Origin of the sequence: Ramlibacter pinisoli (assembly GCF_009758015.1) — a bacterium.
Taxonomy (GTDB): Bacteria; Pseudomonadota; Gammaproteobacteria; order Burkholderiales; family Burkholderiaceae_C; genus Ramlibacter; species Ramlibacter pinisoli.
The window spans coordinates 2,064,421-2,175,241 of record NZ_WSEL01000009.1 but is presented as its reverse complement, the minus strand read 5'-3'; the positions used below and the strand labels follow the sequence as shown (position 1 = coordinate 2,175,241).

Annotated in this window: 109 protein-coding genes, 1 pseudogene and 1 riboswitch (2 of these 111 running past the window's edge); of the genes and pseudogenes, 61 read left to right on the top strand and 49 right to left on the bottom strand. The window is 72.4% G+C overall.

The genetic code is table 11. From position 1 onward, the window contains the following. Positions 1-489 carry the 5' portion of a polysaccharide deacetylase family protein gene (locus GON04_RS24815; RefSeq protein WP_157400623.1) on the bottom strand. It extends 453 nt beyond the left edge of the window, so only the first 489 of its 942 coding nucleotides appear in the window; its start codon is at positions 487-489; the stop codon falls past the left edge of the window. A gap of 10 nt (positions 490-499) precedes the next feature. Beyond that, positions 500-916, bottom strand: coding sequence for a nuclear transport factor 2-like protein (locus tag GON04_RS24810; RefSeq protein ID WP_157400622.1), 417 nt, complete (start codon positions 914-916; stop codon positions 500-502). 200 nt (positions 917-1,116) lie between these two features. Between GON04_RS24810 and GON04_RS24805 the strand changes: the two genes are divergently transcribed. The 4 genes from GON04_RS24805 (at position 1,117) to GON04_RS24790 (ending at position 6,368) form a co-directional block, all read left to right on the top strand. Further along, a complete protein-coding gene (locus GON04_RS24805; RefSeq protein WP_157400621.1) occupies positions 1,117-2,304 on the top strand; it encodes an ABC transporter substrate-binding protein in 1,188 nt (395 codons plus the stop codon). Between the two features lie 13 nt (positions 2,305-2,317). After that, positions 2,318-3,193 carry a branched-chain amino acid ABC transporter permease gene (locus GON04_RS24800; protein ID WP_157400620.1) on the top strand — a complete coding sequence of 292 codons (876 nt, stop codon included), beginning with the start codon at positions 2,318-2,320 and terminating at the stop codon, positions 3,191-3,193. After that, the gene (locus GON04_RS24795; protein ID WP_157400619.1) at positions 3,190-5,733 is read left to right on the top strand and encodes a branched-chain amino acid ABC transporter ATP-binding protein/permease; all 2,544 of its coding nucleotides are present in this window, start codon (positions 3,190-3,192) and stop codon (positions 5,731-5,733) included. Before GON04_RS24800 ends, GON04_RS24795 begins: the two co-directional genes overlap by 4 nt. Before the next feature lie 89 nt (positions 5,734-5,822). Further along, positions 5,823-6,368, top strand: coding sequence for an ankyrin repeat domain-containing protein (locus tag GON04_RS24790; protein ID WP_157400618.1), 546 nt, complete (start codon positions 5,823-5,825; stop codon positions 6,366-6,368). A 76-nt stretch (positions 6,369-6,444) separates the two neighbouring features. On the opposite strand, the gene GON04_RS24785 is transcribed toward GON04_RS24790, so the two are convergent. The 6 genes from GON04_RS24785 to GON04_RS24760 form a co-directional block, all read right to left on the bottom strand. Further along, entirely contained in the window at positions 6,445-6,729 is a 285-nt protein-coding gene (locus GON04_RS24785; RefSeq protein ID WP_157400617.1) for a hypothetical protein, read from the bottom strand. An 82-nt stretch (positions 6,730-6,811) separates the two neighbouring features. Next, complete coding sequence (locus GON04_RS24780; protein ID WP_157400616.1) at positions 6,812-7,618, bottom strand: amidohydrolase family protein; 807 nt, start codon at positions 7,616-7,618, stop codon at positions 6,812-6,814. Further along, positions 7,615-8,601 carry a tripartite tricarboxylate transporter substrate binding protein gene (locus GON04_RS24775; RefSeq protein ID WP_157400615.1) on the bottom strand — a complete coding sequence of 329 codons (987 nt, stop codon included), beginning with the start codon at positions 8,599-8,601 and terminating at the stop codon, positions 7,615-7,617. The genes GON04_RS24780 and GON04_RS24775 overlap by 4 nt, the downstream gene beginning before the upstream one ends. A gap of 15 nt (positions 8,602-8,616) precedes the next feature. Then, positions 8,617-9,429 (bottom strand): UTRA domain-containing protein, encoded by an 813-nt coding sequence (locus tag GON04_RS24770; RefSeq protein ID WP_181653755.1) that lies wholly within the window; start codon positions 9,427-9,429, stop codon positions 8,617-8,619. A gap of 11 nt (positions 9,430-9,440) precedes the next feature. Further along, positions 9,441-10,400: a Bug family tripartite tricarboxylate transporter substrate binding protein gene (locus GON04_RS24765; protein WP_157400613.1), complete on the bottom strand. Its 960-nt coding sequence runs from the start codon at positions 10,398-10,400 to the stop codon at positions 9,441-9,443. Between the two features lie 152 nt (positions 10,401-10,552). Continuing rightward, on the bottom strand, positions 10,553-11,464 hold the full coding sequence (locus tag GON04_RS24760) for a recombination-associated protein RdgC (RefSeq protein ID WP_232533179.1): 912 nt from the start codon (positions 11,462-11,464) through the stop codon (positions 10,553-10,555). Positions 11,465-11,818: 354 nt separating this feature from the next. Between GON04_RS24760 and GON04_RS24755 the strand changes: the two genes are divergently transcribed. The 4 genes from GON04_RS24755 (at position 11,819) to GON04_RS24740 (ending at position 14,227) form a co-directional block, all read left to right on the top strand. Further along, positions 11,819-12,034, top strand: coding sequence for a hypothetical protein (locus tag GON04_RS24755; RefSeq protein WP_157400611.1), 216 nt, complete (start codon positions 11,819-11,821; stop codon positions 12,032-12,034). Positions 12,035-12,132: 98 nt separating this feature from the next. Next, positions 12,133-12,324: a hypothetical protein gene (locus GON04_RS24750; RefSeq protein ID WP_157400610.1), complete on the top strand. Its 192-nt coding sequence runs from the start codon at positions 12,133-12,135 to the stop codon at positions 12,322-12,324. A 999-nt stretch (positions 12,325-13,323) separates the two neighbouring features. Next, a complete protein-coding gene (locus GON04_RS24745; RefSeq protein WP_157400609.1) occupies positions 13,324-13,602 on the top strand; it encodes a hypothetical protein in 279 nt (92 codons plus the stop codon). A 103-nt stretch (positions 13,603-13,705) separates the two neighbouring features. Beyond that, entirely contained in the window at positions 13,706-14,227 is a 522-nt protein-coding gene (locus GON04_RS24740; protein ID WP_157400608.1) for a hypothetical protein, read from the top strand. A gap of 9 nt (positions 14,228-14,236) precedes the next feature. Here the strand turns inward: GON04_RS24740 and GON04_RS24735 are convergent, their stop codons facing one another. The 8 genes from GON04_RS24735 to hutU form a co-directional block, all read right to left on the bottom strand. Continuing rightward, on the bottom strand, positions 14,237-15,076 hold the full coding sequence (locus GON04_RS24735; protein WP_157400607.1) for an ABC transporter ATP-binding protein: 840 nt from the start codon (positions 15,074-15,076) through the stop codon (positions 14,237-14,239). Next, on the bottom strand, positions 15,055-15,834 hold the full coding sequence (locus GON04_RS24730) for an ABC transporter permease (RefSeq protein ID WP_157400606.1): 780 nt from the start codon (positions 15,832-15,834) through the stop codon (positions 15,055-15,057). Before GON04_RS24730 ends, GON04_RS24735 begins: the two co-directional genes overlap by 22 nt. 127 nt (positions 15,835-15,961) lie before the next feature. Continuing rightward, positions 15,962-16,906 (bottom strand): ABC transporter substrate-binding protein, encoded by a 945-nt coding sequence (locus tag GON04_RS24725; protein WP_157400605.1) that lies wholly within the window; start codon positions 16,904-16,906, stop codon positions 15,962-15,964. Positions 16,907-16,957: 51 nt separating this feature from the next. Further along, positions 16,958-18,520 carry a histidine ammonia-lyase gene (gene hutH / locus GON04_RS24720; protein WP_157400604.1) on the bottom strand — a complete coding sequence of 521 codons (1,563 nt, stop codon included), beginning with the start codon at positions 18,518-18,520 and terminating at the stop codon, positions 16,958-16,960. Positions 18,521-18,523: 3 nt separating this feature from the next. Further along, positions 18,524-19,489, bottom strand: a complete 966-nt coding sequence (locus GON04_RS24715; protein WP_157400603.1) for a tripartite tricarboxylate transporter substrate binding protein — start codon at positions 19,487-19,489, stop codon at positions 18,524-18,526. Then, on the bottom strand, positions 19,489-20,286 hold the full coding sequence (locus GON04_RS24710) for a phosphate/phosphite/phosphonate ABC transporter substrate-binding protein (protein ID WP_157400602.1): 798 nt from the start codon (positions 20,284-20,286) through the stop codon (positions 19,489-19,491). The genes GON04_RS24715 and GON04_RS24710 overlap by 1 nt, the downstream gene beginning before the upstream one ends. A gap of 9 nt (positions 20,287-20,295) precedes the next feature. Then, positions 20,296-21,309 carry an ornithine cyclodeaminase family protein gene (locus GON04_RS24705; protein WP_157400601.1) on the bottom strand — a complete coding sequence of 338 codons (1,014 nt, stop codon included), beginning with the start codon at positions 21,307-21,309 and terminating at the stop codon, positions 20,296-20,298. Continuing rightward, the gene (gene hutU / locus GON04_RS24700; protein WP_157400600.1) at positions 21,309-23,015 is read right to left on the bottom strand and encodes a urocanate hydratase; all 1,707 of its coding nucleotides are present in this window, start codon (positions 23,013-23,015) and stop codon (positions 21,309-21,311) included. Before hutU ends, GON04_RS24705 begins: the two co-directional genes overlap by 1 nt. A gap of 87 nt (positions 23,016-23,102) precedes the next feature. Between hutU and hutC the strand changes: the two genes are divergently transcribed. From hutC to GON04_RS24675, 5 genes are read left to right on the top strand one after another with little or no spacing between them, the layout of a single operon-like run. Then, positions 23,103-23,837 (top strand): histidine utilization repressor, encoded by a 735-nt coding sequence (gene hutC / locus GON04_RS24695; protein WP_157400599.1) that lies wholly within the window; start codon positions 23,103-23,105, stop codon positions 23,835-23,837. Between the two features lie 55 nt (positions 23,838-23,892). Beyond that, the gene (locus GON04_RS24690) at positions 23,893-24,456 is read left to right on the top strand and encodes a HutD/Ves family protein (RefSeq protein WP_157400598.1); all 564 of its coding nucleotides are present in this window, start codon (positions 23,893-23,895) and stop codon (positions 24,454-24,456) included. Continuing rightward, a complete protein-coding gene (gene hutI / locus GON04_RS24685; protein WP_157400597.1) occupies positions 24,453-25,664 on the top strand; it encodes an imidazolonepropionase in 1,212 nt (403 codons plus the stop codon). Before GON04_RS24690 ends, hutI begins: the two co-directional genes overlap by 4 nt. Next, a complete protein-coding gene (gene hutG / locus GON04_RS24680) occupies positions 25,661-26,458 on the top strand; it encodes an N-formylglutamate deformylase (RefSeq protein WP_157400596.1) in 798 nt (265 codons plus the stop codon). Before hutI ends, hutG begins: the two co-directional genes overlap by 4 nt. After that, positions 26,451-27,752, top strand: coding sequence for a formimidoylglutamate deiminase (locus GON04_RS24675; RefSeq protein ID WP_157400595.1), 1,302 nt, complete (start codon positions 26,451-26,453; stop codon positions 27,750-27,752). Before hutG ends, GON04_RS24675 begins: the two co-directional genes overlap by 8 nt. A 459-nt stretch (positions 27,753-28,211) precedes the next feature. On the opposite strand, the gene GON04_RS24670 is transcribed toward GON04_RS24675, so the two are convergent. Continuing rightward, positions 28,212-29,201 carry a Bug family tripartite tricarboxylate transporter substrate binding protein gene (locus tag GON04_RS24670; protein WP_157400594.1) on the bottom strand — a complete coding sequence of 330 codons (990 nt, stop codon included), beginning with the start codon at positions 29,199-29,201 and terminating at the stop codon, positions 28,212-28,214. 183 nt (positions 29,202-29,384) lie between these two features. On the opposite strand from GON04_RS24670, the gene GON04_RS24665 reads away from it, so the two are divergent. Next, positions 29,385-29,825, top strand: coding sequence for a DUF7673 family protein (locus GON04_RS24665; RefSeq protein ID WP_157400593.1), 441 nt, complete (start codon positions 29,385-29,387; stop codon positions 29,823-29,825). A 194-nt stretch (positions 29,826-30,019) separates the two neighbouring features. Here GON04_RS24665 and GON04_RS24660 read toward each other — a convergent pair whose 3' ends face one another. From GON04_RS24660 to GON04_RS24650, 3 genes are all read right to left on the bottom strand, one after another. Next, a complete protein-coding gene (locus GON04_RS24660) occupies positions 30,020-30,604 on the bottom strand; it encodes a hypothetical protein (RefSeq protein ID WP_157400592.1) in 585 nt (194 codons plus the stop codon). 50 nt (positions 30,605-30,654) lie between these two features. Beyond that, positions 30,655-31,362, bottom strand: coding sequence for a lysozyme inhibitor LprI family protein (locus GON04_RS26635; protein WP_181653754.1), 708 nt, complete (start codon positions 31,360-31,362; stop codon positions 30,655-30,657). Positions 31,363-31,484: 122 nt separating this feature from the next. After that, positions 31,485-33,347, bottom strand: a complete 1,863-nt coding sequence (locus GON04_RS24650; RefSeq protein ID WP_157400590.1) for a PAS domain-containing sensor histidine kinase — start codon at positions 33,345-33,347, stop codon at positions 31,485-31,487. Positions 33,348-33,466: 119 nt separating this feature from the next. Between GON04_RS24650 and GON04_RS24645 the strand changes: the two genes are divergently transcribed. After that, positions 33,467-34,147, top strand: coding sequence for an alpha/beta hydrolase family protein (locus GON04_RS24645; RefSeq protein ID WP_157400589.1), 681 nt, complete (start codon positions 33,467-33,469; stop codon positions 34,145-34,147). Positions 34,148-34,156: 9 nt separating this feature from the next. Here GON04_RS24645 and ygiD read toward each other — a convergent pair whose 3' ends face one another. Beyond that, positions 34,157-35,047, bottom strand: a complete 891-nt coding sequence (ygiD, locus tag GON04_RS24640) for a 4,5-DOPA-extradiol-dioxygenase (RefSeq protein WP_157400588.1) — start codon at positions 35,045-35,047, stop codon at positions 34,157-34,159. Between the two features lie 117 nt (positions 35,048-35,164). Here ygiD and GON04_RS24635 point away from each other — a divergent pair, with 117 nt between their 5' ends. After that, on the top strand, positions 35,165-35,404 hold the full coding sequence (locus GON04_RS24635) for a DUF2630 family protein (protein ID WP_157400587.1): 240 nt from the start codon (positions 35,165-35,167) through the stop codon (positions 35,402-35,404). A gap of 12 nt (positions 35,405-35,416) precedes the next feature. Here GON04_RS24635 and GON04_RS24630 read toward each other — a convergent pair whose 3' ends face one another. Then, the gene (locus GON04_RS24630; RefSeq protein ID WP_157400586.1) at positions 35,417-36,460 is read right to left on the bottom strand and encodes an AraC family transcriptional regulator; all 1,044 of its coding nucleotides are present in this window, start codon (positions 36,458-36,460) and stop codon (positions 35,417-35,419) included. 160 nt (positions 36,461-36,620) lie between these two features. On the opposite strand from GON04_RS24630, the gene GON04_RS24625 reads away from it, so the two are divergent. The 16 genes from GON04_RS24625 to uvrA all read left to right on the top strand — a co-directional run bounded on the left by GON04_RS24625 (position 36,621) and on the right by uvrA (position 57,208). Continuing rightward, complete coding sequence (locus GON04_RS24625; RefSeq protein ID WP_157400585.1) at positions 36,621-38,249, top strand: carboxyl transferase domain-containing protein; 1,629 nt, start codon at positions 36,621-36,623, stop codon at positions 38,247-38,249. A gap of 11 nt (positions 38,250-38,260) precedes the next feature. Continuing rightward, positions 38,261-39,373 (top strand): hypothetical protein, encoded by a 1,113-nt coding sequence (locus tag GON04_RS24620; RefSeq protein ID WP_157400584.1) that lies wholly within the window; start codon positions 38,261-38,263, stop codon positions 39,371-39,373. A gap of 7 nt (positions 39,374-39,380) precedes the next feature. Beyond that, positions 39,381-40,520, top strand: coding sequence for an acyl-CoA dehydrogenase family protein (locus GON04_RS24615; RefSeq protein ID WP_157400583.1), 1,140 nt, complete (start codon positions 39,381-39,383; stop codon positions 40,518-40,520). Positions 40,521-40,532: 12 nt separating this feature from the next. Further along, positions 40,533-41,453: a dienelactone hydrolase family protein gene (locus GON04_RS24610; RefSeq protein ID WP_157400582.1), complete on the top strand. Its 921-nt coding sequence runs from the start codon at positions 40,533-40,535 to the stop codon at positions 41,451-41,453. A 161-nt stretch (positions 41,454-41,614) separates the two neighbouring features. Next, a complete protein-coding gene (locus tag GON04_RS24605; protein WP_157400581.1) occupies positions 41,615-42,403 on the top strand; it encodes an enoyl-CoA hydratase/isomerase family protein in 789 nt (262 codons plus the stop codon). Positions 42,404-42,406: 3 nt separating this feature from the next. Further along, positions 42,407-43,042, top strand: coding sequence for a DUF4126 domain-containing protein (locus tag GON04_RS24600; protein WP_157400580.1), 636 nt, complete (start codon positions 42,407-42,409; stop codon positions 43,040-43,042). After that, positions 43,043-45,031 (top strand): acetyl/propionyl/methylcrotonyl-CoA carboxylase subunit alpha, encoded by a 1,989-nt coding sequence (locus tag GON04_RS24595; RefSeq protein ID WP_157400579.1) that lies wholly within the window; start codon positions 43,043-43,045, stop codon positions 45,029-45,031. A 487-nt stretch (positions 45,032-45,518) separates the two neighbouring features. Next, positions 45,519-46,439: a 2-hydroxyacid dehydrogenase gene (locus GON04_RS24590; RefSeq protein ID WP_157400578.1), complete on the top strand. Its 921-nt coding sequence runs from the start codon at positions 45,519-45,521 to the stop codon at positions 46,437-46,439. Positions 46,440-46,464: 25 nt separating this feature from the next. Beyond that, the gene (locus GON04_RS24585) at positions 46,465-47,373 is read left to right on the top strand and encodes a hydroxymethylglutaryl-CoA lyase (protein ID WP_157400577.1); all 909 of its coding nucleotides are present in this window, start codon (positions 46,465-46,467) and stop codon (positions 47,371-47,373) included. After that, a complete protein-coding gene (locus tag GON04_RS24580; RefSeq protein ID WP_157400576.1) occupies positions 47,370-47,681 on the top strand; it encodes a hypothetical protein in 312 nt (103 codons plus the stop codon). Before GON04_RS24585 ends, GON04_RS24580 begins: the two co-directional genes overlap by 4 nt. Continuing rightward, complete coding sequence (locus GON04_RS24575; protein WP_157400575.1) at positions 47,668-48,171, top strand: YbaK/EbsC family protein; 504 nt, start codon at positions 47,668-47,670, stop codon at positions 48,169-48,171. The genes GON04_RS24580 and GON04_RS24575 overlap by 14 nt, the downstream gene beginning before the upstream one ends. Next, entirely contained in the window at positions 48,168-48,416 is a 249-nt protein-coding gene (locus tag GON04_RS24570) for a DUF1289 domain-containing protein (protein ID WP_181653753.1), read from the top strand. Before GON04_RS24575 ends, GON04_RS24570 begins: the two co-directional genes overlap by 4 nt. Next, complete coding sequence (locus GON04_RS24565; RefSeq protein ID WP_157400574.1) at positions 48,413-49,045, top strand: 2-hydroxychromene-2-carboxylate isomerase; 633 nt, start codon at positions 48,413-48,415, stop codon at positions 49,043-49,045. Before GON04_RS24570 ends, GON04_RS24565 begins: the two co-directional genes overlap by 4 nt. A 219-nt stretch (positions 49,046-49,264) precedes the next feature. Next, the gene (locus tag GON04_RS24560) at positions 49,265-50,938 is read left to right on the top strand and encodes an MFS transporter (RefSeq protein WP_157400573.1); all 1,674 of its coding nucleotides are present in this window, start codon (positions 49,265-49,267) and stop codon (positions 50,936-50,938) included. A gap of 91 nt (positions 50,939-51,029) precedes the next feature. Further along, positions 51,030-51,230: a hypothetical protein gene (locus GON04_RS24555; protein WP_157400572.1), complete on the top strand. Its 201-nt coding sequence runs from the start codon at positions 51,030-51,032 to the stop codon at positions 51,228-51,230. Between the two features lie 119 nt (positions 51,231-51,349). Continuing rightward, entirely contained in the window at positions 51,350-57,208 is a 5,859-nt protein-coding gene (uvrA, locus tag GON04_RS24550) for an excinuclease ABC subunit UvrA (protein WP_157400571.1), read from the top strand. A gap of 13 nt (positions 57,209-57,221) precedes the next feature. On the opposite strand, the gene GON04_RS24545 is transcribed toward uvrA, so the two are convergent. Next, positions 57,222-57,815, bottom strand: coding sequence for an outer membrane beta-barrel protein (locus GON04_RS24545; protein WP_157400570.1), 594 nt, complete (start codon positions 57,813-57,815; stop codon positions 57,222-57,224). A gap of 239 nt (positions 57,816-58,054) precedes the next feature. Between GON04_RS24545 and GON04_RS24540 the strand changes: the two genes are divergently transcribed. The 3 genes from GON04_RS24540 to GON04_RS24530 all read left to right on the top strand — a co-directional run bounded on the left by GON04_RS24540 (position 58,055) and on the right by GON04_RS24530 (position 62,414). Further along, positions 58,055-60,520 (top strand): glycoside hydrolase family 5 protein, encoded by a 2,466-nt coding sequence (locus GON04_RS24540; RefSeq protein ID WP_157400569.1) that lies wholly within the window; start codon positions 58,055-58,057, stop codon positions 60,518-60,520. A 96-nt stretch (positions 60,521-60,616) separates the two neighbouring features. Next, positions 60,617-61,585 (top strand): tripartite tricarboxylate transporter substrate binding protein, encoded by a 969-nt coding sequence (locus GON04_RS24535; protein ID WP_157400568.1) that lies wholly within the window; start codon positions 60,617-60,619, stop codon positions 61,583-61,585. 73 nt (positions 61,586-61,658) lie between these two features. Then, positions 61,659-62,414 (top strand): gamma-glutamyl-gamma-aminobutyrate hydrolase family protein, encoded by a 756-nt coding sequence (locus GON04_RS24530; RefSeq protein WP_157400567.1) that lies wholly within the window; start codon positions 61,659-61,661, stop codon positions 62,412-62,414. A 16-nt stretch (positions 62,415-62,430) separates the two neighbouring features. Here GON04_RS24530 and GON04_RS24525 read toward each other — a convergent pair whose 3' ends face one another. From GON04_RS24525 to GON04_RS24515, 3 genes are read right to left on the bottom strand one after another with little or no spacing between them, the layout of a single operon-like run. Then, entirely contained in the window at positions 62,431-63,228 is a 798-nt protein-coding gene (locus GON04_RS24525; protein ID WP_181653752.1) for an HAD-IIB family hydrolase, read from the bottom strand. Beyond that, positions 63,228-64,457, bottom strand: coding sequence for a S41 family peptidase (locus GON04_RS24520; protein WP_157400566.1), 1,230 nt, complete (start codon positions 64,455-64,457; stop codon positions 63,228-63,230). Before GON04_RS24520 ends, GON04_RS24525 begins: the two co-directional genes overlap by 1 nt. Before the next feature lie 49 nt (positions 64,458-64,506). Continuing rightward, entirely contained in the window at positions 64,507-66,138 is a 1,632-nt protein-coding gene (locus GON04_RS24515; protein WP_181653751.1) for a peptide chain release factor 3, read from the bottom strand. 100 nt (positions 66,139-66,238) lie between these two features. Between GON04_RS24515 and ligD the strand changes: the two genes are divergently transcribed. The 3 genes from ligD to GON04_RS24500 all read left to right on the top strand — a co-directional run bounded on the left by ligD (position 66,239) and on the right by GON04_RS24500 (position 70,014). Then, on the top strand, positions 66,239-67,303 hold the full coding sequence (ligD, locus tag GON04_RS24510) for a non-homologous end-joining DNA ligase (RefSeq protein ID WP_157400564.1): 1,065 nt from the start codon (positions 66,239-66,241) through the stop codon (positions 67,301-67,303). 83 nt (positions 67,304-67,386) lie between these two features. Further along, complete coding sequence (locus tag GON04_RS24505) at positions 67,387-68,751, top strand: tannase/feruloyl esterase family alpha/beta hydrolase (protein ID WP_181653750.1); 1,365 nt, start codon at positions 67,387-67,389, stop codon at positions 68,749-68,751. A gap of 51 nt (positions 68,752-68,802) precedes the next feature. Then, complete coding sequence (locus tag GON04_RS24500) at positions 68,803-70,014, top strand: MFS transporter (protein WP_181653749.1); 1,212 nt, start codon at positions 68,803-68,805, stop codon at positions 70,012-70,014. On the opposite strand, the gene GON04_RS24495 is transcribed toward GON04_RS24500, so the two are convergent. Continuing rightward, positions 69,992-71,059 (bottom strand): GlxA family transcriptional regulator, encoded by a 1,068-nt coding sequence (locus GON04_RS24495; RefSeq protein WP_338051046.1) that lies wholly within the window; start codon positions 71,057-71,059, stop codon positions 69,992-69,994. The two genes, GON04_RS24500 and GON04_RS24495, sit on opposite strands and share 23 nt — an antisense overlap. Before the next feature lie 86 nt (positions 71,060-71,145). Between GON04_RS24495 and GON04_RS24490 the strand changes: the two genes are divergently transcribed. Further along, positions 71,146-72,525, top strand: coding sequence for a tetratricopeptide repeat protein (locus GON04_RS24490; protein ID WP_157400563.1), 1,380 nt, complete (start codon positions 71,146-71,148; stop codon positions 72,523-72,525). A 12-nt stretch (positions 72,526-72,537) separates the two neighbouring features. Here GON04_RS24490 and GON04_RS24485 read toward each other — a convergent pair whose 3' ends face one another. Continuing rightward, positions 72,538-73,653, bottom strand: a complete 1,116-nt coding sequence (locus GON04_RS24485) for an ATP-dependent DNA ligase (RefSeq protein WP_157400562.1) — start codon at positions 73,651-73,653, stop codon at positions 72,538-72,540. A 76-nt stretch (positions 73,654-73,729) separates the two neighbouring features. Beyond that, positions 73,730-73,798, top strand: a riboswitch (S-adenosyl-L-homocysteine riboswitch). Positions 73,799-73,869: 71 nt separating this feature from the next. On the opposite strand from GON04_RS24485, the gene ahcY reads away from it, so the two are divergent. From ahcY to GON04_RS24465, 4 genes are read left to right on the top strand one after another with little or no spacing between them, the layout of a single operon-like run. Continuing rightward, positions 73,870-75,306, top strand: coding sequence for an adenosylhomocysteinase (gene ahcY, locus GON04_RS24480; RefSeq protein WP_157400561.1), 1,437 nt, complete (start codon positions 73,870-73,872; stop codon positions 75,304-75,306). Between the two features lie 11 nt (positions 75,307-75,317). Continuing rightward, positions 75,318-76,067, top strand: coding sequence for a TlyA family RNA methyltransferase (locus tag GON04_RS24475; protein WP_157400560.1), 750 nt, complete (start codon positions 75,318-75,320; stop codon positions 76,065-76,067). Then, positions 76,064-76,891 (top strand): methylenetetrahydrofolate reductase [NAD(P)H], encoded by an 828-nt coding sequence (metF, locus tag GON04_RS24470; protein ID WP_157400559.1) that lies wholly within the window; start codon positions 76,064-76,066, stop codon positions 76,889-76,891. Before GON04_RS24475 ends, metF begins: the two co-directional genes overlap by 4 nt. Beyond that, positions 76,891-77,364, top strand: coding sequence for a septal ring lytic transglycosylase RlpA family protein (locus GON04_RS24465; RefSeq protein WP_157400558.1), 474 nt, complete (start codon positions 76,891-76,893; stop codon positions 77,362-77,364). Before metF ends, GON04_RS24465 begins: the two co-directional genes overlap by 1 nt. Before the next feature lie 22 nt (positions 77,365-77,386). Here GON04_RS24465 and GON04_RS24460 read toward each other — a convergent pair whose 3' ends face one another. Beyond that, positions 77,387-78,298, bottom strand: a complete 912-nt coding sequence (locus GON04_RS24460; RefSeq protein ID WP_157400557.1) for a 23S rRNA (adenine(2030)-N(6))-methyltransferase RlmJ — start codon at positions 78,296-78,298, stop codon at positions 77,387-77,389. Positions 78,299-78,515: 217 nt separating this feature from the next. On the opposite strand from GON04_RS24460, the gene rplM reads away from it, so the two are divergent. The 5 genes from rplM (at position 78,516) to erpA (ending at position 81,017) form a co-directional block, all read left to right on the top strand. After that, entirely contained in the window at positions 78,516-78,944 is a 429-nt protein-coding gene (gene rplM / locus GON04_RS24455; protein ID WP_157400556.1) for a 50S ribosomal protein L13, read from the top strand. A 10-nt stretch (positions 78,945-78,954) separates the two neighbouring features. Beyond that, a complete protein-coding gene (gene rpsI, locus GON04_RS24450) occupies positions 78,955-79,347 on the top strand; it encodes a 30S ribosomal protein S9 (protein ID WP_157400555.1) in 393 nt (130 codons plus the stop codon). A 93-nt stretch (positions 79,348-79,440) separates the two neighbouring features. Beyond that, positions 79,441-80,154, top strand: a complete 714-nt coding sequence (locus GON04_RS24445; protein ID WP_157400554.1) for a DUF6776 family protein — start codon at positions 79,441-79,443, stop codon at positions 80,152-80,154. A 32-nt stretch (positions 80,155-80,186) separates the two neighbouring features. After that, positions 80,187-80,588 (top strand): bactofilin family protein, encoded by a 402-nt coding sequence (locus tag GON04_RS24440; protein ID WP_157400553.1) that lies wholly within the window; start codon positions 80,187-80,189, stop codon positions 80,586-80,588. 63 nt (positions 80,589-80,651) lie between these two features. Further along, complete coding sequence (gene erpA / locus GON04_RS24435; protein WP_157400552.1) at positions 80,652-81,017, top strand: iron-sulfur cluster insertion protein ErpA; 366 nt, start codon at positions 80,652-80,654, stop codon at positions 81,015-81,017. A gap of 6 nt (positions 81,018-81,023) precedes the next feature. Here erpA and GON04_RS24430 read toward each other — a convergent pair whose 3' ends face one another. Further along, positions 81,024-82,136, bottom strand: coding sequence for an anhydro-N-acetylmuramic acid kinase (locus GON04_RS24430; protein WP_157400551.1), 1,113 nt, complete (start codon positions 82,134-82,136; stop codon positions 81,024-81,026). Positions 82,137-82,166: 30 nt separating this feature from the next. Continuing rightward, positions 82,167-83,465, bottom strand: a complete 1,299-nt coding sequence (locus tag GON04_RS24425; RefSeq protein WP_338051045.1) for a M23 family metallopeptidase — start codon at positions 83,463-83,465, stop codon at positions 82,167-82,169. 219 nt (positions 83,466-83,684) lie between these two features. Here GON04_RS24425 and tyrS point away from each other — a divergent pair, with 219 nt between their 5' ends. Continuing rightward, entirely contained in the window at positions 83,685-84,920 is a 1,236-nt protein-coding gene (tyrS, locus tag GON04_RS24420) for a tyrosine--tRNA ligase (RefSeq protein ID WP_157400549.1), read from the top strand. A 39-nt stretch (positions 84,921-84,959) separates the two neighbouring features. Here tyrS and GON04_RS24415 read toward each other — a convergent pair whose 3' ends face one another. Beyond that, positions 84,960-86,075 carry a CaiB/BaiF CoA transferase family protein gene (locus GON04_RS24415; protein ID WP_157400548.1) on the bottom strand — a complete coding sequence of 372 codons (1,116 nt, stop codon included), beginning with the start codon at positions 86,073-86,075 and terminating at the stop codon, positions 84,960-84,962. 83 nt (positions 86,076-86,158) lie between these two features. Between GON04_RS24415 and GON04_RS24410 the strand changes: the two genes are divergently transcribed. After that, positions 86,159-87,379, top strand: coding sequence for a CoA transferase (locus tag GON04_RS24410; RefSeq protein WP_181653748.1), 1,221 nt, complete (start codon positions 86,159-86,161; stop codon positions 87,377-87,379). A gap of 11 nt (positions 87,380-87,390) precedes the next feature. Here GON04_RS24410 and GON04_RS24405 read toward each other — a convergent pair whose 3' ends face one another. From GON04_RS24405 to GON04_RS24395, 3 genes are read right to left on the bottom strand one after another with little or no spacing between them, the layout of a single operon-like run. Further along, positions 87,391-87,855, bottom strand: a complete 465-nt coding sequence (locus GON04_RS24405) for a MaoC family dehydratase (protein WP_157400547.1) — start codon at positions 87,853-87,855, stop codon at positions 87,391-87,393. Next, positions 87,852-88,844, bottom strand: coding sequence for a Bug family tripartite tricarboxylate transporter substrate binding protein (locus tag GON04_RS24400; RefSeq protein WP_157400546.1), 993 nt, complete (start codon positions 88,842-88,844; stop codon positions 87,852-87,854). Before GON04_RS24400 ends, GON04_RS24405 begins: the two co-directional genes overlap by 4 nt. A gap of 19 nt (positions 88,845-88,863) precedes the next feature. Then, on the bottom strand, positions 88,864-90,066 hold the full coding sequence (locus GON04_RS24395; protein WP_157400545.1) for a CaiB/BaiF CoA transferase family protein: 1,203 nt from the start codon (positions 90,064-90,066) through the stop codon (positions 88,864-88,866). A gap of 93 nt (positions 90,067-90,159) precedes the next feature. Between GON04_RS24395 and GON04_RS24390 the strand changes: the two genes are divergently transcribed. From GON04_RS24390 to GON04_RS24375, 4 genes and pseudogenes are all read left to right on the top strand, one after another. Continuing rightward, positions 90,160-91,338 carry an acyl-CoA dehydrogenase family protein gene (locus tag GON04_RS24390; RefSeq protein ID WP_157400544.1) on the top strand — a complete coding sequence of 393 codons (1,179 nt, stop codon included), beginning with the start codon at positions 90,160-90,162 and terminating at the stop codon, positions 91,336-91,338. A gap of 21 nt (positions 91,339-91,359) precedes the next feature. Next, on the top strand, positions 91,360-91,854 hold the full coding sequence (locus GON04_RS24385; protein ID WP_157400543.1) for a MaoC/PaaZ C-terminal domain-containing protein: 495 nt from the start codon (positions 91,360-91,362) through the stop codon (positions 91,852-91,854). Between the two features lie 106 nt (positions 91,855-91,960). Continuing rightward, positions 91,961-92,947 carry a Bug family tripartite tricarboxylate transporter substrate binding protein gene (locus tag GON04_RS24380; protein ID WP_157400542.1) on the top strand — a complete coding sequence of 329 codons (987 nt, stop codon included), beginning with the start codon at positions 91,961-91,963 and terminating at the stop codon, positions 92,945-92,947. Between the two features lie 10 nt (positions 92,948-92,957). Further along, positions 92,958-93,722, top strand: a pseudogene (locus GON04_RS24375) (SDR family NAD(P)-dependent oxidoreductase); the annotation flags it as partial. Between the two features lie 9 nt (positions 93,723-93,731). Here GON04_RS24375 and GON04_RS24370 read toward each other — a convergent pair. The 5 genes from GON04_RS24370 to GON04_RS24350 form a co-directional block, all read right to left on the bottom strand. After that, positions 93,732-94,481 (bottom strand): IclR family transcriptional regulator, encoded by a 750-nt coding sequence (locus tag GON04_RS24370; RefSeq protein ID WP_157400541.1) that lies wholly within the window; start codon positions 94,479-94,481, stop codon positions 93,732-93,734. A gap of 29 nt (positions 94,482-94,510) precedes the next feature. Next, entirely contained in the window at positions 94,511-95,203 is a 693-nt protein-coding gene (locus tag GON04_RS24365; RefSeq protein ID WP_338051044.1) for an ankyrin repeat domain-containing protein, read from the bottom strand. Then, complete coding sequence (locus GON04_RS24360) at positions 95,200-95,691, bottom strand: GlcG/HbpS family heme-binding protein (protein ID WP_157400539.1); 492 nt, start codon at positions 95,689-95,691, stop codon at positions 95,200-95,202. Before GON04_RS24360 ends, GON04_RS24365 begins: the two co-directional genes overlap by 4 nt. A 109-nt stretch (positions 95,692-95,800) precedes the next feature. After that, the gene (locus GON04_RS24355) at positions 95,801-96,433 is read right to left on the bottom strand and encodes a response regulator transcription factor (RefSeq protein WP_157400538.1); all 633 of its coding nucleotides are present in this window, start codon (positions 96,431-96,433) and stop codon (positions 95,801-95,803) included. 4 nt (positions 96,434-96,437) lie between these two features. Continuing rightward, entirely contained in the window at positions 96,438-97,889 is a 1,452-nt protein-coding gene (locus tag GON04_RS24350; protein ID WP_157400537.1) for a sensor histidine kinase, read from the bottom strand. Between the two features lie 43 nt (positions 97,890-97,932). Here GON04_RS24350 and GON04_RS24345 point away from each other — a divergent pair, with 43 nt between their 5' ends. Together GON04_RS24345 and dtd are read left to right on the top strand one after the other, a co-directional pair. Beyond that, positions 97,933-98,850: a cation diffusion facilitator family transporter gene (locus GON04_RS24345; protein ID WP_157400536.1), complete on the top strand. Its 918-nt coding sequence runs from the start codon at positions 97,933-97,935 to the stop codon at positions 98,848-98,850. After that, on the top strand, positions 98,847-99,287 hold the full coding sequence (dtd, locus tag GON04_RS24340; RefSeq protein ID WP_181653746.1) for a D-aminoacyl-tRNA deacylase: 441 nt from the start codon (positions 98,847-98,849) through the stop codon (positions 99,285-99,287). The genes GON04_RS24345 and dtd overlap by 4 nt, the downstream gene beginning before the upstream one ends. A 36-nt stretch (positions 99,288-99,323) precedes the next feature. Here the strand turns inward: dtd and ybeY are convergent, their stop codons facing one another. Together ybeY and GON04_RS24330 are read right to left on the bottom strand one after the other, a co-directional pair. Further along, entirely contained in the window at positions 99,324-99,776 is a 453-nt protein-coding gene (ybeY, locus tag GON04_RS24335; RefSeq protein ID WP_157400535.1) for an rRNA maturation RNase YbeY, read from the bottom strand. Then, positions 99,769-100,710, bottom strand: a complete 942-nt coding sequence (locus GON04_RS24330; RefSeq protein ID WP_157400534.1) for a PhoH family protein — start codon at positions 100,708-100,710, stop codon at positions 99,769-99,771. Before GON04_RS24330 ends, ybeY begins: the two co-directional genes overlap by 8 nt. Before the next feature lie 45 nt (positions 100,711-100,755). Here GON04_RS24330 and ruvA point away from each other — a divergent pair, with 45 nt between their 5' ends. From ruvA to ruvB, 3 genes are read left to right on the top strand one after another with little or no spacing between them, the layout of a single operon-like run. Beyond that, positions 100,756-101,334: a Holliday junction branch migration protein RuvA gene (gene ruvA, locus GON04_RS24325; RefSeq protein ID WP_157400533.1), complete on the top strand. Its 579-nt coding sequence runs from the start codon at positions 100,756-100,758 to the stop codon at positions 101,332-101,334. A 4-nt stretch (positions 101,335-101,338) separates the two neighbouring features. Then, entirely contained in the window at positions 101,339-101,701 is a 363-nt protein-coding gene (locus GON04_RS24320) for a hypothetical protein (RefSeq protein WP_157400532.1), read from the top strand. Between the two features lie 3 nt (positions 101,702-101,704). Further along, complete coding sequence (gene ruvB / locus GON04_RS24315) at positions 101,705-102,787, top strand: Holliday junction branch migration DNA helicase RuvB (protein WP_157400531.1); 1,083 nt, start codon at positions 101,705-101,707, stop codon at positions 102,785-102,787. On the opposite strand, the gene GON04_RS24310 is transcribed toward ruvB, so the two are convergent. Genes GON04_RS24310 through ttcA form a run of 4 tightly spaced genes read right to left on the bottom strand, consistent with a single transcriptional unit; the run spans position 102,784 to position 106,259 of the window. Continuing rightward, a complete protein-coding gene (locus GON04_RS24310) occupies positions 102,784-103,983 on the bottom strand; it encodes a DSD1 family PLP-dependent enzyme (RefSeq protein WP_157400530.1) in 1,200 nt (399 codons plus the stop codon). The two genes, ruvB and GON04_RS24310, sit on opposite strands and share 4 nt — an antisense overlap. Further along, the gene (locus GON04_RS24305) at positions 103,952-104,593 is read right to left on the bottom strand and encodes a histidine phosphatase family protein (protein WP_157400529.1); all 642 of its coding nucleotides are present in this window, start codon (positions 104,591-104,593) and stop codon (positions 103,952-103,954) included. Before GON04_RS24305 ends, GON04_RS24310 begins: the two co-directional genes overlap by 32 nt. 55 nt (positions 104,594-104,648) lie before the next feature. After that, positions 104,649-105,317 (bottom strand): DUF4136 domain-containing protein, encoded by a 669-nt coding sequence (locus tag GON04_RS24300; RefSeq protein WP_157400528.1) that lies wholly within the window; start codon positions 105,315-105,317, stop codon positions 104,649-104,651. 21 nt (positions 105,318-105,338) lie between these two features. Then, positions 105,339-106,259, bottom strand: a complete 921-nt coding sequence (gene ttcA, locus GON04_RS24295) for a tRNA 2-thiocytidine(32) synthetase TtcA (protein ID WP_157400527.1) — start codon at positions 106,257-106,259, stop codon at positions 105,339-105,341. Positions 106,260-106,366: 107 nt separating this feature from the next. On the opposite strand from ttcA, the gene GON04_RS24290 reads away from it, so the two are divergent. Next, positions 106,367-107,770 (top strand): MFS transporter, encoded by a 1,404-nt coding sequence (locus tag GON04_RS24290; RefSeq protein ID WP_157400526.1) that lies wholly within the window; start codon positions 106,367-106,369, stop codon positions 107,768-107,770. Positions 107,771-107,774: 4 nt separating this feature from the next. Here the strand turns inward: GON04_RS24290 and GON04_RS24285 are convergent, their stop codons facing one another. The 3 genes from GON04_RS24285 to GON04_RS24275 all read right to left on the bottom strand — a co-directional run bounded on the left by GON04_RS24285 (position 107,775) and on the right by GON04_RS24275 (position 110,720). Further along, entirely contained in the window at positions 107,775-109,502 is a 1,728-nt protein-coding gene (locus GON04_RS24285; protein WP_157400525.1) for a glycosyltransferase family 39 protein, read from the bottom strand. A gap of 122 nt (positions 109,503-109,624) precedes the next feature. Continuing rightward, entirely contained in the window at positions 109,625-109,993 is a 369-nt protein-coding gene (locus tag GON04_RS24280) for a dihydroneopterin aldolase (RefSeq protein ID WP_157400524.1), read from the bottom strand. Positions 109,994-110,009: 16 nt separating this feature from the next. Beyond that, the gene (locus GON04_RS24275; RefSeq protein ID WP_157400868.1) at positions 110,010-110,720 is read right to left on the bottom strand and encodes an SDR family oxidoreductase; all 711 of its coding nucleotides are present in this window, start codon (positions 110,718-110,720) and stop codon (positions 110,010-110,012) included. Positions 110,721-110,800: 80 nt separating this feature from the next. On the opposite strand from GON04_RS24275, the gene GON04_RS24270 reads away from it, so the two are divergent. After that, positions 110,801-110,821, top strand: partial view of a class I SAM-dependent methyltransferase gene (locus tag GON04_RS24270; protein WP_232533177.1) — the start only. It continues 1,068 nt past the right edge of the window; only the first 21 of its 1,089 coding nucleotides appear in the window; its start codon is at positions 110,801-110,803; the stop codon falls past the right edge of the window.

Sequence of the window (110,821 nt, the reverse complement as noted above, 5' to 3'; positions counted from 1 at the left end):
GGCCGGGGCGCGGCCGCTCTCGCGCGCGATGCGGGCGCGGCAGCTCGCCAGCAGCTCGCGCTCGTGGCCCTCGCTCCAGCCGCCCTGGCGCTCGGCGTTGGTGTGGCCGTGGCCGACGATCTCGTCGCCGCGCGCCACGTGCGCCTGCACCAGCTCCGGGCAGTGGTCGTACAGCGCGGTGTTCACCAGCGTGCCGGCCGGCAGGCCCAGCTGGTCGAACAGGTCGAGGCAGCGCCAGGCGCCGACCCGGTTGCCGTACTCGCGCCAGCTGAAGTTCAGCACGTCGGGATGGGGCGACACCGGCCCGAGCGCGGCGCCCAGGCCGTCGCCGAAGGCGAAGTGCTCGAGGTTGTAGCCCAGGTAGACGGCCAGCCGCGCGCCGCCCGGCCACTGCCAGTCGGGGCGCCGGTGGATGGGCCGGTAGGCGAAGCGCCCATGGTCGGGCAGGGCCGCCGGCCAGCGCGGTGTGTCGGGAACGGCTGCGCTCATGCGGTGGTCCTCACAGCGTGGCCAGGCCGGCGCGCACCAGCAGCCATTCGGCGCTGTCGTTCCAGACGTCCATCTCGGCGATCAGGCCGTGGCGCAGCACGTAGCGGTCGACATAGCGGTTGCCCTCGAAGGCGGTGCCGTCGGGCCAGGCGCCGTACAGGGTGCCGAGGCTGTAGACCACGGTGGCCTCGGGCGTGCCGCCGGCCACGGTTTCGGTGCGCTCGACCCGCTTCTTCACCCAGGCATAGCGCCCGGCGTTGAACGCGGTGCACTCGGCTGGTGCGCGCATCGCCCGGTTGCCGGTGAAGCGGATGCGCAGGTCGGGCGCGATGAAGGCGCTGGCGGCCACCGGGTCGGGCAGCATCAGCAGGCGCAGGTACTCGTCGACGAGGGCGGCGGGCGCGAGCGCGGGAACGGTGGCAGGCATGGCGGTGTCTCCGGTGCGCGCCGCAGCGCGCGGCGCGCGATGGTCTCGCAAGAGCCATGCCGGGATCGTCTCCAATCGGTCCGGCGGATTGTCAACAATTCTTGTCGCGGTTTGCGAACGATCTGGCACACACCTTGCGTCCGGACGGCGGCGTGGGCGGCATCGCCCCATCCCTGTGCCCACTCATTCGGAGAACCGCCATGCACCACCTTCCCCGCCGCACCCTGCTGGCCAGCGCCCTCGGCGCGCTGGCGCTCGTCCTGCCCGGCCTGGCCGCGGCCCAGGGCGAGCCGATCAAGATCGGCCTGGTCACCGCCCTGTCGGGCCAGTCGGCGCTGGCCGGCGAGGCGATCACGCGTGGCCTCCAGGTCGCCATCGACGAGGTCAACGCCAAGGGCGGCCTGCTCGGCGGCCGCAAGCTCGAACTGGTGCGGCGCGACGACGAGGCCAACCCGGCCAAGGGGGTCACGGCCGCGCGCGAACTGATCTTCAAGGAGAAGGTCGCGGTGCTGTTCGGCGGCCTGGACACGCCGGTGTCGATGGCCATCGTGCCGGTGGCCAACCAGGAGAAGGTGCCCTTCGTCGGGCCGTGGGCCGCCGGCACCGCCATCACCAAGAACGGCGCCAGCCCCAACTACGTGTTCCGCGTCTCGGCGGTCGACGAGATCGTCAACGTCGGCATGGTCGACTACGCGCAGAAGACCTTCAAGAGCAGCAAGTTCGGCCTCATCCTGGTCGACAACCCCTGGGGCGAGTCGAACGACAAGGGCCTGCACGCTGCCCTGGCCGCCAGGAACCTCAAGCCGGTCGGGGTCGAGAAGTTCGACGGCAATGCGGTCGACGTCGTGCCCCAGCTCTCGCGCCTGAAGGCCGCCGGCGCCGACACGCTGTTCCTGGTCGGCAACGTCGGTCCCTCGGCCCAGGTCGTCAAGTCGCTCGACCGCATGGGCTGGCAGGTGCCCATCGTCTCGCACTGGGGCCCGGCCGGCGGCCGCTTCACCGAGCTGGCCGGCCCGAACGGCAAGAACGTGCACTTCGTGCAGACCTACAGCTTCTTCGGCAAGCAGACGCCGGTGGGCGAGAAGGTCATCGCGGCGCTCAAGACCAAGTACCCGGCCATCAAGGGCCCGGAAGACATCACGCCGGCGGTCGGCGTGGCCAACGCCTACGACGGCCTGATGCTGGCCGCGCTGGCGATCCAGGCCGCCGGCTCCACCGACGGCGAGGCGGTGCGCCAGGGCTTCTACAAGATCGACAGGTACGCCGGCCTGATCAAGACCTACAACAAGCCGTTCACGCCGCAGCTGCACGATGCCATCGCCTCCACCGACTACGTGTGGGCGCAGTTCATCGACAACCGCATCCTGCCCGTGGGCATGGCGAAGTAAGGGACGGCGCACGATGCTCGCGGCTGCCTGGATCAGCGGTCTCGGCCTGGGCAGCATGTACGGCCTGATGGCCCTCGGCTTCCACGTCACCTGGGCCGTCTCGGCCACCGTCAACTTCGCCCAGGGCAGCGCCATGATGCTGGGCGCGGTCTTCGCGTTCGCCTTCGCCCAGCAGCTGGGCTGGCCGCTGCTGCCGGCCATCGCCGCGGCGCTGGTGCTGTGCGCGGTCTACGGCCTGCTGGTGGAACTGCTGGCGGTGCGGCCGTTCGCGCGCCGCCACTCCGAGGCCTGGCTGATGGCCACCGTGGCGCTGGGCATCGTGGTCGACAACCTCGTGCTGTTCACCTTTGGCAAGGAACCGCGCAGCCTGCCCTCGCCGCTGGCGGTGCAGCCGCTGCGGCTGGGCGACTCGGGCCTGGGCGTCTACCCGCTCGAACTGCTGGTTCCGGTGGTGGGCTTCGCGCTGGCCGCCGCGCTGCACCATGTCTCGCGCCGCACGCGCTGGGGCATCGCGCTGCTGGCGGTGGTGCAGAACCGCGATGCCGCCCGCCTCATGGGCATCCCGATCCGGCGCGTGGTCGCCGCCTCGTTCGCCGTCTCGGCGCTGTTCGCCGGCGTCGCCGGCGTGCTGATCGCGCCGCTGGCCAACGTGCACGCCGACATGGGCACGCTGTTCGGCCTGAAGGCGTTCGCGGTCGCCATCCTGGGCGGCATCGGCAGCGCCTGGGGCGTGATGGCGGCCGGGGTGCTGTTCGGGCTCACCGAAGCCACCATCACCGCCACCCTGGGCTCGGGCTACACCCAGATCCTCAGCTTCGCGCTGGTGATCGCGGTGCTCGCGCTGCGTCCCAACGGCCTGTTCGGCCGCGCGGCGGTGCACAAGGTATGAAGGCGCTCGACCGACTGCAGCCGGCGCTCGCCATCCTGCTGGTGGCCGCCGGACTGGTGCTGGCGGCGCGCGCCAACGGCTACGACGCGGTGGTGATCGGCCAGGTCGCCCTGCTGGCCTGCGTGGGCATCGGCCTCAACGTGCTGCTGGGGCTCACCGGGCAGATCTCGTTCGGCCATGTGGGCTTCTACGCGCTCGGCGCCTACGCCGTGGCGGTGCTCACCAGCAAGGCCGGCTGGAGCTTCTGGCTGGCCTGGCCGGTGGCCGCGCTGCTGGCCGGCGCGGTGGGGGCGCTGCTCGCCTTGCCGGCGCTGCGCGTGCGCGGGCCCTACCTGGCCATGGTGACCATCGCCTTCGGCTTCATCGTCGAGCACGGCGTGGTCGAATGGCGCAGCGTCACCGGCGGCCAGAACGGCATCATGGGCATCGCCGCGCCGGCGCTGCCCGGCCTGCCGGCGGGCGTGCGCGGCGTCGCCATGCTGGCGGTGGCCCTGGCCGGTGCGCTGCTGCTGGCCTACACGCTGCTGGCCCGCGGCACTTGGGGCGCCGCCCTGCGCGCCGTGCGCGACAGCGAGACGGCGGCCCAGTCGCTCGGCTTCCGGCCGCTGGTGCTGCGCACCGTGGCCTTCGCCCTCTCGGCCTTCTGCGCCGGCGCCGCCGGGGCCCTGTTCGCGCCGCTGTCGGGGTTCGTCACGCCGCAGGCATTCGGCTTCATCCAGTCCATCCTGTTCGTGCTGGTGGTGCTGGTCGGCGGCGCCGGCGCGGCCGCCGGTCCCATCGTCGGCGCGCTGGTGGTGGGGCTGCTGCCCGAGTGGCTGTCGCGGCTGGAGGAGTACCGGCTGCTGTTCTTCGGCGCGCTGCTGCTGGTGGTGCTGTGGGCCGCGCCCGATGGCCTGGTCGGCCTGGCGCGCCGGCTGCTGGCGCGCTGGCGGGTGGCGCCCGCGCCGCGCACCGCGAGCGCCGTTCCTGCGCTGTCGCCGCTGGTCGCCGCGCGCCCGGCCGAGGCCGCCACCGTGCTGCAGGCGCGCGGGCTGGCCATGCAGTTCGGCGGCGTGCGGGCGGTGCAGGGGCTGGACCTCGACGTCCCGGCCGGCCGCATCACCAGCCTGATCGGCCCCAACGGCGCCGGCAAGACCACGGCGCTGAACATGCTCAGCGGCTTCTACCGGCCCAGTGCCGGCGGCTTCGCGCTCGGCGGCCAGGCGCTGGCCGGCCTGCCGGCGCACCGCATCGCGCGTGCCGGCATCGCCCGCACCTATCAGACCTCGCAGCTGTTCGGCAGCCTCACGGTCGAGGACAACGTCGCGCTCGCCACCTGCGCCGGCACGGCCGGCCCCCTGCTGGGCGCGGCCCGCTTCCGCGCGCCGGCGGTGCGCCGGACGGCGCGCGACCTGCTCGCCTTCTGCGGCTATGCCGGCGCGCTCGACCGGCCGGCGGCCGATCTGGCGCACGTGGACCGCCGCCTGGTCGAGATCGCGCGCGCGCTCGCCATGCGGCCGGCGCTGCTGCTGCTCGACGAGCCGGCCGCCGGCCTGGCGCGCGAGGACAAGGACCGGCTGGCGGCGCTGCTCGGCCGCATCGCCGGCGCCGGCACCGCGGTGCTGCTGGTGGAGCACGACATGCCGCTGGTGATGGCGGTGTCCGATCAGGTGGTGGTGCTCGACGCCGGCCAGCGCATCGCCGCCGGCACCCCGGCCACCGTGCAGGACGACCCGGCGGTGCGCCAGGCCTACCTGGGCGAGCAGCTCGAGCTGGCGCCGGCGGCCGGCCGCGCCGCGCCGGCCGCCGCCGCGCCCGAACTGCTGGGCATCGGCCGACTGGTCGCCGACCACGGCGCCGGCCCGGTGCTGCGCGGCGTCGACCTGCGCGTGCGCGAGGGCGAACTGGTGGCGCTGCTGGGCGCCAACGGCGCCGGCAAGTCGACGCTGATGCGCGCCGTGGCCGGCCTGCACCGGCCGGTGGGCGGCGGCATCCACCTGGGCGGGCGCGAGGTCGCCGGCCTGCCGGCCGAACGCATCGCGCGGCTCGGGCTGGTGCTGGTGCCCGAGGGCCGCCAGGTGTTCCCCGAGCTGTCGGTGCTGGACAACCTGCGGCTGGGCGCGTTCACGCGGCCGCAGGGCCGCGAGGCGCGCGTCGAGGACATGCTGCGCCGCTTCCCGCGCCTGCGCGAGCGGCTGCACCAGCGCGCCGGTTTGCTGTCCGGTGGCGAGCAGCAGATGCTGGCGGTGGCGCGCGGGCTGATGGCGATGCCGCGCGTGCTGCTGCTCGACGAGCCCTCGCTGGGGCTGGCGCCCAAGGTCATCGCCGAACTGTTCGCCGCCCTCGACGTGCTGCGCGGCGAGCGCATGACCATCGTCCTGGTCGACCAGATCGCGGCGCTGGCGCTGGCACTGGCCGACCGCGGCTACGTCATCGAGGGCGGCACCATCGTGGCCGAGGGGCCGGCCGCCCAGCTCGCCCAGGACGACCTGCTGGCGCGCGCCTACCTCGGTGCCGGCACGGCGGCCGCCGAGGAACCGCCGCTGCCGATCGCGGCCTGACCCGCGGCCCGGCGACGGCCGGGTTCGCCGTACGAAAAATGACAGGATCGGGCTGCCGGATGAGCTGCCCGCGGCGCTATCGTCCTGCGATGCCGTCGCTCTTCGATCCGGTCTCCCGCACGCCGGGCCCGCAGTCCCCTGCCGCGCCCGACGAGGACACCCTGCGGCTGGCGCGCCAGGTGTTCCAGTGCGTGCGCGCCGGCGACGTCGCGGCGCTGCAGCCGCTGCTGGACCGCGGCCTGCCGCCCAACCTGCGCAACGAGAACGGCGACACCCTGCTGATGCTGGCGGCCTACCACGGCTGGGTGGACGTCACCCGGGCCCTGCTGCTCGCCGGCGCCGACCCCGAACTCGCCAACGACCGCGGCCAGACCCCGCTGGTGGGGGCCGCCTTCAAGGGCTTCACCGGCATCGTGCGCGTGCTGCTCGACCACGGCGCCCAGGTCGACGGCCACGGTCCCGACGGCCGCACCGCGCTGATGACTGCGGCCATGTTCAACCGCCTGGACGTGATCGAGTTCCTGCTCGAACGCGGCGCCCGCGCCGACCTGCGCGATGCCACCGGGCTGTCGGCCGCCGAGGCCGCGCGCCGCATGGGCGCCGACGACGCGGCGGAGCGGTTGGCCCAAGGCTAGGACGGACAGGCCAGGAGCCGGGCGCCGTGCAGCCGGCGCCTGAACACGAGCAGCGACGCAGCGCGCGCCGCGCCCTTCAATGCCGCTGGATCCCGCCGCCGATCGGCGTCCACCGCAGGATGCTGCTCATGCGCCGGCGCCCGTGGGCGGCGCGGGCGACCAGGGTGGCACCGAGGAAGGTGCCGAGGGTCCGCACGGCCAGCGAGGGATGCTTGCGCGTGAGCAGCCAGGCGGCGATGCCGCCGGCCAGGTCGACCCAGTGTTCGCCGGGGAACAGCGGCGCCGGGTTGTCGTAGCGGTTGAGCGCCTGCGGCTTGGCGTCGGCGAGCGCGTCGGAGAAGGTGTTGGTGGAGGCGGCCATGCCGGCACGCTAGCGCGGCCGACGGGCGCCGGGGTGGGAGGCCCAGGCCATCCCGCTGTCGGACGGCGCCGATGCTCGGGCTTCAGGCGTACAGGCGCGCCGCGCCCAGGCACCCGGCCAGCCGGCGCTCGCCCAGGGCCTCGCGGACCGGCTGCAGCAGCGACGCGTAGCGCGGCGGCGCCTGCGGCGGCTGTCCCGTGTGCGGCCAGTCGGACCCCCACACCAGGCGATCGCCGAACAGCTCGGCCACGTCGCGGATTGCTGGCACGAGCGCCTGGTACGGCGCCGCCGCACCGAGCCGGTACCAGCCGGAGAGCTTCACCCAGGCGCCGGCCGCCGCGAGGTGAAGCAGGGCGCGCCGGCTGTCATCCGACGCCGGCTCGTCGACCCGCCATCCCGCGAGGTGGTCGAGCACGAAGGTCAGCCGCGTGTGGGCCTGCAGCTCGGCAATGCGTGGCAGGTGCGACCGGCTGGCGTACCACTGCACGTGCCAGCCAAGGGCGCGCAGGCGCGGGGCCAGCCGGGGCAGTTGCGCGGCGTCATTGCCGACCGGGGAGACGAGGTTGAAGCGGACGCCGCGCACGCCGGCCCGGTGCAGGTGATCGAGCGTCGCGTCGTCCACGTCCGGCGCGACGACGGCGACGCCCCGGTGCGTCCCGGCCGAGGCGCGCAGCGCCCGTTCCAGGACGCTGTTGTCGTGGCCGTACACGCTCGGCTGCACCAGCACCAGGCGACCGATGCCATGGTCGGCCGCCAGGCGCTCGATGGTGTCGAGGCGGGCCGGCGGCGGTGCATAGTGGCCCGCGCGCGTCGGCGCGGCCGCCTCGAAGACGTGCACGTGGCCATCCCACCGGTCGGCGGGCGTGCCGGTGTCGGGCGGCTGCGTCATCCGGCGGTGATGTGCCGCTCGCGCACCAGCGTGCCCCACTGCTCGCGTTGGCGCTGCAGGAAGGCCGCCACCTTCGCCGGATCGTCGTCCGTGAACGGTTCACCGCTGAGGGCGCGGATGCGCGCCAGCACCTCCGGGTCGCTGACCGCTGCGTGCAGGGCGGCCCGCAGGCGCGCCTGCACGGGAGCCGGCGTGGCCGCCGGCGCCAGCAGCGGATTCCACTCGAGCACCTCGTAGCCCGGCACGCCCGCTTCCTCCATCGTCGGGACCTGCGGCAGCGCCCGCGCCCGCACCCTGGCCGTCACCGCGAGCGGCCGCAGCCGGCCCGACTCGATGTGCCCGAGCGAGGAGGCGACATTGGCGAAGAACAGCGGCACCTGGCCGCCGATCACGTCGTTGAGCGCCGGGCCGCCGCCCCGGTACGGCACGTGCACCAGGTCGACGCCGGCGCGGCGTTCGAACAGGGCGCCCGCCAGGTGCTGCGCCGAGCCGTTGCCCGAGGAGGCATAGGCGATCTTGCCCGGCGTGGCCTTGGCCATCCGGACCAGGTCGCGCACGCTGCGCGCCGCGAAGGCGGAGGTGCAGACCAGCACGTTGGGGAACAGGGCCACGACGCCGAGCGGCGCGAAGTCCTTCTGGCTGTCGTACGGCAGCTTCGGAAACAGCGACGGATTGACCGCGAACGAGGAGGCGTCCAGCAGCAGGGTGCTGCCGTCGGGCGCGGCCCGGGCCACCAGGGCGGCGGCGATCTGGCCGCTGCCGCCGGGCCGGTTGTCGACGATGACGGCCTGCCCGAGCGACCTGGCCATCACCGGCGCGATGAGCCGGGCGACCAGGTCGGCGCCGCCGCCGGGCGGATAGGACACGACCAGGCTCACGGTCCGGGCGGCGCCCTGTGCCAGGACGAGGCCCGGCGCGACCAGTGCGGCGACGCCGGCCCCCAGCGCCTGGCGGCGTGGCCTGCTGACGGGATGGTTGGACATCGGATCTCCTTTCGTTCAGCGCACCTGGGCCGTGTATTCGAAGGCGAACGCGTCGCCGCGGGTCGTGCGAAGTTCCACGCAGCGGCCGGTGCGGTCGCGGGCCGTGCGGCGCACGACCACGCAGGGATGCCCTGGCTCCAGCTGCAGGCGCTGCGCCTGCGCCGCGGTCAGTTGCGCGAAGCTCAGGTGGTCCTCGGCCTGGTGCACCAGCACGCCGCAGCGCTGCTGGTACAGCGGGTACAGCAGGTCGCCCCAGTCCTGGGGGTCGGTGTCGGCAAGCGGTGTGAACAGCGGCAGCGGCAGGACGATGGTCTCGAGCAGGCAGGGCGCCGCCGCGATGCTGCGAACCCGTTCGAGCTGCAGCACCTGGCCCTGGGCGTCCAGCCCGAAGACAGTGGCCTCGTTGGCGTCGGCGCGCCGCAGGCGGCGCGACGCGATCCGCGAGGTCGGCGCTTCGGCCAGCGTGCCGGGCGTGCGGAAGCGGAAGAACCGCAGCATCGATGCACCGGACAGGCCCGGCGACACGAAGGTCCCCTTGCCGTGGCGCCGTTCCAGCAGGCCGTCCTCCACCAGCAGCGAGAGCGCCTGGCGGATGGTCCCGAGCGCGACGCCATAGCTCTGGGCCAGCGCCGCCTCGGCGTGGATCGCCTCGCCCGGCGCCCACTCGCCGGCCAGGATCCGCTCGCGCAGGGCCGACGCGACGCCGCCGTAGCGGCTCTGGCCGAGCGCCGTCGCGGGGGTGGGCGCGGGGGAGGGCGCGGGGGAGGGCGCGGGGGAGGGCGCGGGGGAGGGCGCGGGGGAGGGCGCGGGCGCGCGGGAGACGGTCACGCCAACGGGCCTCAATCGGCCTGCATCTGCGCCGCCTTGGCCACCGGGCCCAGGCGGCCCTTCTCCGCCGCCAGGAACTTGCGGAAGTCCTCGCGGCTGCCGCCTTGCGGATCGATGCCCTGCGGGATCAGGCGCGCGCGCAGCTCGGGCGACTTGAGCGCCTTGTTCACGGCGGCGTTCATCTTCTCGAGGATGTCGGCCGATGTGCCCTTGGGCGCGAACAGCCCGGACCAGTGGCCGATGACCAGGTCCTTGAAGCCCTGCTCCTCCGCGGTGGGCACGTCCTGCAGGGCGGCGACACGGCGGTTCCAGGTGCTCGCGATAGCGCGCAGCTTGCCGCCCTTCATCTGCGGCAGCACCACCGGACTGGCCTCGGAGGTCGCCTCGACCTGCTTGCCGATCACGGCCACCACGCCCTCGGACCCGCTCTTGTACGGGATGATGTCCAGCTGCGCGCCGCCCTTGTACTTCAGCATCGCGGCGACGAAGTGCGGCGTGCTGCCGGTGCCGGCGGTGGAGAAGGTCAGGCCCTTGCCCTTCTTCGACTGGGCCACCAGGTCCTTCAGGTCCTTGATCGGCGAATCGGGCGGCACCACGATCACCGACGGGCTGACGGCCATCAGCACCACGGGCACCAGGTCGTCTTCCTGGTACGGCATGGTCTTCTTGATCATCGCATTGGTGATCACGCCGGCGGCCGGTGCCAGGAAGGTGTAGCCGTCGGGGGCCGACTTGGCGACGACCTCCGCGCCCAGCACCGAGCCAGCACCGGGCTTGTTGTCCACGATGATCGGCTGGCCCAGTTCGCGCGAGGCGGCCTCGGCGACGTAGCGTGCCACCAGGTCGTTGGCGCCGCCGGGCCCGAACGGCACGACGAAGTGGATGGGTTTGGATGGCCACGCCTGCGCATGGGCCGACACGGCGATGGCCATCACCGACGCGGCCAGCGCGGTCCGGAACGGGAACTTCATGGAATGCCTCATCAACTAGTCATCTAGAGGAGTAGATTACCAGAGATGGTGCGGCCGAGCTGCGGTCTGCCGACGCACGGCGCGCGCGAGCCGCCGCCTGCGGCCCGGTCGACGGGCCGCAGCGGATCAGTCGGATGACGGGCGGACGCCGCTCAGGCGACCTGGGCCAGCTCGCCGCCCAGCGAGGCCAGCAGCTCGGGCAGCAGCTGGGCGAGCTCGCCGGTGGCGATGGCCACGTCGGCGTCGAAGCCATCCTCCCCCTTGGGGGCGTCGTCGACGTCGCGGATGTCGATCTTGCGGATGGCCAGCTGCTCGGTCAGCACGAACGACACCTTGTCGTTCCAGGTCAGCGCCAGCTGCGTCGGCAGCTTGCCTTCCTGGATGTGCTGGCCGATCTCGTCGAGGTCGAGCGTGTGGCGGGCGTAGCGCACCACCGACTTCTCCTCGTCGGCCCGCTTCAGTTCGAGGTCGCGGTCGATGGTGAAGCCGGCCGGCGCCTCGCGCGTGGTGAGCCACTCACTCATGGCGGTGGCCGGCGCGGTGGCGGTGTTCAGCGGCGCCAGCGGCATCGGGTGGCCGATCTCGGCCATCAGGTCGACCAGGTCCTTGAGCACCGGCTCGGCGGATTTCATGCTGGAGGCCGCCACGATCAGCGAACGCGCCTCGAGGTCCAGCCACAGCGTGTGCGCGCTGCGCTTGCTGAACGCGCGCGGCAGGAACGCGTGGATGATCTGCTCCTTCAGCTCGGCCTTCTCCTTGCGGCCCGGCTTGCGGCCGGTCTCGGCCTCGATCGCCTTGCAGCGCGCCTCGAGCTCGGCACGCACGGCGCCGCCGGGCACGGCCTTGCGCTCCACGGCCAGCTTCAGGATCCACTGGCCGTCGACGGCTTCCACCATGGCGCCGTTCTCCTGGCCGCGCGGCGGCGCCCAGCCGGCCGACCGCTCCTGCGACGGTTCGCAGGGCTCGAAGGCCAGGCGCTGGAGTTCGGCCTCCAGCCGGTCCTGCGCGGGCGCAGTCCAGGTCGGGTCGATGCGGAAGACGACGATGTTCTTGAACAGGGGCATGCGGGAATGCGGATGGGATGGGAATGTCGGGGATCGCATTCTGCCGCCGGCGTCGGCGTGCTCATCCGGCAGGCGCAGCGAACGGCCGAATCGGCGGCAAATGCACGCCTTGACCGGCGCGTCGCGTTGCCCCCGCCCGTCACAGCGATCGCAGGGCCGGCAGGCCCTTGACTTTTGGCGGCCGACCCTGGCCCGGCAGCACGGTCGCGCCGGAATGCATTGCCGCGTTGCCCGCAGGCCGCACCCGGCGGCAGGATCGGCGCGGGCTTGGCGCGCGAGCAACTCGACCGTGGAGCCAGCGCCCCGGGAGGATTCACACGGGATGACAATCCGCGCTGCAACACCCGGCCGCCCGTGACCACGGATTTCGACAACGCCCTCGCTGACTGGCACCGGGCCGACGCGGCCGCCTGCGAGGCCGAGGCGGCGTCGGCCGTGGCCGGTGGGTCGCCCGCCGGCGCGGACCCGGACCGGCTGCAGGCCGCGGCAAGGCGGTTGCGGCGCGACGCCGATGCCTTGCTTGCGGAACTGGTGCGGGCCCTCCACGACGGTGGGGAAGGCACGCCCTAGCTGGCGCCCAGTGCGGGGCTGACAGACGGCCGAGGTCTTGTCCGACACCGAGATGCAACAGGATTGGTCCAAATGCAACCCATGAAAGGAACCCGTCCATGAGCCAGGAGAGCGACTGCGGCAGCGATCGCCAGGCGATCGACGCGGACGAACGGGCACCCCTGTCCCGTTCGCGTTCCGGCGAGGGCCTGGAGAGCGTCATCCAGCACTTGCGCGAACATCGGGACGACAAGGCGCGCGAGCGGCTGCACGAGGGCGACAGCCTCGACGGGTCGCAGCCGGCCCGCTGAGTTCGCACGGCTCCGGCGGCCCATGCCGGAGCCGCCAGTCGGCGCCGCCGCGCCAACCGTCACGGCACCCATCTCCTTCCACTGGCTCGGCCGGCGTGCAGCAGCCGGTCACAACCCGGGTCCTGCCGAGTCTGTCGTGGCCGACGCCGCGGTCGGTGACTGTCCGACGCCCACCCCGCTTGGGAAAAAAGAACATTGCCGCCGGCCCCGCTTGAGGCGCCGCGCGGAAGGACTGCCATGAACACCCTGCATCGCAAGCTCGCAGTCGCCCTGCTGGTCACCGCCGTGACCGGAACGCTGGGCTTGGCCTGGCCGCCCGAAGCCATGGCCGCGGGAGGCGGCGGTGGGGGAGGCGGCGGTGGCGGCGGGGGTGGTGGCGGAGGCGGAGGCGGGGGTGGTGGAAGCGGCGGCGGTGGAAGCGGCGGTGGAGGCAGTGGCGGCGGCGGAAGTGGCGGCGGAGGTAGCGGTGGCGGCGGCAGCGGCGGTGGTGGCAGCGGCGGCGGAAGCGGTGGCGGCGGCAGCGGTGGCGGTGGCAGCGGCGGCGGGGGAGGCAGCGGTGGGGGCGGTGCCGGTGGCGGCGCCGGCGGCGGCGGAGCGGGTGGCGGTGGCGCCGGAGCAGGTGGCGGCGGTGCCGGAGCAGGTGGCGGTGGTGCCGGAGCAGGTGGCGGTGGTGCCGGAGCAGGCGGTGGCGGCAGTGCGGGTGCAGGTGCCGGGAGCGCCGGTGCAGGTGCCGGCGGGGGTGCAGGCAGTGCCGGTGCCGGCAGTGCGGGCGCGGGCAGCGCTGGTGCCGGTGGTGGCGCGGGCAGTGCCGCCGCCGGGTCGGCCGCGGCCGGCGCGGCAGCCGGGACCGGCGGCGGCACCGGACCGTCGGCGTCCAGTGCCGCGGCGGCCGGCGCGGCGCCTGCGGGCGGTGCTGGCGGCGGCACCGGGCCATCGGCGTCCAGCGCCGCAGCATCGACGGGGGCCGCCAATGGCGAGGGCAACGCCGGTTCGGCGGCGGTGGGGCCAGCCGACCCCGACGACGGGCTCATCATCCCGGCGGTGGTGTTCCCCACCGGCCCGATCATCCAGGGCGGCGTGCCGGCGGTGGCGCAGGGCGTCACCACCGTCCCGGTGCAGGGCACGCCCCTGCCGCCGGTCGATGGCACGCGCGCGATGGGCGCGGCGCCGGCGGCCGACTGGCGCACGATGCCGCCGAGCCGCGGCTACCCGAACGGCGTTCCCGAGTTGCGGCCCGAGTTCCTGCAACCGGTGTCCCCGGAACGCCCGTCACCCTGATGCGGCATGGCCCGTCCGGGCCATGAGGGCCCGGCGTGCTCCTACGGCCGGGCTACATGGGAAAACCGACCATGCGGGCACCCCAGGTCGGATGGAGGTCCCGATGAGACAACACACCGCGACCGGCGCAGCGCTGGCACTGGCGGCCCTGCTGGCCGCCAGCCAGGCCCTGGCCGCCGGCACCCCCACGTCCTCGTCACCGGCCCGCACGACGGCCACCCAGGCCACGGGCGCCGCCGCGCAGCCGAAGAAGGCCGAGGCGCGCAAGCCGTCGGCGCGCACCAAGACCGCAGCCCGCTCCACGTCCAAGGGCAAGGCCAAGGCGGCGCCGGCCGGCGCGCCGGTGCGCAGCGAGGAGCCGGCCCGGGGCAACGCGCTGGCCAAGGGAGCGGCCGGCAAGTCCGGCTCGTCCCACCAGGTCGCCAAGGGAACGCCGGCGGCCAAGGGCACGGGCGCGACCGCGCGCGCCACCTCGATGGCCGCCGCGTCACCGCGACCGGAGCCGCAGCTGTACATCCCGCCACCGCTGGGGCCGGAGCGCTACTACCCCCATGGCATCCCCGAGCTGCGGCCCGAGTTCCTGCACCCGCTGCCGGGCGACCCCACCGCCAGCGCGCCGCCCTGACGCCGGCAGTCAGGCGGCGGGCGGCAGCAGGCCGGCGGCGCGCCGGACCTCGACCCGGATCTCCTCGGTGAGGCGGGCCTTGAGGTCGGCGAAGGCCGGCGTGGTCTTCATCGCATAGTGGCGCGGGTGCGCCAGCGGCACCGCGAGGTCGCACTTGATGCGGCCCGGCCGCGCGCTCATCACGACCACCCGGTTGGCCATGACGATGGCCTCGTCGATGTCGTGCGTGACGAACAGCACGGTCTTGCGCTCGTCCTCCCAGATGCCCAGCAGCAGCTCCTGCATCAGTTCGCGGGTCTGGTGGTCGAGCGCGCCGAACGGTTCGTCCATCAGCAGGATGCGCGGGTCGTTGGCCAGCGCCCGCGCCAGCGCCGTGCGCTGCTGCATGCCGCCCGACAGTTGCTTGGGATAGTGGCGCTCGAACCCGGTCAGCCCGACCTTGGCCAGGAAGCGGTGCGCGATGGCGTGCTGTTCGTCCAGCGGCAGGCCCTTTTCGCGGAGGCCGAAGCACACGTTGTCGCGCACCGTGAGCCAGGGGAACAGCGTGTAGCTCTGGAACACCATGCCGCGGTCGGCGCCCGGCCCGGCCACCGGATGGCCGTCGAGCGCGACGGCGCCGCCGCTGGGCGTGTCCAGGCCGGCAACGATGCGCAGCAGCGTGCTCTTGCCGCAGCCCGAGGGGCCCAGGATGGTGATGAAGTCGTTCTCCTGCACCAGCAGGTCGGTGGCCTGCAGCGCGACGGTGCCGCCGGCGAAGGTCTTGCCGACGCCCGCGATGGCCAGCACCGGCGTGGCGGGCGCCGTGCCGGCGGAGCGCAGGCGGGTGCTCAACGGCTCAGCTGCGCCCATGGGAACAAGGTCCGGTTCAGTGCCTTGAAGGCGAAGTCGGTCACCAGCCCGATGAGGCCGATGACCAGGATGCCGAAGATGATCTGGTCGGTGGCCAGCAGCGCCTGGCTGTCGGTGATCATGTGGCCGATGCCGCTGGAGGCGCCGATCAGCTCGGCGACGATGACGTAGGTCCAGGCCCACCCCAGCACCATGCGCAGGGTCTCGGCGATCTCCGGCGCGCTCGCGGGCAGCAGCACGCGCGCCACCACCCCGCGGTCCTGCGCGCCCAGCGTGTAGGCCGCCTCGACCAGGTCGCGCCGGGTGTTGCCCACGCTCACCGCCACCATCAGCACCAGCTGGAAGAACGAGCCGATGAAGATGACGGCCAGCTTCTGCGCCTCGCCGATGCCGGCCCACAGGATCAGCAGCGGGATGAAGGCGGAGGCGGGCAGGTAGCGCGAGAAGCTGACGAAGGGCTCGAAGAACGCCTCCACCGGCTTGTAGGCGCCCATCAGCACGCCCAGCGGGATCGCGAGCGCGGCGGCGATGAGGAAGCCGCCGACCACGCGCCACACCGTCATGCCGATGTCGTGCAGGAACCCGTGCTGCGCGAGCAGCGTCCAGCCGGAGCGCACCATGGTCAGCGGGTCGGCCAGGAACTGCTTGGGCACCAGCCCGCCCAGCGTGGCGCCGGTCCAGGCGGCGAAGAAGACGACGAAGAAGGCGACGCCCAGCGCGAGCCGGGTGCCGGGGGCGACGGGGACGAGGGGTTTCATGGAGATCCTCGTCATGGCGGGCTCGACCCGTCATCCAGCCTTTGAAACGCCGTGTGCACCTGCGAGGCATGGACCCCGGCCTTCGCCGGAGTGACGTCGCCTGGGTGCTGCGCACCCCGTTGCGACGTCACTTCAGGAACCTCGTGTCGGCCAGCTTCGACAGGTCGGGAATCTGCTTGATGATGCCGGCCTCCAGCAGCAGGTCGGCCGCTTCCTTGCTGAAGGCGGCGTGCTCGCCGGCGAAGAACTTCAGGTTGGCCTCGCGGTCCTGCCAGCGCAGAAACTTCTGGCTGGCCTCGAACTGCTCGCCGCTTTGCTTGACGTCGGCGCCCATGATCTCGAAGCTCTTCTTCGGGTCCTTGCGGATCATGTCGACCGCCTCGAAGTAGCTGTCGGCCAGCGCCTTGGCGGCCTTAGGGTTGTCGGCCAGGAACTTGGGCGTGCAGCCGAAGGTGTCCATCACCATCGGGTAGTCCAGCGTGGTGGCGATGATCTTGCCGGCCTCGGGCTTGGCGCGCACCGCCGACAGATAGGGCTCGTAGGTCATGGCGGCGTCGAGGTCGGCGGTGCCCGCGATCATGGCGTTGGCGGCGGGCTGCGGCTCGAGGTTGACGATCTTGACGTCCTTGGGCGTGAGGCCGTTCTTCTTCAGGATCCAGGCCAGCGCGAAGTAGGGCGAGGTGCCCGGCGCGCTGGCGGCCACGGTCTTGCCCTTCAGGTCGGCGATCTTCGCGATGCCCGGCTTGACCACCATGCCGTCGGCGCCGTACGACTTGTCCAGCTGGAAGATCTGGGTGGTGGCGACGCCGTTGGCGTTCCAGCCGATCCAGGTCTCCACGGTGGTGGCGGCGCACTGCACGTCGCCCGAGGCGATGGCCAGGTGGCGGTCCTTCTGCGGGATCTTCTTGATCGACACGTCCAGGCCGTTCTTCTTGAAGATGCCCGCCTCCCGGGCCAGCGTGAGCGGCGCGAAGCCGGTCCAGCCGGAGATGCCGATGGCGAGCCTGGTTTCCTGCGCGTGCGCGGTGGCCGCGGCGAGGGCGACGAACGTGAGGGCGAACAGCTTCTTCATGGGTTTCTCCTTCAAAAGGCGGGACGGTGGCTGGTGAACTCCATGCACGCCTCATGCCAATCGCAGTGCGTGCAAGGCCGGGATGTGGCGCTCGGTCGCCCGGCCCAGGTCGCCGGTGGCCACCAGGTGGTGCACGGCCTCGATGTCGCGTGCCAGGCTGCGGTCGGCCTGCAGCGCGGGCGACACGCTGCGCAGCAGGCGCAGCACGCCCTCCAGCGGCGGCGCGCTGAGGAGCGGGCGCAGGAAGCCGATGCCCTGGGCGGCGGCCAGCAGCTCGATGGCGACGATGCGCGAGGTGTTGTGCAGCATCGGCTGCAGCCGGCGCGCCGCGAAGGTGGCCATGCTGACGTGGTCTTCCTGGTTGGCCGAGGTGGGCAGGCTGTCGACGCTGGCCGGATGGGCGAGCGACTTGTTCTCCGAGGCCAGCGCGGCGGCAGTGACGTGGACGATCATGAAGCCCGAGTTGAGGCCGGGCTCCGCAGTGAGGAAGGGCGGCAGGCGCGAGACCACCGTGTCGACCAGCATGGCCACGCGGCGTTCGGCGATGGCGCCGATCTCCGCAATGGCCACCGCCAGCGCGTCGCAGGCCAGCGCCACCGGCTCGGCGTGGAAGTTGCCGCCGGACAGCAGCTCCCCGCCGTCGGTGAACACCAGCGGGTTGTCGGTGACGGCGTTGGCCTCGCGCACCAGCACCTGGGCCGCGTGCCGCATCTGGTCGAGGCAGGCGCCCATCACCTGCGGCTGGCAGCGCAGGCAGTACGGGTCCTGCACGCGGTCGTCGTTGTTCAGGTGCGAGCGGCGGATGGCGCTGCCCTCCAGCAGCGCGCGGTAGGCCGCCGCGCAGTCGATCTGGCCGGGCTGGCCGCGCACCGCGTGGATGCGCGGGTCGAACGGGCCGTCGCTGCCGCGCGCGGCGTCCAGCGTGAGCGCGCCGGCGATGACGGCCGCCTCCAGCAGCCGGTCGGCCGCCAGCAGCGCATCGAGCGCCAGGGCGGTCGACACCTGGGTGCCGTTGATGAGGGCCAGGCCTTCCTTGGGGCCGAGCTGCAGCGGCTGCAGGCCGGCGCGCCGCAGCGCCTCGGCGCCGGGCAGGCGCTCGCCGTCGAGCAGGGCCTCGCCCTCGCCGACCAGGGGCAGGCACAGGTGCGCCAGCGGGGCCAGGTCGCCCGAGGCGCCGACCGAGCCCTGCGCCGGCACGATGGGCAGCACGCCGCGGTTGCACAACGCCAGCAGGCCGTCGACCACCTCCTCGCGCACGCCGGAATAGCCGCGCGCCAGGCTGGCCGCCTTGAGCAGCAGCACCAGCCGCACCACGCGCCCGGGCAGCGGCTCGCCGACGCCGACCGCATGCGAGCGCAGCAGGCGCAGTTGCAGCAGCGCCAGGTCGTCGCGCGCGATGCGCTGCGTGGCCAGCTTGCCGAAGCCGGTGTTGACGCCGTAGACGGGTGCCTCGCCCTCGGCGGCCCGCTGCACCAGGGCGGCGCTGGCGCGGATGCCTGGGCGGCAGTCGTCGGCCAGCACCAGGGGCAGCTGCGGCTGCTCCCAGATGGCGCGCAGCTGCCCCAGCGTGAGGGCGCCGGGTGCGATGCGGTGGCTGGGGGCGGGCGCGGCCATGGCTCAGTCGGGCTTGATGTTGCGCTTGCGGACCACGTCGGACCAGCGCACGGACTCGGCCGCGATGCGCGCGGCCAGCTGCTCGGGCGTGCCGGTGCCGGCCTCCATGCCGAGCGCGGCGAACTTCTCGCGCGTGTCGGGCCGGGCCAGCGCCTGGGTCATCTGCTCGTGCAGTTTGTCGACGACGTCCCGGGGCGTGCCGGCCGGCGCCATCAGCGCGTACCAGGACACCGCCTCGAAGCCGGCCAGGCCCTGCTCGGCGACGGTCGGCACCTGCGGCAGCGCCGTCGAGCGCTTCAGGCTGGCCAGGCCGATCGGGCGCAGCCTGCCCTGCTGGATGAAGGGGACGGCGGCCGAGGCCTGGGCGAACATCATGCTCACCTGGCCGCCCACCAGGTCGTTGAGCGCCGGGCCGGTGCCCTTGTAAGGCACGTGCACCAGCTTCACGTTGCCGTCCAGCGCGAGCAGCTCGCCGGCCAGGTGGGCCTGGCTGCCGGCACCGGGCGAGGCGAAGCTGATCGACTCGGGCTTCTGGCGCGCCAGTGCCAGCAGCTCCCTGAGGTTGGCCACCGGCAGCCCTGCATGGACCACCAGCACGTTCTCCACCGTCGCCAGCAGCGCCACCGGCGCCAGTTCCGAGGCCTTGTACGGCAGGCTGGAGAACAGCGAGGGGTTCACCGCGATGTTGCCGACCGGCACGATGCCCAGGGTGTAGCCGTCGGGCGGCGCCTTGGCGACCAGGTCGACGCCGATGTTGCCGGCCGCGCCGACCTTGTTCTCCACCACGGCCGCCTGCCCCAGGCCGTCGGCGATGGCCTGGGCGGCCAGGCGGCCGAGCAGGTCGGCCGGGCCGCCGGGCGCGAACGGCACCACCACCCGCACCGGCCGGCTGGGGTAGGGCTGGGCCTGGGCGAGCGGGGCGAGCGTGGTGGCCAGGGTGGCGGCCAGGGCGAGCAGCAGGCGTTTCATCAGAGGTCCTCGAAGGCGGTGAGCGGTCCGGGGTCCGCCAGGGCGGCGTAGTCGCGCGCCGGCGGGGCCGCGAACCCCGCTAGCAAGAGCAGTGCGCAGTCGGCCGCCAGTTCCGGCGCCTGGGTGGCGGCGTGCAGGGCGGCGCGCACGGCGTCGAGCTCGCCGGCCGCCAGCGGCGCGGTGGCCACGAACGGCGGCAGCGGCCGCCAGGCCGTGGTGGCGACGGTGCGCACGCGGGCCGCGAACGCCGGGTCCTGGCGGCGCAGCTGGTCGTGGTACCAGCTGTCCAGCGGACCGACGTCGATGGTGCCGGCGGCCAGCGCGTCGATGACGCCGCGCGCGTTGACCAGCCCGCCGACGGTGCGCGCGTACAGGCGCGGCCGCCGCGCGCTGCGGAACGGCTGCAGGTGCAGGTTGAAGGCGACGCCGCCCGAGAGCGAGTCGGCCAGCGTGTAGCCGGCCACGCCGCCGAACGTGTCCTGCAGGACGCGGTACGGGGCGCCGGCCCGCACCACGATGTCGGTGCAGTAGACCGGGCGGCCGCCGTAGCGCCCGGGGCTGGGGATGGGCGCGGCCACCAGCTGCGCCGGCGGCTGGCGGCGCGCGAACGGCAGCCCGCACATCAGGGCCAGGCCGAGGTCGTCGCGTGCCCACAGCGCCGACAGCGGCGCCGGCGCGTCGTGGTCGATCACCTCCCAGGGCAGCCCGGCCTCATCCAGCGCCCAGCGCAGGATGCGGTGCCAGGCCGCCTTGCCGGCCGGCGTGGCCGAGTACATGCGGGCGTTGGCGACCGGCATCGCGGGCCTTCAGCGGAAGCGCAGGACCTGGCCGATGCCGCGCGCGGTCGCCTTGCGCAGCATGAAGGCGCCGAGCGCGATGTCCGACAGCGACAGCCCGCGGTGCCAGAACAGGTTGGTCTCGCCGTCGCTCTCGCGCCCGGGCTTCAGGCCGGCGACGATCTGGCCCAGCTCGGCGTGCAGGTTGCCCTCGTGGAGCCGGCCGCTGTCGACGTGGGCGCGCAGCGCGCCGAACGGGCCGGACCTGGCCTGGCCCCAGTCGTCCATCACCATCTTGTCCATGATGTCGGTGAGCGAGAGCTCCACCGCGCTCATGGTGCCGTAGGGGATGACGCAGGCGCCCTTGCGGATCCACTCGGTCTTGAGCAGGGGCGCCGGCTGGTCCAGCCGCGACGCCTCGACCACGATGTCGGCGCCGCGCACGCACGACTCCCAGTCGTCGGTGACGGTGATGCGCTTGCCCAGGTCCTGCTCGAGCCGGGCGGCGAAGGCGTTGCGGCTGTCCGGCCGGCGCGAATGCACCCGGATCTCGTCGAACCCGAAGATGGAATCGAGCAGGCGTACGTTCCAGTACGAGGTGCCGCGCGCGCCGATGTGGCCCAGCACCTTCGAGTCTTTGCGCGCCAGGTGGCGGGCGCCGATGGCGGTGACGGCGCCGGTGCGCATGTCGGTGATGTCCGAGGCGTCGATGATGGCCACCGGGGCGCCGGTCTGCGGGTCGAACAGGTTGAGCACGGCCAGCTCGGATGGCAGGCCGCGCTCGTAGTTGCGGTAGTAGTCGCCCACCACCTTCACGCCCGCCAGATGCAGCGGCCGGATGTAGCCGCGCAGCACGTTGAAGTGGCCCGGGTAGTCCTTCTCGGGCACCAGGTGCATGCGCGGCTCGATGGTGGCCTGCCCCAGGCCCTGTGCGCGCAGGCCGTCCTCCACCGCCTGCACGATCTCGGCGTCGGTGAGCGCCAGCGCCTGCACGTCGGCGTGGTTCAGGTAGTGCAGGTCGATGCGCGGTGCGTCGCTCGCCATCAGGCCCCCAGCATCGGCAGCTGCAGGCCGTGTTCGCGCGCGCTGTCCAGCGCGAGCGGATAGCCGGCGTCGGCGTGGCGCATGACGCCGGTGGCCGGGTCGTTCCACAGCACGCGGCGCAGCTTCTCGTCGGCGTCGGCGCTGCCGTCGCACACGATCACCACGCCGGCATGCTGCGAGTAGCCCATGCCGACGCCGCCGCCGTGATGCAGGCTCACCCAGGTGGCGCCGCTGGCGGTGTTGAGCAGGGCGTTCAGCAGCGGCCAGTCGCTGACGGCGTCGCTGCCGTCGCGCATGGCCTCGGTCTCGCGGTTGGGGGAGGCGACCGAGCCGCTGTCGAGGTGATCGCGGCCGATGACGATGGGCGCCTTCAGCTCGCCGTTGCGCACCATCTCGTTGAAGGCCAGGCCGGCGCGGTGGCGCTCGCCCAGGCCGATCCAGCAGATGCGCGCCGGCAGGCCCTGGAAGGCGATGCGCTCGCCGGCCATGTCGAGCCAGCGGTGCAGGTCGGCGTGGTTGGGGAACAGCTCCTTCATCTTCGCGTCGGTCTTGCGGATGTCGTCCGGGTCGCCGGACAGCGCCACCCAGCGGAACGGGCCGATGCCGCGGCAGAACAGCGGCCGGATGTAGGCCGGCACGAAGCCGGGATAGGCGAACGCGTCGGCCACGCCGTGGTCCAGCGCCACCTGGCGCAGGTTGTTGCCGTAGTCGACCACCGGCACGCCCAGGCGGTGGAAGGCCAGCATGGCCTCGACATGGCGCGCGCACGAGGTGCCGGCGGCCTGCTGCAGCGCGGCGTGCTGCGCCGGATCCTGCTGCGCCGCCTGCCACTGCGCCACGCTCCAGCCGGCCGGCAGGTAGCCGTTGATGGTGTCGTGCGCCGAGGTCTGGTCGGTGACGATGTCGGGCCGCGGGCCGCCGGCCTGCGCCCGGCGCGCCAGCTCGGGCACCAGCTCGGCCGCGTTGCCGCACAGGCCGATGGACACCGCCTCCCGGCGCGCCGTGTGCTGCTGCAGCAGCGCCAGCGCCTCGTCGAGGTCGCGCGCCTGCTTGTCGAGGTAGCGGGTGCGCAGGCGGAAGTCGATGCGGCTTTGCTGGCACTCGATGGTGAGCGAGCAGGCGCCGGCGAAGCTGGCAGCCAGCGGCTGGGCGCCGCCCATGCCGCCCAGGCCGGCGGTGAGCACCCAGCGGCCGGCCAGGCTGCCGCCATAGTGCTGCCGCCCCATCTCGGCGAAGGTCTCGTAGGTGCCCTGCACGATGCCCTGGGTGCCGATGTAGATCCAGCTGCCGGCGGTCATCTGGCCGAACATCATCAGCCCCTGGCGGTCGAGTTCGTTGAAGTGCTCCCAGCTGGCCCACCGGGGCACCAGGTTGGAGTTGGCGATGAGCACGCGCGGCGCGCCGGCATGGGTGCGGAACACGCCGACCGGCTTGCCCGACTGCACCAGCAGCGTCTCGTCGGGCTGGAGCTTGCGCAGCGTCGCGAGGATGGCCTCGAAGGCCGGCCAGTTGCGGGCGGCCTTGCCGATGCCGCCGTAGACGACCAGCGCGTCGGGGTTCTCGGCGACGGCGGGGTCCAGGTTGTTCTGGATCATGCGCCAGGCGGCTTCGATTGGCCAGTTGGCGCAGTGCAGCTGGCTGCCCCGCGGCGCGCTCACCGGGCGGGGCCCGGCGGCCAGGAAGGGGGCGGCGGACAGGTCGGACATGCGGCTCTCCCAGTTGTCTATACAACCCACGGTCCGCGGCAGGATAGTTGTCTATACAAGACGTGTCAACGCGGGTATCCTCGCCGCATGGCCAAGGACCGATCCGACCCGCCGCGCCCGGCCGACCGGCCGGCCTACGAGCAGGTCAAGGACTGGATCCGCGGGCACATCGCCCGCGGCGACTGGAAGCCCGGCGACCCGGTGCCCAGCGAGGCGGCGCTGATGGCCCGCTTCGCCGTCAGCCGCATGACCGCGCACCGCGCGCTGCGCGAGCTGGCCACCGAAGGGCTGGTCACGCGGGTGCAAGGCTCGGGCACCACGGTGGCGCAGCTGCACCGCATCAGCTCGCGGCTGGTCATCCGCGACCTGCACGAGGAGGTGGCCGAGCGCGGCCACGTGGCCGGCACCCGGGTGCTCACGGTCGCGCAGGAGAAGGCGGGCGCCGAGGTCGCGGCGGCCCTGGGCCTGCGCAAGGGCGCCCGGGTCTTCCACACCGTGCTGGTGCACCTGGAGAACGGCGTGCCCATCCAGTACGAGGACCGCTACGTCAATCCGCTGGCCGCACCCGACTACCTGGCCACCGACTTCGCCACCACCTCGCCGACCTCGCACCTGCTGCGCTGCGCCCCGCTCACCGAGGCCAGCTATTCCATCGAGGCCTGCCTGCCCCGGGCGGCCGAGGCCCGGGCGCTGGCCATGACCACCGCCGAGCCCTGCCTGGTCATGGTGCGGCGAACTGTCAGCGGCGCCCATGTGGCCAGCATCGCCCGCCAGCTCTACCCCGCCAGCCGCTACAGCTTCACCGGGGCCTTCCAGGCATGACCCGGGCGTCCCTGCGCCGTTGCCCACCGTGCCGCCCGCGCGGCGCCGTCCTGCCATGACGACGGACTGGCAGCTGGTGTCGCTCGATGCCGCGCCGCGCCAGCCCTGGCGCAACGGCGGCGGCACCACGCGCGAGCTGCTCGCCTGGCCGCCCGGTGCCCCCTGGACCGTGCGGGTGTCGGTGGCCGACGTCACCGCCCCCGGCCCGTTCTCGCGCTTCGAGGGCATCGAGCGCTGGTTCGCGGTGCTGGAGGGGGCCGGCGTCGAGTTGCGGGTGGGCGGCGGCGCGCAGCGCCTGGACCCGGGCACCGAGGCCCTGCAGTTCAGCGGCAGCGCGCCGGTCGACTGCGCGCTGGTCGACGGCCCCACGCTCGACTTCAACCTCATGGCCGCGCCCGGCCTGGCCAGGCTGCGCCGCGTGCAGGGCCGCTGGGACTTCCGGGTCGACGGTCCGGCGCTGGTGGCGGTCTATGCCCATGCGCGGCCGGCCCGGCTCACCCTGCTCGAGACCACGCTCGAGGTGCCGCCGCGCCACCTGCTGTGGCGCCACCGCACCTGGCGCGCCCACGGCACCCTGGCCGGCGAGGGCGCGCTCTGGCTGGAGGCCCGCACGCCATGAGCCGCCAGCTCTGGACCCATGCCCGCCTGGCGACGCTGGCGCCCGGCGCCGCGGCGCCCTACGGCCTGGTCGACGACGGCGCGCTGGCGGTCGAGGACGGCACCATCGCCTGGGTCGGCCCGCGCGCCGAACTGCCGCCGGCCTGGCGCCGCGGTGTCGACGAGCACGATGCGGGCGGCGCCCTCGTCACGCCCGGCCTGGTCGACTGCCACACGCACCTGGTCTGGGCCGGCGACCGCGCGCGCGAGTTCGAGCTGCGCCTGCAGGGCGCCAGCTACGAGGCGATCGCGCAGGCCGGCGGCGGCATCGTGTCGACGGTGCGGGCCACCCGTGCCGCGAGCGAGGCCGAGTTGCTGGCGCAGTCGCGCCGCCGCCTGCGCGCGCTGCTGGCCGAGGGGGCCACCACCGTCGAGATCAAGTCCGGCTACGGCCTGTCGGAAGCGGCCGAGGCCAAGTGCCTGCGGGTCGCCCGCCGGCTGGGCGCCGAGGAGAGGGTGACCGTGCGCACCACCTTCCTGGGCGCCCATGCGCTGCCGCCGGAGTTCGCGGGCCGGCCCGACGCCTACATCGACGAGGTGGTGCGCATGCTGCCGTTGCTGCACGCGCAGGGCCTGGTCGACGCGGTCGACGCCTTCTGCGAGCGCATCGGCTTCTCGCTCGCGCAGACACAGCGCGTGTTCGAGGCCGCGCGCGCCCTGCGGCTGCCGGTCAAGCTGCACGCCGAGCAACTGAGCGACAGCGCCGGCACCCAGCTCGCGGCCGGCTTCGGCGCGCTCAGCTGCGACCACCTCGAATGGCTGGGCGAAGACGGCGTGCGCGCCATGGCCCGGGCCGGCACGGTGGCCGTGCTGCTGCCGGGCGCCTACTATTTCCTGCGCGACACGCGGGTCCCGCCGGTCGACCTGCTGCGCCGGCACGGCGTGCCGATGGCGGTGTCGACCGACTGCAATCCCGGCACCTCGCCCTGCACCAGCCTGCTGCTCATGCTCAACATGGCCTGCACGCTGTTCCGGCTCACGCCCGAGGAGGCACTGGCCGGCGCCACCCGCCACGCCGCGCGGGCGCTGGGCCTGGCCGACCGCGGCGTGCTGGCCGCCGGCCGGCGTGCCGATTTCGTGCTCTGGGACGTGGCCGAACCGGCGCAGCTGGCCTATGCCTTCGGCGCCAACCCCTGCCGCACCACCATCGTGGAAGGAACCATCCGATGACCATCGCCCTGCACCGCGGCAGCGTGCCGCTGCTGGTGAGCATCCCCCACATGGGGACCGGGATCCCCGAGCCGCTGCGCGCCGCCTACCTGCCGCGCGCACTGGCCACCGAGGACGCCGACTGGCACCTCGACCGCCTGTACGCGTTCGCGCGCGAGCTGGGCGCCAGCGTGCTGCAGCCGACGGTGGCGCGCTACGTCATCGACCTGAACCGGCCGCCCGACGACACGCCGATGTACCCCGGGGCCTCCAACACCGAGCTGTGCCCGAGCCGCTTCTTCACCGGCGAGCCGCTGTACCGCGAGAACGCCGGGCCGTCGCCGCAGCAGCAGCAGGAGCGCCGCGCCGCCTACTGGCAGCCGTACCACGACGCCCTGCAGGCCGAACTGGCGCGGCTGAAGGCCGCCCACGGCTACGTGCTGCTCTGGGACGCGCACAGCATCCGCGCCGAGATCCCCTGGCTGTTCGAGGGCACGCTGCCCGACCTGAACATCGGCACCGCCGGCGGCACCTCGGCCCACCCGTCGGTGACCGAGGCGGTGGCGCAGGCGGCCGGGCGTGCCAGCGGCTACACGCACGTGGTGAACGGCCGCTTCAAGGGCGGCTACATCACGCGCCAGTACGGCCGGCCGGCCGACGACGTGCACGCCGTGCAGCTGGAGATGGTGCAGCGGACCTACATGCGCGAGACGCCGCCCTACGACTGGGACGAGGCGCGCGCTGCCCGGGTGCAGCCGGTCGTGCGCTCCATGGTCGAGGCGGCGATCCAGGCCTGCCGCGCGCTCCATGCCTGAGCGCCTGTTCGCCCGGCAGGCCTGGATCGCGGGCGGGTGGGCGCACGACGTGCTGCTGGTGGCCGGCGCCGATGGCCTGTGGTCCGAGGTGCGGCCCGATTGCACGGCCGCCGGGCGGGCCGGCGCCGAGGTGCTGGACGGGGCCGTGCTGCCGGCGCTGGTCGATGCCCACAGCCATGCCTTCCAGCGCGCCATCGCCGGCCTCACCGAGCGCAGCCCGGTGGGCGAGGCCGACGACTTCTGGAGCTGGCGCGACCGCATGTACCAGGTGGCGCTCACGGTCTCGCCCGACGACGTGGAGCGCATCGCCACCCGGCTGTACCGCGAACTGCTGGCCGGTGGTTACGCCCACGTGTGCGAGTTCCACTACCTGCACAACGACCTCGACGGCCGCCCCTATGCCGAGCCGGCCGAGATGGCGCTGGCGCTGGTGCGGGCGGCGCAGGCGGCCGGCATCGGCCTGACGCTGCTGCCCACGCTCTACATGCGATCGGGCTTCGGCGCCGCCGGCCTGCGCGACGACCAGCGCCGGTTCGCCTCCACTCCCGAGGGCGTGCTGCGCATCGCCGAGCAGGTGGGCCGGCTGGGCGCCGGCGGCCAGGTACTGAACGCCGGCATCGCCATCCACTCGCTGCGCGCCGTCGATCCCGGTGCGCTGCGCGAGACGGTCGATGCCGCGCGCGCGGCCGGGATGCCGATCCACCTGCACATCGCCGAGCAGCAGCGCGAGGTCGACGATTGCGTGGCGCAGCACGGCCGGCGTCCGATCGCCTGGCTGCTCGAGCAGATGCCGGTCGACGCGCGCTGGAACCTGGTGCATGCCACCCACACCGTGCCGCAGGAGTTGCACGACCTGGCCGCGACCGGTGCGTCCATCGTGCTGTGCCCGACCACCGAGGCCAACCTGGGCGACGGCGTGTTCGACCTGCCGGCCTGGTTGCAGGCGGGCGGCCGCTGGTCGGTGGGATCGGACAGCCAGGTGGCGCGCAGCTGGGTCGAGGAGCTGCGGCTGCTGGAGTATTCGCAGCGGCTGGTGCGCCGCCAGCGCAACGTCGCGGCGCGCGCGGCCGGCCGCGAAAGCACGGCCGCCGTGCTGCTGGACGGCGCCCTCGCCGGCGGGGCGGCCGCCTGCGGCCTGGCCGCGCCGGCGTTGCGGGTGGGCGCGCGGGCGGCGTTCTGCGTGGTCGACGCGCCGCCGCCGCTGGTGGCCGGCGTGGCGGCGCCCGATCCGCTGGACGCGCTGCTGTTCGCCTCGTGCGCGACGGCGCCAGCGGTCCGGTTCGCGGGAGGTTGAGGGCGTGGCGCGGCGCGCGTCAGCGCGGACGTGGGGAGGCGCCCGGTCTGGGCGGTCCTGAGCCGCCATCCACCCCCGGCTCGCCGTGCCGGGCCGATCCGCGCTCCGGAGCTGGATGCCGGGTCAAGCCCGGCATGACGGGGAAGGGGGACGACGACAAGGGCGTCGTCGTGGCGGCCCGGACCCCGACGGCGGGAACGAAGCACTTCGTCATGGCAGAACGAGGGACTCGTCATGGCGGAACGAGAGACTCGTCACGGCGGGAACGAGAGACTCGTCAGTCGGGAACGAGGGACTCGTCACGCAGGAGCGAAAGACCCCGTCATTGCGGGCTTGACCCGCAATCCATCTCCGGGACGTCGAGCGACCCCGCCGGTGGACCCGGCGGTGCCGCGCAGGAGCGAGCCGACCAGCGACGCTGCGGCCGGCACCCGGCCAGCCGCAGCGCACCGCCAGGCGTCAGGTGTCCGCCGTGAAGCCGATCGTCTTGACGATGGGCGCCCACTTGACGGTGTCGGTGCGCAGCAGGCTGGCGAACTCGGTCGGGCTGCTGGACATGGCTTCCAGGCCGAAGGTGGCCAGGCCGTCGACCACGTCCTTGCTGGCCAGCGCGGTGCGCAGCGACGCGTTCAGGCGCGACACCAGTTCGGGCGCGGCCTTGGGCGGCAGGAAGAAGCCGAACCACTCGCTGTGCTGCAGGTCGCCGAAGCCCTGCTCGGTGTAGGTGGGCACGTCGGGGGCGAAGCGGCTGCGCTTGGCGCCCGAGGTGGCCAGGATGCGGACCTTGCCGCTGGCCAGGTGCTGGGTGAGGTCGCCGATCGGGCCGCTGACGGCCGGGATCTGGCCGCCCAGCAGGTCCTGCATGGCCGGCTGCGTGCCGCGGTAGGGCGCGTGCTTGAAGTCGAAGCCGGCCTTGATGCCCATCAGCGCGGGGATGAAGTGCGGCGTGGAGCCGGCCGCCGGCGAGCCGAAGGTGGCCTGGTTGGGATTGGCCTTGGCCCAGGCGATGAACTCGGACACGTTGCGCACGCTGGCCGGCACCATGGGGCCGACGGCGAAGCCGAAGTCGAACACGCAGGCCAGCGAGACCGGCGTGACGTCGGCCACCGGGTCGTACGGCAGGCGCTTGTAGATGTGCGGGTAGATGGTGAACATCGACGTCGGCGACTGCAGGATGGTCGCGCCGTCGGCCGGCAGCGCCTTGACGGTCTGGATGGCGATCTGGCCGCCGGCGCCGGTCTTGTTCTCGACCACCGCGGTGCGCGCGTAGTTGCCGGTGAGGGCCTGCGCCACGCGGCGGCAGGTGGTGTCGGAGGTGCCGCCGGCGGCGAAGCCCGTGATGATCTTCAGGTTCTCGATCTGCGCCTGCGCGTAGGCGTGGCGGCCGATGCCGGCCAGCAGGGCCGAGGCCCCGGTGGCCTGGAGAAGGTGGCGGCGGGAAATGGTCATGGACAAGCTCCTGTGCGGTCGGGATGCGGCATGCGCGCGAAACCGGGGATTGTCGCGGCGCGGCGCACCCCGTCGGGAGAGGGGAATCACCGAGGGTCCGGCGGCGACACGCCCGGCCGTTTCGCTTCATGTTGCGGCCCAGGTGCAGTACAACTGGACCACCGGGTTCGAAAAGGAACTGCCATGGCCAAGGCGGATCGCGAACGGCGGCACCAGGCGGTGCTGGCGCACATCGAGGGCGTTCAGCTGGTCACCGGGCGCGGCGACCACCTGCGGATCGACCACGAGGGCACGCTGCTCGAGCGGGCCCGCATGCTGGGCACCGAGCTGCGCTCGCACGAGGCCACCGAACGCGGGCTCGCCGCACTCGACCGCCTGCTGCAACGGCTGGAGGAACCCGGCGACCGCGAGGGCCCGGACGTCGCCCGCTTTGTCGACGCGGTGTGGCGCCACCGGCCGCTGCCGCTGGGCAGCCTGCGCGGCCTCGATGGCGCCACCGGCGACGACATGCTGGCCGTGCTCGACGCCTACCGCCACGCACGGCTCGACCTGGTCGAGCAGGTCGAGGGCGGCCCGCGCCGGGTGGCGCGCCTGATGGACCGCTGGGGCCGCGCGACGGCCTGAGCTCGCGGCAGCGCGGCAGCGCGACGGCGCGCCCCCAGCCTTGCTGGCCGAAAGGGCGCGCTCCGCCCCGGCCGCCCAGCCACGGCAGGGCCTCGCAGGCATGTCCGTTGCCCCCCCCACACGCATCGGCCGGCCCCGCGGGCCGACCTCCAGGCGGAACGCTGGCTGCCTCGGCCGTGGCCGGCTTCCATCCGTCACGAACCCATGAAAGGACTTCGCGCCATGACTTTCCATCCCACCCCCCTCGCGGCCCTCGTCGCCGCCGTCGCGCTGGCCACCGCCGGACTGGTGTCCGCGCAGACCCCGGGCGCCAGTGGCGGCTCCAGCGCCGGTCCCGGCATGGGATCGGGCACCAGCGGCAGCCCGGGCATGGGCTCCGGCTCCATGGGCAGCTCGCCGGGCACCACCACGCCCGGCAGCTCGGACGCCGGCTCCAGCGCCACGGCGCCCTGCATGAACCGCGGCAGCACGGCCATGGGCTCGTCCGGCGCGGCCGGCGCGGGCTCGCCGGGCATGGGCTCGTCCGGGATGGGGTCCTCCGGCATGGGCTCCGCCGGCATGGGGTCGTCGGGCTCGGCCAGCACCGCGCCGTCCGTCGGCAGTTCCTCCGGGGGCACCAGCGCCAGCAGCGCCGGCAGCAGCAGCACGATGGGCTCATCGGCCTCCGGCTCGGCGGGCGGTCCGGCCGACACCACGACCGGCCGCAGCCCCTCGACCGCCGGCGCGGCCCCGTCCGATGCCGCCGGGTCGACCCGTTCGCCCACCGCGTCGGCCGGCACCACCAACTGCTGACGCAGCGACGGCGGCGCCAGCGGCGCCAGGCGCCGCCTCAGCCGCCGCGCGCGCGCGCCGTCCCGGCGTCGACCAGCACCTGCATGTGCTCGCGGCGCTGCGCGTACCAGGCCAGCAGGCAGGCCTTGTCGCGGCACTCGGCCTCGCGCCGTTTCCACTCGCGGTCGCTGGTCCGGCGGAAGGCCACCGGGTCGGTCGAGAGCGAGAGCGCCGTCGCGGTCAGCCGGCCCAGCTCGCGGTCCAGGCGCGACAGTTCGGCATCGGCGCAGATCAGGCGTTCGGTGGGCGAGAGCTCCTTGCCGCAATCGAAACTCGGTCCCGTGGCGCTGCTCGTCGGCGGCGCAGTTGCCTGCGCTGCCACGGTGGCCGGGCGCGCCGGTGTCGTGCGGTTGGGGGCGGCCGGCTGCGAAGCGCCGGTCTGCCGTGGCGGCGCTGCCTGGCCGGCCGCCGCGGCGATGGTGGGCGAATAGGGCCAGGAAGTGGCGGCGGCGGGGTCGGGCGCCGGCGCCGGTGCCGGTGCCGGTGCCGGTGCCGGTGCCGGTGCTGAGGGCGGGCCACCCATGGTGGCCAGGGGCGCGGGCTGGCGCGCGGCCACCTCCGGCGTGGACGCGCGGTACCACGGCACGCTCCACAGCAGCCCGACGATGAACAGGGCGTTGACCGCCAGCGCCGCTGCGAGGCCGCGCCATCCCACCGGCGGTGGCGGCGGCGGATTGAAATCCTGGTTCGCGATCGCTGGATCCATGGCCGCGACGGAAGGGAGTGCGGGGAACCGATCACGATAGCCCGTCCGCGGCGGCTGGCGGGACGGCGTTGACACTTTGCTGCGCCCGTCACGCCTGGTCGCGCGGGCTCGGCCGCAGCGACTCAGCCGTCGGCCAGCGGCAGGCGGACGGTGAAGGTGCTGCCGCGTCCCGGCCCGTCGCTGCAGGCCTCGATCGTGCCGTGGTGCCGGTCGACCAGCTTGCGCACCAGCCACAGTCCGATGCCCAGCCCCGCCTGGGCCTGGTGGGGCGCGGCCGTGCCCTGGGCGAACAGGTCGAACACGCGTGGCAGCGTCTCCGCCGCGATGCCGCTGCCGTCGTCGCTGACCTGCAGCACGGCCTGGCCGCCCTCGGCCCGGGCGCTGACGCGCAGGTGGCCGCCGGGCGGTGTGTAGCGGGTGGCGTTGTTGACCAGGTTGCCCACCACCTGGGCCAGCCGCGTGGGGTCGCCGTGCAGCCGCAGGGGCTGCGGCGCCAGGTCGACCGCGAGGCTGTGGCCGGCCGCCTCGACGGCGCCCTGGCTGGCCTCCAGTGCCTCGGCGATGCATTGCTGCAGCGTCGTGGGCTGCAGGCGCAGCTCGAGCTTGCCGCGGCTGATGCGCGAGACGTCGAGCAGGTCGTCGACCAGCCGCACCAGGTGGCGGAACTGCCGCTCCATGATCTCGCGCGTGCGCTCGGCCTTGGGCGCCAGCTGCGACAGGCGCAGGATCTCCAGCCCGTTGCGGATCGGCGCGAGCGGGTTGCGCAGCTCGTGCGCCAGCGTGGCCAGGAACTCGTCCTTGCGGCGGTCGGCCTCGACCACGTCGGTGACGTCGGTCGACACGCCGCACACCGCGTGGATGCGGCCGCTGTCGTCGTAGAGCGGGAACTTGCTCGAGCGGTAGACGATCGTGCGGCCGTTCATGACCACCCGCTCCTGCACCTGCAGCGGCTCGCCGCTCTCGGCCACCTGGCGGTCGTTGGCACGCAGCTGGCGCGCGGCCTCGGGGCCGAACAGCTGGTCGTCGGTGGCGCCCAGGGCCTGCTCCGGTGTCAGCGCGGTCTGCGTGCGCCAGGCGTGGTTGAACAGGATGTAGCGGCCCGCCAGGTCCTTGGCGTAGACCAGCGCGCCGGCGCCCTCGATCACCGACTCGGTCATGCGCTGCGCCGCCCGCAGGCGGCTTTCGGCCTGGCGCTCGGCGGTGACGTCGCGCGCGGCGCAGAAGCCGCGGTCCGGGCGCAGCTGGCCGTCGACCTCGCTGAAGGTGACCTGCAGCCGGATGTGCAACCAGCGCACGATGCCGCTGGGCAGCAGGGCGCGCACGTCGATGGCCAGCAGTCCGCTGCCCGCCGGATCGGTGGTGGCGGCGATGGCCTCGACGTAGCGCTGCCGGTCGTCGGGGTGCACGCGGTCGAAGATGGCCTGCCTCGGCACCACCATGTCCTGGTCGCCCAGTTCGATCAGCCGCGCCAGCTCGGCCGAGATGTGGTTGCGGTCGTGGCGGTAGTCGATCTCCGCCATCACCAGGCCGGCGGCCTGGATGCCCATGCGCAACTTGAGCCGGTCGGCCTCGCGCTCGGCATCGGCCTGCTTGCGCCGGGTGACGTCGCGCGAGATGCCCAGCACGCCGACGATGCGGCCGTCCGGGTCGCGCAGCGGCATCTTGCGCGCCAGCCAGAAGCGTTCTTCGCCGCCGGGCGTCCGGATGGCCTCCTCGCGCTCGAGCACCCCGCCCGAGGCGATGACCGCGCGGTCGTTGGCCATCAGCCGCCGGGCGAGGTTCTCGTCGGGCTGGATCTCGAGGTCGGTGCGGCCGATCACCTCCTCGGCCGGGCGCCCCATCGCCGCCAGCATGGCGGGGTTGGCGAACTGGTAGCAGCCCTGCAGGTCCTTGGCGAAGATGACGTCGTCGGTGGCATCCGCGATGGCATGCAGCAGGGCGCTGGGATCGTCGAAGAGGGAGGAACCTTGCTGCTGGCTCGTCATGCGGCCATTGTGGTCCACGGCCGCGGCACCGCCTTGCGCTGCCGCAGGTGCCGGGGCCCGTGTCCGGCTCGCGGCTGCTCCCGCTGGCTCGGCCGTCCGTGATCCGCTACCGTTGCGGCATGACCCCTGCGCCGCTCCCCCTGGACGTGCCACTGCCCGGTGGCGACAGCCTGCCAGGGTTGCTCGACGGGCCGGCCGCTGCGCGGGCCGGCCTGGTGCTCGGCCACGGCGCCGGCGCCGGCATGGCGCATCCCTTCCTCGCCCAGCTGGCGCAGGGACTGGCCGCGCGTGGCGTCGCGGTGCTGCGCTACCAGTTCCCGTTCATGGCGCGCGGATCGCGCCGGCCCGATCCGCCGGCGCTGGCGCAGGCGGCCGTGCGCGCCGCCGTGGCCGAGGCCGCGCGGCGCTGGCCGGGGCTGGCGCTGTTCGCCGGCGGCAAGTCGTTCGGGGGCCGCATGGCCTCGCAGGCGCAGGCGGCCGAGCCACTGGCCGGCGTGCGCGGGCTGGTGTTCGTCGGCTTTCCGCTCCATCCGGCACGGCAGCCGTCCATCGCGCGCGCCGAGCACCTGCAGGCCGTGCAGGTGCCGATGCTGTTCCTGCAGGGCACGCGCGACACGCTGGCCGAGCTGCCGCTGGTCACCCAGGTCGCGCAGGGCCTGGGCGAGCGGGCCACGCTGCACGTGGTCGACGGCGCCGACCACGGCTTCGAGGTGCTGGTGCGCTCGGGCCGCACCGACGCCGCCGTGCGCGAGGAACTGCTGGAGACGATGGCCGGCTGGATGCTGGCGCGCGCTGCCTGAGCGCCCGGCTCAGCCCCAGACCACCGAGCGCATCGACAGCGAGCCGCTCTGGAAGCCGAGGTTGAACTGGCGCACGCGCTCGCCGGGAGCGACCGCGCCGACCGCATGCAGCAGCGGCAGCCAGTGGTCGGGAAAAGGATGGGCCAGCTGGGCCTCGGCGCCGCGCGCCTGGAAGCCCGCCAGCGCGGCGCCGTCGGCCCGCTCGATCAGCGGCGCGGCCCAGGCGTCGAACGACGCCGCCCAGTCGTAGGCCTGGTCGGGCGCTCCGCCGCGCTGGACGGCGCGCAGGTTGTGCACCACGTTGCCGCTGCCCACGATGAGGACGCCGCGCTCGCGCAGGGCGCGCAGCTCGCGCCCTGCCGCCAGGTGCTCCTGCGGCGGCCGGGCCATGTCGAGGCTGAGCTGCAGCACCGGGATGTCGGCGCGCGGGAACATCGGCTTGAGCACCGACCAGGTGCCGTGGTCGTAGCCCCACTGGCGCTCGTCCGGGCGCAGCCGGCGGCCGCGGGCCGCCGCCACCAGGTCGCGCGCCAGCGCCGGGGCGCCGGGGGCCGGATAGCGCTGGTCGAACAGGGCCTGCGGGAAGCCGCCGAAATCGTGGATGGTGGGCGGCCGCTGCATGCCGGTGACCCACCAGCCGTCGGTGAGCCAGTGGGCCGAGATGCACAGGATGGCGGCCGGGCGCGGGTGCTCGGCGCCGAAGGTGCGGCCGAGCGCCTCCCACTGCGGACGCCAGGGGTTCTCGGTGATGACGTTCATCGGGCTGCCGTGGCCGACGAACACCACCGGCAGCCGGGGCGTCTTCGGCAGCGCGGCCAGGCCGTCCAGGGCGGTGGCGGCGCGGGCACCGGTGGCCAGCAGCGCCGCGGCGCCGGATGCAAGCAGGTCTCGTCGGTTCAAGTGCCCCTCCCCGGGCTTCGTGTGTCCAAGCTGGACAGGCCGGCGGGGCCAAAGTTCCCGGGCCCGTCCGGGTGGTCGGCGGCGTACGATGAAGGGTGCGAGTTGCAGGAGATCCGCATGAGCACCACTGACAAGGGCATCCTGGACCACATCTCGGAACTGGTCGACGAGGAGCACCGGCTCCTGACCGAGCGCGGCGACCCGCAGGCGAAGCACGCGCGCCTGAAGCACGTCTCCGAACAGCTGGACCAGTGCTGGGACCTGCTGCGCCAGCGGCGCGCCAAGCGCGAGTTCGGCGAGGACCCCGACAGCGCGCAGGTGCGCGACCCACGCACGGTGGAGAGCTATCGGGGCTGAGCGCGCCGCGGCTCAGCGGCTGGCGCGGAACGCGCCCGGCGCCACGCCCACCTGGCGCCGGAACGCGCGCGCGAAGCTCTTCTCGTTGCGGAACCCCACGGCCGCCGCCACCTGCTTGAGCGGCTGGCGCGTGCGCAGCAGCAGGTCCCGGGCGCGTTCCAGCCGCACCTCGTCCTTCAGCTGCTGCAGGCTGGCGCCCTCGTCCTTCAGTTGCCGGTGCAGGGTGCGGGGCGAGACGTGCAGCAGGCCGGCCAGCGCCTGCGCGGTGTGGCCCTCGCCCGGCTGGGTGGCCAGGGCCTGGCGCACCTGCGCCGCCAGCAGCCGGTCGCGCCGGTACTGCAGCACGGTCAGCTGCAGCGCCCGCTGGCGCAGCAGCTGGCTGAGCGCCTTCTCGTCGCGCCGCACCGGCAGCCGCAGGTAGTCGGCGTCGAAGCGGATCACCGCCGCAGCGCCGCCGCCGAACTGCAGCGGCCCGCCCGGGAACATGTGGCGGTAGGCGTCGGCGTGCAGCGGGGCGGCGAACGGAAAGCTCGCCCCGAGCAGCGGGATGCGCGAATCCACGTACCAGCAGGCCAGCCCGTGGATGTTGCGCAGGATGAAGGCGATCGACAGCTCGCGCACCTCGGCCGGCAGCGGGCGCCGCTCCTCCAGCGTGATCGACGCCGCGGGGCCGGCCACGGCCAGCGCGAGCCGGATGTCGTCGGTCAGCAGCCCGTGGTGCCGGCACCAGCGCTTGAGCGCCGTGCCCAGGTCGGGCGCCGTCAGCGAGGCGCGGGCGAGCAGGCCGTAACTGCCCCAGGGCAGCTTGCGGCCGAAGGCGCCCAGGCCCTCGTCGTCGCGTTCCTGCATCGCCGCGGCCGCCAGCACCTCGAGCTGGCGGGCCGTCATGCGCCCGTCCGGCTGGCGCAGCTGCGCTGGCGTGATCTGTGCCAGCTTGAGGGCTGCGTCGGGAGCCAGCCCGTCGCCCCGGTAGGCCGCCACGATCGCTCGTGCGAACGCCATCGGCGTGACGGCCGCAGGGGGGCCGGCGGAGGGCTGCGGGCGTGGGGCAGGCATGGACACGAGTGTGGCAGGATTTGCACCCCATCGGACGCGCCGTACCGGGCCGTGCTGGCGTAGGCTTGCGGGCAGCCGCGCGCGGCCGGGCCGGGATCACCCCGTTGGCCGTGGCCGCCGCGCCGGCGCAAGCTTCCCCGTCCGCATCCGAAAGCACCCCATGTCCGTCCTGGAAAGCCAACTCAACGTCCGCTCCGCCGAGTTCCAGGCCAACGCCGAAGTCATGCGTGGCCTGGTCGAGGACCTGCAGGCCCAGCTGGACCTCATGGCCGCCGGCGGCGGCGACGCCGCCCGCGCCAAGCACGTGGCCCGCGGCAAGCTGCTGCCGCGCGAGCGGGTGCAGATGCTGCTGGACCCCGGCACGCCCTTTCTCGAGCTGGCGCCGCTGGCCGCGTTCGCCATGTACAACGGCGACGCGCCCTGTGCCGGGCTCATCGCCGGCATCGGCCGGGTGAGCGGGCGCGACGTGGTCATCGTGTGCAACGACGCCACCGTCAAGGGCGGCACCTACTACCCGATGACGGTGAAGAAGCACGTGCGGGCGCAGGAGATCGCGATGCAGAACCGGCTGCCCTGCATCTACCTGGTGGACTCGGGCGGCGCCAACCTGCCGCAGCAGGACGAGGTGTTCCCGGACCGCGAGCACTTCGGCCGCATCTTCTACAACCAGGCCAATCTGTCGGCGCAGGGCATCGCGCAGATCGCGGTGGTGATGGGATCGTGCACGGCCGGCGGCGCCTACGTGCCGGCGATGAGCGACGAGACCATCATCGTGAAGAACCAGGGCACCATCTTCCTGGGCGGCCCGCCGCTGGTGAAGGCGGCCACCGGCGAGGTGGTCTCGGCCGAGGACCTGGGCGGCGGCGACGTGCACACCCGGCTGTCGGGCGTGGCCGACCACCTGGCCCAGAACGACATGCACGCGCTGGCGCTGGCGCGCCAGGCGGTGGCCAGCCTGAACCGCGAGAAGCTGCCGCAGGCCCAGCTGCGCGAGCCGCGGCCGCCCAGGTACGACCCGCGCGAGCTGTGGGGCGTGGTGCCGACCGAGGCGCGCCGGCCCTACGACGTGCGCGAGGTCATCGCCCGCGTCGTCGACGGCAGCGAATTCCACGAGTTCAAGTCGCGCTGGGGCGGCACGCCGGGCGGCTCCTCGACCACGCTGGTGTGCGGCTTCGCCCACATCGAGGGCATGCCGGTGGGCATCATCGGCAACAACGGCATCCTGTACAGCGAGTCGGCCCAGAAGGGCGCCCACTTCATCGAGCTGTGCTGCCAGCGCAAGGTGCCGCTGGTGTTCCTGCAGAACATCACCGGCTTCATGGTCGGGCGCAAGTACGAGAACGAGGGCATCGCCCGCCACGGCGCCAAGATGGTCACGGCGGTGGCCACCGCCAGCGTGCCCAAGTTCACGATCATCATCGGCGGCAGCTTCGGCGCCGGCAACTACGGCATGTGCGGCCGCGCGTTCAGCCCGCGCTTCCTCTGGATGTGGCCCAACGCGCGCATCTCGGTGATGGGCGGCGAGCAGGCCGCCAGCGTGCTGGCCACCGTGCGGCGCGACGGCATCGAGGCCCGGGGCGGCCAGTGGAGCGCGCAGGACGAGGCCGAGTTCAAGCAGCCGCTGCTCGACCAGTTCGCTTTCCAGTCGCATCCCTACTACGCCAGCGCCCGCCTGTGGGACGACGGCGTCATCGACCCGGCCGACACCCGCCGCGTGCTGGCGCTGGGCCTGTCGGCGGCTTTGAACGCGCCGATCGGCGAGCCGAAGTTCGGCGTGTTCCGGATGTGAGGAGCGGCGCGGTGCACCCCCGGTCCTTCCTCGCGCGCCGCCGGCTGCTGGGCGCGGCGCTGGCCCTGCCGGTCGCTGGCTGCGTGCCCACCCCCTACGGGACGTACTGGCGCCCGGTCGTCGCCCATGCGGGCGCGCGCGACCGGCGCGCCTGGTGCCAGGGCCAGGCCGGGCCGGTCACCGGCGTGGACGTCGACCTGGGCGGCGGGCTCGCGCTGGCCGTCGTGGCCGAGGCGGCGCGCGACGGCGCCGTCCCGGTCCGGGTGCAGCTCGCGTTGCCGGCCGGCAAGGCCGTGCGCATGCCGGGGCTGCCGCGCGTGGTCGCCGATGGCCGGCCGCTCGAGGGGCCGGTGCAGCTGTCGGCGTTCCGCTCGGTGCCGGTGGCCGCCGGCACCTGGGTCGATCCGCAGCGCCTGCGGCCGGGCGCCGGCCCCGCGGCGGCGCTGGAGCCGGAGGCACCGTTCGGCCGCGCGCGGCTGCGCATTGCCGAACTGCCCGGGGCGGCCAGCCCGCAACTGACCGCGGCCGGCCTGCGCGTGGGCTTTGACGACCGCACCGTCGACCTGCCGGCGGTGGAGCTCGCCCGCGGGGGCGCCCGCGCCACGCCGGACAGCTACCGCTCCGCGCAGCAGCAGGCCGCGGACGAGGCCCGCGCCGCCGCCTGCCGGCGCGACACGCCCCAGCGCGCCTGCGACAACATCCTGGACTACATCGGCACCAGCCACGCCGCTGTCCACGAGGGCATCGCCTGGAGTGGCCGCTGGTATCGCTCCAGGTCGGACGATGGCCTGCACGCCGAGCTGGCGCTGGCGGTGCGGCAGGGCGCGCGCTGGCGCCTGGAGGCCGACGGCTTCCAGCTGCGCGACGCCGCCGGTGGGGCGGTGCGCCCGCTGGCGTTGACCGCCGGTTCGCTCGTGTTCAGCGACCGCATCGAGCCCGGCGCACCGTTGCCGGCGGCGGCCGTTCCCACCACCGCGGGGCTGGCGTTCACGGTGCCGGCCGATGCCGGCAGCGCCGAGTTCCAGCTGGCGCCGCTGCTCGCCGATGGCGAGCCGCTCGCGCTGCCGCCGGTGCGCCTGGAGCGCCGCCGTTTCGACGGCGGTGTCGAGCCGTTCAACTGCTGAGGAAGCCATGTCCGACCTCTCGATCTACGACACCCCCGAGCACCAGGTCCTGCGCGACCAGGTGGCGCGCTTCCTCGCCCGCGAAGTGGAGGGCAGGGCCGACGCCTGGGAGGAGCAGGGCTTCGTGCCGCGCGAGGTGCTGCGGCGCATGGGGCAGGCCGGCCTGTTCGGGCTGATGTACGAGCCCGAGTACGGCGGCGCCGGGGCCGATGCGCTCACCAACCTGGTGTTCGCCGAGGCGCTGTCGCAGTCCACCTATGCCGGCTTCATCATCACCGTGCTGGTCCACACCGACATGGCGAGCCCGCACCTGCACCACGCGGGGTCGCCGGCGCAGAAGGACAAGTACCTGCGCCGCGTGATCGCCGGCGAGCTGGTCACGGCGGTGGGCATCACCGAGCCGGGCGCCGGATCGGACGTGGCCGGCATCCGCACCAGCGCCAAGCGCGACGGCGACCACTGGGTGCTGAACGGCAGCAAGCTCTTCATCACCAACGGCGTGCACGCCGACCTGTACTTCATCGCCGCCAAGACCGGTCCGGGCAAGCGCGAGGTCTCGATGTTCATCGTCGAGAAGGGCACGCCGGGGTTCTCGGTCGGCCGGGCGCTGAAGAAGACCGGCTGGCTGTCCAGCGACACCGCCGAACTGGTGCTGGACGACGTGCGCCTGCCGGCGGCCAACCTGCTGGGCGAGGAGGGCAAGGGCTTCTACTCGGTGATGAAGAACTTCCAGACCGAGCGCATCGCCCTGGCCGCCATGGCGGTGGGCCACTGCCAGCGCGCGCTGCAGCTCACGCTCGACTACGTGCGCCAGCGGCAGGCGTTCGGCGGGCCGCTGTGGAACCAGCAGGTCATCCGCCAGCGGCTGGCCATGCTGGACGCCAGGACCCGGGCCGCGCGCGCCTTCCTGTACCACTGCGGCTGGCGCGTCACCCAGGGCCACGACATCGTGCAGGAGGTCTCGATGCTCAAGGCGCTGACCGGCGAGCTGGTCAATGAGGTGGTGCAGGCCTGCCAGCAGTTCCACGGCGGCATGGGCTACATGCGCGAGATGGCGATCGAGCGCCTGTGGCGCGACGCCCGCGTGCTGGCCATCGGCGGCGGCGCCACCGAGGTCATGCTGGAAGAAGTGGCCAAGCGCTACTGAACCCTGACCGCGATGCCGATCCAGCGCCTGTCGTCGATGCTCCTGCTGTGGGTGGCCGGCCTGCTCGGGTGCGGGCCGGCCGGCGCGCAGGCGCCGCAGCTGGATGCGGCGCTGAACGAGGCGGTGGTCATGGTCGCCAAGACGGGCACGCTGTTCTCGACCGAGATCGAGACCACCGTCTACAAGCCCGACGGCGACGGCCCGTTCCCGCTGGTGCTGGTCAACCACGGCAAGGCGCACGGCGATCCGCGCTTCCAGTCCCGCTACCGGCCGGCGCTGGCGGCGCGCTACTTCCTGCAGCGTGGCTATGCGGTGCTGGTGCCGATGCGGCAGGGCTTCTCGCGCTCCAGCGGCAGCTACATCGGCGGCGGATGCAACGTCGAGAGCAACGGGCGCGTGCAGGCGCAGGACCTGCGCGTGGTGCTGGACTGGGCCGGCTCCCAGCCCTGGGCCGATCGCGCCCGCATCGTCGTGGTGGGCCAGTCCCACGGCGGCTGGACCACGCTGGCATTCGGTGCCGAGAACTACCCCGGGGTGCGCGGGCTGGTCAATTTCGCCGGCGGCCTGCGGCAGGACGGCTGCGCCGGCTGGCAAAGGACGCTGGCGGTGGCGGCCGGCAGCTACGCCAGCCAGACCCGCGTGCCCTCGCTGTGGTTCTACGGCGAGAACGACAGCTACTTCCAACCCGACTTGTCCGCCGCCATGCTCGAGCGCTATCTCGGCGGCGGCGGGCAGGCCCGCCTGGTGGCATTCGGCACCTTCGGCAGCGACGCGCACGCGATGTTCGGCTCGCGCGCCGGCCTGCCGATCTGGCAACCGGAGGTCACGGCCTTCCTTGCCGCGCTCGGATTGCCGAGCGAGGTGCAGCCGCAGTTCGCGCGCTATGGCGCGCGGGCGAGGTCGGCTGCGACGGCCTCGGAGGCCGCGCCATGAAGGTGCTCAACCACGGCCGCGCCGCCGGGCTCGCGCCGTTCCCGCCACACGGCGTGGATGGCCTGCGCTGTCCACCCGCTTTCCCGACGTCCGGCAACCCAAGGCCGGGGAATTCCCCGATGCTGCGGGCAGTCCCATCGTTTCCCGCAAGGCGCCCTGACATGAACCATCTGCTGCTCGACACCACTGCCGGCGTCACCACCGTCACGCTCAACCGTCCGGAGGTGCGCAACGCCTTCAACGACGAGGTGATCACCGAGCTCACCGCCGTCTTCCTCGAACTGGGCAAGCGGCCCGAGGTGCGCTGCGTGGTGCTGGCCGGCAACGGGCCGGCGTTCTGCGCCGGCGCCGACCTGAACTGGATGAAGCGCATGGCCGGCTACACGCGCGAGCAGAACCTGGAGGACGCCAGCGGCCTGGCGCGCATGCTCGAGGTGGTCTGGCGCTGCCCCAAGCCCACCATCGCCCGGGTGCAGGGTGACGTCTACGCCGGCGGCACCGGCCTGGTGGCCGCCTGCGACATCGCGGTGGCGGTCGACGGGGCCCACTTCTGCCTCAGCGAGACGCGGCTCGGCCTCATTCCGGCCACCATCAGCCCCTACGTCATCCGGGCCATGGGCGCCCGCCACGCGCACCGCTGGTTCCTCACCGCCGAGCGCTTTTCCGCCGCCGAGGCGCACCGCATCGGGCTGGTGCACGAGGTGGTGCCGGCCGAGCAGCTCGACGCCAAGGTGCACGAGATCGCCGGCGCGCTGGTGGTGGCCGGGCCGGAAGCCGTCAAGGCCACCAAGCAGCTGGTGCAGGACGTCGCCGGCCACACCATCTCGGCCGGGCTGATCAGCCGCACCGCCGAGGCCATCGCCGACGTGCGGGTGAGCGACGAGGGCCGCGAGGGCATCCGCTCCTTCCTCGAGAAGCGCAAGCCCGGCTGGCTGCCGCACCAGGGCTGAGCCATGGACCAGATCCCCGCGCTGATGGAGCCGCCGCAGCTGCTGGCGCTGGCGGCCGCGCTCGGCTGGGCCAGCGGCTTCCGGCTCTATGCCGCCGTCTTCCTCACCGGGCTGGCCGGCTTCCTCGGCTGGATCCCGTTGCCGGCCGGCCTGCAGGTGCTGCAGCACCCGGCCGTGCTGGCGGCCAGCGGCTTCATGCTGTTCGTCGAGTTCTTCGCCGACAAGATTCCCTACGTCGACACGGTCTGGGACGCGGTGCACACCGTCATCCGCATCCCGGCCGGGGCGGCGCTGGCGGCCGGTGCGCTGGGCGCCGACAACGCCGCCATGGGCTGGATCGCGGCGCTGGTGGGCGGCAGCCTGGCCGCCACCAGCCACGCGACCAAGATGACGACGCGGGCGGCGGTCAACACCTCGCCCGAGCCGTTCTCCAACTGGGGAGTCTCGCTGGCCGAGGACGGCCTGGTGGTGTTCCTGCTGTGGTTGTCGGCCACCCACCCGGCGGTGTTCACCCTGGTGCTCATCGCCTGCGTGATCGTGTCGATCGTGCTGCTGGTGGTGCTGGTGAAGTTCCTGAAGACGGTGGTGCGCGAGTTGCGCGGTTTCTTTGCGGGGCAGCGCCTGCCCCGGGAGTCCTGAATGTTCAAGAAGATATTGATCGCCAATCGCGGCGAAATCGCCTGCCGGGTGGCCGCCACGGCGCGGCGCCTGGCCATCCGCACCGTCGCCGTCTATTCCGACGCCGATGCCGATGCCAAGCATGTCGCGGCCTGCGACGAGGCGGTGCACCTGGGCGGCAGCGCGCCCCAGGACAGCTACCTGCGCTGGGAGCGCATCCTCGAGGCGGCACGGGCCACCGGCGCGCAGGCCATCCACCCGGGTTACGGCTTCCTGAGCGAGAACGAGGAGTTCGCCGCCGCCTGCGCGCAGGCCGGGCTGGTGTTCATCGGCCCGCCGGCCTCGGCCATCCAGGCCATGGGCCTGAAGGCCGAGTCCAAGCGGCTGATGGAGCAGGCCGGCGTGCCGCTGGTGCCCGGCTACCACGGCGCCGAGCAGGGGCCGGCCTTCCTGAAGAAGCAGGCCGACCGCATCGGCTACCCGGTGCTGATCAAGGCCAGCGCCGGCGGCGGCGGCAAGGGCATGCGCGCGGTCGAGAAGGCCGAGGACTTCGAGGCGGCACTGGCGTCCTGCCAGCGCGAGGCGAAGAACAGCTTCGGCGACGACGCCGTGCTGGTCGAGAAGTACGTGCAGCGGCCGCGCCACATCGAGATCCAGGTGTTCGGCGACACCCACGGCCACTGCCTGTGGCTGTTCGAGCGCGACTGCTCGGTGCAGCGCCGCCACCAGAAGGTGCTGGAGGAGGCGCCGGCGCCCGGCCTGTCGCCGGAGCTGCGGCGCCGCATGGGCGAGGCGGCGGTGGCGGCCGCCAAGGCCGTGGGCTACGTCGGCGCGGGCACGGTGGAATTCATCGTCGAGCAGCGTGGCGATGCGATGGACTTTTTCTTCATGGAGATGAACACGCGGCTGCAGGTCGAGCATCCGGTGACCGAGGCGATCACCGGGCTCGACCTGGTCGAGTGGCAGCTGCGCGTGGCGGCCGGCGAGCCGCTGCCGCTGCAGCAGGAGCAGCTGCGCATCGACGGCCACGCCATCGAGGCGCGCATCTGCGCCGAGAACCCCGACAACAACTTCCTGCCGGCCACCGGGCAGCTGCACGTCTACCGCAAGCCGGCCTGCAGCGCCTTCGTGCCGGCGCCCGTGCGCATCGACGACGGCGTGCGCGAGGGCGATGCCATCTCACCCTACTACGACTCGATGATCGCCAAGCTCATCGTGCATGGCGCCACCCGCGAGGAGGCGCTGGCCCGGCTTGACGACGCGCTGGCCCAGACCCACATCGTGGGGCTGGCCACCAACGTGCAGTTCCTGCGCCATGTGGTGCGCAGCCGCTCGTTCACCCAGGCCGACCTGGACACCGCGCTGATCCCGCGCGAGCAGGCCGCGCTGTTCCACCAGGAGCCGGTGGGCTTGCCGCTGGCGGCGGCCTGCGCGGTGGCACGCACGCTGCTGGCCGAGCGCGCGCTGGAGCACGCCGACCCGTTCAGCCGCCGCGACGGCTGGCGGGCCTATGGCGCGGCGACGCGCCGCTTCGCCTTCGAGTTCGGCGGCGAGCCGCACCAGGCCGAGCTGGCCTACGGGCGCGACGGCGTCCTGCGGCTGACGGCCGGCGGCGCCAGCGGACCGCTGCAGTTCGCCCCGCACGACCAGGCCATCGAGGTGCAGTTCGCCGGCCAGCGGGTGCGGGCGCGGGTCGACGCGCTGGGCGAGGCGCTGCACGTGTTCACCCCGCGCGGCGCCACCCGCATCGTGGTGGTCGACCTGCTGGCCCACGCCGGCGAGGGCGAGAGCGAGGGCGGCCGCCTCACCGCGCCCATGCCGGGCAAGGTGGTGTCGTTCGCGGTCAAGGCGGGCGACACGGTGAAGAAGGGCCAGCCGCTGGCGGTGATGGAAGCCATGAAGATGGAGCACACCATCGCCGCGCCGGCCGACGGCACCATCGCCGAACTGCTGTACGCGCCGGGCGACCAGGTGGCGGAGGGGGCGGAGCTGCTGACGCTGGCAGCGTGAGGCCCCGCCGAGTCGAACTCGTCATGCTCGACCCGACGCCCAGACGTGATGCCGGGCCCGGCCCCAAGGGGCGTTTGCCGGGCTCGACCCCCAGAAGGCGTCATGCCGGGCCTGACCCCAAAAGGCGTCATGCCGGGCTCGACCCGGCATCCATCTCCGGACCGTCGATCGGCCCGGCTCGAGGCATCGGCCGACGGGGCGTGCCATCCCGGAGATGGATTGCGGGTCAAGCCCGCAATGACGTGGCAAGGGTCGACGCCCGCAATGCAGTGGCACGGGACAACGCCGCAATGACGTGACAAGGGTCAACGCCGCAATGACGTGGCAAGGGTCAACGCCGCAACGACGTGGCAAGGGTCAACGCCGCAACGACGTGGCAAGGGTCAACGCCGCAACGACGTGGCACGGGTGGAGCCGGCAACGACGTGGCGACGGTCAGGCCTCGCCCTGACGCGGCGTGAGTCCGTCCGGCGGCGAAAATCCCCCCATGCGCATCCTCTTTTCCGCCTCCGGCACCCGCGCCGCCCCCTGGATCGACGGCCTGCGCGAGGCGCTGCCGCAGGCCGATGTCCTCGAGTGGCAGCCCGGCGCGCCGGCGGCCGACCATGCGGTGGTGTGGGCGCCGTCGCAGCAGCTGTTCGACGAGCAGCCGGGGCTGCGGGCCGTGTTCAACATCGGCGCCGGCGTCGACGCCCTGATGGGCCGGCGCATCGCGCCGTCGACCCTGGTGGTGCGGCTCGACGACGCCGGCATGTCGGTGCAGATGGCCGAGTTCGTCTGCCACGCGGTGATCCGCCATTTCCGCGAACTCGCCGCCTACGAGGGCGACATCGCGCAGGGCCGCTGGACCTACCGCAAGCCGCGCCTGCGGGCCGACTTCCCGGTCGGCGTGATGGGCCTGGGCGTGCTCGGCACGCGGGTCGCGCAGGCGCTGCAGCAGTTCGAGTTCCCGGTGCTGGGCTGGAGCCGCTCGCCGCATGCCGTCGACGGCGTGCGCTGCTTCGCCGGGCCAGCGCAGTTCGATGCCTTCCTGGCCGCCAGCCGCGTGCTGGTGTGCCTGCTGCCGCTGACGGCCGAGACCGAGAACATCCTCAACCGCGACACGCTGGGGCGGCTGCGGCCCGGCGCCTACCTCATCAACGTGGCGCGGGGCGCCCACCTGGTCGAAGCCGACCTGCTGACCTTGCTGGACAGCGGGCAGCTGGCCGGCGCCACCATCGACGTGCTGCGCGAGGAACCGCCGCCGGCCGGGCACCCGTTCTGGAACCATCCCCGCATCGCCCTGACGCCGCACACCTCGGCGCGCACCCTGCGCGAGGAGAGCATTGCGCAGATCGCCGGCAAGATCCGCGCGCTGGACCGGGGAGAGCCCGTGGCCGGCGTGGTTGACCGGTCCCGGGGATACTGATGCCCCACCTTTGGAGACAGATGCCATGAAGCTGCCATCCCGCGTCAAGCTGGTCGACGTCGGACCGCGCGACGGCCTGCAGAACGAGAAGGCCCAGGTCCCCGCCGAGGTGAAGATCGGCCTGGTGCACCGGCTGCAGGACGCCGGCCTGACCGAGATCGAGGTCACCAGCTTCGTCTCGCCCAAGTGGGTGCCGCAGATGGCCGACGCCGCCGAGGTGATGGCCGGCATCCGGCGCAAGCCCGGCGTGCGCTACTCGGTGCTCACGCCCAACATGAAGGGCTTCGAGGCCGCCGTGGCCAGCCGGCCCGACGAGATCGTCGTCTTCGGCGCCGCCAGCGAGGCCTTCAGCCAGAAGAACATCAACTGCTCCATCGCCGAGAGCATCGAGCGCTTCGCGCCGGTGGTCGAGGCGGCGCGCGGGCGCGGCATCGCGGTGCGCGGCGCCATCTCGTGCACGGTCGGCTGCCCGTACGAGGGCGAGATCGCGCCCGAGCGGGTGGCCATGGTGGCCCGGCTGATGAAGGACATCGGCGTGCAGCACGTCGGGGTGGCCGACACCATCGGCGTCGGCACGCCGCGCAAGGTGCAGGCGGCCATGGAGGCGGCGCTGCAGCACTACGACCTCGACAGCGTGTCGGGCCACTTCCACGACACCTACGGCCAGGCCCTGGGCAACACGCTGGCTTCGCTGGAGATGGGCGTCTGGCAGTACGACACCTCGACGGCGGGGCTGGGCGGCTGCCCCTACGCCAAGGGCGCCACCGGCAACGTGGCCACCGAGGACGTGGTCTACATGCTGCACGGCCTGGGCATCGAGACCGGCATCGACCTCGACAAGCTGGTCGACGCCGGCGCGTACATCAGCGACTTCCTGCAGCGCAAGCCCAACTCGCGCGCCAGCACGGCGATCCTGAACAAGAGGGCGGGATGAGGGGCGCGGTCATCGCGGGCCCGACCAAGGGCCTCGTCATTGCGGGCTCGACCCGCAATCCATCTCCGGGAGGGCACGACGCGGCGGCCGCTGCATCGAGCCGGGCCGATCGACGGTCCGGCGATGGATGCCGGGTCAAGCCCGGCATGACGATCGGTTGGGTCCGTCCCGGCCTGACGCTGGATCGGGTCAGCCCCGGCATGACGCTCGATCGCGGCACGCCCGGGATGACGTTCGACCGGGTCGCCCCCGGCATGACGACAGGCGGGCTCGACCCCGACACGGCAGGTCTCCATGTGCGGCGCTGAACTGTCCTCCCTTCCCGACGGCGTGCAGCGCGTCGCCCGCCTGCTGCAGGACCAGGGGCATCCGCACCTGCCGGTGATGCTGGACGATGCCGCGCGCACGGCGCAGCAGGCGGCCGACGCGCTGGGCATCGCGGTCGGCCAGATCGCCAAGAGCATCGTCTTCCGCCGCCGGGCCGACGACGCGGCGGTGCTGGTCGTCACCTCGGGCGACCGCCGGGTCGACGAGCGCAAGGTCGAGGCACTGGTGGGCCCGACCGGGCGCGCCGACGCCAGCTTCGTGAAGGCACGCACCGGCTACTCCATCGGCGGGGTCGCGCCCATCGGCCACCTGCAGGCGCCGGTGACGCTGATCGACCGCGAGCTGTTCCGCTTCGACGAGATCTGGGCCGCGGCCGGCCATCCGCACGGCGTCTTCCGGCTGCGCCCGCAGGACCTCGAGCGGCTGACCGGTGCACCGGTGGCCGACGTGGCGCAGGAGCCGGGCGCGTGAGCCCGGCCGCACGCCACATCCGGCGCCAGTGGCCGCGGCTGGCCGACCTGCCGCCGGGCGCGCCGGTGCCCTCGCCCTGCAACAACGTCTGCCGCATCGACGACGCCACCGGCCTGTGCCAGGGCTGCCTGCGCACGCTGGAGGAGATCGGCGCCTGGAGCACCCTGTCCGACGCCCACCGGCGCGAGGTCTGGCGCGGCCTGCGCGCGCGGGCCGATGGGGCGGCGACACCGGAGGACGCATGAAACGGCTCACCTTCTGGCTCGACTTCATCTCGCCCTACGCCTACCTCGCGTTCGAGCAGTTGCCGCAGGCGCTGGAGGGCATCAGCCACGCGGTGGACTACCGGCCGGTGCTGTTCGCCGGCCTGCTCAAGCACCATGGCCAGCTCGGGCCGGCCGAGATCCCCGGCAAGCGCGCATGGACCTACCGCCAGGTGCTCTGGCAGGCCCACGTGCACGGCATCGCGCTGCAGATGCCGGCCTCGCACCCGTTCAACCCGCTGGGCCTGCTGCGGCTGGCGCACGCCTGCGGCCCCAACCGCCATGTCTGCGAGGCGCTGTTCCGCCATGTCTGGGTCGGTGGCCTCGAGGCCGCCGACCCGGCGCGCCTGCAGGCGCTGCAGCAGCAGCTCGCGCCGGCCCGCGACCCCGGTGGCGAGGACGTCAAGGCCGACCTGAAGGCGGCCGGCGCGCAGGCGCTGGCGGCCGGCCTGTTCGGCGTGCCCACCATCGCCGTCGACGACAAGCTGTTCTGGGGCGCCGACGCCCTGCCCATGCTGCGCGCCTACCTGCAGGGCGACCCCTGGTTCGCCACCGGCTGGGACGCGGCGGCGGCCGCCACGGCGGTGCCGGTGCGGCCGGCGCGCGGCTGACAGCGCCGGCGCGGCGCGCTCGTGGTTTTCCCGGGGGTGCCAGCTCGTCGGCACCGCCCGACCCGCATGGTGAAACGCGGCCTGCGGGTTTGCCCTGAAGTTGTCAGAGCCCGTTCAGTTTCGCGCAAGCCTGCGTTGGTTTGGCGCAAGCGGGCGGTCAGAGCCGCCGCCAAGAATGCCAGTCTGTGTCCATCTCGGGCACGCAAAGGAGACAACACGATGGCAACAGCAACGGCCGCCAGCGGCATTGCCGCCCGCCCGATGACCGCCGAAGAGAGGAAGGTGATCTTCGCGTCGTCGCTCGGAACGGTATTCGAGTGGTACGACTTCTACCTGTACGGATCGCTCGCCGCGATCATCGCGCGCCAGTTCTTCGCCGGCCTCGACGCAGGCTCGGCGTTCATCTTCGCGCTGCTGGCGTTTGCCGCCGGCTTCATCGTCCGTCCGTTCGGCGCCATCTTCTTCGGCCGCCTGGGCGACATGATCGGCCGCAAGTACACGTTCCTGGTCACCATCCTGATCATGGGCCTGTCGACGTTCATCGTCGGCGTGCTGCCCACCTACGCCAGCATCGGCGTGGCGGCGCCCGTGATCCTGATCGCGCTGCGGCTGCTGCAGGGCCTGGCCCTGGGCGGCGAGTACGGCGGTGCCGCCACCTACGTGGCCGAGCACGCGCCGATGGGCAAGCGCGGCGCCTACACCTCGTGGATCCAGACCACCGCGACGCTGGGCCTGTTCCTGTCGCTGCTGGTCATCCTGGGGGTGCGCACCATGGTCGGCGAGGCCGCCTTCGCCGACTGGGCCTGGCGCATCCCGTTCCTGGTCTCCATCCTGCTGCTGGCCATCTCGGTGTGGATCCGGCTGTCGCTGAACGAATCGCCGGCTTTCCAGCGCATGAAGAGCGAGGGCAAGACCTCCAAGGCGCCGCTGACCGAGTCGTTCGGCCAGTGGAAGAACCTCAAGATCGTCATCCTGGCGCTGGTGGGCCTGACCGCCGGCCAGGCCGTGGTCTGGTACACGGGCCAGTTCTACGCCCTGTTCTTCCTGACGCAGCAGCTGAAGGTCGATGCGGTCACCGCCAACCTGATGATCGCCGCCGCCCTGCTGATCGGCACGCCCGGCTTCATCATCTTCGGCGCGCTGTCGGACAAGATCGGCCGCAAGCCCATCATCATGGCCGGCTGCCTGCTGGCCGCGCTCACCTACTTCCCGGTGTTCAAGGCGCTGACCGAGGCGGCCAACCCCGACCTCGCGGCCGCCCAGGCCAAGAACAAGGTGGTGGTGGTGGCCGACCCGGCCGAGTGCTCGTTCCAGTTCAACCCCACCGGCACGACCAAGTTCACCAGCTCGTGCGACATCGCCAAGCAGGTGCTGGCCGCCGGTTCGGTGAGCTATGAGAACGAGGCCGCGCCGGCCGGCACGACCGCCGTCATCAAGATCGGCAGCGCCAGCATCCCGGCGTACAGCGCCAAGGGTGCCGCCGCCGACGACGTGAAGAAGAAGGACGCCGACTTCAAGAAGGCGGTGTCCGACACGCTCAAGGCCGACGGCTACCCCGCCAAGGCCGACCCGGCCAAGATGAACAAGGTGATGATGGTGGTGATCCTCACCTACCTGGTCATCCTGGTCACCATGGTGTACGGGCCGATCGCCGCGATGCTGGTGGAGCTGTTCCCGACCCGCATCCGCTACACCTCGATGAGCCTGCCCTACCACATCGGCAACGGCTGGTTCGGCGGCCTGCTGCCGACCACGGCCTTCGCCATCGTGGCCCAGACCGGCAACATGTACAACGGCCTGTGGTACCCCATCATCATCGCGGCCGTGACGCTGGTGGTCGGCACGCTGTTCGTGCGCGAGACCAAGGACGTGGACATCTACGCCCACGACTGAGCGCGGCGAGGACCGTCACTGAAAGGCCCGCGGCCCCGCGCCGCGGGCTTTTTGTTGAACGTCTTCTCCTTCCAGGGATCGGAGCGCAACCATGTGGAAGCTGGTGGTCGGGTTCATCGTGTTCGCCGCGGTGGCCCTGTACGTGATTTCCAAGGCGGGTGACAAGATCGACATGGGCGGCGAGAAGCACGGTGCCGATGCCGTGAGCGCGCCCGCCGGCCCGGCATCGGTGCCGGCGGCGGCCGGTTCGGCGCCCGCGCCGGCCGCCGCGGCCGCCTCGGCTGCCAAGTAAGTCGCACCCGGCGGCCGGCCCGGCCCGCCAATGCGGCAGGAATGCCGCAAGACCTTGCGCGGCGCTGCCCGGCCGCGCATCCCTAGAATCTTCGGCCTTCGCTCGAAAGAACCAGCCGAATGACCCAGGGATTGATCCGCATCCGCGGCGCCAGGCAGCACAACCTCAAGAACCTCGACCTCGACCTGCGCACCGGGGAGCTGACGGTCGTCACCGGCCCCAGCGGCTCGGGCAAGTCGAGCCTGGTGTTCGACACCTTGTATGCCGAGGGCCAGCGCCGCTACGTCGAGACCTTCTCGGCCTACGCGCGCCAGTTTCTCGACCGCATGGACAAGCCTGCCGTCGACCGGGTCGAGGGCGTGCCGCCGGCCATCGCCATCGACCAGACCAACCCGGTGCGCTCCTCGCGCTCCACGGTCGGGACGATGACGGAGCTGAACGACCACCTCAAGCTGCTGTTCGCCCGCGCCGCCGAGCTGTTCGACCGCCGCACCGCCAAGCGGGTGCGGCACGACTCGCCCGAGACGGTGTACGCCGAGCTGATGGCGCGCACCCGCGACAGCGACCCGCGCCTGGTCCTCACCTTCCCGGTCGAACTGCCGGCCAGCACCACGGCGCAGGAGGTGGAGCAGTGGCTGGCCGCCAGCGGCTTCACCCGGGTGCAGGCCGAGCGCGAGGTGGCCACCCCCACCGGGCCGCGCAAGGTGCTGGACGTGGTGGCCGACCGCTTCCGCATCCAGGGCGTGGAGAAGGTGCGCGCCATCGAGGCCATCGAGGTCGCCCTCAAGCGCGGCGCCGGCCGGCTGTCGGTGTATGCCGCGGTCAGCGACACCGAGAGCGAGACCTGGCGCTTTTCCACCGGGCTGCACTGCCCCGACAGCGACATCCGCTACGCCGACCCGATCCCGTCGATGTTCTCGTTCAACTCGCCGGTGGGCGCGTGCGAAGTCTGCCGCGGCTTCGGCCGGGTGATCGGGGTCGACTACGGGCTGGTGATCCCGAACGACAAGCTCACGCTGCGCGCCGGCGCCATCAAGACCATCCAGACCCCGGCCTGGTCGGAAGCGCAGGACGACCTGATGCGGCACGCCGAGGCGGCCGGCATCCCGCGCGACACGCCCTGGTCCAAGCTCAGCCCGGAACACCAGCACTGGGTGATCCACGGCACGCCCAACTACAAGGAGGGCAACTGGAACAAGCAGTGGTACGGCATCAAGCGCTTCTTCGAGTACCTGGAGAGCAAGGCCTACAAGATGCACATCCGGGTGCTGCTGTCCAAGTACCGCAGCTACACCCCCTGCGAGACCTGCAACGGCGCCCGCCTGCGGCTGGACAGCCTGCTGTGGCGCCTGGGCAGCAAGGAGGACGCCGACGCCGTGCTGCCGCCGCAGCAGCGCTTCCTGCCGGTCGGCGTCGACTGGTCCCGCGCGCAGCTGGAGGCGCTGCCGGGGCTGTGCCTGCACGACCTGATGCAGCTGCCGATCGACCGGCTGCGGGCGTTCTTCGCCCGCCTCGAACCCCGGGCCGGCGGCCAGGCCGGCGACGGCGAGCACGCCGCCCTCAAGCTGCTGTTCGAGGAGATCACCACCCGGCTGAAGTACCTGGTGGACGTGGGCATCGGCTACCTCACGCTGGACCGCCAGAGCCGCACGCTGTCGGGCGGCGAGGTGCAGCGCATCAACCTCACCACGGCGCTCGGCACCTCGCTGGTGAACACGCTGTTCGTGCTCGACGAGCCCAGCATCGGCCTGCACCCGCGCGACATCCACCGCATCACCGAGGCCATGCAGCGCCTGCGCGACGCCGGCAACACGCTGGTGGTGGTCGAGCACGACCCGGCCGTGATGCTGGCGGCCGACCGCATGATCGACATGGGCCCGGGCCCGGGCGAGAAGGGCGGCCAGATCGTCTTCGACGGCACGACCGACGCGCTGCGCGGCGCCGACACGCTCACCGGCGCCTACCTGGGCGGGCGCAAGCACGTGGGCATGGGCTTCAAGCGGGCGGTGACGGCGGCCACGCCGCGGCTGGTGCTCGAGGGCGCCAGCGAGCACAACCTGAAGGACCTGTCGGTGGAGTTCCCGCTGCAGCGCCTGGTGGTGGTCACCGGCGTGTCGGGGTCGGGCAAGTCCAGCCTGGTGCAGGACATCCTGGCGCCCGCGCTGCTGCGCCACTTCGGCCGCGCCACCGAGACGCCCGGCCGCCACGAGCGTCTGCTGGGCGCCGACCACCTGGGCGACGTGGTGTTCGTCGACCAGTCGCCGATCGGCAAGACGGCGCGTTCCAACCCGGTCAGCTACGTCGGCGCCTGGGACGCGCTGCGCGAGATCTTCGCCACCAGCGCGCTGGCGCGCGAGCGCAGCTACACCGGCTCCAAGTTCAGCTTCAACAGCGGCGACGGCCGCTGCCCCACCTGCGGCGGCTCGGGCTTCGAGCACGTCGAGATGCAGTTCCTGTCCGACGTCTACCTGCGCTGCCCCGACTGCGACGGCAAGCGCTACCGGCCCGAGATCCTGGAGGTCACCATCGAGCGCCAGGCCATCGGCGGCCAGCCGCGGGTGCTGAACGTGGCCGACGTGCTGGAACTCACGGTGAGCGAGGCGGCGCAGCTGTTCGCCGGCGACCGCGACGTCATCCGCGCGCTGCAGCCCATCGTCGACGTGGGCCTCGAATACGTGAAGCTGGGGCAGCCGGTGCCCACGCTGTCGGGCGGCGAGTCGCAGCGGCTCAAGCTGGCCGGCTTCCTGGCCCAGGCGGCGCGCACGACGCCGGCGTCGCGCCAGGGCCTGGCGGCCAAGGGCACGCTGTTCATGTTCGACGAGCCGACCACCGGCCTGCACTTCGACGACATCGCCAAGCTGATGCGCGCGCTGCGCAAGCTGCTGGAGGCCGGCCATTCGCTGGTGGTGATCGAGCACAACCTGGACGTGATCCGCGCGGCCGACTGGCTGGTCGACCTGGGGCCCGAGGGCGGCGACGCCGGCGGCCTGCTGGTGGCCGAAGGCGCGCCGGAGGACGTCAAGCAGCATCCCACCTCGCACACCGCCAGGGCGCTGCGCGAGTACGACGTGACGTTCGGCGTCGAGCGGCCGGTGTGGAGCGTGCAGAGCCCCGAGGCGGCCTACGCCACGCGGCCGCCGGCACCGGCCCGGCCCGCCCAGGCGATCCAGATCGTCAACGCCCGGGAACACAACCTCAAGAGCCTGAGCGTCGACATCCCGCACAACAAGTTCAGCGTCATCACCGGCGTGTCGGGCTCGGGCAAGTCGACGCTGGCCTTCGACATCCTGTTCAACGAGGGCCAGCGGCGCTACCTCGAGTCGCTCAACGCCTATGCGCGCAGCATCGTGCAGCCGGCCGGCCGGCCCGAGGTGGACGCGGTGTACGGCATCCCGCCCACGGTGGCCATCGAGCAGCGCCTGTCGCGCGGCGGCCGCAAGTCCACCGTCGGCACCACCACCGAGGTGTGGCACTTCCTGCGCCTGCTGTACGTCAAGCTGGGCGTGCAGCACTGCGTCAAGGACGGCGCCGAGGTGCGCCCGCAGACGCCCGACAGCATCGCCGCGCAGATCCTCAAGCGCTACCGCGGCCAGCACGTCGGGCTGCTGGCGCCGCTGGTGATCGCGCGCAAGGGCGTGTACACCGAGCTGGCCGAGTGGGCCCGCCCGCGCGGCTTCAGCCACCTGCGGGTGGACGGCAACTTCCTGCCCACCACCGGCTTCCCGCGCATCGACCGCTTCAAGGAGCACACCATCGAGCTGCCGGTGTGCGACCTGGACGTCACGCCGGCCAACGAGGACCTGCTGCGCCGCAAGCTGGCCGAGGCGCTGCAGCACGGCAAGGGCGTGCTGCACCTGCTGGCGCCGCTGCACGGGCTGCGCGAGCGCATGCAGGACGGCGTGGGCAAGCACCACGACATCGGCACGGTGCAGGTGTTCTCCACCCGGCGCGCCTGCCCGGTGTGCAGCACCAGCTACGCCGAGCTGGACCCGCGGCTGTTCTCGTACAACAGCAAGCACGGCTGGTGCCCCGAGTGCGTGGGCACCGGCGTGCGGCTCACGCGCGAGCAGCGCAAGGCCTTCGACGACACGGTGGTGGCCGAGGACAACAAGGGCCGCGAGCAGACCTTCGCCGAACCCGAGGTGGAAGACCTCACCGACGAGGTCTGCCCGCGCTGCGAGGGCACGCGGCTGAACGAGCAGGCCCGGGCGGTGAAGTTCGCCGGCCTGGGCATCGACGAGATCGCCTCGCTGTCGGTGGCCGACGTGCGGGGCTGGGTCGAGCGGCTGCAGCGCGCGCAGGTGCTGAGCGAGCGTGAGCAGGGCATCGCGCGCGACCTGATCCCGGAGATCCGATCGCGGCTGGAGTTCCTCGAGGAAGTGGGGCTGGGCTACCTGACGCTGGACCGTGGCGCCCCGACCCTGTCGGGCGGCGAGGCGCAGCGCATCCGGCTGGCGGCCCAGCTCGGCTCCAACCTGCAGGGCGTCTGCTACGTGCTGGACGAGCCCACCATCGGCCTGCACGCGCGCGACAACCAGATCCTGCTGGACGCGCTGCACAAGCTGGGCGGCAAGGGCAACACCCTGGTGGTGGTGGAGCACGACGAGGACACGATCCGGCGCGCCGACCACATCATCGACATCGGCCCCAGCGCCGGCAAGCGCGGTGGCCGCGTCATCGCGCAGGGCAGCGCGGCCGACGTCACCGCGAACGACGAGTCGCTCACCGGCCGTTACCTGCTGCACGCGATGAAGCACCCGCTCAATCCGCGCCGGATCGTCGGCGACCTGCCGCCGCCCCGGCCGGCCGCCAACGGAGGCGAGAGCACGCCGGAGCCCGCCGCCAAGGGCCGCAAGGGCAGGAAGGCGCCGGTCCTGGCCGACGTGGCGGAGACCGCGGAAGAGGGCGCGTCCCAGGGCTTCCTGCAGTTGCGCGGGGCCGACCTGCACAACCTGCGCCAGGTCGACGTCGACGTCCCGCTGCGGCGGCTGGTCGCCGTCACCGGCGTCTCGGGCTCGGGCAAGTCGACCCTGGCGCGCGACGTGCTGCTGCACAACGTGCAGGCGGCGGTCCAGCAGCGCAGCACCAAGGCCGGCCGCGAGGCCGACGACAGGGGCCGGCACCCGGCCTGGAGCGGCTGCCGCTCGCTCGACGGCTACCAGGTCGTCGACCGCGTGCTGGAGGTCGACCAGACGCCGATCGGCAAGACGCCGCGCTCCTGCCCGGCCACCTACATCGGCTTCTGGGACACCATCCGGCGGCTGTTCGCCGACACCCTGGAGGCCAAGGCGCGCGGCTACGGCCCGGGCCGCTTCTCGTTCAACACCGGCGAGGGGCGCTGCCCGACCTGCGAGGGCCAGGGCGTGCGCACCATCGCGATGAGCTTCCTGCCCGACGTCAAGGTGCCCTGCGAGTCATGCCACGGCGCGCGCTTCAACCCGGAGACGCTGGCGGTCACCTGGCGCGGCAAGAGCATCGGCGACGTGCTGCAGATGGAGGTCGACGAGGCGGTGGAGTTCTTCGCCTCCATGCCGGCCATCAGCCACCCGCTGCGGCTGCTGGAGGACGTGGGCCTGGGCTACCTCACCCTGGGCCAGCCCTCGCCCACGCTGTCGGGCGGCGAGGCGCAGCGCATCAAGCTGGTGACCGAGCTGTCGAAGGTGCGCGACGACGTCACGCGGCGCGGCCAGAAGCCGCCGCACACGCTGTACGTGCTGGACGAGCCGACCGTGGGACTGCACATGGCCGACGTGGAAAAGCTCATCCGGGTGCTGCACCGCCTGGTGGACGGCGGCCACAGCGTGGTCGTGATCGAGCACGACCTCGACGTGATCGCCGAGGCCGACTGGATCGTCGACCTGGGGCCCGAGGGCGGCAACGCCGGCGGGCAGGTGGTGGCCAGCGCACCGCCCGAGGAGGTGGTGCGGCTGGGCACCCACACCGGCCGCGCGCTGGAACCGGTGTTCGAGCGCGCCTAGCCGGCCCGGGCGGCTAGAACTTCGTGCCGAGGCTGACGGTGATGCCGTCCAGCCTGGCCGTGCTCTTGTCCGAATAGCGCATCACGTCCACGCCGAGGTAGCCGGTGTAGCCGCTCTGCGTGAACTTCCAGTTGGCGCCGATGCCGTAGGCCACGTCGTTCGCGTTGTCCGAGGTGCTGCCGGTGGAGAACGTGGCGGTGCGGATGTCGGTGTTGACCCGGGTCCAGGCGTAGCCCAGGCGACCGAACACCTCGTACTGGGGGGTCTCCCACTTGGCCTTGCCGAACAGGCCGAACGTGCTCTGGATCTTCGACTCGCCCTGGATCGCACCCCCGGCGACGTTGATGTCGGCGTTGTGCACGCCGAATCCCAGCATGCCCTCGGCGGCGAAATTGGGATGGAAGTCGTAGCCGACGATGCCCCGCAGGATGCCGGGATGGCCGCTGAAGCTGACGCCGTTGGTCGTGCCGCGGAAGTCCATGTAGGTGTAGCCGACTTCCCCATACATGCGGCCCGCCTGCAGTCCCATGCGGGATGCGGTGGTCTGGGCTTGAGCGGTGCCGACCAGCGCGAGCAGTGCGACGCCCAATATCGATGCAGCTTTCATGTCATGGTCCCTTTGAGGTTGGAGGTTTTGTGGGCCCACGCCGTCGCGCAGGCCTGGGAAAGTTTCCAACCCGGCCTGTCGGGCAACATTTTCTTTCTTCGGATGAGTAGGCGATGCGCGACAGGACAATGGCGGCCCTCCAACGCAACAACGCTCGTTACCTCTGTCGCCGGTCCTGACACGGCGCCCGCGGTCCGCCACCCACACTGGCTGGCGGCCCCTCGGCCGCAGGAGGCGCGATGCGGCGCAGGGACTTCAACCAGGGCGCGGCCATCGCTGCCTTGCTCGGCCTGGGTGGCTGCGGCGGCGGTGGTGGCGGAGCCGGCGGCGGTGGCGGGACGGCCGGGCCAGCGAGCGCCGGCGCGCCCGCTGCCGCGCCAGCGGCCGGGCCCGGTCCCGCCACGGCCGCCGCCACCGATGACCTGCCGGCGGTCGCCGCCTCGGCGCTGATCGGCACCAACCTGGCCGGCATGGAGACGGCGTTCGGCGTGCGCGCCGGCCCCAACACGCGGCCCAACCAGGACTTCACCGTGCCGCGCGCCGCCGAGGTGCGCTGGCTGGCGCGCGACGGTTTCGGCAAGAACCGGCTGCCCTTCATGTGGGAACTGCTGCAGCCGATGCTGGTGGACACGGTGGCGAACGCGCAGGCGCGGGTCCTGATCGGCGAGCCCGGTGCGTTCCACGAAGGCTATGCGCGCTGCATCGACGGCGTGCTCGACGCCCACGCGGCGGCCGGCACCCGCTGCATCCTGGACTGCCACAACTACTGCCGCTACATCGACTTCCGCTTCCAGGCCGACGGCTCGGTGCCCGGGCTGACGGCGGCAGCGGACGCCGAGGCGCGCGCCTTCACCACCGATCCGTCGCGGGTCTTCACCCGGGTGTTCGCCACCGCCCCGGGCGCGACGCTGCAGCCGGCGGCCTTCGCCGACTTCTGGCGGCGCGCGGCGCAGCGCTGGGCCACGCACCCCGGCTTCGGCGGCTACGGCCTGATGAACGAACCGCACGACCTGCCGCGCCCGGGCCAGGTGGTCGAGTCGCAGGACTTCGAGGACGACAAGACGATCTGGCCGGTGTTCGCGCGCGCCGGCATCGCGGCCATCCGGGCGGTCGACCCGGTGGGCACCATCTACCTGTCGGGCAACTTCTGGGGCGGGGCGATGAACATCGGCCCCGAGCACAACCCCGAGTGGCCGCTGCCCGGCAGCAACATCGTGTATGAGGTGCACAGCTACCTGGACGCCTGGAACAACGGCGCCGGCTTCGACTGGGACCTGGAACTGCAGAAGGATTTCGTGGCCGGCTTCGGCCCCGGCCGCATGACGCCGGACACCGGGCGCGCGCGCATGCAGATCGCCACCGACTGGGCGGCCGCGCACGGCACCCGGGTCGCGCTCACCGAGACCGGCATGCCGGTCGACGACGCGCGCTGGCAGGAGGCCTTCAGCCGCCTGATGGCGCACAGCGCGCAGGCCGGCTGGGAGACGCAGAGCTGGATGGGCGGCAGCCACTGGCCGGCGCGCAACCACGCCATCACCCACGTGCCCGGCTGGCACCAGGACCGCACCGTGCCGCCGCTGGTGGCCGGCGTGATGCTGGGCGCGCAGGGGCTGGACCGCGCGGCCCTGTTCGACGACGTGGCCGGCGCGGGCGCGCCCGGGGTGCCGGTCGCCGTCACGGTCTATGCGCGCGGCAACCTCGCGGCCCCGCTCGTGCTGCAGGTCAGCCTCGAGGGCGGCGGCACGCTGGACCGCAGCACGCTGGCCATCCCGGCCGGCGCCAACGGCCAGGACAGCATCCGCTACACGCCGGCCGGCGACGGCGTGGCCACCTTGCGCTACAGCGCCGCGCCCGACCGCCAGGTGCCGCCGCCGCGCCGCATCGCGACCTTTGCCGATCCCGTCGCGGCCGCCGCCACGCAACCGGCCGAGGCGGCGCTGGCGCTGCTGGCGCGCTACGCGGCATGCAAGTGGGACCTGGCCGACGGCTACACCGACTTCCTGCTCGGGCATCCGGCGCGCGACGGCGAGCCGGTGCGCGCGCTGGCCGATTCGGGCCGCGGCTCCAGCGTCGGCAACGTGATGGAGATGCTCAACTGGATGAACCAGGACGGTCCCGGCATGGGGCCGCTGCGGCCGCCGGTGCTGCGCGCCGACGGCCGCCCGCATGCCGACCTCACGGCCGACGGCGCGGTCGGCTTCTGGTGCCACAAGCCGATTCCCGGCGGCAGCTTCCCGAACCCGCGCAACCGCGTGCCCTACGGGCTGGGCGACCCGCACTTCGCGCTGGCCGTCGTGCGGCTGCCCACCGCGGCGGCCGCCGGCACGGTGTTCCAGGCCACGGCGGCCGGCCAGCGCTGGCATTCGGCGCTGGCGGTCAGCGGCGGGCGTGCCCAGGCCCGCTGGACCGACGTCAACGGCCAGTCGGTGGTCCTCGACGGTCCGGCGCTGGCGTCGGGCGCGCCGGCCGTGCTCACGCTGGTGGCCGCGCCCGGCCGCCAGCAGCTGCGCGTGAACGGCGTGGCCGCAGCGGCGGCGGGCGCCGGCCTGGCGGGCGGCCCCTACGGCGACCTGCTGATCGGCTGGGGCGATCCGCTGGCCGGCGGCGGCTCGGCCTTCCGCGGCCATGTGTACGCCGTGGTCACCGGCCGCGGCGAGCCGGCCGCCGCCGAGCTGGCGGTGCTGGAGCGTTTCCTCCTCGGCTGATTCGCCCAGGTGACAGCGGCCGGGTACATCCCGATTGAGCCGGGCCGGCCACCACCGTCCAATCGCGCCTGCCAGGCACACAACACAGGAGTTCCCATGCGCCGCCGCCATCTCATCCAGCTCGCCGCCGCCGGCGCCGCCGGCACCGCGCTGCCCGCCCTCGCGCAGTCGGGCGCCTTCCCGAACCGGCCGCTCAAGCTCGTCATCGCCTTCCCGGCCGGCGGGCCGACCGACATCACCATGCGCTCGCTGGCCGACAACGCCGGCAAGGTGCTGGGCCAACCGGTGGTGGTCGAGAACAAGCCGGGCGCCGGCGGGTCGCTGCCCGCCCAGCAGCTGCAGACCTCGCCGGCCGACGGCTACACCCTCGCGCAGATCCCGCTGGGGGTGTTCCGCCTGCCGTACACGACCAAGATCAACTGGGACCCGGTCAAGGACATCAGCTACGTCATCAACGTGACCGGCTATGCGTTCGGCATCGTGGTGCCGACCGACTCGCCGCTCAAGAGCTGGACCCACTTCGTCGGCTGGGCCAAGGCCAATCCCGGCAAGCTGACCTACGGCTCGACCGGCACGCTGACCAGCCCGCACCTCACCACCGAGCTCATCGCACAGGAGCTGGGCATCCAGCTGCAGCACGTGCCGTACAAGGGCAGCGCCGACCTGGCGCAGGCCATCGTCGGCGGCCACATCATGGCGGCGGCCGACTCCACCGGCTTCGCGCCGCTGGTCGAGGCCGGCAAGCTGCGCGTGCTCAACACCTGGGGCGAGCAGCGGCTGGCCAAGTTCCCGGACGCGCCCACGCTCAAGGAGCTGGGGCTGAACATCGTGCAGAACTCGCCGTTCGGCATCGGCGCCCCGCGCGGCACCCCGCCGGCGGTGGTCAAGCGCCTGCACGACGCCTTCAAGACCGCGATGGAGGATCCGAGCTACGTGCAGGCGCTGGCCCGCTACGACATGTTGCCGATGTACATGAGCTCGACCCAGTACACCAAGTTCGCGCAGGACACCTTCGCCAAGGAGAAGGCGCTGATCACCAAGCTGGGGCTGGCCAAGCCCGGCTGAGTCCGCGCCGTCCGACGCGCAAACGTGCGGCCGCGCCGCTGCAGTGGCGGCGGTGCCGGTCGACAATGCGGCCATGCACAAGCCGCTCGTCTGGCTGCCGGCCTGCCATCGCCACCTCGACCTGTCCGACCCGGGCGGGTACACGGTGCTGGCGGACCGCTACGCCCAATGCGTCACCGATCTCGGCCTGCAGCCGGTGCTGTTCCCGATGGCGGGCGCGGCCGACGTGCCCGACCTGCTGCCGGCCGTCGACGGCGTGCTGCTCACCGGCTCGCCGTCGAACGTCGAGGCCAGCCGCTTCGGCGCCCGGCCGCTCGACACCGACCTGCTGGATCCGCGCCGCGATGCGCTCACCATGGTGCTGGTGCGCGCGGCCATCCGGGGCGGCACGCCGCTGTTCGGCGTCTGCCGCGGGCTGCAGGAGATGAATGTGGCCCTCGGCGGCTCGCTGTACCAGCGCGTGCACGGCGAGCAGGGCCTGATGGACCACCGCGAGCCGCAGACCGACGACCTGGAGGCGCAGTTCGCGCAGCGCCACGAGGTGGTGCTGACGCCGGGCAGCGCGTTCGCGCAGTGGGCCGGCGGCACCCGGGCCCAGGTCAACTCGCTGCACGGCCAGGGCATCCGGCGCCTGGGCGAGGGCCTGGTCGCCGAGGGCCACGCGCCCGACGGCCTGGTGGAGGCGGTGCGGGTCGAGCATGCGTCGGCGTTCGCGTTCGGCGTGCAGTGGCACCCCGAGTGGCACCACGCGCGCCACCCGTTCTATGCCCGCACGCTGGAGGCGTTCGCGCAGGCCTGCCGCGAGCATTCCCGGCGGCGGTCGCAGTGACGCCGCGGCGGCGCGCTCAGGGCCGGGCGCGTGCCGCCAGGATGGCGTCGGCCACCTGCGTGAAGCCGGCACCGCGCTCGCCCTCGGTGACATAGTGCGGCTCGTGCGCCAGCTGGCCGGCGAAGCGGCGGATGTTGGCCACCCCGATCGCGTGGCCGAAGTGCTGGAACATGCGCACGTCGTTGGTGGAGTCGCCCACGTAGGCCCAGCGCTCCAGCTGCGCGTCCAGGTCGGTGGCGAACAGCTCGCGCGCCATCCAGCGCGCACCACTGAGCTTGTCGTGCGCGCCGTACCAGCCGTTGACGTGGATCGAGCTGACGGTGGCGGTCATGCCGGCGGCGCGCATCTGCGCTACCACGGCGTCGATGGCGGCCGGCGGCAGGGTGGTGAACTCGCTGTGGTCGATGGCGATGTCGGTCTCGCGGCCGGCGCTGTCGGTGGCGCGGCGCGCCCCCGGCACCTCGCGCTCGATGCGGGCCAGCACGGCCTGCAGGCGCGCCTGGTTGGCCGCCCGGGTGGGGCCATCCTGCTGGTAGAGCTTGCGCAGGCCGCCGCGGCCGTCGGGCACCAGCGCCACGGCGCCGTTCTCGGCCACGATGGCGTCGACCGGCCAGGCCAGCGCGAACGGCGCGCTCCAGCCGACCGGCCGGCCGGTGACCGGCACCACGTGCAGCCCGGCCGCGCGCAGCCGGGCCAGCGCCTGCAGCGCGTCGGCCGTGATCGCGCCCTCGGTGGTGAGGGTGTCGTCGATGTCGGTGAACAGCCCGGCAATCCCGCGCCGGGCAGCCAGGGGCCAGGTGGCGAGCGGCAGCACTAGTTCAGCAGCTTGCGGCCGTCCCAGCCGGGCTGGTACATGGGATCGGTGGACGCCGGGGCGCCGGCGCGCTCCAGCGGCGAGTGGATGGCGGACTCGACCAGCACGCCGGCGGCACTGCCGGCCGGACAGGCGCCGCTGTCGATGTGGGTGAGCGCGGCGGCCAGCAGGGGCTCGTCGGTGGCGCCGAGCGCCTTGAGCGGGTTCTCCACCACCCGGCACTGCACCGGGAAGCCGCTGCTGTAGCCATCGAAGCCTAGCGCGTTGGAGATCTTGAACTCGATCGGGAAGTAGGCCTGGCCGCAGTTGTCGCGGCGGTGGAAGCCGTAAGGCTTGCCGCAGGTGCGGTCGCCCACCAGGATGACCTGCACGCCGATGCCGCGCAGGCTGTTGATGATGGATTCGCTGGCCGAGCAGGTGTACTGCGAGGCCAGGATGTAGACCCGCGGCAGGTCCAGCTGCGGCAGGGCGGTCCCCACCGGGTAGGTGGTCTCGGCGGTGGTGACGCGGGTCGAGAAGTGGAACACGTCCCTGGCCGTGTCGGCGGCGCGCCTGGCGCTGTACGTCAGGCGCTCGAACACCTGGCCCTCGACCGACGGCCCGGCCACCATGGCTGCCGCGGTCTGCGCGATGTAGAGGAAGCCGCCGGGGTTGTAGCGCAGGTCCAGCACCAGGTCCTGGATGGCAGCCGTCTTCAGCCCCTGGAAGGCGGTGATCAGCGCATCCTGCGCGCCCTGCCGGTGCTCGTTGAACAGCACGTAGCCGACTTTGCGGCCGCCGCCGCTGACCAGGGTGCTGGTGAAGGGGACCGGGCTGGCGCTGCCGACGGCCACGGCAGGACCGGCGGCCGCCGGCACGCCTTGCAGGATGTTGGCGACGGCGGTCGACATGCTGGTGCTGAAGCGGTCGCGCGGCTGGCCGTTGCCGTCCAGCGTCTTGACCAGCAGGGCGTCGTAGTAGGCCGCGGCGGTCGCATACCGGGAGCTGTCGACCTCGCGCACCTCGTCCCACCACAGGTAGCTCTCGTCCAGGTAGCTGCGCACCCAGCGCTTCTGGCCCTCGACCGTGCACACGTTGGCCAGCGCGGCCGAGGCGGGGAACACCGCGGCGGGGGAGAAGCTGGCCGCGGTGGCGGAGTCGCTGCCGCCGCCGCCGCCGCATCCGGCGACAAGGACGCTGAGCGAGGCGGCTGCCAGGCCGGCGGCGCGGCGCAGGGAACGAGGAAGCACGGGCGACTCCAGGAAGGAGCGCCGATTATTGCTGGGCTATTCCAGTTGTTCAGCTTTGTAACGAAAGCCCGGCGTGCTCGCGCAACAGGTGGAAGTGGATCTTGGGGAATCGTTCCTGCGCCAGCCGCACGTCGTAGGGCGAAGTGCAAAGAAATGCCAGGGCATCGGCCGCATCCAGCGCCATCCGTTGCGGATACGCATCGGTGAACGCGCGCAGCTCCTGCGGCGTGTCGGCGGTGATCCAGCGCGCCCCGGTGTACTGGCAGCCCTCGAGCCGGATGTCGGCGTCGTACTCGGCCTTCAGGCGGTGCTGCACCACCTCGAACTGCAGCTGGCCGACCGCGCCCAGCAGCATGGCGCCGCCGACCTGCGGCCGGAAGACCTGGATCGCGCCTTCCTCGCCCAGCTGGGCCAGGCCCTGCTGCAGCTGCTTGGTGCGCAGCGGGTTCTTCAGCAGCACCGTCATGAACAGCTCGGGCGCGAAGAACGGCAGCCCGGTGAACTGCAGGTTGGCGCCGTCGGTGATGGTGTCGCCCAGCTGCACGCCGCCGTGGGTGGTGAAGCCGATGATGTCGCCGGCGTAGGCCTCGTCCACCGCTTCGCGCCGTTGCGACAGGAAGGTGACCACCGAGGTCGGCCGCAGCTCCTTGCCGGTGCGCTGCACCTTGAGCTTCATGCCCGGCGTGTAGCGGCCCGAGGCCATGCGCACGAAGGCGATGCGGTCGCGGTGGTTGGCATCCATGTTGGCCTGCACCTTGAACACCACGCCGGCGAAGGCCGGGTCGGCCGGCTCGACAACCTTCTCGACCGGCTGCCGGTTGACCAGCAGCGAGCTCTTGCGTGGCTGCGGCGCCGGCGCCAGGTCGACCAGCGCGTCCAGCACCTCCATCACGCCGAAGTTGTTGACGCCCGAGCCGAAGAACACCGGCGTCTGTTTGGCGTCCAGGAAGGCCTGGTGGTCCCATTCGGGGGAGGCGCCGGCTGCCAGTTCCATGCCCTCGGCCGCATGGTCGTACTCGCCGTCGAAGCGCCGGCGCAGGGCGGCCGCGTCGGACAGCGGCAGGGTCTCGAAGTCCTGCGGGCGGCGCTCGCTGCCGGACTCGAACACCGTCATCGCGCCGCGGCGCAGGTTCATGATGCCGCCGAAGCTCTTGCCCTTGCCCACCGGCCAGGTCATCGGCACGCACGGCATGCCGAGCTCGCGCTCCACCTCGTCCAGGATGTCCAGCGGCTCGCGCACCTCGCGGTCCATCTTGTTGACGAAGGTGATGATGGGCGTGTTGCGCTGGCGGCAGACCTCGATCAGGCGCCGGGTCTGCGACTCCACGCCGTTGGCGGCATCGATCACCATCAGCGCCGAATCGACCGCCGTCAGCACGCGGTAGGTGTCTTCCGAGAAGTCCTTGTGCCCCGGCGTGTCCAGCAGGTTGATCACGTGGTCGCGGTAGAGCATCTGCATCACCGACGAGGCCACCGAGATGCCGCGCTGCTTCTCGATCTCCATCCAGTCCGAGGTGGCATGGCGCGACGCCTTGCGGCCCTTCACGGCGCCGGCGATCTGGATCGCGCCCGAGAACAGCAGCAGCTTTTCCGTCAGCGTGGTCTTGCCCGCGTCGGGGTGGGAAATGATGGCGAAGGTGCGGCGGCGCCGGGTCTCGGCGGCAAAGGGCGTAGCAGACACGGAACGGGGACTTTCGGGAAGGCCGGCCCCTGGCGGGCCGATGAGCTGCAAAGCGTTGCAGCCAACCCCGTATTGTCGTCGATGGGGGTACCTTGGCCGGATGCCGAAAACAGCCGATGCCGTGGTGCTGGAGGTGGACGGCCATGCCGTCACGGTGAGCCATCCGGACAAGCTGCTGTTCCCCGACGCCGGGGTCACCAAGCTCGACCTGGTGCAGTACTACCTGGCCGTCGCCGGGGGCGCCCTGCGCGGGGCCGGCGGCCGGCCCTGCGTGCTGGTGCGCTACCCGGAGGGCATCGGCGGCGAGTTCTTCTTCCAGAAGCGGGCACCGGCCCAGCGGCCGGACTGGCTCGACGTCAGCACGATCCGCTTCCCGTCCGGCCGCACCGCCGAGGAAGTGGTGCCGTGCGAGCCCGCCGCGCTGGCCTGGCTGGCCAACCTCGGCTGCATCGAGCTGCACCCGCACCCGGTGCGCGCCGGCGACCTCGACCACCCGGACGAGCTGCGGGTCGACCTGGACCCGGTGCCGGGCGTGGACTGGCCGCAGATCCGTGCCGTCGCGGCCGTCGCGCGCGAGCTGCTGGCCGAGCATGGCCTGGTGGGCTGGCCCAAGACCTCGGGTTCGCGCGGCATCCACGTGCTGGTGCGGATCGCGCCGCGCTGGAGCTTCGACCAGGTCCGGCGCGCCGCGCTGGCGCTGGCGCGCGAGGTCGAGCGGCGGGCGCCCGGGCTGGCGACGGCGGCCTGGTGGAAGGAAGAGCGGCACGGCGTGTTCGTCGACTACAACCAGAACGCCAAGGACCGCACGGTCGCGTCGGCCTACTCGGTGCGGCCGCGGCCGGATGCGCGCGTCTCGGCGCCGCTGGGCTGGGACGAGTTGCCGGCCTGCGATCCGGCCGACTTCACGCTGAAGACGGTGCCGGCGCGCTTTCGCTCCATCGGCGATCCGCATGCCGGCATCGACGCCGCCGCCGGGGCGCTGGATGCCCTGCTCGAGCTGTCGGCGCGGCAGGAGAGCGCCGGGCAGGGCGATGCCCCCTGGCCACCGCACTACCGCAAGCAGACCGGCGAGCCGCGCCGGGCGCCGCCGTCGACGCGCAGGGCCACGCCGCCGCCGCTGCGGCCCAGGGCGGAGGGGCCTGCGCCGGCACGGGAAAAAAAGTGACTCCGGGTTGCGGCGCGGGCCTTCGGCCCGGCCGTGCAGCGCCTTGCTACAAGGGGTTGCAAGACGACTTCCAAGGAGACACCATGCCTTCCCCCTGCCGGCTGCTGCGCGGCGCCATGGCGGCCGCCCTGCTCGCCGCCGCCGGGCTGGCGCAGGCCCAGTCCGGCCACTGCGCCAACATCGCGGCCATCGCCGTGCCCGGCGCCGAAAAGCAGCAGGCCGCCTGCCTCGACGACCTGTCGACGACCTACCTCACGGCGACCGGCCACACCGATGCCAGCGACTGGCTGCCGCTGCATTCCGCCGCCACCCGCAACCCGACCGGCCTGGTGCCCGGCATCCAGCTGGACGGCTACTTTCCCGACACCTCGACCACGAACAGCTACCAGGGCTGGAACCACGACGCGCAGTTCGTGATCCGCCTGCCCGACAACTGGAACGGCAAGCTCGTCATCACCGGCGCGCCCGGCGTGCGGCGCCAGTTCGCCACCGACTACCTGATCAGCGACTGGGTGCTGGCCCAGGGCTACGCCTTCGCGGCCACCGACAAGGGCAACAGCGGCACCAGCTTCTACAAGGACGGCTCGACGCCCGGCGACGCCATCGCCGAGTGGCACCGGCGCGTGACCGAGCTGACGATCGCCGCCAAGGACGCGGTGCGGCAGCGCTACGGGCAGGCGCCCGCCCTGACCTACATCACCGGCATCTCCAACGGCGGCTACCTGACCCGGCACGCGCTGGAGAACCGGCCCGACCTGTACGACGGCGGCGTCGACTGGGAAGGCGCGCTGTGGCGGCCCGAGGGGCCCAACCTGTTCACCTACCTGCCGGCGGCGCTGCGCAACTACCCGGGCTGGCGCGCCAGCGGCGACGCGCGGGCGCACGACGAGATGGTGGCGGTGGGCTTCGCACCCGGCTCCGAATTCCTGTGGGACCACCACTACGCGGTCTACTGGGACCTGACCCAGCGCACCTACCGCGAGGAGATGGATCCCGGCTACGACGGCGCGCTCGAGGCCGGCGTGCCGTTCTGCCCGTCGGGCACGCCGTTCTGCGACGCCGACTACGCCTACGCCGCCCGGCCGCCAGCGGTGCGCGACGCGGTGGCCCGGATCGCGCTGGACGGGCGCATCGGCAAGCCGCTGATCACGCTGCACGGCGACCTCGATTCGCTGCTGCCGATCAGCACCAACTCCACGCCCTATGCCGACCTGGTGAACGGCGCCGGGCGCACGCACCTGCACCGGTTCTACGTGGTGCAGGGCGGTAACCACGTCGACCAGCTGTACGACCTGTTCCCCGACCGGCTGCGCCCGATCGCGCCGTGCTACCGGGCCGCCTTCCAGGCGCTCGAGCGCTGGGTGGAAACGCGCGGCCAGCACAAGCCGCCGGCCAGCAAGGTGATCCCGCGCGAGGGAACGGACCTGGCGAACAGCTGCCCGCTGTGACCGGGCACCGGCGCGGCGCCGGCCCAGCCGGGGCGGCGACAATCGCCGCCCGTGTCCCTCCTCCAGCACCCCGCCTTCCTGCGCTTCTGGCTGGCCCGCTTCGTCGGCACCGGCGCGCAGCAGATGCTCATGCTGGCGATCGGCTGGCAGATGTACGGGCTCACCGGCAGCGCCTGGGACCTGGGCCTGGTGGGGCTGGCACAGTTCGCGCCCTCGCTGGCCGCCGCGCTGCCGGCCGGCCATGCCGCCGACCGCTTCCACCGCGCCCGGCTGGTGCTGGCCTGCTACGCGGTGCAGGGCGGCGTGGCCTTGCTGCTGCTGGCCGCCACCACCGGTGGCTGGGCGTCGCGCGGCGTGCTGCTCGGGCTGTCGGTGCTGCTGGGCGGCCTGCGGCCGTTCCAGATGGCGGCGCAGCAGGCGCTGCTGCCCGCGCTCGTCCCGCTCGAGATGCTGGCGCGCGCCATGGCGCTCGGCTCGGCCGGCGTGCAGGCGGCGGTGATCGGCGGGCCGGCGCTGGCCGGGCTGCTGTTCACCGGCGGCGTCGGCGTGGTCTACGGCAGCTGCTTCGCGCTGTTCGCGGCCGGCTGCGTGGTGCTGACGACGGTGCGCTACGAGCACGCGCCGCCGCCGCGCGAGCCGCCCACCATCGCGTCGCTGCTGGCGGGCGTGAAGTTCATCGGCAACAGCCGCGTGCTGCTGGGCGCCGTGTCGCTCGACCTGTTCGCGGTGCTGCTGGGCGGCGCGACGGCGCTGCTGCCCATCTTCGCGGCCGAGATCCTGCACGTCGGGGCCACCGGGCTGGGGCTGCTGCGCTCGGCGCCGGCGGTGGGCGCCCTGCTGATGGCGGCCGCGCTGGCGCGCTGGCCGCTCACGCGCCGGGTCGGCCACCGGCTGCTGGTGGCGGTGGCGGTGTTCGGCGCCTGCATGGTGGTGTTCGGCCTGTCGACCAGCTTCGCGCTGTCGCTGGTGGCGCTGGCCGTCTCCGGCGCCGCCGACATGGTGAGCGTGATCGTGCGCCAGACCCTGGTGCAGCTGGAGACGCCCGATGCGATGCGCGGGCGGGTGGCGGCCGTGAACACCCTGTTCATCGGCGCCAGCAACCAGCTGGGCGAGTTCGAGTCGGGCGCGACCGCCGCCCTGCTGGGACCGGTGGGTTCGGTGGTGGCCGGCGGCGTCGGCACCCTGCTGGTGGCGGCGGCCTGGCTGCGGCTGTTTCCCGCCCTGGCCCGGCGCGACCGCTTCAGCCCGCAGGACCTGGGGTAGCCGCCCCTGCCGGCTGCGCGACCCGGCGCAGCTGCGCGTTCAGGGGGCCGAAGCGGCGCCGGTACTGCGCCGGCGTGAGCGCCGCCTTGCGCCGGAACAGGCGGCCGAAGAAGCTGGCGTCCTGGTAGCCGACCTCCAGCGCGATCGCCTCCACCGGCAGCTCGGTCGCCTCGAGCAGCTGCTTGGCTTCCTCCAGCCGCACGGTGTGGATGTAGTCGAGCGGGCTCATGCCGGTGGCCTCGGTGAAGCGGCGCTTGAAGGTGCGCTCGGGCAGGCCGGCCAGCGCGACCATCTGCCGCACCGGGTTCTCCTGCCGGTAGCCGGACGCGGCCCAGGCCTGGCAGCGCAGCACCACCGGGTCGTCGGCCTGCGGGCCGCGGGTCAGCGAGGCATAGGCCAGCGCGTTCACCTCGTCGCCGCCCAGCAGGTTGACCCGGGCCACCTGCATCGCCTCGTCGGGCGAGGCGAAGCGGGCGATGAGCGCCAGGGCCAGCAGGTGCCAGGCGGCGCCGCTGCCGGCCATCAGCAGCCGCTGGTCGGGGCCGGCGGCCACCAGCCCGCGCTGCGCATGCCAGCGGGTGCGCGGGTACTGCCGGGCGAGCAGGTCGCAGTAGGCCCAGTGCGAGGTGGCATCGTGCCCTTCCAGCAGCCCGGTGCGCGCCAGCAGCAGCGCGCCCGAGCACGACGAGCAGAGCGTGGCGCCGCCGTCCCAGGCCTGGCGCAGCCAGCGCACCTCGTCGTCGACGTCGCCGACCGCGCCGCCGGGCGGGATCATCAGGTCGGTGACCACCGCGATGTCGGGCCGCGGGCAGTCCAGCAGGCTGGCCTCGGGCGTGATGCGCACGCCGTTGCCGGCGACGAACGGCCGGCCGTCGCGGCTGACCACCAGGGGGCGGAACGGCGAGGGCGGCGGGGTGCGCCCGTGCAGCATCGCCCAGTCGCGGCGGGTGCCGGCCAGCAGGTCGTAGAACCCGTACAGCGTCGCCGCCGAGGCGGCCGGCGTGCCCAGCAGGGCGACGGTGATGGGCTCGGCGCGTTTTGGCACGTTCGTCCGCTTCCTTGCACGAATGACTTTAGCCACCGGACCGGCGCGCCGCCAGACTGCCGCTTCCCACCACCGGAGTCATTGCCATGGGCTACTTCTTCCAGGACGAGGGCGCCGTCACCAGCGCCCGCCGGCAGGCCGCCGATGCCCGGGGCCTGGCCATCAGCACCAGCTCGGCCGCCGCCGCCGGCCAGCTCGAGGTCGCGCTCGAGGCCATGCTGTCCTACTTCGGCGATCCGGTCGCGGCGCTGGAGGCAGCGGCTGCCGAGGACCCGGGTTGGGCCCTGCCGCGCACCCTGCAGGCGGCGCTGCTGCTCACCATGGCCGAGCAGGCGCCGGCCCGCGAAGCCCTGCAGCTGCTGGAGGCCGGCGCGCCGCTGGCCGCACGCGGCAACGAGCGCGAGCGGGCCCATGCCGCCGCTGCCCGGGCAGCCGCGGAGGGCGACTGGGACGCGGCCTGCGCGGCCTGGGAGGCCATCCTGGTGCGCTGGCCGCGCGACGTCGCTGCCCTGCTGTTCGCCCACCTGTTCGACTTCTACCGCGGCGACGCCCTGAACCTGCGCCGGCGGCCGCAGCGGGTGCTGCCGCACTGGTCGCCCGAGCTGCCGCTGTCCGGCTACGTGCTGGGCATGCACGCCTTCGGCCTGGAGGAGTCGGGCCAGTACGCCGAGGCCGAGGATGCCGGCCGGGCCGCGCTGGTCCGCAACCCGCGCGATCCCTGGGCGGTGCACGCCGTGACCCATGTGTTCGAGATGCAGGGCCGCCACCAGGACGGGGCGCGCTGGCTCGCCACGCGCCAGCCCGACTGGGCGGTGGACAACGGCTTCGCGTACCACAACTGGTTCCATGTGGCGCTGTTCCAGCTCGAGGCGATGGACACGCAGGCGGCCCTGGCGACCTACGACGCGCAGCTGGCGGGGGCCACCGCCATGGCCCTGCAGCGGGTCGACGGCACGGCCGTGCTGTGGCGCCTGCGGCTGCTGGGTGTCGACGTCGCCAGCCGCTTCGCGGCCCTGCGCGCGAGCTGGCAGGCGCAGCCGGCGGCCGGCTTCTATGCCTTCAACGACCTGCATGCCCTGATCGCGCAGCTGGGCGCCGGCGACACGGCCGGGCTGAGCGATGCGACCGGGGCGCTGCTCGACGCGATGGCGTCGCCGGCGGCCGGCGGGGCATCGAACCGGCGCATGGCGCAGCGCATCGGGCTGCCGCTGGCGCGCGCCTTCCTGGCCTATGCGCAGGGGCGCTGGGACGAGGCGGCGCAGGGCCTGCTGCAGGTGCGCGACCACGCCCACGGCTTCGGCGGCAGCCATGCGCAGCGCGACGTCCTGACGCTCACGCTGCTGGATGCGGCGGTGCGCGGCGGCGACACGGCGCTGGCGCGCCACGTGCTGCACGAGCGCTTCCCGGCCAAGGCCGGCACGCCGCTGACGGCGCACTGGCAGCAGCGCATCGGCGCGCGCTGCTGAGGCAGGGATCGGCTAGGGCCGGCCGGCGCCGAACACCTGCTGCAGCTCGAAGGCGGTGGTGACCTCGAGCTGGTCGTAGCGGCATTCGGGCGCCGGCTTGTCGTCGCGCCAGCGCAGGAAGGTGGTGGCGTGGCGGAAGCGGTTGCCCTGCAGGTGGTCGTACTTCACCTCGACCACGCGCTCGGGCCGCAGCGGCTCCCAGGCCAGGTCCTTGCCGCCGCTCCAGCGCGAGGTCGCGCCGGGCATGCGGCGTGCATCCGGGGGCTCGCCCGGCATCGGATCGCTGGCGGCGACGCTGGCCTGTGCCCAGTCGCGCCAGGGATGGTCGGCCAGCGCGTTCTCGCGCAGCGGCGCCAGGTCCTGCGCCAGCTGGCGCCGCATGTCCATGGTGAACGACGAGGTCACGCCCACGTGCTGCAGGGTGCCGGCGTCGTCGTACAGGCCCAGCAGCAGCGAGCCCACCGCGTCCTGCGTGTCCTTGTACCAGCGGAAGCCGGCGACCACGCAGTCGGCCGTGCGGGCGTGCTTGATCTTGAACATGGCGCGCTTGCCGGGCTGGTAGGGGGCCTCGGCCGGCTTGGCCATCACGCCGTCGAGGCCGGCGCCCTCGAAGCGCTGCAGCCAGTCCTGCGCCTCGGCGCGGTCGGCGGTCACCGGCGTCAGGTAGAGCGGTGCCCGCGCCTGGCCCAGCAGGCGTTCCAGCCGCACGCGCCGTTCCTTCTGCGGCAGGGCCATGGTCGACTTGCCGCCGGCGGCCAGCAGGTCGAAGGCGACGAAGGCCGCCGGCGTGTCCTTGGACAGCCGGGCGATGCGCGAGGGCGCCGGGTGGATGCGCTGCTGCAGGGCGTCGAAGTCCAGCCCGTTCGGACCGGCGACCACCACCTCGCCATCGACGATGCAGCCGCGCGGCAGCTGCTCGGCCAGCACCTTTTCCAGCTCGGGGAAGTAGCGGTTGAGCGGCTTCAGGTCGCGGCTCTGGATGCGCACGCCGTCCGGGTCGCGGAACACGATGGCGCGAAAGCCATCCCACTTGGGCTCGAACACGAAGCCCTCGGCGGTGGGCAACTCCTCGGCGGTCTTCGCCAGCATGGGGTCGATGGGGGCGGAGAACGGTGCAGCAACGGTCATGGGGCTTTTTACCGCATGCCCGCTGCCGGGTGGGCCGGTGAAGCTCGGCCGTGATGGCCTTCCCTATAATCCGGCCCCATCCGAGGAGCGTTGCAGCGCCGCACAGGCGTGAGGCTCGGATTCAACGCAACGACGCTCACCCACTGTCCCTGGTGCGTGAGCCGCTTCCCCCAGGCGCCGGCAGTGGTTGACCGCAAACCCGCATCTGGAGTCACCATGAACGCCGTTCTCAAGCCCGCTTCCGCGCAAGACAGCGCCATCGCCGACCTCTCGCTGGCCGACTGGGGCCGCAAGGAAATCCGCATCGCCGAGACCGAGATGCCGGGCCTGATGGCCATCCGCCAGGAGTTCGCCAAGGCCCAGCCGCTCAAGGGCGCGCGCATCACCGGCTCGCTGCACATGACCATCCAGACGGCGGTGCTGATCGAGACCCTGCAGGCGCTGGGCGCCACGGTGCGCTGGGCCTCCTGCAACATCTTCTCGACCCAGGACCACGCCGCCGCCGCCATCGCCGCCGGCGGCACGCCGGTGTTCGCCGTCAAGGGCGAGTCGCTGGAGGACTACTGGGACTACACCCACCGCATCTTCGACTTCGGCGCCAAGGGCACGGCCGGCGAAGGCCCGAACATGATCCTGGACGACGGCGGCGATGCCACGCTGCTGATGCACCTGGGCCAGCGCTGCGAGAAGGACCTGTCGCTGATCGACACCCACTCCAGCGAGGAAGAGCGCATCCTGCACGCGGCCATCCGCAAGAAGCTGGCCGAGGACCCGGCCTGGTACAGCCGCAAGGCCAAGGACATCATCGGCGTCACCGAGGAGACCACCACCGGCGTGCACCGGCTGGTCGACATGGCGAACAAGGGCCTGCTGAAGTTCCGCGCCATCAACGTCAACGACTCGGTCACCAAGAGCAAGTTCGACAACCTGTACGGCTGCCGCGAGTCGCTGGTGGACGGCATCAAGCGCGCCACCGACGTCATGATCGCCGGCAAGGTGGCCGTGGTGGCCGGTTACGGCGACGTGGGCAAGGGCTCGGCCCAGGCGCTGCGCGCGCTGTCGGCCCAGGTGTGGGTGACCGAGATCGACCCGATCAACGCGCTGCAGGCCGCCATGGAAGGCTACCGCGTGGTGACCATGGAGTACGCGGCCGACAAGGCCGACATCTTCGTCACCACCACCGGCAACCGCGACGTCATCCGCTTCGAGCACATGGCGAAGATGAAGGACCAGGCCATCGTCTGCAACATCGGCCACTTCGACAACGAGATCGACGTCGCCTCGCTCGAGTCGAAGTGCCAGTGGGACGAGATCAAGCCGCAGGTCGACCACGTGATCTTCCCGGACGGCAAGCGCATCATCCTGCTGGCCAAGGGCCGGCTGGTGAACCTGGGCTGCGGCACCGGCCACCCCAGCTACGTGATGTCGTCCTCGTTCGCCAACCAGACGCTGGCGCAGATCGAGCTGTTCACCAAGCCCGGCGAGTACGAGAGCGGCCAGGTCTACGTGCTGCCCAAGCACCTGGACGAGAAGGTGGCGCGCCTGCAGCTGTCCAAGCTCGGCGCCCAGCTCACCGAGCTGACGGACGCGCAGGCCGCCTACATCGGCGTGCCCAAGCAGGGTCCGTACAAGCCCGACACCTACCGGTACTGAGCCGGGGCGGCATGCGCGCCGACCAGCTCCTCGTCGAGCGTGGCCTGGCGGCCAGCCGGTCGCAGGCCCAGCGCCTGATCGCCGGCGGCATGCGCTGGCACGACGGGCGCGGCTGGCACGCGGTGGGCAAGAACGGCGACGAGCTGCCGGCCGATGCGCCGGTCGAGCTCGACGATGCCGCCGAGGCCCGCTACGTCTCGCGCGGCGGCCTCAAGCTCGAGGGCGCGTTGCGCGCCGCCGGGCTGGCCGTGACCGGCTGGCGCTGCCTCGATGTCGGCCAGTCCACCGGCGGCTTCACCGACTGCCTGCTGCAGCACGGCGCGGCGCAGGTGGTGGGGGTCGACGTCGGCCATGGCCAGCTGCACCCCAGGGTGCGCGGTGACGCCCGCGTCGTCGCCATCGAGCAGTGCAATGCGCGCGCGCTCGATGCCGCTGCGCTCGGTGTCGCCGCCGACTTCGACCTGGCAGTGGCCGACCTGTCGTTCATCTCGCTGACGCTGGTGCTGCCGGCCTTCGCACCGCTGGTGCGCGCCGGCGGCCGGCTCCTGCTGCTGGCCAAGCCGCAGTTCGAGCTGCAGCCCGGCCAGCTGGGCAAGGGCGGCGTGGTGCGCGATGCGGCGCTCTACCCGGTGGTGGAGCAGCGCCTGCGCGCCGCCTGTGCCGCCGGCGGCCTGCACGTCGACGGCTGGTTCGACAGTCCCATCCGCGGTGGCGACGGCAACCGCGAGTTCTTCCTCCTGGCGACCAGGACATCCCGATGACATTTCCCATCAGCCTCGAGTTCTTCCCGCCCAAGACCGACGAGGGCGCCGAGAAGCTGCGCGCCGCGCGGCAGAAGCTGTACGCGCTGCGGCCCGAGTTCTGCTCGGTCACCTTCGGCGCCGGCGGCTCCACCCAGGACGGCACCCTGCAGGCGGTGCGCGCCATCATGGCCGAGGGCGTGCCGGCCGCACCCCACCTGTCGTGCATCGGCCAGACGCGCGAGAGCATCCGCGAACGGCTCGCGGCCTACGCGGCCGCCGGCGTGCAGCGCATCGTGGCGCTGCGCGGCGACCTGCCCAGCGGCTACGGCTCGGGCGGCGAGTTCCGCTACGCGAGCGACCTGGTCGCCTTCATCCGCGCCGAGACCGGCCGCCAGTTCCAGCTCGAGGTGGCGGCCTATCCCGAGGTGCACCCGCAGGCGAAGTCGCCGCAGTCCGACCTGCAGGCCTTCGTGGCCAAGATCGAGGCCGGCGCCGACTCCGGCATCACGCAGTACTTCTTCAACCCGGACGCCTACGCGCGCTTCATGGACGAGCTGGGCCGGCTGGGCGTGCGGGTGCCGGTGGTGCCGGGCGTCATGCCGATCACCAGCTCCACCCAGCTGCTGCGCTTCTCCGATGCCTGCGGCGCCGAGATCCCGCGCTGGATCCGGCTGCGGCTGCAGGCCTATGGCGACGACAGCGTGTCGATCCGCGCCTTCGGCCTCGACGTGGTCACCCAGCTGTGCGAGCACCTGCGCGCCGCCGGCGCACCGGGGCTGCACTTCTACACCATGAACCAGGCTGCGGCCACGCAGGAGATCTGCGGCCGCCTCGCCCTGTGATGCGCCTGCTGCGCCGCGCGGCGGCCACGCTGGCCCTGCTGGTGCTGGCCGGCTGCGCCCAGGCGCCGGTGCAGGCGATGGTCCAGGGGCAGGCGCCGGATGGCGAGCCCGCGGCGGCGGACGGCGTGCCGGCCGAGCCATCACCCCCTGTGGTGGTGGGCGAGGGGCTGGCGTCGTGGTACGGCCTGGAGTTCCAGGGCCGGCGCACCGCGAGCGGCGAGCGGTTCGACATGAACGCGCTGACCGCAGCCCATCCCAGCCTGCCGTTCGGCACCCGCGTCGAGGTGCGCAACCCCGCCAACGGCCGCACGGTCACGGTGCGCATCAACGACCGTGGCCCGCACGTGGCCGGCCGCATCATCGACCTGAGCCATGCGGCGGCCCGCTCGCTGGGATTGCTGGGCCTGGGCACCCGCAAGGTGGTGCTCAGCGTGCTGGCCGACGCGCCGGCCTCGCGCCGCGACCGCTCCTAGCCGCGCCGGCCCGGCTCCGGGCTCAGCCGCCGGCTTCGACCACCTGGCCCTTGCCGCGGCCGCGGCCCAGGCGCTCCAGCACCTGGGGCAGGGCGGCCTGCAGCGCCGCCTTGAGCGTGTGCGGCGGGTTGAGCACGAAGATGCCGCTGGCGGTCAGGCCGGGGCGGCGCACCGTGCCCGGCTCGACCGGGCTGTCGTCCTGGCCGATGGCCAGGGTGGCATGCAGCCAGGGCTTGCGCGCCTGGTTGGCCAGCGTCTTCAGCCGGCGCGGCAGCTCGTGCGCCTCCGGCCGCGGGATGACCGGGTACCAGACCATGTAGGTGCCGGTGGCGAAGCGCTGCAGGGCGTCCTTCAGCACGCCGGGCACGCGGGCGTAGTCGGACTTGATCTCGTAGCTGGGGTCGATGAGCACCAGGGCGCGCCGCGACGGCGGCGGCAGCAGGGCCTTCAGGGCCTCGAAGCCGTCCTCGCGCGCCACGGCGACCTGGCGCCCGGCGTCGAGCTGGGCGATGTTGCCGGCCAGGGCCTTGGCGTCGCTGGGGTGCAGTTCGAACAGCCTGAGCTTGTCGCGCGCTTCCTGCCGCAGGGTGGCCTGGGCCACGAAGGGGGACCCGGGGTAGACCGTCCACTGGCCCTGGCGGTTGAAGCTGCGCACCAGTTGCAGGTAGTCGACCAGTGCCGGAGCGAGCGCCTGCTCACCGGGCGAGCCCGGCGGCGGCAGGTCGGCGACCAGCTTCAGGAGGCCCTCGGCGGCTTCGCCCGAGGTGCCGGCATAGTCGCCGTCGAGCCGGTACAGGCCGGCGCCGGCGTGCGTGTCCACCACCCACAGGGGCGTTTCCTTCTGGGTCAGGTGGCGCAGGGTGGCGAGCAGCGCCAGGTGCTTGAGCACGTCGGCGTGGTTGCCGGCATGGAAGCCGTGGCGGTAGCTGAACATCCGCCGATGGTACCCGTGGCCGCCCCAGCCTTGCGGTAAGTGCTTGATTCAGCATAGAATGTTGGGCTCCGTAGCGCCTAGCGGCCCCGCGACGGATGCCAGGAGTGCAGTGCCTTGCAAGGGCGCGGCGCTCGCAGAACCCACCTAAGAGGTCTCCATCCAGAGAGACACCGACCGTGGAAAAGGGCCCGACAAACCACCTCTTGAAAGAGATCTCATGTCTACGTTCAGCGCCAAACCCGCTGACGTGAAGCACGAGTGGTTTGTGATTGACGCCACCGACAAGGTGCTCGGACGGGTTGCCAGCGAAGCAGCCCTCCGTTTGCGCGGCAAGCACAAGGCCATCTACACGCCTCACGTCGACACGGGCGACTTCATCGTCGTCATCAACGCCAGCAAGCTGCGCGTCACCGGTTCCAAGGAACTGGACAAGATGTACCACCGCCACTCGGGCTACCCGGGCGGCATCTACTCCACCAACTTCCGCGACATGCAGGCCAAGCACCCCGGCCGCGCGCTCGAGAAGGCCGTCAAGGGCATGCTGCCCAAGGGTCCCCTCGGCTACGCCATGATCAAGAAGCTCAAGGTGTACGGCGGCGCGGAGCACCCGCACACCGCCCAGCAACCCAAGCCGCTGGAACTGTAAGGAGCCGACGATGATTGGTGAATGGAACAACGGCACCGGCCGCCGCAAGAGCAGCGTGGCCCGTGTCTTCCTGAAGAAGGGCACCGGCAAGATCACGGTCAACGGCAAGGACATCGAGCAGTTCTTCGGCCGCCAGACCTCGATCATGATCGTCAAGCAGCCGCTGCTGCTGACGAACAACGCCGAGGCCTTCGACATCCAGGTCAACGTGCACGGCGGCGGTGAATCCGGCCAGGCCGGCGCGACCCGTCACGGCATCACCCGTGCCCTGATCGACTACGACGCGGCGCTCAAGCCCGTGCTCAGCCAGGCTGGCTTCGTCACCCGCGACGCCCGCGAGGTCGAGCGCAAGAAGGTGGGCCTGCACTCCGCCCGCCGCCGCAAGCAGTTCAGCAAGCGCTAAGCGTTTCGCTGCACTCGTTACAAAGCCGCACAAGCCCCGCTTGTGCGGCTTTGTCGTCTGTGGGGTTTTTCAGGGTAAGGTCCGGCCCAGCTCATGCGTTGGAAGTTGATTCGCCGCCGGCTGACCATCAGCGCCCCCAAGGTCGCGGTCCGCAGTTCCCTGTCCTGGCCCCTGCGCTGGGTCGGGCTGGCCATGATGCTGGGCTTTTGTGCCGCCATGTGCGTCTGGGCCTACGACCTCGGCAAGAACTTCACCGGCCAGGGCGAGCACGTCCACGAAGAGCTCGTGCGCCTGCGCGCCGAGGTCGCCCGGCTGCGCGACGACCGCGACAAGGTGCAGTCGGTCCTCAACACCTCGGGCAGCCTGATCACCGCCGAGCGCTCCGCGCAGGAGCGGCTGGTGGCGCAGATCCGCATGCTGGAAACCGAGAACCGGGCCCTGCGCGACGACCTGGGCTTCTTCGAGAAGCTGGTGCCGGCCGGCGGCACCGAGGCGGTGGCCATCCGCGGCCTGCAGGCCGAGGTGCTGGGCGGCGGCCAGCTGCGCTGGCAGGTGCTGGTGATCCAGCCGCTGAAGAACGCGCCCGAATTCCGCGGCAAGCTCCAGCTCAGCCTGGTGGGCACCCTGGCCGGCAAGCCCTGGACCATGGACCTGCCCGGCGGTGGGCAGGACCTTTCGTTCCGCCAGTACCGCCGCCTGGAGGGCATGCTCGATCTGCCTGAGCAGGCCATGGTAAAAAACGTCTCCGCCAAGGTGGTGGAAGGAACGGCGACCCGGGCGGTGCACAGCATCAGGCTCGGCGCCTGACGCCCACGAAGAACGGCTGAGGAGCCTGCAGGATGTTCGGCAAGAAAGCGCAACCCCCCATCAAGAGCCTGATCGCCCACGGCACCCGCATCGAGGGCCATCTGCACTTCACCGAAGGCCTGCGCATCGACGGCGAGGTGATCGGCGACGTGCGCGCCCGCAGCGACGAGCCCAGCATGCTGGTCATCTCCGAGGCGGCCGTGGTGCAGGGCGAGATCCACGCCGACCACGTCATCGTCAACGGCACGGTGCGCGGCCCGGTCCATGCCCGCGAGCTGCTGGAGCTGCAGCCCAAGGCCCAGATCGCCGGCGACGTCACCTACCGCGCGCTCGAGATGCACCAGGGGGCCGTCATTGCCGGCCAGCTGCAGCCGCTGGCGCTGGGCGAGGGCGACGAAAAGCCCTTACTCAAACTGGCGGCAAACAACAGCTGACCGGAAATCCCGACTCATTTACCTTACCATTCACGGTCGTTCCCCAGGTTCCAAAGGTCGTCCATGAGCGCTGTTGCCGAGTCCATCCAGTCTGAAATGCCCGCCCCGCTGGTCTTCACCGACAGCGCGGCCCTGAAGGTGGCCGACCTCATCGCCGAGGAAGGCAACCCCGACCTGAAGCTGCGGGTGTTCGTCCAGGGCGGCGGCTGCTCGGGCTTCCAGTACGGCTTCACGTTCGACGAGATCGCCAACGAGGACGACACCGTGATGTCCAAGAACGGCGTCTCGCTGCTCATCGACGCGATGAGCTACCAGTACCTGGTGGGCGCCGAGATCGACTACAAGGAAGACCTGCAGGGCGCGCAGTTCGTCATCAAGAACCCGAACGCCACCAGCACCTGCGGCTGCGGCTCCAGCTTCAGCGCGTAAGCGGCTTCAGGCGGGCCACACCGCCCCCAGAACACGGGCGCCTCGGGCGCCCGTCGTGCTTTCCAGGGCCAGCGGTTCGCGTTGCACGCATTGCCGCGCCAGCCAGGCAAAGGCGGCCGCCTCCACCTGCAGCGGCGGCAGGCCGGCCTCGGCGCTGGACACCACCCGGGTGCCGGGCAGCAGGGCGCGCAGGCGCGCCAGCAGGTGGTCGTTCAGGGCACCCCCGCCGCAGACCACCAGGTCGGGCAGGCCGGGCTGGTAGCGGCCCACGTCGTCGGCGCAGCAGCGCGCCGTGAGTTCGGCCAGCGTGGCCTGCACGGCCTGTGGCGCCAGCCCGGCGTGGGGCGCCAGCCGGGCGGCCAGCCAGTCGGGATGGAACAGGTCGCGGCCGGTGCTCTTGGGCGGCGGCGCGGCGAAGTAAGACTCGGCCAGCAGGTCCTGCAACAGCGCCGCGTCGACCTGGCCGCCGGCCGCCCAGGCACCGCGGTCGTCGTACGGCCGGCCGGTGTGGCGCTGCGTCCAGGCGTCCAGCAGCGCATTGCCCGGGCCGCAGTCGAAGCCGATCTGGCTGCCGTCGGGCCGCAGCACCGTGAGGTTGGAGATGCCGCCGATGTTCAGCACGCCGACCACCCGGCCCGGGCGGCCGAACATGCCGCGATGGAAGAACGGCGCCAGCGGAGCGCCCTGGCCGCCGGCGGCGACGTCGCGGGTGCGGAAGTCGGCCACCACGTCGATGCCGGTGAGCTCGGCCAGCAAGGCCGGCTGGTTCAGCTGCACGGTGTAGCCGGTGCCGTCGAACAACTGCGGCCGGTGGCGCACCGTCTGGCCGTGGGCGCCGATGGCCCGGACCTGCGACGCCGCGACGCCGGCCTGCCGCAGCAGCTCGTGCACGACCTGTGCGTACACCCGTACCAGCGCGTTGGCGGCCAGTTGCGCGCGGTGCAGCTCGTCGTGGCCGCCGGGCGTGTTGAGGGCGAGGAGTTCGGCGCGCAGGGCCGGATCGAAGCCGGCCGTGGCATGGGCGAGCACCCGCAGCGGGGTGGCGTCGAAGTCGGCCAGGACGCCGTCGACTCCGTCGAGCGAGGTCCCGGACATCAGGCCGATGGACAGATCAGGCATGCGGCCATTGTCGCGCCGCGGCGACCGCCGTCAGTCGGCGCGGGCGAAGGTGGTGCCGGCCGCCTGCAGCTGGGCGCGCATGACGCCGGCCATGCGGTCGAAGGTGGGCCGGGCGGCGGCGGTGAGCGCCATGCCCTGGCTGCGGCGCGCGACGTCGACCGGGTCCTTGTTGACGCCGTTGACGCGGAACTCGAAGTGCAGGTGCGGACCGGTGGCCCAGCCGGTGGCGCCCACCAGGCCGATCCTCTGGCCCTGGTCGATGCGCTGGCCCGGGCGCACGTCGATGCGCGAGAGGTGCGCATAGACGGTGACGTCGCCGGCGTTGTGGCGCACGAAGACGACGTTGCCGAAGCCGTTCTGGACGCCGGCGAATTCGATCACGCCGTCACCCACCGTGCGCACCGGGGTGCCGGTGGGGGCGCCGAAGTCGGTGCCCAGGTGGGCCTGCCAGGTCTTGAGGATCGGGTGGAACCGCATCGAGAAGCTGCTGGTGATGCGCGAGAACTCCATCGGCGAGGCCAGGTAGGAACTGGTGAGGCTCTTGCCGTCGAGCGTGTAGTAGGCGCCCTTGCTGCCCGGTTCCTGGAACCACATCGCCTGGAAGGTCTTGCCGTTGTTCACGAACTCGACCGACAGCACGCGGCCGGTGCGCAGCGGCTCGCCGTCGGCCTCGAGCGCCTCGTAGACGACGCTGAAGCGGTCGCCCTTGCGCAGGCCGCGGTGGAAATCGATCTCGGCCGAGAAGATGTCGGCCACCTGGATCGCCACTTCGTCGGGGATCCGGGCGTCGTCGACCGCGGCGAACAGGGAGGTGCGGATGGTGCCGCTGCCCAGGCGGGTGGAGGCGGCCAGCGGCGCCGTCTCGACGCGGCTGGCGAAGCGGCCGCTGGCATTGCGCTCGACCACCAGGCGCTGGAAGCCGCCGCGGTCGTCGACCACCCAGCGCGCCGTGAGGTTGCGCAGGGCGTGCTGGTCGGTCGCCTCCACGCGCAGCGTGCGGCCGTAGCGGCCCAGCAGCTGGCTGCGCACGACGGGATCCTGGCGCAGGAAGGCGGCAGCCTCGGGGTCGCTGACGCCCACGCGGGCCAGCAGCGATTCGACCGTGTCGGTGGGCCGCACGATGTCGCTGCGGTACAGGTTGAAGGTGTAGGCGTCCAGCGCCTCGGCCTGCGGCGCGAGCGCCAGCGGTTCGACGGTGTCGATCACCTCGCGCACCGGCAGCGCGGAAGGATCAGGGCCGAACGAAGCCACGGCGAAGGCGCCGCCACCGCCGCCCAGGAGCAGGGCGGCCAGCAAGGCCGTGAGCTGGCGTGGATGGTCGGAGAGCACCCGGGCCGCCGCGCGGAGCGCAGCTTCGGTGGCGGTGACAAGACCGTGTGTCGTCAATCCTCGGGTCCTCAAGGCAGGCAGTGCGGCCGGGCCGGCACTGCGCAGCGGGTTGTCGGCGGGCAGGCTGCCTGCGTGTGGGCAGTCTTTAGAATCGGCCGCGCCGGTGTGGTGGGCCAGTATAGCGACCGACACATCCAGTCGGAAGAGTAAAAAAACGTTATGAATCAAGAGCTTGTAACAAAACCTGTTGCTGTGTCAGACGGCGTGCGGGACGCCATGGCCGTGACGCTGCGCGGGTGCGAGGAGCTCATTCCCCAGGACGAGTGGCTGAAGAAGCTCGCCCGGTCGGAGGCGAGCGGCACGCCGCTGCGCATCAAGCTCGGCCTGGACCCCACCGCCCCGGATATCCATGTCGGGCACACGGTCGTCCTGAACAAGCTGCGCCAGTTGCAAGACCTGGGCCACACCGTCATCTTCCTGATCGGCGACTTCACCTCGATGATCGGCGACCCCTCGGGGCGCAACACCACCCGCCCGCCGCTCACCCGCGAGCAGATCGAGGCCAACGCCGAGACCTACCGGGCCCAGGCCTACAAGATCCTGGACCCGGCCCGCACTGAACTTCGTTACAACTCCGAATGGAGCGACCCGCTGGGCGCGCGCGGGATGATCCAGCTGGCCGCCAAGTACACGGTGGCCCGGATGATGGAGCGCAACGACTTCCACGAGCGCTTCAAGGCCGGCACCTCGATCTCGATCCACGAGTTCCTGTACCCGCTGATGCAGGGCTACGACTCGGTCGCGCTCAAGAGCGACCTGGAGCTCGGCGGCACAGACCAGAAGTTCAACCTGCTCATGGGACGCCACCTGCAGCAGGAATACGGCCAGGAACCGCAGTGCATCCTCACCATGCCCCTGCTCGAAGGCCTGGACGGCGTCGAGAAGATGAGCAAGAGCAAGAACAACTACATCGGCATCAGCGAGGACGCCAACACCATGTTCGCCAAGGTGATGTCGATCTCGGACACGCTGATGTGGCGCTGGTACACGCTGCTGAGCTTCAGGAGCGAGGCGCAGATCGCCGCGCTGAAGGCCGAGGTGGACGGCGGGCGCAACCCGCGCGATGCCAAGGTGGCCCTGGCCAAGGAGATCACGGCGCGCTTCCACGACGGCGCCGCCGCCGACGGCGCCGAGCAGGACTTCGTCAACCGCAGCAAGGGCGGCATCCCCGACGACATCCCGGCCGTCACGCTGGGCGGCGCGCCCCTGGGCATCGGGGCGCTGCTCAAGCAGGCCGGGCTGGCGCCCTCCAGCAGCGAGGCCAACCGCCTGATCGACGGCGGTGGCGTGCGGGTCGACTCCGCGGTGGTGAGCGACAAGGCGCTGAAGCTGGCCGCCGGCACCTACGTGGTGCAGGTCGGCAAGCGCAAGTTCGCGCGCGTGACGCTGGGCTGACCGGACGCAGGCGGCGGGAACGCCGAGCGTGCCCCGCCGCTAGGCCCAGTGCGCGAGGATGTCGTCCGGGGTGCTGAGCGTGGCCGGCGGCGGTCCCTGCACCGCCTGGCCGCTGCGTGAGAACCGCGGCGCCGCGTTTGGCTGCAGCACGCCGTCGACCGTGGTGTAGCTGCGCCGATGCGCGACGTGCGGATGGCCGGCCGCTTCGTCCATCGGGAGCACCGGGGACACGCAGGCGTCGCTGCCCTCGAAGCGGGTGATCCATTCGGCTTGCGTGGCGGTGCGAAACAGCGCAGCCAGGCGGTCCGCGTGGTGCGCCCAGCGCGCACGGTCCTGCTGCGGCATGCTGGCCGGATCGATGCCGAGCCGCTCGCACAGCGTCGCGTAGAACTGCGGTTCGATCGCGCCGACCGCCATGAACCGGCCGTCGGCCGTTTCGTAGCAGCGGTAGTAGTGCGGCGCGCCGTCCAGCATGTTGGCGCCTCGCTCGCGCAACCAGTCGCCCCGCACCACCCGCCCGGCGTAGAGGGCGAGCAACGACGCCGAGCCGTCGAGCACGGCCGCGTCGACCACCTGGCCCAGGCCGCTCGAGCGGGCCTCCAGCAAGGCGGCCAGCATCCCCATCACGAGATAGAGCGAGCCACCGCCGTAGTCGCCCACCAGGTTCATCGGTGGCAGCGGCGGCGCGCCGGCCGGGCCGAGGGTCGCCAGCGCGCCGCTCAGTGCGATGTAGTCGATGTCGTGCCCCGCCGTGGCCGCCAACGGACCGTCCTGGCCCCACCCCGTCATCCGGCCGTACACGAGCCGCGGGTTGCGTTGCCAGACGGCGGCGGGGCCCAGGCCCAGCCGCTCCATGACGCCGGGGCGGAAGCCCTCCAGCAGCGCATCGGCACGCTCCAGCAAGGTCAGCGCCTGCTGGGCGCCGCCGGGGCTGCGCAAGTCGATCTCGACGACGCGCCGACCCCGCGACACCACGTCGAACGGCGGCCGCACGCCGGCCCCGGGGCGATCGATGCGGACGACGTCCGCGCCCATGTCCGACAGCAGCATCGCGGCGAACGGTCCCGGCCCGATCCCGGCCAGTTCGATGACCCGCAGGCCCCGCAGGGGGCCGGCCGGCTGCAGCAGGGGCGACGTGGATTCGGTCGTGTTCATGGGCAATCCGGGCTTGTGGCACTCAGGTCGTGATTTTAGAATGGAGAAATAACTTTCAATATAGTGAATCGAAGGAGTGAGCCGTGCCAGGACCGTTCTCCCACCTGCGGGTGCTCGACATCTCGCGCATCCTGGCCGCCCCGCTCGCGGCCCAGAACCTGGCCGACCTCGGTGCCGAGGTGATCAAGATCGAGAAGCCGGGCAGCGGCGATGACACCCGGACCTTCGGGCCGCCGTGGATGAAGGACCGTGACGGCAGCGACACGCGCGAATCGGCCTACTTCCTGGCCGGCAACCGCAACAAGAAGTCCGTCACCCTGGACATCGCCACCCCCGAGGGCCAGGCCCTCGTGCGCGAGCTGGTGAAGGTGAGCGACGTGCTGATCGAGAACTACAAGGTCGGCAACCTCAAGCGGTACGGTCTGTCGTATGAGGACCTCCAGCCGCTCAACCCGGGCCTGATCTACTGCTCGGTCACCGGTTTCGGCCAGGATGGGCCGTACGCCGAGCGCCCCGGCTATGACTTCATCTTCCAGGGCATGGGCGGGATGATGAGCATCACCGGCGAGAGGGATGGCCTGCCGGGAGGCGGGCCGCAGAAAGTCGGCATCCCCATCGTGGATTACCTCACCGGCCTCAATGCCAGCATCGCGCTGTGCGCGGCCATCGCGCACCGGGAGCGCACCGGCGAAGGCCAGTACATCGACTGCGCGCTGCTCGACATGGCGGTCGCGGTGAATGTCACCCAGGTCATCTCCCATTTCTGCGACGACTCGGTGCCGAAGCGCCTGGGCAACGGCCACCCCCACATCGTCCCCTACCAGGTGTTCGCGACGGCCGACGGCCACATGATCCTGGCGGTGGCCAACGATGCCCAGTTCCGGCGCTTCTGCAAGGCCGCCGGCCGCGAGGAACTGGCCGACGACCCCCGGTTCACAACCAATTCGGGTCGGGTGATCCACCGCGACGAACTGCTGCCCATCCTTCGCGACATCATGGCGGCGCACCCGAAGGCCTGGTGGCAGGACAGGCTGGAGGCCGTCGAGGTCGCGTGCGGCCCCATCAACGACATCCGGGAGGTGTTCGAGGACCCGCAGGTCAAACACCGGGGACTGCGGGTCGACATGCCGCACCCGCAAGGCACGGCCCCGATGGTCGCCAGCCCGCTGCGCCTGTCCAGGACGCCGGTGACCTATCACAGCCCCCCGCCGCTGCTGGGCGAGCACACGCAGCAGGTGTTGCGCGATGTGCTCGGGCTGGCGCAAAGCGAGCTCGACGCGTTGGCGGCGGCCCGGGTGATCTGACCGCGGGGGCCTCAGCGGCGCATCAGGACACTGGTGCGGTACTCGAGTGCCGTCTCTCCGCTCTGGTTGCGCACCGAGATGCCGACGGTCAGCACGCCGCGGCCCGGCTCGCGCGTGTCCTTCTTGTCGAGCACCTCGACCTCGGCGTGCAGCGTGTCGCCCACCCGCACCGGTGCGCGGAAGCGGAACGCCTCCATGCCCAGGCCCGCGATGGTGTTGGTGCCGAGCACGCTCTCCAGCATGCCGGCCGAGAGCGATGCGGTCAGGAACCCTGGCGCGATGGGGCCGCCGAAGGTCGACTGCTCCTTCGCATGCCCATGGTCGATGAAGAGCGGCAACTGCAGGCCGGCCATCGCCGTGAAATTGACCAGGTGGGTCTCGGTCACCGTGCGCCGGTAGCTGACGTGCACATCGCCCGGCACGAAGCTGTCGAACGTTGGCGCCGACGGCTCGAAGCGGCGCGGGTTGGCGCTCATTTGACGATGCCCAGGGTCTTGGCCAGCCGGGCCGATTTCTCCACCTCGGCCGCCATCTGCTGCGTGAACTCCTCGCTGCTCGGCGTGATCGGGTGCGCGCCCAGGGGCACGAGCTTCTCGCTCACGTCCTTCGAGGCCATCGACCTGGTGACCAGGTCGCGCAAGCGGCTGACGGTCTCGCGCGGCGTTCCGGCGCGGGTGACAAATCCATACCAGAGCGGCGTCGCGACGTAGCCCGGCACCCCCAGCGCTTCGGCGAAATGCGGCACGTCGGGCAGGGCGGGCGAGCGCTGCGCATCGAACAGGCCGAGCGCGCGCACGCGGCCGGCCTTCACATGCTGCAGGCACAGCGGCATGGCGGACGGATACATCGCGATCTGCCCGCCGATCACGTCGGTCATCGCCTGCGCCGTGCTCTTGTACGGCACCTCGACAATGTCGACGCCTGCGGCCTGCTTGAAGAGCTCCATCTCCAGCTGGCTGGGCGTGCCGGGGCCGGACGACGCATAGCTCAGCTTGCCGGGGTTGGCCTTGGCATAGGCGACCAATTCCTTGACGGAGTTGATGTTCAGGTTGTTGGCGATCGTCAGCACGATCGGAACGATGGCCACCTTTGCGACGGGTGAGAAGTCGCGCAGGGGGTCGTAGGGCGGCTTGAGGTTGGTGCCGGCGACGATGGTGAACGGGTTGGCCACCATCAGCAGGGTGTAACCGTCGGGCTGTGCCTGCAGGGCATTCATCGTCCCGACGATGCCGCCGCCGCCTTCGCGGTTCTCGATGACGACCGACTGGCCGGTCTCCTCCGTGATCTTCTGGCCGACGGTCCGCGCGATCACGTCGCTCCCGGTGCCGGGTGCGAACGGCACCACGATGCGCATCGGCTTCTGCGGGAACGTGCCCTGGCTCCAGGCCAGCGGCGCCATGGCGGCGAGGCCGGCCGCGCCGACCAGCCGCAGGACGCGGCGGCGGTGGATGTGTTCGGTGGTCATGCGTTGTCTCCTTTGTCGTTCATGCGGTGGCGGCTGCAGGCTTCAGCAGTGCGGCGGCGGCCGCGGCGCTGAAACCGAATTCCTGGAGGATCTGGTGGCTGGCACTGCCGATGTCGGGCCAGTGCGAGCGGCTGTCACCGGCCTCGGGCGCCGTTGTCCCGGGGATGCGCGGGAAATGGAAGCCTCCCGTGGCGGGCTCTGCCACCCTGGGCGCTGCCTGCCCGGAGACCACGTTGGGATCGGCCAGCCACGAGGTGAGGGTGTTGATGCGGCTGGCCACCACGCCGGCCTGGGCCAGCCGCTTCAGCCACTCGTCCGTGCCCCGGCGCAGCAGCTCGGCCGCGAACTGGCCTTGCAGGTACGGGGCGTGGCCGGCGCGCTTGACGAAGCTGTCGAAGGCGGGGTCTTCGGCCAGGTCGAGCCGGTCGGTCGCGCGGCACAGCGCGGCGTAGTGCGCCTCCTTGCTGAGCGTGATGGCGATCCAGCCGTCCTGGGTGCGGTAGGCACCCGCCGGCACGTTCAGCGCCACCGGGCTCTCGCCCTCGAGCGAGGTTTCCACCAGTTTCATCGCGAGGAAGGCGGCGGTCGATTGCATCAGGCTGACGTCCAGGTGCTGCCCGGGCAAGCCGCGCAGGCGTCCGTAGAGCGCGGCCGAGACGGCCTGGAAGGCGTAGAGCGCACTGAGCGTGTCGACCGCCAGGAAGCCGAGGCGACGTGGCCGGCCCTCGCCATCGGCATTCAGGCTCATCAGGCCCGAATACCCCTGGATGACCGTGTCGGTGGCGGGCAGGTTGGCGTTGGCGCCCTGCTGACCGAAGCCGCTGACGGACAGGTAGACGACGCCGGGATTGCAGGCCTGCACCTGCTCGTAGCCGATGCCCAGCTTGGCGGCCACCCCGGGCCGGAAGCTCTCGATCACCACGTCGCACTTCGCCGCGATCTGCAGCACGGCTGCCGCGGCGCCGTCCTTCTTCAGGTCGATGGCCAGGCTGCGCTTGCCGCGGTTGCCCATCAGGTCGATGGCCGAATGGCTGCCGTGGCGCTGCCCGATGGCGCGGCTCCAGTCGCCTTCCGGCGGCTCCAGCTTGATCACGTCGGCACCGTGCTGGGCCAGCAGCATCCCGCAATACGGCCCGGCCAGGCCCTGGCTCGCATCGAGCACCCGCAGCCCTGCGAACGGCAGCGGGCCCGCGCTCGCGGCGAGTTTTTCCGATTGCTGCATTGACGTCAAACTTTCTATCTGGAAAAATAACTTTCAGTATTCTGAATAAGAAGAGCGGACGACGCAAGCCATCGGGAGCATCCGGCAGCACGCATGAGACACATCGAGCACGACGACGACCTCACCCATGACCAGCGGCTGCTGCGTGAGTCGGTGGCCCAGTTCATGGACCGTGAGGTACGCCCGACCGTGGCTGGCTTCGAGAAGCGCGGCGAATTCGACTGGACGCTGCCAGCCCGGCTGCGCGAGTTCGGCTACCTGGGCGGCTTCCTGAGGGAAGACGAAGGCGGCTACGGGATCTCCAACACCGAGTACGCGCTCCTGATGGAAGAGGCCGGCTACTGCTGGCACAGCCTGCGGGCCATCCTCAACACGATGAACATGGCCGCGCTGCTCATCGCGCGCCTGGGCACGCCGCAGCAGAAGGCACGTTACCTCGCGCCGCTGCTGGCCGGCGAGTTGCGCGTGTGGGTGGGCATCACGGAACCGAACCACGGCTCGAACGTTGCCGGCATGGAGACCCGTGCCACCCGCGACGGCGACGAGTGGGTGATCGATGGCAGCAAGCTGTGGATCACCAATGGTGCGATCGCCGAGCTCGGCATCCTGATGGCCAAGGTCCCGCCCGGCAAGCCGGGCGAGCCGCACGGCATCACCGCCTTTCTGGTCGACAGCCGCGAGACCGACTTCGGCAAACGGCGGGTCCAGACCATGGTGCTGCACGCCACCACCACCTCCGAACTGAACTTCGCCGGCACGCGGATCCCGGCTGCCAACGTCCTCGGTGACGTCGGCAAAGGCCTGAAGAACATCCTGCTGGCCCTGAGCTTCGGCCGGCTGAGCGTTGCGGCCGGGGCCGTCGGCGCGGCGCAGGCCGCGCTGGACCTGTCGATCGACTACGCGAAGACGCGCCGGCAGTTCGGCGCGCCCATCGGGTCGTACCAGCTGATCCAGAAGATGGTGGTCGACATGCGCGTGCGCACCGACGCAGCCCGCCAGCTGGTGCGGCGGGCGGCGCGGACCCTGGACCGCGGCCAGCCCGGCCGCATGGAGTGCTCGATTGCCAAGCTGTACAGCGCGCAGGCGGCGCACGAGGTGGCGGACCTCGCTCTGCAAGTGCATGGCGGCATGGGATACAGCGAGGACTTCCCCATCGAGCGCATCTTCCGCGACACCCGCGGCGCGGTCATTCCCGAAGGCACGACCGAGATCCAGACGCTGATCATCGGTCGCGAGCTCCTCGGGATGTCCGCCTTCGGTTCCGCCGACTGACCAACCCATCCGGAGATTTGCATGAGCGAGCGCCTGCTGCGCCAGATCGACGACTACGTCGTGGCCTTCGAGGACCTTGACGTGGGGGACACGTTCACCACGTCCGGCCGCACCGTGACCGAAGCCGACGTGGTGAACTTTGCCGGCCTGTCCGCCGACTACAACGCGCTGCATGTCGATGCCGCGTTCGCCGCCGGCACGCCGCACCAGGGCCGCATCGCGCACGGCCTTCTGGTGCTGGCCATCAGTTCGGGCCTGTGCACCCGGCTGCCGGTGATGAAGTTTCTCGAGCCGTCCATCCTGGGCCTGGCCGACCTGCACTGCCGGTTCCGCCGGCCCTGCAAGATCGGCGACACGCTGAAGGTGCGGATGACCGTCACCGACAAGCAGCCGGGCCGCAAGCCCGACCGGGGAACGATCACCTTCTCGCGCGTCGCCGTGAACCAGCACGACGAGGACGTCATGGAGAGCGTGTGGCAGCTCGTGGTGCGGACCCGCACCGGGGCGGCGGCATGAGCGCCCAGCGGGCGCCTCGCCACATCCACGAGGAACAGGAGCGGCCGACCGTGCGCCACATCCGGGACCTGGTGGCCAAGGACATCTCCTACGAAGAGAACGACCGATGACGGACCTGACCCGCCGCGACCTGCTCGCGTTCACTGCCGGCGCCGCATGCGTTGGCACGCTCCCCGGAACTGCGCTGGCGCAGCCGGTGTATCCGAACCGCCCCCTGCGGTTGATCGTGCCGTTCCCGCCGTCCGGCTCGACCGACATCGTCGCTCGCACCGTGGCCGAGCGACTCGGTGCGGCGCTGGGCCAGAACGTCATCGTCGACAACAAGCCGGGCGCGACCGGCGCCATCGGGCTGGAGGCGCTGGCGCGCGCGGAGGCCGACGGCCACGTCATCGGGCTGGGAACGATCGGCAGCATCGCGATCAACCCCGCGGTCAACCGCAAACTCGCCTGGGACCCGGTGCGCGACTTCGCGCCGGTCGGCTACATCGGCTCGACGCCGTTCGCGCTCATCGTGCGGCCGGACCTGAAGGCGCGTACCGTCCCGGAATTCATCGCGCTGGCCAGGCAGCAGCCCGGGGCCGTCACCTATGCCACCGGTGGCAACGGCGGTTCGCAGCACGTCGCCGGTGTCCTGCTGGAGGACCTGGCCGGCGTGAGCCTGCGGCAGATCCCCTACAAGGGCAGCGGCCCGGCCCTGATCGACCTGATGGGCGGCCAGGTGGACGCGATGATCGAGCCGGCCGTGTCGGCCGCGCCGCACATCCGCTCGGGCAAGGTCCGGGCACTGGCGCTGACCGGCGCCCAGCGCTCGGCCAGCTTTCCCGGCGTGCCGGTCGTGGGGGAAACCGTGCCCGGCTACGACGTGTCGGCCTGGTTCGCCCTGTTCGCGCCCAAGCAGACACCGCCGGCGGCCATTGCGCGCCTGAACCGGGAACTCGGGCAGATCCTGCGCGACCCGCAGGTGATCGATCGCCTCGGACAGGCGGGGGTCGAGGTGGCGCCGGGCTCGCCCGAACAGCTGGCGACCTACCTGGGCCACGAGCTGGAGAAGTGGCAACGGGTGGTGAAGAAGGCCAACATCACGGCCGAATGACGCGAACGCAAGGAGGACTGACGTGAAGCTGGGACTGGAGAACAAGGTTGCCGTGGTGACGGGCTCGGGGCGTGGCATCGGCGCCGAGACGGCGCGCGCCCTGGCCGAGGAAGGCGCCCGGGTGGTGGTGACCGACATCAATCCGGAAACGATGGCCGCGACCACGCAGGCCCTGAAGGCGGACGGCTTCGACGTGCATGGCGTGGTCGCCGATGTCACGCGCGCTGCCGACGTCGAGCGGCTGGTGGGGGAGACGGTGGAGCGGTTCGGCGGCCTGCACGTGCTGGTCAACAACGCCGGATTCCCGAAGGACAACTATCTGACCAAGATGCCCGAGGCCGACTGGGACCTGGTCACCGGGGTGATCCTCAAGGGTGCCTACCTCTGCAGCAAAACTGCAGTGCCGCACATGATGGCCCAGAAGTGGGGACGCATCATCAACATCTCGTCACGCGCGCACCTGGGCAATCCGGGGCAGGCGAACTACTCGGCCGCCAAGGCGGGCCTGGTCGGCTTCACGAAGGCGCTGTCGTACGAGGAGGGCAAGTTCAACATCACGGTCAACGCGATCGCGCCCGGCTTCGTCGAGACCGAGCTGATGCGCAGCCTGGCGAACTACGACGCGATCCGCGACAAGTGGCTCAAGGCGACGCCGATGCCGCGCCTGGGCGTGCCGCGCGACATTGCCGATGCCGTGCTGTTCCTGGCTTCCGAACGCGCCGGCTTCATCACCGGTGAACTGCTGCACGTGACCGGCGGGCGCTACTCGAACTGAGTCTTGCCTTCAGGACGTGGCTGCCGCCATCTCCGTGTTGGCGGCCGTGAGCAGGCGCGCGTGCTTCTCCATCAGGGGCGCCATGCGGTTGAGCGGGCCGGCAATGGCGACCGCGTGGGGCTCGCCGCCGAGCAGCACCCACTTGGCCACGGCGGCGACGTCGACGACGCTCTCGCCTTGTGTCATGTGCCACCCGCGCGCCTCGCCCGCGGCGACGTCTGCCAGCAAACGCTTGGCATTGGGCACCGTGTTGGGGGTGACGCGCTCGTAGTCCAGCGTCTGCACCAGGGCGGCGCGCCGTTCTTCCGGGAGGGCGCCCAGCAGCGCCTTGCCCAATGCACTGGAGTGCAGCGAGCGAAGGTCCGACACCGACGCGGTGTAGCGGATGGTCTTGGCGGCCTCCAGCACATGGACGTACTGGACATACTTGTCCAGCCTGCGACCCAGGACCACCGTCTCGCCGCACTTGTCGCGCAGCACCTCCAGGATGGGTGTCACCTTGGAGAGCACCGGGTCCCGCGCGAGGAGGTTGCGCCCGAGTTCGTACAGCAGGCGCGATGGGTAGTACGACCTGGGGCCGCCGACCGGCCCCAGGTAGCCGCGCGACACCAGCGTGTTCACCAGGCCGTGGCAGCTGCTGACCGGGATGTCCATCGCCAGCGCGATCTCGGACAGGCTCATGGGCCGCCCCGCCTTCTGGAAGGCTTCGAACAGATCGAGCGTGCGATCAGCGGCCTTGACGCGTTTTTCCAGTCCCATCTGGCGCCGATTCTAGGGCGCCGCCGCCGTCAGCGCGCCTTGCCCGCCTCCAGCAACCGGACCATCTCGGTGTAGCCGCGCGAGCGCGCCAGCTGCAGCGGCGTGTTGCCGTTGCGGTCCTTCAGCTGCAGGTTGGCGCCGGCTTCGACCAGCGTCTTGAGCGTGGCCTGGTGGCGCGGCCCGCCGTCGCCCAGCACCACCGCCTCGATGGCGGCCGTCCAGTGCAGGTTGTTGACGTGGTCCAGCGGCGCGCCGGCGCGCACCAGCTGCTCCACCACGCCGGCGTGGCCCAGGTGCGCGGCCGCGATCAGCGCGGTGCCGTCGTAGCGGCTGGTGACCTGCCGGGCGCTGGCCCCCAGGGACAGCAGCAGGCGCAGCGTCTCCTCGTCGTTGGCGACGGAAGCAATGGTCACGGCGTCGTAGCGGTCGTTCTCCAGCAGGTCGATGGCGGCGCCGGCCTGCACCAGCGCCTGGATCGCGTCGCGCTGCCGGGCGAAGGTCGCCACGTGCAGCGGCGTGCGGCCGTTGCCGTCGCGCGCGTTCAGGTCGGCCTTCGCCGCGGCCAGCCGGCGGATCTTGTCGACGTCGCCCTTGTGCGCGGCGGCGTGCAGCCCGGTGTAGGCGGCCGCTTCCGCCGCCGAGGGGCCGACCTGGGCGGCCGCCGGCAGGGTGGCGCAGGCCGCACCCAGCGCCAGCACCCAGGTGACCAGCGCGCGCTTCACTTCAGTTGCTCCTTGACCTTGTCGAGGGCGGTCACCGCGCATTGCTCGTCCAGGTTGCCGCCCGGCGCGCCGCCGACGCCGACCGCGCCGATGACCTCGTTGCCCACGCGCACCGGCACCCCGCCGCCGAGCAGCAGGAAGCCGGGGATGTTGACCAGGTTGGCCGCGGCCGGGTTCTTCTGCGCGCCTTCCATCATGGCCAGGGTGTTGCTCTTGGCCGAGGCCGAGGTGTAGGCCTTCAGGCGGCTGGACTCCAGCGAATGCGGGCCGGCGTTGTCGCCGCGCTGGACGGCGCGCACGACGCCGGCGCGGTCGACCACCGTGGCGGCGACGTTGTAGCCGCTGGCCGCGCAGGCGGCGACGGCACCGGCCGCGATCTGGTTGGCCAGGTCGAGCGAGATGTTGCGTTCCGTGCGCACGCCCTGGGCCGAGGCGGCGCTGGCAACGGCGGACAGGGCCAGGACGGACAGCAGGGGGAGAACTTTCATGCGGTGGCTCCTTGGTTGTGGTTGGCGGTTGCGAATCAACCGTGCCGCCACTGTAGGAAGCGGGGGGCGGAACCGCCAGTCGGGCGGCTACGCCACCGACCGCGTAGAACTACGCGGTGCCGCCGCCCGCCGCGAGGGCGGCGTACTGGCGCACCAGCTGGGCCAGCGAGGCCACCTCGAGCTTGTCGAAGAGGTGGGCCCGGTGTGCCTCGACGGTGCGCGGCGACAGCCCCAGGGCCTTGCCGATCTCCTTGTTGGTCAGGCCTTCCACCACCAGCGCCAGCACCTCGTGCTCGCGCGGCGACAGCTGGGCATGGCGCTCGCGCGCCGCCCGGTCGGCCTGGCTGCGCTCGCGCGAGCGCACGTGCTGGCGCACCGCCTGCTGCAGCGTCTCCAGCAGCAGGTCGTCGTCGACCGGCTTCTCCAGGAACTCGGCCGCCCCGCCCTTGAACGCGCGCCGGCACATCTCGACCGTGCCGTGCCCGGTGAGCAGCACGACTGGCTGGTCGGTGCCGGACGCGACCAGCTGTTCCAGCACCTGCAGGCCGCCCAGGCCCGGCATGCGCACGTCCAGCACGATGGCGCCGATGGCCTCGCGGTCGACCTCGCGCAGGAAGGCGAGCGGGTCGGCCCAGCTGCGCACGCGCAGGCCGATGGTGCCGATCAGCAGCGCCAGCGCGTCGCGCACCGCCTGGTCGTCGTCGACCAGCTGGACCAGAGGGGTGTCGAGGGGACTGGTCATGGGGTCAGGCGGCCGAGGGCAGGGTGAGGCGGAACAGGGCGCCGCGCGGTGGCCGCTGCTGGGCCTGCAGGGAGCCGCCCATGCCCTGCGCCAGGCTGTCGCACAGGCTCAGCCCCAGGCCGAGGCCGTGTTCGCGCGTGCTGACGAAGGGATCGAAGATGCGCGCCAGCAGCTCCGGCGCGATGCCGGGGCCGCTGTCGGCGACCGACAGCACGCCGCCCTCGGGGCGCTGCGCGACGTCGACGGCCAGGTCGCGTTCGGCCGCCGGCACCTGCTCCAGCGCCTGCAGCGCGTTCATCAGCAGGTTGTGCACGATCTGCTCCAGCGCCACCGGTTCGGCCTGCACCGCCACCGGCACCGTGCCCTGCAGGCGCGGCGCCACCCCGCGGCGGGCGAACTCGGGCTCGAGCAGGTGGAACGCGTTGCGCACCGCGTCCTGCAGCACCACCGGCTGCAGCGCCGTCTCGCGCCCCGGCCGCTCGATGGTGCGGCGCAGGCGCGCCACCACCTCGCTGGCGCGCCGGGCCTGCTCGGCCGCCTGGCCCATGGCGGTGCGCGCCGGCGCCAGCTCGGGCGGCTCCTCGGCGAGCAGCCGGCGCGCCGCCTGCGCATTGGCCAGCATGGCGGTGAGGGGCTGGTTCAGCTCGTGGGCCAGGCCGCCGGCCAGTTCGCCCAGCGTGTTCAGGCGCGCCACCTGGCCCAGCCGCAGCAGGTCCTCGGCGCGGCGGCGCGCCTGCCGCTGCCGGTCCCAGGCGGCCAGCGCGGCCACGATGCCGGCACTGGCCAGTCCCCAGCCGGCCCAGGCGAGCCAGGGCAGCTCCGACCAGCCCAGCACGCGGAGGGCGACGACGTCGAACGGATGGCTGGGCGACGCCAGCGGCTTGCGCAGGCTGAAGGCGCCGACGCGGCCGGCCGGTTCGCGGCCGGGCTGCAGCACCAGGGCCGCGTCGCCCTGCGCCAGCGCCACCCGCACCGGGTTGTCGTCGCGCCGCATCGGCCATTCGCTCCAGGGCACGGCGGCCACCAGGTCGACCTGCAGCGCGAAGCTGGCGGGCTCGGCGGCCAGCAGCAGCCAGGCCCGGCCGAGGGCCAGGTCGGCCTCCGCCAGCACCGGCCGGCGCTCGCGTCGCGACAGCTCCTGCGCCTGCCGGAAGGTGTCGGAGGGCCAGGCCGCGCCGGCCGGCAACTGCCGCACCGCGATGATCTGCGGATAGAGCGCCGGCAGGCGCTGGATGCCGTCGGCACCGGGCGCGGGCTGCAGCAGGGCGAGGGTGGCCAGCACGGCATCGTGCTGCGCGGCGCGCTGGCTCAGCAGGCGGTGCGCGATGCGGGCCTGGTTCTCGAACGCCTCGCGCTCGCGGCCGCGGTCGATCGCGGCCAGCACCCAGCCGCCTGCCACGGCCAGCAGCAGCCAGCCGAGCAGCCACGGCCAGGGAGGACGCAGGCGTGAGCTCATCGCCGACGATTCTTGCACGGGCCTTCCCGGCACAATCGACCGCATGAGCCTCGCCGTCCGAGCACGCGCCGTCCCGCCCGGGGTCTGGCTGCGCGTGTCCATCGGGGTCGCGGTGCTCACCATCGGCCTCAAGACACTGGCCTGGTGGCTCACCGGTTCGGTCGGCCTGCTGTCCGACGCGATGGAGTCGCTGGTCAACCTGGCCAGCGCCGCCTTCGCCCTGCTGATGGTGCGCGTGGCCGCCCGGCCGGCCGATGCCGAGCATCCCTACGGCCACCACAAGGCCGAGTACTTCTCGTCGTTCTTCGAGGGGCTGGCCATCCTGGTCGCCGCCCTGGCCATCCTGTGGGCCGCGGCCGAACGCTTCCTGCATCCGCAGGGCATCGAGCAGGTCGGCGCCGGCCTGCTGCTGTCGGTGCTCAGCTCGGCCTGCAACGGCGCCCTGGCCTGGGGGATGCTGCAGTCGGCCAGGGCGCACCGCTCGATGGCACTGGAAGCCGACGCCCGCCACCTGGTCACCGACGTCTGGACCTCGGCCGGTGTGGTGGTGGGCATCGGCCTGGTCGCCCTCACCGGCTGGCTGTGGCTGGACCCGGTGGTGGCGGCGGCCGTGGCGCTGAACATCCTGCGCGAGGGCTGGGCGCTGGTGTGGGCGTCGTCGCAGGGGCTGATGGACAAGCGGGTCGACCGCCACACGCTGGCCGAGATCGAGAAGGTGCTGCAGGGATTCGAGCACCCGGCGATCCGCTTCGACCACGTGACCACCCGGCGCTCGGGCAGCCGGCGCTTCGTCGACCTGCACATGCACATGCCGGCCGAATGGACGCTGCGCCGCGCGGCGGCCCTGCGCGCCTCGGTCGAGCAGGCGCTGATGAGCGCCGTGCCCGGCCTGCGCGCCAGCATCCAGCTGCTGCCGCAGGACGTCGAGGCGCACCTGCTGGACGAGGAGGACCCGTTGTGATCGGACTGGTGCAGCGCGTGAGCGAAGCCCGGGTGGTGGTGGAGGGCCGCACCATCGGCCAGATCGGCCCGGGGCTGCTGCTGCTCCTGTGCGCCGAGCGCGGCGACGACGTGCCGCAGGGCGAGCGCCTGCTGGCCAAGCTGCTCAAGCTGCGCATCTTCGGCGACGCCGAGGGCAAGATGAACCGCAGCCTGCAGGACACCGGCGGCGGCCTGCTGGTGGTGAGCCAGTTCACGCTGGCGGCCGACACCTCGGGCGGCAACCGGCCCGGCTTCGGCAACGCGGCGCCGCCCGACGAGGGCCGGCGCCTGTACGAGGACTTCGTCGCCCGGGCCCGGGCCGCGCATCCGCTGGTGCAGACCGGCGAATTCGGCGCCGCCATGCAGGTGCACCTGGTCAACGACGGGCCGGTGACCATCCCGCTGGTGATGCGCTGAGCCGGGCCGTCCGGGAGGGCGGCGCTGCCGGCCGGCTCAATAGGGGTTGGGGAACCCCAGTGCGCCCAGCAGCAGGATCTCCAGCGCCTCCATCTCCAGCGCGTCGCGCTCTCCGGTCTCGTGGTCGTAGCCCTGCGCGTGCAGGGTGCCGTGCACCAGCAGGTGGGCGTAGTGCGCCTCCAGCGGCTTGCGCTGCGCCGCCGCCTCGCGCTCCAGCACCGGGCCGCACAGCACCAGGTCGGCGCTGACCACCGGCGCGCGCGCATAGTCGAAGGTCAGCACGTTGGTGGCGTAGTCCTTGCCGCGGTACTGGCGATTGAGGTCGCGCCCCTCGGCCTCGCCGACGATGCGCACCGCGATCTCGCCCGGGCGCTGCAGCGCCATCGCCATCCAGCGCCGCACGCGCGGCTTGCGCAGCAGCGCGCGGTGCTCGGCGGCCCCCGGGAAGGTGCCGAACTGCAGGTCGAGGGCGAGCTCGGCGTCAGGCATCGCGCTTGCGGGCGGCGTCGTAGGCATCGACGATGCGCGCCACCAGCGGGTGGCGCACCACGTCGGCGCTGGTGAAGCGCGTGTGGGCGATGCCCTTGACCCGCTTGAGGATGTGCTCGGCCTCGACCAGCCCCGACAGCTGGCCCTTGGGCAGGTCGATCTGGCTGATGTCGCCGGTGACCACGCACTTGCTGCCGAAGCCGATGCGGGTGAGGAACATCTTCATCTGCTCGGGCGTCGTGTTCTGCGCCTCGTCCAGGATGACGAAGGCGTTGTTCAGCGTGCGTCCGCGCATGAACGCCAGCGGCGCGATCTCCAGCGCGTTGCGCTCGAAGGCCTTGCCCACCCGCTCGAAGCCCATGAGGTCGTAGAGCGCGTCGTACAGCGGCCGCAGGTAGGGATCGACCTTCTGGGTCAGGTCGCCCGGCAGGAAGCCGAGCTTCTCGCCGGCCTCCACCGCCGGCCGGGTGAGCACGATGCGCTGCACGCTGCTGCGCTCCAGGGCGTCGACGGCGCAGGCGACCGCCAGGTAGGTCTTGCCGGTGCCGGCCGGGCCGATGCCGAAGGTGATGTCGTGGTTGGCGATGTTGTCGAGGTAGACGCTCTGGTTGGGCGTGCGCGCCTTCAGGTCCGAGCGCCGGGTGTGCAGCAGCTGGGCGCCCTCGTCGTCCTCGTCCATCGTTTGCTCGCCGGCCACCATCAGCTGCACCTTGTCGGGCGAGATCGGCCGGGCGGCGATCTCGTACAGCGCCTGCAGCACGTCCATGGCGCGCTGGGCGCGGGCCTTGGCGCCTTCCACCTTGAAATGCTCCTGGCGGCGGCTGATCCTGACCTGCAGGGCGATCTCGATGGTTCGCAGGTGTTCGTCTGTGGGGCCGCACAGGTGCGCCAGGCGGGTGTTGTTGGGTGGCGCGAAGGCGTGGCGAAGGATCAAGCTGATAATCCGTGCGGAGAGGGGGCGTGCTGCCCGGAACTACGCATGATAGGCAGATTGAACGGAACGCTGGCCGACAAGAACCCGCCGCAGGTGCTGGTGGACTGCCAGGGCGTGGGCTACGAGGTCGATGTCCCCATGAGCACCTTCTACAACCTGCCCGGGGTCGGCGAGAAGGTGTCGCTGCTCACCCATTTCGTCGTGCGCGAGGACGCCCAGGTGCTGTTCGGGTTCGGCAGCACCGGCGAGCGCGATGCCTTCCGCCAGCTGATCCGCATTTCCGGCGTCGGTCCGCGCACCGCGCTGTCGGTGCTCAGCGGCATGAGCGTCGCCGAGATCGGCAGCGCCGTCACGGCGCAGGACGCCAGCCGGCTGGTCAAGGTGCCGGGCATCGGCAAGAAGACCGCCGAGCGGCTGCTGCTGGAGCTCAAGGGCAAGCTCGGCGCCGACCTGGGCGCCGCCGGTGGCGGCGCGCCGGCCAGCGACGCCCAGGCCGACATCCTGCAGGCGCTGGTGGCCCTGGGCTACAGCGACAAGGAGGCGCAGGCCGCCTTGAAGGCGCTGCCCAGGGACGTCGGCGTGAGCGAGGGCATCAAGCTGGCGCTCAAGGCGCTGGCGCGCTGACACCATGCACCCCGCGGACCTGCTCGGCATCCCGCTGCTGCTCGCCCTCGGCGGCGCCACCCTGCTCGCTGGCCTGCGCTACGCCCGCCAGGCCGACTCGGCGCTGCAGCAGAAGAACCGCGCCGCGCTGGGCCGCCTGTTCGGCCCGCGGCGGGCGCGCGGCCAGCTGCCGCCGGCCGACGGCCGCTGGCACCGGGTGCTGCGCGAGACCCACCGGCGCGACAGCGCCGGCGCCGGCCGGCCCTGGCTGGTGTCCGAGTTCTGGCTGGTCGACAGCGAGGGGCGCCAGTGGCACGTGGTGCTGCGCTGCGACCCGCGCAGCGACCCGCAACCGCGGCTGGTGCCGCTCACCCTGGCCCCGGCCTGACGCATGACCATCCGGACCGACGATTTCGGCCTGCCGCCGCCCCAGCGCGTGGTGTCCGCCGCGCCGGCCTCGCCCAACGAGGAGGCCATCGAGCGCGCCCTGCGGCCCAAGCTGCTGGCCGACTACGTGGGGCAGGCCAAGACGCGCGAGCAGCTGGAGATCTTCATCGGCGCCGCCAGGAAGCGCGGCGAGGCGCTCGACCACGTGCTGCTGTTCGGCCCGCCCGGGCTGGGCAAGACCACGCTGTCGCACATCGTGGCCCACGAGCTGGGCGTGAACCTGCGCCAGACCTCCGGCCCGGTGCTGGAAAAGCCCAAGGACCTGGCGGCGCTGCTCACCAATCTCGAGAAGAACGACGTCCTGTTCATCGACGAGATCCACCGCCTGTCGCCGGTGGTCGAGGAAATCCTGTACCCGGCGCTGGAGGACTACCAGATCGACATCATGATCGGCGAGGGCCCGGCGGCGCGCTCGATCAAGCTCGACCTGCAGCCGTTCACGCTGGTCGGCGCCACCACCCGCGCCGGCATGCTGACCAACCCGCTGCGCGACCGCTTCGGCATCGTCGCCCGCCTGGAGTTCTACAGCGCCGAGGACCTCACGCGCATCGTGCGCCGCAGCGCCTCGCTGCTGGAGGCGCCGATCGACGACACCGGCGCGATCGAGATCGCGCGCCGTTCGCGCGGCACGCCGCGCGTGGCCAACCGCCTGCTGCGGCGCGTGCGCGACTACGCCGACGTCAAGGGCAGCGGCCGCATCACGCAGGACATCGCCAACAAGGCGCTGGCCATGCTGGACGTCGATCCGCAGGGGTTCGACGTCATGGACCGCAAGCTGCTGGAGGCGGTGATCCACCGCTTCGACGGCGGGCCGGTGGGCCTGGACAACGTGGCGGCCTCCATCGGCGAGGAGCGCGACACCATCGAGGACGTCATCGAGCCCTATCTCATCCAGCAGGGCTACCTGCAGCGCACGCCGCGCGGGCGCATCGCGACGCTGGCCGCGTTCCGCCACCTGGGCGTGGCGCCGCCGGCCGGGCGCGGCGACGGCGCCGACCTGTTCGCCGCTGCCGGCGGGGCCGGCTAGGTCAGCGCGCCGCGCGCGTCGACCCGGATGATGCGGTCGACGGTGCCCTGGACCAGGCCGCCCTTCACGCCGACCAGGTGGTCGTGCAGGTTGACCGTGGGGTCGCAATGGCCCGGCACCAGCCACAGCGTGCGGCCGATCTCGGGCAGCCGCTGGCGGCCGGGGAGCGGCCGCAGGATGCCGTGCTCGTCGCCGCCGTTGTCGTATGCCAGGCCATGCTCGCCGTCCGGGTCGTGCACCGTCGGCAGGCCGGAGTCGATCGCGTGGCTCTTGTGGCCGGCGTCGCAGACCGCATGCCGCAGTCCGGCGCTGATCACCTGCGTCTTGACGAACAGGGCGTGCTCGAAGTTCGGCTGCGCCGGGTCGCGCTCGTTCTGCGCGTAGTCGGCGTCCATGAACAGGAACGAGCCGGCCTGCAGCTCGCCGTAGACGCCGCTGGCCGTCTCGCAGACCATGCTGCCGGTGCCGGCCCCGGTGACCAGCGGCACCGGCACGCCGTCGGCCTCGATCAGCTTGCGGGTGAAGGCGGCGTCCTGCGCGGCCTGCGCGATCAGCTCGCGCCGCGCCTGCGGCGTGCGCACGTGCTGCGCCTTGCCGTGGTAGGCCTGCAGGCCGGCGAAGCGCAGCGCGGGGTGGCGCCGGATCTCGTGCACCAGTTCGGTCGCCGCGCGGCCGGGCGGCACGCCGCAGCGGCCCTGGCCGACATCGATCTCGACGTAGACGTCGATCACCGTGCCGCCGCCCAGGGCCTGGCGGGCGTCGTTCATGGCCTGCGCCAGCCGGACGATCCCCTCGCGGCTGTCGACCGCGATGCCCAGCCGGCCGCCGTCGACCGCCAGCCGGCTCGCCAGCTGCGCCACCCGCGCCAGCTTCTGCGGCGCAATGACCTCGTTGGTGATGTAGACGTCGTGCACGCCGCCGGCCACCATGGCCTCGGCCTCGGCGGTCTTCTGCACGCACACGCCGACCGCTCCGGCCTGCACCTGCAGGCGCGCGATGGCCGAGCTCTTGTGCATCTTGGCGTGGGCGCGCCAGCGGATGCCGTGCTTACGCGCGAAATCCGCCATGCGCGCCAGGTTGCGCTGCATGGCGTCGAGGTCGACCACCAGGGCCGGGGTATCGATGGCGGCGACCGGTTGGCCGATCAGTTGCCGCAGGGAATCGTCAAGTGGAGGTTTCGTCTGCCGGAGGTTCATCGAGATGGTTGGTGTCCGACCACCCGATGAGGGTGAGGCCCTGGGGTGTCCAGAGCAGCCGGTTGATGGCACCGTTGGGGAGTTCCCAGGTGCGCGGGGAATTGACTTCCTGGCCGGTCGCGACGCGGTACAGCGCATCCAGCACGCCGCCGTGCGCCACGACCACGATCTGCTCGCCGGGGTGGCGGGCGGCCAGTTCCTCGACCGTGCGCTGCACGCGCGCGCGCAACTGCAGCAGCGACTCGCCGCCCTCGGGCGGGGTCCAGTCGGGGATGCGCTTGCGCCAGTTCTGCGCGTGCTCGGGCCAGGCCTGGTGGATCTCGTCGAAGGTCTTGCCCTCGAACTTGCCGAAGCTGCGTTCGCGCAGCCCCTGGTGCGGTGTCACGGGCACGCCGGCGGCCTCGGCGATGGGTTCGGCCGTGGCATGTGCGCGCGACAGGTCGCTGGAATAGATGGCGGAGATGGGCTCGGTGGCGAGCGCCTCGCGCACCCGCTGCGCCTGCCAGCGCCCGGTTTCGTTCAAGCCGATGTCGAGCTGGCCCTGGATGCGGGCATCGACATTCCATTCCGTTTCGCCGTGGCGGACCGCAATGATGCGGGTGGCTTCCATCCGCCGATTCTAGGCAGGCCGGCTCGGCCTGCCATGCCGCCGAAGTTGCGAGTTGTCACCGGCCGGTGGGCGACGGGGCAGAGGCGGGCGCCCGCTCCGGCGCGGGTGCGGCCGCCTGCGCCTGGGGCCGGATCACCTCCACGTTCACGTAGCGCAGGCCGGGGGGCGGGTTGGGAAATCCGACCATGGCGGCATCGAACATGGCGCCGATCACGACGGCATGGTCCGCCCAGGGGCCGTCGTTGGCGGCCCGGCTCTCGAACACCACCTGCTTGCTGGCGAGCTCGCGCACCACCACGCCCACCTCGCGCTGGAACCAGATGTAGTCGGCGCGCGGGTACGGGTAGCCGTAGCCGTGCCGCCAGTAGCCGCCCCAGGGGTAGGCGGCGCCGCCCCAACCCCAGCTGTCCCAGGGGTCGGCCCAGGGCGAGAGGGTGCGCTGCACGCGGGCGCTGACCTCCACGCTGTAGACCGGCGCCAGGTCGTCGCGCCGCAGCCCGGCCTTGAACAGGGCCTGGTCGGCGAGCGCCTCGACCTGCTCCTGGGCCGGCTGGGTGTGCTGCAGCGGCAGGCGGTCGAAGCGGTAGGTCGGCGTCGCCGGCAGGGCCTTCAGCCCGGAGAACGACTGCACGGTGCTGTCGACCACCAGGTTGCCGGCACAGCCGGCGAGCAGCAGCAGGCCGGCGGTGACGGCAATGGCGAGGGCGCGCGGGCAGCGCGGCATGGCGGGCCTCCCGAAGGCGGGTCAGAGCTGGATGACCGACAGGCCCGGCAGCGCAGGCGGGGCGTCGAATGCCTCGGGGTCGAACGCCTTGTCGCCGTCAGCGCTGGGCACGCCGGTGGCTGTCAGACCGGCGAAGTCGAACAGCGTTCCGTCGGCCAGGTGAGAAGGCACGACGTTCTGTAACGCATGGGCCATGTTCTCGAGCCGGCCCGGGTGCCTCTGCTCCCACTCGCGCAGCATGGCGCCGACCTGCTTGCGCTGCAGGTTCTCCTGGCTGCCGCACAGGGTGCACGGGATGATGGGGAAGCGGCGCTGCGCGGCCCAGCGCACCAAGTCCTGCTCGGCCACGAAGGCCAGCGGGCGCACCACCACATGGCGGCCGTCGTCGCTGACCAGCTTGGGCGGCATGCCCTTGAGCTTGCCGCCGAAGAACATGTTGAGGAACAGGGTCTGCAGCATGTCGTCGCGGTGGTGGCCGAGCGCGATCTTGGTGGCGCCCAGTTCGTCCGCCACCCGGTACAGGATGCCCCGGCGCAGCCGCGAGCACAGGCTGCACATGGTCTTGCCCTCGGGGATCTTGTCCTTGACGATGGAGTAGGTGTCCTGCTCCTCGATGTGGAACGGCACGCCCAGCGCGGTCAGGTAATCGGGCAGAACGTGGGCGGGAAAGCCGGGCTGCTTCTGGTCGAGGTTGACCGCCACCAGCTCGAAGCGCACCGGCGCGCGCTGCTGCAGCTTCAGCAGGATGTCCAGCAGGCCGTAGCTGTCCTTGCCGCCGGACAGGCAGACCATCACCCGGTCGCCCTCCTCGATCATCGAATACTGGGTGATCGCCTGGCCCACCAGCCGGCACAGGCGCTTCTCGAGCTTGTGCGCCTCGCGCTCGATCTTCGCCGCGCGCGGCAGGGCAGGGGTTTCGGTGTCGATCCAGACGGCGGCCATGGGGCCGATTCTCTCATCCGGCCAGCTGGCGGGGCCGCTGCCGCCCGGCGCGCCACGCCCGTGTCAGGGCCGCGCAGCGGCACGGAATCGGCCATCATCGGCGCCATATGGAGCCCGCGTCGCTGCCCGAGCGCCTGGACCGCCTGCCGTGGTCGCGCTGGCATTGGCGCGTGGTGCTGGCGCTGGGCATCGCCTGGGTGCTCGACGGGCTGGAGGTGACGCTGGTCGGGTCGGTCGGCGGCGTGCTGGAGCGGCCCGACACGCTGGGCCTCAGCGCCGCCCAGGTCGGCTGGGCCGGCTCGGTGTACGTGGCCGGCGCCGTGCTCGGCGCGCTGGCCTTCGGCCGGATGGCGGACCGGCTGGGGCGCAAGCGGCTGTTCCTGCTGACCTTGCTGGTCTACATGGGAGCGACGGTCGCCACCGCCTTCTGCACCGGCTTCGCCGGCTTCGCGCTGTGCCGCTTCGTCACCGGCATCGGCATCGGCGGCGAGTACGCCGCCATCAATTCCGCCATCGACGAACTGATCCCGGCCCGGGTGCGCGGGCGCGTCAACCTCGCCATCAACGGCAGCTTCTGGCTCGGTGCCGCGCTGGGGGCCGTGCTGAGCCTGGTGCTGCTCGATGTCCGGGTGCTGGGCCCGCAGGATGGCTGGCGGGCCGGCTTCCTGGTCGGCGCCGTGCTCGCGGTGGCCATCCTGCTGGTGCGCCGGCACGTGCCCGAGAGCCCGCGCTGGTTGCTCGCACATGGCCGGGTCGAGGAAGCCGAGCGGGTGATGGCCGGCATCGAGGCGGCCGCCGGCGTGCGCAGCCCGGCCACGTCGCTCGCCCGCGACGCGGCCGGGCGCCGCCCGCTGCCCAGCCTGCGCGACGTGGCGCGGGTGCTGGCAGGGCGCTACCGGCAGCGCAGCCTGGTGGTGCTGGCGCTGATGGTCTCGCAGGCCTTCTTCTACAACGCCATCTTCTTCACCTACGCGCTCGTGCTCACCCGCTTCCACGGCGTCGACCCGGCCCGGGTGGGGCTGTTCATCCTGCCGTTCGCGCTCGGCAACGTGCTCGGGCCGCTGGTGCTGGGCCCGGCGTTCGACCAGGTCGGCCGGCGCCGCATGATCGGCATCAGCTACGCGCTGGCCGGCGTCGGCCTGCTGGGGACCGGGCTGGCCTTCTGGGCCGACCTGCTGGGCGCCGTGAGCCAGACCCTGGCCTGGTCGCTGGTGTTCTTCTTCGCCTCGGCCGCCGCCAGCGCGGCCTACCTCACCGCCAGCGAGGTGTTCCCGCTCGAGATGCGGGCGCTGGCCATCTCGCTGTTCTACGCGGTGGGCACCGGCATCGGCGGCTTCGCGGCGCCGGCGATCTTCGGCGCCCTGGTCGACAGCGGCAGCCGGGGGCAGGTCTTCGCCGGCTATGCCTTCGGCGCCGCGCTGGTCATCGGCGCCGCGGCCGTGGCCTGGCGCTGGGGCGTGGACGCCGAGCGCAAGGCGCTGGAGGAGATCGCGCCGCCGCTGGTCCCCTGAGCGGCTAGCGCGGCGCGGGCTCCGGCAGCCGCTGGTAGACCACCCACTGCTGCGGCCCCACGGTCGCCACCGGCACATAGTGGCCGTGCACGTAGTCGTAGAACGCGCGCAGCTCGGGCGTCATGGACCAGTAGCGGCGGCCGGGTCGGGCGTTCTTGGGGTAGTACCAGGCCGGATCGAACTGCGCCAGCGGGGGCACCAGGTTCTCGCCCTCGATGGCGTTGGGCGTGGCGTCGACGATCAGCGGCGGGGCGGCGCGGCGCAGTTCGTCCACGAGGCCGTCGACCAGGGCGGCGTCGGCGTAGCGCGGTGTCAGCAGGCCCAGCGGGTAGAGGAAGCGGCTGGCCGGCGGCCGCCCGGACAGGAAGTGGACGTCGGCGGCATGGCCCCAGACGAACAGCCGGTCTGCCGCGGCCGTGTGGCTGCGCACGTAGTCGGCGGTGATGGCCACCTGCTGGCGGCGCGCCTTCTCGTTGACGTCGATGGCCAGCCGCATCGCGGTGCCCGCAACCGCCGACAGGGCCGCGCCGGCCGCGAGCAGGCCCACCAGCAGGCGCCGGGCCGGGGCGGCCGGCACCAGTGCCGCGAGTTCGACCACGAAGGCCGCGGCCAGCAGCCCGGCGGGCGCGAAGGTGGTGGCGTAGTAGTGGCCGTAGTGGCGGCCCGAGGTCGAGGCCAGCAGCAACTCGATCGGCAACCACAGCACGGCCAGCAGCAGGGCTGGGTTCGCGCTGCGGCGGCCGGCGGACCGCAGTCGCAGCACGCCCAGCACCCAGGCCGTGAACAGGATGGCCGCCGAGCCGTACTGGGTCGCGACCGTGGTGCCGAAGTGCAGCGCGCCGGCCTTGGTGCGCAGCTCGGAGCGGGCGTACAGGACGTTGTAGTGGAACGCCTGGTCCCAGAACGCCGCCAGCGCGCCCCGGCTGGCCAGGTAGCCCACGAGCGCCGCCGTCACCAGCGCCAGCCCGGCCAGCCCGGCCGCCACGAGCACGGCACGGTCGCGGGCGGGCCGCTCGCCGCGCATCACCAGCAGCAGGGTCAGGCCGACGGCGACCGCCGCGCCGGCGAGGTTGGCGCGCAGGTAGAAGGCCAGCGCGCCCAGCACGCCCAGCGCCAGGGCCGGCAGGAAGCGGGTCGGGCGCGCCGCGTCCCAGCGCACCAGCAGCAGCACGGCTGCCCATTGCAGCGGGATGACGTAGCCCTCGGTCATCCCCAGCGGCAGCATGGCTGCGACCGGCAGCGCGAAGCAGACGGTGCCGAACAGTGCCGCGGTGGCGCCGAAGGCGCGCTTCATCGCCGCATAGCCCAGGACATTGGCGGCCGAGAACAGGGCGAGGTTGAGCAGCCACAGGCCCCAGGGCTGGCCGCCGCTCAGCGCGAGGCCGGCGGCGTTGACCAGGAAGATCAGCGGCGCCTTGTGGTCCCAGAAGCTCAGGTAGGGCGTGCCGCCCTGGCGCACCAGCTCGCCGGCGTAGGCGAAGAAGGCGGCGTCGATCGGCGAGTCGGAGCTGAAGCCCGGCTCACGGAACACCGGCCAGCGCAACACCATGACCCCGGCCAGCCACAGGCAGGCGGCCAGCGGCACGCTCCAGTCGCGCAGGAAGGATCGCAGCGCCGATGACGTCCAGCCACGACCCGTGCCCGACACCGGGTCGGGCAGGGCGCCGGGCGGCAGGCCCGGCAGGCCGGGGCTGCGGTCGACCCCGCTGTCGGTGAAAAAAGGCGGCGGCATCGCTCCAACCGTTGAACCGTGGGGCGGATCGTGCCCGGCCGGACGGTGGCGAGCTGTAACCGACGGAAGTGATGGGCTGGCGGCGCGGCCTCAGCGCCGGGGCAGACGGCAGCCGCCGTGGCTCACCACTGCCCGGTTTCGACCCGGATGGCGACTTCGCAGTCGTCGAAGATTTCCAGCTTGGCGATGCGCACCCGCACGCCCAGCACGCCGGGCAGCTGCATCAGGCGGTGCGCCAGCTTGCCGATCAGGCTCTCGAGCAGGTTGACGTGCTCGGCCGTGCACTCCTCGATGATGATCTTGCGCACCTTGCGGTAGTCGAGCACGTGCAGGATGTCGTCATCGCGCGGCAGCAGTGGTTGGGTGCCGAGGTTGAGCTCGGCATCCACCGCGATCGGCTGCGGGGCCGTCTTCTCGTGGTCGAGGATGCCCAGGTTGGCGTCGAAGCGCAGCCCGGTCAGGGTGAGGATCTGGTTGCCGGCCTTGGCCATGTCGTTGGTCCTGGTCTCACATCAGCGAGAAGTCGCGCTCGAAGCGCATCAGGTGCTGGCCGCCATCGACCAGCAGGGTGGTGCCGGTGATCGAGCGGTTCTCCAGCGCGAAGCGCACCGCCGCCACCACGTCCTGCGGCGTCGACGAACGACCCAGCGGCGACAGCCGGTGCAGCTGCTCGAATTTCTCCTGCGACAGCAGGTGGCTGGTGATCGTCAGACCCGGCGCGACGCCGACCACGCGCAGGCGCGGCGCCAGCGACTGCGCCAGCAGCGTGGTGGCCGCCTCCAGCGCCGCCTTCGACAGCGTGTAGCTGAGGAAGTCGGGGTTGGGGTTCCACAGCTTCTGGTCGAGCAGGTTGACCACCGCGCCCTCGCCGCCGCGCGCCTCCAGGTGCTGGTGCAGGGCCTGCGCCAGCACGATGGGCGCGGCGGCATTGGCCAGCAGGTGGTCCTGCAGGCGCGCATAGGAAAAGCTCTGCACGGTGTCGTGCTCGAACAGCGAGGCGCTGTTGATGACCGCCTCGACCGGGCCCAGCTCCGCCACCACGCGCGCCAGCAGGCCGCGCGCGGCCGCCTCGTCGGACAGGTCGGCGGCCACGGCCGCGAAGCGGTGGCCGGCCGGGGCCAGCGCCGTGCAGTCGGCCACCGTCTGGCGGGCGGCCTCGGCCGAGCTGCGGTAGTGCACCGCGACCTGCCAGCCGGCGGCCGCGAGGCCGAGCGCCATCTCGCGTCCGAGCCGGCGCGCGGCGCCGGTCACCAGCACGGTGCGAAGGGGAGGGGGCGTGCTCACGGACAATGGGCGGGATGGATGCAGGCAGTGTAACG

Coding starts and splice junctions, on each gene's coding strand:
- GON04_RS24810 (WP_157400622.1), bottom strand. CDS start 916: ATGCCTGCCACCGTTCCCGCGCTCGCGCCCGCCGCCCTCGTCGACGAG.
- GON04_RS24805 (WP_157400621.1), top strand. CDS start 1,117: ATGCACCACCTTCCCCGCCGCACCCTGCTGGCCAGCGCCCTCGGCGCG.
- GON04_RS24800 (WP_157400620.1), top strand. CDS start 2,318: ATGCTCGCGGCTGCCTGGATCAGCGGTCTCGGCCTGGGCAGCATGTAC.
- GON04_RS24795 (WP_157400619.1), top strand. CDS start 3,190: ATGAAGGCGCTCGACCGACTGCAGCCGGCGCTCGCCATCCTGCTGGTG.
- GON04_RS24790 (WP_157400618.1), top strand. CDS start 5,823: ATGCCGTCGCTCTTCGATCCGGTCTCCCGCACGCCGGGCCCGCAGTCC.
- GON04_RS24785 (WP_157400617.1), bottom strand. CDS start 6,729: ATGGCCGCCTCCACCAACACCTTCTCCGACGCGCTCGCCGACGCCAAG.
- GON04_RS24780 (WP_157400616.1), bottom strand. CDS start 7,618: ATGACGCAGCCGCCCGACACCGGCACGCCCGCCGACCGGTGGGATGGC.
- GON04_RS24775 (WP_157400615.1), bottom strand. CDS start 8,601: ATGTCCAACCATCCCGTCAGCAGGCCACGCCGCCAGGCGCTGGGGGCC.
- GON04_RS24765 (WP_157400613.1), bottom strand. CDS start 10,400: ATGAAGTTCCCGTTCCGGACCGCGCTGGCCGCGTCGGTGATGGCCATC.
- GON04_RS24760 (WP_232533179.1), bottom strand. CDS start 11,464: ATGCCCCTGTTCAAGAACATCGTCGTCTTCCGCATCGACCCGACCTGG.
- GON04_RS24750 (WP_157400610.1), top strand. CDS start 12,133: ATGAGCCAGGAGAGCGACTGCGGCAGCGATCGCCAGGCGATCGACGCG.
- GON04_RS24740 (WP_157400608.1), top strand. CDS start 13,706: ATGAGACAACACACCGCGACCGGCGCAGCGCTGGCACTGGCGGCCCTG.
- GON04_RS24735 (WP_157400607.1), bottom strand. CDS start 15,076: ATGGGCGCAGCTGAGCCGTTGAGCACCCGCCTGCGCTCCGCCGGCACG.
- GON04_RS24730 (WP_157400606.1), bottom strand. CDS start 15,834: ATGAAACCCCTCGTCCCCGTCGCCCCCGGCACCCGGCTCGCGCTGGGC.
- GON04_RS24725 (WP_157400605.1), bottom strand. CDS start 16,906: ATGAAGAAGCTGTTCGCCCTCACGTTCGTCGCCCTCGCCGCGGCCACC.
- hutH (WP_157400604.1), bottom strand. CDS start 18,520: ATGGCCGCGCCCGCCCCCAGCCACCGCATCGCACCCGGCGCCCTCACG.
- GON04_RS24715 (WP_157400603.1), bottom strand. CDS start 19,489: ATGAAACGCCTGCTGCTCGCCCTGGCCGCCACCCTGGCCACCACGCTC.
- GON04_RS24710 (WP_157400602.1), bottom strand. CDS start 20,286: ATGCCGGTCGCCAACGCCCGCATGTACTCGGCCACGCCGGCCGGCAAG.
- GON04_RS24705 (WP_157400601.1), bottom strand. CDS start 21,309: ATGGCGAGCGACGCACCGCGCATCGACCTGCACTACCTGAACCACGCC.
- hutU (WP_157400600.1), bottom strand. CDS start 23,015: ATGTCCGACCTGTCCGCCGCCCCCTTCCTGGCCGCCGGGCCCCGCCCG.
- hutC (WP_157400599.1), top strand. CDS start 23,103: ATGGCCAAGGACCGATCCGACCCGCCGCGCCCGGCCGACCGGCCGGCC.
- GON04_RS24690 (WP_157400598.1), top strand. CDS start 23,893: ATGACGACGGACTGGCAGCTGGTGTCGCTCGATGCCGCGCCGCGCCAG.
- hutI (WP_157400597.1), top strand. CDS start 24,453: ATGAGCCGCCAGCTCTGGACCCATGCCCGCCTGGCGACGCTGGCGCCC.
- hutG (WP_157400596.1), top strand. CDS start 25,661: ATGACCATCGCCCTGCACCGCGGCAGCGTGCCGCTGCTGGTGAGCATC.
- GON04_RS24675 (WP_157400595.1), top strand. CDS start 26,451: ATGCCTGAGCGCCTGTTCGCCCGGCAGGCCTGGATCGCGGGCGGGTGG.
- GON04_RS24670 (WP_157400594.1), bottom strand. CDS start 29,201: ATGACCATTTCCCGCCGCCACCTTCTCCAGGCCACCGGGGCCTCGGCC.
- GON04_RS24665 (WP_157400593.1), top strand. CDS start 29,385: ATGGCCAAGGCGGATCGCGAACGGCGGCACCAGGCGGTGCTGGCGCAC.
- GON04_RS26635 (WP_181653754.1), bottom strand. CDS start 31,362: ATGGATCCAGCGATCGCGAACCAGGATTTCAATCCGCCGCCGCCACCG.
- GON04_RS24650 (WP_157400590.1), bottom strand. CDS start 33,347: ATGACGAGCCAGCAGCAAGGTTCCTCCCTCTTCGACGATCCCAGCGCC.
- GON04_RS24645 (WP_157400589.1), top strand. CDS start 33,467: ATGACCCCTGCGCCGCTCCCCCTGGACGTGCCACTGCCCGGTGGCGAC.
- GON04_RS24635 (WP_157400587.1), top strand. CDS start 35,165: ATGAGCACCACTGACAAGGGCATCCTGGACCACATCTCGGAACTGGTC.
- GON04_RS24630 (WP_157400586.1), bottom strand. CDS start 36,460: ATGCCTGCCCCACGCCCGCAGCCCTCCGCCGGCCCCCCTGCGGCCGTC.
- GON04_RS24625 (WP_157400585.1), top strand. CDS start 36,621: ATGTCCGTCCTGGAAAGCCAACTCAACGTCCGCTCCGCCGAGTTCCAG.
- GON04_RS24615 (WP_157400583.1), top strand. CDS start 39,381: ATGTCCGACCTCTCGATCTACGACACCCCCGAGCACCAGGTCCTGCGC.
- GON04_RS24610 (WP_157400582.1), top strand. CDS start 40,533: ATGCCGATCCAGCGCCTGTCGTCGATGCTCCTGCTGTGGGTGGCCGGC.
- GON04_RS24605 (WP_157400581.1), top strand. CDS start 41,615: ATGAACCATCTGCTGCTCGACACCACTGCCGGCGTCACCACCGTCACG.
- GON04_RS24600 (WP_157400580.1), top strand. CDS start 42,407: ATGGACCAGATCCCCGCGCTGATGGAGCCGCCGCAGCTGCTGGCGCTG.
- GON04_RS24595 (WP_157400579.1), top strand. CDS start 43,043: ATGTTCAAGAAGATATTGATCGCCAATCGCGGCGAAATCGCCTGCCGG.
- GON04_RS24590 (WP_157400578.1), top strand. CDS start 45,519: ATGCGCATCCTCTTTTCCGCCTCCGGCACCCGCGCCGCCCCCTGGATC.
- GON04_RS24585 (WP_157400577.1), top strand. CDS start 46,465: ATGAAGCTGCCATCCCGCGTCAAGCTGGTCGACGTCGGACCGCGCGAC.
- GON04_RS24580 (WP_157400576.1), top strand. CDS start 47,370: ATGAGGGGCGCGGTCATCGCGGGCCCGACCAAGGGCCTCGTCATTGCG.
- GON04_RS24575 (WP_157400575.1), top strand. CDS start 47,668: ATGTGCGGCGCTGAACTGTCCTCCCTTCCCGACGGCGTGCAGCGCGTC.
- GON04_RS24565 (WP_157400574.1), top strand. CDS start 48,413: ATGAAACGGCTCACCTTCTGGCTCGACTTCATCTCGCCCTACGCCTAC.
- GON04_RS24560 (WP_157400573.1), top strand. CDS start 49,265: ATGGCAACAGCAACGGCCGCCAGCGGCATTGCCGCCCGCCCGATGACC.
- GON04_RS24555 (WP_157400572.1), top strand. CDS start 51,030: ATGTGGAAGCTGGTGGTCGGGTTCATCGTGTTCGCCGCGGTGGCCCTG.
- uvrA (WP_157400571.1), top strand. CDS start 51,350: ATGACCCAGGGATTGATCCGCATCCGCGGCGCCAGGCAGCACAACCTC.
- GON04_RS24545 (WP_157400570.1), bottom strand. CDS start 57,815: ATGAAAGCTGCATCGATATTGGGCGTCGCACTGCTCGCGCTGGTCGGC.
- GON04_RS24540 (WP_157400569.1), top strand. CDS start 58,055: ATGCGGCGCAGGGACTTCAACCAGGGCGCGGCCATCGCTGCCTTGCTC.
- GON04_RS24535 (WP_157400568.1), top strand. CDS start 60,617: ATGCGCCGCCGCCATCTCATCCAGCTCGCCGCCGCCGGCGCCGCCGGC.
- GON04_RS24530 (WP_157400567.1), top strand. CDS start 61,659: ATGCACAAGCCGCTCGTCTGGCTGCCGGCCTGCCATCGCCACCTCGAC.
- ligD (WP_157400564.1), top strand. CDS start 66,239: ATGCCGAAAACAGCCGATGCCGTGGTGCTGGAGGTGGACGGCCATGCC.
- GON04_RS24505 (WP_181653750.1), top strand. CDS start 67,387: ATGCCTTCCCCCTGCCGGCTGCTGCGCGGCGCCATGGCGGCCGCCCTG.
- GON04_RS24490 (WP_157400563.1), top strand. CDS start 71,146: ATGGGCTACTTCTTCCAGGACGAGGGCGCCGTCACCAGCGCCCGCCGG.
- GON04_RS24485 (WP_157400562.1), bottom strand. CDS start 73,653: ATGACCGTTGCTGCACCGTTCTCCGCCCCCATCGACCCCATGCTGGCG.
- ahcY (WP_157400561.1), top strand. CDS start 73,870: ATGAACGCCGTTCTCAAGCCCGCTTCCGCGCAAGACAGCGCCATCGCC.
- GON04_RS24475 (WP_157400560.1), top strand. CDS start 75,318: ATGCGCGCCGACCAGCTCCTCGTCGAGCGTGGCCTGGCGGCCAGCCGG.
- metF (WP_157400559.1), top strand. CDS start 76,064: ATGACATTTCCCATCAGCCTCGAGTTCTTCCCGCCCAAGACCGACGAG.
- GON04_RS24465 (WP_157400558.1), top strand. CDS start 76,891: ATGCGCCTGCTGCGCCGCGCGGCGGCCACGCTGGCCCTGCTGGTGCTG.
- GON04_RS24460 (WP_157400557.1), bottom strand. CDS start 78,298: ATGTTCAGCTACCGCCACGGCTTCCATGCCGGCAACCACGCCGACGTG.
- rplM (WP_157400556.1), top strand. CDS start 78,516: ATGTCTACGTTCAGCGCCAAACCCGCTGACGTGAAGCACGAGTGGTTT.
- rpsI (WP_157400555.1), top strand. CDS start 78,955: ATGATTGGTGAATGGAACAACGGCACCGGCCGCCGCAAGAGCAGCGTG.
- GON04_RS24445 (WP_157400554.1), top strand. CDS start 79,441: ATGCGTTGGAAGTTGATTCGCCGCCGGCTGACCATCAGCGCCCCCAAG.
- GON04_RS24440 (WP_157400553.1), top strand. CDS start 80,187: ATGTTCGGCAAGAAAGCGCAACCCCCCATCAAGAGCCTGATCGCCCAC.
- erpA (WP_157400552.1), top strand. CDS start 80,652: ATGAGCGCTGTTGCCGAGTCCATCCAGTCTGAAATGCCCGCCCCGCTG.
- GON04_RS24430 (WP_157400551.1), bottom strand. CDS start 82,136: ATGCCTGATCTGTCCATCGGCCTGATGTCCGGGACCTCGCTCGACGGA.
- tyrS (WP_157400549.1), top strand. CDS start 83,685: ATGAATCAAGAGCTTGTAACAAAACCTGTTGCTGTGTCAGACGGCGTG.
- GON04_RS24415 (WP_157400548.1), bottom strand. CDS start 86,075: ATGAACACGACCGAATCCACGTCGCCCCTGCTGCAGCCGGCCGGCCCC.
- GON04_RS24405 (WP_157400547.1), bottom strand. CDS start 87,855: ATGAGCGCCAACCCGCGCCGCTTCGAGCCGTCGGCGCCAACGTTCGAC.
- GON04_RS24400 (WP_157400546.1), bottom strand. CDS start 88,844: ATGACCACCGAACACATCCACCGCCGCCGCGTCCTGCGGCTGGTCGGC.
- GON04_RS24395 (WP_157400545.1), bottom strand. CDS start 90,066: ATGCAGCAATCGGAAAAACTCGCCGCGAGCGCGGGCCCGCTGCCGTTC.
- GON04_RS24390 (WP_157400544.1), top strand. CDS start 90,160: ATGAGACACATCGAGCACGACGACGACCTCACCCATGACCAGCGGCTG.
- GON04_RS24385 (WP_157400543.1), top strand. CDS start 91,360: ATGAGCGAGCGCCTGCTGCGCCAGATCGACGACTACGTCGTGGCCTTC.
- GON04_RS24380 (WP_157400542.1), top strand. CDS start 91,961: ATGACGGACCTGACCCGCCGCGACCTGCTCGCGTTCACTGCCGGCGCC.
- GON04_RS24370 (WP_157400541.1), bottom strand. CDS start 94,481: ATGGGACTGGAAAAACGCGTCAAGGCCGCTGATCGCACGCTCGATCTG.
- GON04_RS24360 (WP_157400539.1), bottom strand. CDS start 95,691: ATGAAAGTTCTCCCCCTGCTGTCCGTCCTGGCCCTGTCCGCCGTTGCC.
- GON04_RS24355 (WP_157400538.1), bottom strand. CDS start 96,433: ATGACCAGTCCCCTCGACACCCCTCTGGTCCAGCTGGTCGACGACGAC.
- GON04_RS24350 (WP_157400537.1), bottom strand. CDS start 97,889: ATGAGCTCACGCCTGCGTCCTCCCTGGCCGTGGCTGCTCGGCTGGCTG.
- GON04_RS24345 (WP_157400536.1), top strand. CDS start 97,933: ATGAGCCTCGCCGTCCGAGCACGCGCCGTCCCGCCCGGGGTCTGGCTG.
- ybeY (WP_157400535.1), bottom strand. CDS start 99,776: ATGCCTGACGCCGAGCTCGCCCTCGACCTGCAGTTCGGCACCTTCCCG.
- ruvA (WP_157400533.1), top strand. CDS start 100,756: ATGATAGGCAGATTGAACGGAACGCTGGCCGACAAGAACCCGCCGCAG.
- GON04_RS24320 (WP_157400532.1), top strand. CDS start 101,339: ATGCACCCCGCGGACCTGCTCGGCATCCCGCTGCTGCTCGCCCTCGGC.
- ruvB (WP_157400531.1), top strand. CDS start 101,705: ATGACCATCCGGACCGACGATTTCGGCCTGCCGCCGCCCCAGCGCGTG.
- GON04_RS24310 (WP_157400530.1), bottom strand. CDS start 103,983: ATGAACCTCCGGCAGACGAAACCTCCACTTGACGATTCCCTGCGGCAA.
- GON04_RS24305 (WP_157400529.1), bottom strand. CDS start 104,593: ATGGAAGCCACCCGCATCATTGCGGTCCGCCACGGCGAAACGGAATGG.
- GON04_RS24300 (WP_157400528.1), bottom strand. CDS start 105,317: ATGCCGCGCTGCCCGCGCGCCCTCGCCATTGCCGTCACCGCCGGCCTG.
- ttcA (WP_157400527.1), bottom strand. CDS start 106,259: ATGGCCGCCGTCTGGATCGACACCGAAACCCCTGCCCTGCCGCGCGCG.
- GON04_RS24290 (WP_157400526.1), top strand. CDS start 106,367: ATGGAGCCCGCGTCGCTGCCCGAGCGCCTGGACCGCCTGCCGTGGTCG.
- GON04_RS24285 (WP_157400525.1), bottom strand. CDS start 109,502: ATGCCGCCGCCTTTTTTCACCGACAGCGGGGTCGACCGCAGCCCCGGC.
- GON04_RS24280 (WP_157400524.1), bottom strand. CDS start 109,993: ATGGCCAAGGCCGGCAACCAGATCCTCACCCTGACCGGGCTGCGCTTC.
- GON04_RS24275 (WP_157400868.1), bottom strand. CDS start 110,720: ATGGCGCTCGGCCTCGCGGCCGCCGGCTGGCAGGTCGCGGTGCACTAC.